Genomic DNA, 115343 nt, shown 5'->3' on the forward strand with positions numbered 1-115343 from the left:
CCCTGAAACCGAAATGATTGACTATGAAGAGTTACAAAAACTAGCTACTGAACACCAACCAAAATTGATTGTTGCTGGAGCATCAGCTTATTCAAGAACTTTAGATTTTAAAAAATTCCGTGAAATTGCTGATAGTGTTAATGCTTATCTTGTTGTTGATATGGCTCATATTGCCGGATTAGTAGCAGCAGGATATCATCCTAATCCAATGCCTTATGCTCATGTTGTTACATCAACAACCCATAAAACTCTTAGGGGCCCACGTGGTGGTTTGATTTTAACTAATGATGAAGCAATCGCTAAAAAAATTAATTCAGCCATTTTCCCTGGTCTTCAAGGTGGACCGTTAGAACACGTCATTGCTGCAAAAGCAGTTGCTTTTAAAGAGGCACTTGATCCTGAATTTAAAACCTATATTAAAAATGTTGTGGCAAATGCAAAAGCGATGGCTGATGTTTTCGCAAAAAATGACAATTTCCGTGTCATTTCAGGTGGCACTGATAACCATCTTTTCTTAGTTGATGTCACTAAAGTAATTGAAAACGGAAAACTAGCCCAAAACGTACTAGAAGAAGTTAATATTACTCTCAACAAAAATTCAATTCCTTTTGAAACACTATCACCCTTTAAAACATCTGGTATAAGAGTTGGTACACCAGCCATTACTAGTCGTGGTATGGGTGAAAAAGAAAGCATTAAAATTGCTGAAATGATGATTAAAGTGTTAGAAAATCATGATAATCAGTCTGTTTTAAATGACGTTAAAGCTGAAATTAAAGCTTTGACGGATGCTTTTCCTTTATACTAATTAAAAAGAAAACTGTAGCACTATATAGCTAATCATTTTCTTATAGTATTTCACCTTCAAAATGGAATGTCGCTTGATTAATCTTATGAGCATTAAAGAAAGATAGAATAAACGATGATTAAAAAAATAAGAACGATTGTCATCATTCTTTTGTGTCTTTTTATTGGCTACCATTCCATAACCGTTTTTCGTAATGTTAAAACTGTTTTGTCTTATCGAACAATGGTAAGAGAAGTTTTAGCTGAAAATGATACGCCTGCAAATGAAGACCTCATTTTGGCAATGATTTACACTGAAACCAAAGGTCGTGAAGGTGATGTGATGCAATCCAGTGAAAGCTCTACAGGAGAGGTTGGAACAATCACCGATAACAAAGAGAGCATCAGACAAGGTGTTTTGGTTTTGTCAGAAAACTTGATAGAAGCTAAAAAATCTGATGTTGATGTGTGGACTGCTGTCCAGGCCTATAATTTTGGGCAATCTTATATCTCATATATTGCTAAAAATGGTGGCGTTAATACGATTGAGCTTGCTAAGATATACTCAAGAGATGTCGTTGCACCTAGTTTAGGAAATGATACAAAAGAAACGTATGACTATTTTACACTAGTTTCATTGTTTTATGGTGGTGGTAAACTTTACCGAAATGGTGGCAACAGTTATTACGCTAAACAGGTACAAATGAACCTTTATCTTATTAAATTTGTAGACTTTATCAATTAAATTAAAACAGACTAGGACATGATGTCCTGGTCTGTTTTCGTTATTAATAAGCTAGATAAAAGAATAAAAATAGTATAGAATTCTTTCATCAACAATGAAAATGATAGTTTATTTTTAATTTAGTTGATAAAGGCTTTAATCTCAGCTTCAATGGCATCAATTTTTGCCAGAGAGTCTTCAAGAGTATCGCCAACAGTAGCAACATAGAATTTGATTTTTGGTTCTGTACCAGAAGGTCTAACGGCAAACCAAGAATCATCTGCCAGAGTGTATTTTAAAACATCACTTGGAGGTGTAGAAAGAGAAGTTACGTTACCTTCACTATCAGTAGCTGTTTGTTTTTTGAAATCTTCCACTTTTACAATTGTAGTTTGATTAAAGCTACTTGGTGCCTTATCACGGAACTTACTCATAATCGCCTTAATTTGACTAGTGCCATCCACACCAGAAAGTTCCATTGAAATTGTTTTTTCTGAGAAGTAGCCATATTCTTGATAGATTTCAGCAATACCATCTGAAAGTGTTAAGCCTCTTGAACGATAATAAGCAGCAATTTCTGCAATCAATAAAACTGCTTGGATGGCATCTTTATCACGTACAAATGGTTTGACAAGGTAACCAAAACTTTCTTCAAAACCAAACATATACGTAAATTTGCCGAAATCTTCAAACTCTTGGATTTTTTCAGCAATAAACTTAAAGCCAGTTAACACATTAAACATAGTCGCATTGTAGCTTTCAGCAATTTTAGTTACCAATTCAGTGGAAACAATTGATTTAGCAAGAGCAGCATTAGCAGGTAAAGTACCAGCTTGTTTATGTGCTTCTAGAATATATTTTGCCATAATAGCACCAATTTGATTACCAGATAAGTTTTGATAACTGCCATCAGCTAAACGAATTTCAACACCTAGACGATCGGCATCTGGATCGGTTGCAATCAAAACATCTGCACCAATATCACGACCAAGTTCCTCAGCAAGAGCAAATGCAGCTTGGCTTTCAGGATTTGGTGATTTGACAGTTGAAAATTCAGGATCAGCAGTTGCTTGACTTTCAACAACTGCAACGGATTCAAAACCAGCTTGTGCTAAAGCACGACGTGCAAGCATTTCACCAGTACCATGAAGTGGCGTATAGACAATTTTCATGTCTTTGCCATAGTCATCAATGAGTTTTTGATTAATAGTCACTGATTTAACTTCTTTAAGGTATTCACTATCAACATCCTCAGCGATGATTTGAATGAGTCCGCTGTTTTTTTGAGCTTCAAAATCAGCTATAGCAATTTTAAAAGGATTGTCAATAGCACGAATAAAGTTTGTTAAAGCATCCGCATCAGCTGGTGGCATTTGCCCGCCATCTTCCCCGTATACCTTATAACCATTAAAAGGAGCTGGGTTGTGGCTTGCTGTAATCATAATTCCTGCAAAGGCATTTAAATGACGAACTGCAAAAGACAATTCTGGTGTTGGACGAAGGCTTTCAAAAAGGTAAGATTTGATACCATGATGTGCCAAAACACTGGCTGCATCTTTTGCGAATTCGGGAGAAAAGTGTCTAGAATCATAAGCAATAGCCACACCACGTTTTTTGGCATCTAGTCCCTTTTCTTCAATGAGTTGAGCCAGTCCTTCAGTTGCTTGACGAACAACAAAGATATTAATACGGTTAGTACCAGCACCAATGAGAGCTCTCATACCAGCTGTTCCAAATTCAAGATTAGTATAAAAAGCATCTTCCTTTGTTTTTTCATCCATTGAAAGCAATTCATCGTGTAAATACTTTGGAAGATTTGGTTCATTTAGCCATTTGTTAAAATTATCAGTATAGGTCATAAATTTTTCCTCTTTCTAAATAACTTAAGCGCCTTAATTATATCATGTTTAAAACTAAAAATCACGGTTGCCCGTGATAATTTTTAGATTTTTTCTATCCTTGGTACAATGATACTTGTCATGAATGAAGCAATAATTAATTCAGCGATAGAATTGCTTGAAATAACAGTTGCGAGTAATTTTTGAATATTACCATCATAAACCGATGCAAATAAAAGAAAAATGCCAGTTAGAACAAAAATTGTATTTGTTAATGAACCGATACCACCAGCAACGAGTAAACCAGCTCTACCTTTCATAAACTTATAAATGAAATATGGAAAAATACCAATTAAAACACGAGGTAGAATGGCGATTACTAGTGAAGAAAAATTACCATTTGGTACAAAGGGTGAAAATAAGTAGCTTGTGGGTAATATAATAATTGTATTAGTTATCACACTCATAAGCCCCATTAGACCACCCAATATCCCACCAGTTTTGGGACCATAAATAATGGAAGCGATAATCACTGGAATATGAACCAGTGTTGGCTTAATGGGAAGTGGCAACCAGTTAAAAATAAAAGAACTCAATAAATGAATCACAAGCATAACAGCAAAAAAGATAGCAATGGTTGCGATAGATTGTGATTGGTTTTTATTTCTCATTAAAATACTCCTCTACTTTTGTAATAATAGTATCTATATCAGCTAAAGCACCTTTTCCGACATCACCACAAGCTAGTAGTGATGATTTAGGTGGGATTTCTTGAAAACCAAATTCTTTTAGCGTTTTTAAATTTTTCTGAGTGACAGGATGTTCATACATTTTTGTATTCATAGCAGGGGCAAATAATCTTGGAACATTTAAAGGAAGAGCAAGTATGGTTCCAGTTACAATATTATCAGCCAAGCCATTAGCTAATTTTGCAATCGTATTAGCACTAGCAGGTGCAACAAGCAATAAATCAGTTTGTTTCCCCAATTGAATGTGATTGACAAATCTTGGATCATCTTCAGCCATGATATCTAAATGAACAGGATTACCAGACAGGACTTGTAAAGTTAATGGTGTAATAAAATGAGTCGCTTTTTCAGTCATTAAGACTTGAATATTGTAACCACGTTTTTTAAGTGTACTGACTAAATCAGCAGCTTTATAGGCTGAAATACTACCAGTAACTGCTAATGTAATTGTTGGATAAAGACCGTTAGGCATTTTTTATCACCCTTTCATAAATTAATTGAGAGATTTCTTTTTTTGTATCAGCTTCATATATTTCTGTTTCTGATACTAGGTAGGCATGATGAGTAAGAGAAGTGATTTCACGTAAATCATTGGCTAGAATATAGTCAGCTTGGTTTGTCACCAAGCTTTTTTTAGCGGTTTCTATCAATTCATCTTTTGAGACATTAACTAATAATTTAAAGCCAATTAAGCGAATAGAAGGATTCCATTGCTTGACTAAACTAATCACCTTTGGTGTTTTCTTTAAAAATAACACTTGATAGTCACTATCTGAAGAAATCTTAGTTTCCGTATTTTTTTGTTCTAAAAAGAGTTCTAACTGTTCAGCATTTTTAACTGTTTCAAAGTCAGTCATAAAAACAGGTGTATAATCTGAAACTGCCATACTATGAATCAAGACATCGTGTGTCTTCACAAGAGGTTCAACAGTTTCAATAAGATTTGCGACATCATTTATTTCAACAATACTTAAATGCGGATGTGAGCTAGGTTTTACACTAGATTTTGTCGTCACTAGAGTAACTGACTCACCTTTACTTAACAATTCCTCAGTAATGATTTTACCTAAGGTTCCTGTTGCGTGGTTTGTAATACTACGCACATTATCAATTTTTTCGCTGGTTCCACCAGAAGTAACTAAAATTCTCATAAGAGTATTTTACACAAAAAAAGGCATTAGGTAAAAGATTTGTTACTGACATTTCAATATATTTTAAAAAATCAAGATGAGTAATAGCTTATTTTAAATAAAAACATGTATTTTTGTAGGGGTTTTGGTATACTAATAATATAAAATAAAAGAGGAGCCTTCTATGCAAACTGATATCCAAATCGCTCAAAGCACCCCCTTAAAACCTATTGTTGATATTATCAATAAAGTTAATATCTCACCTGATGATGTTGAACTTTATGGTAATTATAAGGCAAAATTATCTTTTGATAAAATTAATGCCGTTAAATCAAATCCACTAGGAAAACTTATTTTAGTCACTGCTATCAATCCTACTCCAGCAGGAGAAGGAAAATCAACGATTACTATTGGTCTAGCAGACGCTCTTAGCCAAATTGGTAAGAAAACAATGATTGCGCTACGTGAACCATCAATGGGTCCAGTTATGGGAGTTAAAGGTGGTGCAACAGGTGGAGGTTATGCACAAGTTCTTCCAATGGAAGATATCAATCTGCATTTTACTGGAGACATGCATGCTATCACTACAGCTAACAATGCTCTATCCTCTTTAATCGACAATCACCTGCAACAAGGTAATGAACTTGGTATCGACCAACGTCGCCTTCTTTGGAAACGTGTTGTTGACTTAAATGATCGTGCGCTTAGAAAAGTCATTGTTGGTCTTGGAAGCCCATTTAACGGAGTTCCAAGAGAAGATGGTTTTGACATTACTGTAGCCAGTGAAATTATGGCCATTTTATGTTTGGCAACTGACCTTTCTGATTTAAAAGCAAGATTGGGTAGAATTGTGATTGGCTACAAATCAGACAAAACACCAGTTTCAGTTAGTGATTTAAAAGCAGAAGGTGCCTTGACTCTAATCCTAAAAGACGCTTTAAAACCAAATCTCGTACAAACCATTTATGGTACACCAGCCTTTGTTCATGGTGGTCCTTTTGCCAACATTGCACATGGTTGTAACTCTGTTTTAGCAACCTCAACAGCACTTCGTTTAGCGGATTATACCGTTACAGAAGCAGGATTTGGAGCTGACCTCGGGGCCGAAAAATTCCTAGATATCAAAGTGCCACAACTGCCTAAAACACCAGATGCTATTGTTGTAGTTGCCACACTTCGTGCCTTGAAAATGCATGGAGGGGTACCAAAAACAGACTTAGAAAAAGAAAATATCGAAGCCCTTACTCAAGGTTTTGCTAACTTAGAGCGTCATGTTAATAATATGCGTCAATACGGTGTGCCAGTTACTGTGGCCATTAACCGTTTTGTGTCAGATACCGAAAAAGAAATTGAAACATTAAAAAACCTCTGCCAAAAGATTGATGTCCCTGTTGAGTTAGCAACAGTATGGGCTGATGGTGGAAAAGGAGGAGTTGCTTTAGCCAATACTGTTGTTAATTTAATTGACAAACAGCCTAGTCAATATCAAGAGCTTTATGACATTTCTGACACTATTGAAGAAAAAGTAACTAAGATTGTCACTAATATTTACGGTGGCAAGTCAGTCACTTTTTCAGCCAAGGCTAAAACCCAGATAAATGAACTCAAACAAAATGGTTGGAATAACTTACCAATCTGTATGGCAAAAACACAATATAGTTTCTCTGACAATCCAAGTCTTCTTGGTGCACCAATAGACTTTGAAATAACCATTAGAGAATTCGTTCCTAAAATCGGCGCAGGATTTATTGTTGCATTAACAGGAGATGTTTTAACCATGCCTGGATTACCTAAACAGCCGGCTGCTTTAAATATGGATGTTACTGATGATGGCGTTGCACTAGGCTTATTTTAGACGTTTTTTAAATAGTTGAAGTAAAAGAGGGGGATAAATAATGAGCGGTCAAAAAAATACTGTCGTTAAATTACTTGATAAAAGTAAAAGAGGTATTTTAAGAGGGGTTTTTAGTCGCTTAACGCTCTTTCTTGTCCTCATCATCCTACAAATTATTCTGATCAATTTCTTTTTTCTCAAGCTAGAAGATTTTCGTGTTCCTCTAAAAATTATTGAAGCGATTGTCATTGCAGGATCTGTTATTTTTCTTGTCAATAGCAAGATGGACACAACTTCTATTATCACTTGGCTTTTGGTCATTTTTCCATTTCCAATACCAGGAACCATGTTTCTTATCTATACAAAAAATGATTTGGGTTATCGGGAACTTAAAAAACGCATTAAAGAATCGATTTTAGAAGTTTCTCCCTATTTTCATCAAAAATCAGATATTTTGACTGAATTAAAAAAAGAGCATCTCATTACCTACAATCTGGCTAAATATCTTAACAGACGTGGTGGTTATCCCATTTATAAAAATCCTGACATCACTTATTTTCCTAGTGGAATGAAAAAATTTATTGCCTTAAAAGAAGAATTACAAAAGGCAAAAAACTTTATCTTCTTGGAATATTTCATCATTGATGAAGGGACCATGTGGGGTGAAATTTTAGCTATCCTCGAAGAAAAAGTCAAAGAAGGTGTTGAAGTTAGAGTCATGTATGATGGAATGATTGAATATTCGACCCTATCACCTGATTATAAGAATAGATTAGAAAAAATTGGTATTAAAGCGCGTGCATTTGCACCAATGTCACCATTTTTATCAACCTACTACAATTATAGAGATCATCGTAAAATTTTAGTGATTGATAACAAAGTGGCTTTTAATGGTGGGGTTAATCTTGCTGACGAATATATCAATCTTGTCAATAAATATGGTTACTGGAAAGACTCAGCAATCATGGTCAAGGGTGAAGCTGTCAGTTCTTACACTTTAATGTTTTTACAAATGTGGGCAACATACGATAAAACCGATGACATTAAGAACTATTTATTACCTAATAGAATTAATGATGACTGTCACCAAGGTTTTGTGATTCCTTATGCAGATTCGCCACTCGATAACGAAAAAGTTGGTGAAAATGTTTATATTGATATTTTAAATAATGCCAATGAATATGTTCATATCATGACTCCCTATCTTATTCTTGATAGTGAACTAGAACACGCCTTAAAATTTGCTGCAGAACGAGGCGTTGATGTCAAAATTATTGTTCCAGGCATTCCTGACAAAAAAATACCCTATATCCTAGCCAAACGTTATTTTCCATCTTTGATTGATTCTGGTGTTAAAATTTACCAGTTTACGCCAGGTTTTGTACATGCTAAAAACTTTGTTAGTGATGATAATAAAGCAGTAGTAGGAACCATTAATCTGGATTATCGAAGCCTTTATCATCATTTTGAATGCGCCACCTACATGTATCAAACGAAAAGTATTAGTGCTATTGAAGATGATTTTCAAAAAACACTCAGCAAAAGTAAGAAAGTAACAATTGAATCCTTAAATAGTGAAAATATTTTTGTAAGAGCCGCTGGTTTTATTATAAGATTAATTGCACCACTTTTATAAACAGCTTTCTTTACACAGTAACACATTTAAGGTATAATCAATTTATGCGATGAGTCGATAATGGTTTTTCGAAACCATTTTTGCGCAGGGAAGTCATTAACGCAGTAGCGGACTTTGAAAAGATGTGTGAACCGTCTTTTCACACTGATAAAGTGCCCTTAATCCCTTTCCGTTTGGAGAGGGATTTTTTTATTAAAAATCATCATTATAACTATTCAAAATCGTAAAAAAATAGTATGATAGAACAATAATATCTAAAAAGAAATGAACGAGGAATAATATGACTTACAATGTTGCAATTGTCGGTGCTACAGGTGCTGTAGGACAACAAATGATTAAAATGCTTGAAAAATCAAGTTTACCTGTGAAAAATTTAAGATTATTAGCATCAAAGCGTTCTGTTGGAAAAACTTTTTTATTTAAGGAGCAATCCATTTCTGTTGAAGAAACAACTGAAAACTCGTTTGAAGGTGTTGATATTGCCCTTTTCTCTGCCGGTGGTAAAACCTCTGCAAAATTCGCACCTTATGCGGTTAAAGCTGGAGCAGTTGTGATTGATAACACTTCTCATTATCGTCAAAATCCTGACGTTCCTTTAATTGTCCCTGAGGTTAATGCACATGCCCTTAACGACCATCATGGCATTATTGCTTGTCCTAACTGTTCAACGATTCAAATGATGATGGCATTAGAACCCATTAGACAAGAATGGGGACTTGAGCGTATTATCGTTTCAACCTATCAAGCTGTATCAGGTGCTGGGGCACAAGCAGTTGAAGAGGCTAAAAAGCAAATTAGTGACGTGATTAATGAAGGGACAGCCGTAACTGAAGTAGAAGCAAATATCCTACCATCAGGTGGTGATAAGAAACACTATCCAATTGCTTTTAATGCCCTGCCACAAATTGATCTCTTCACTGACAATGACTATACTTATGAAGAGATGAAAATGACTAAGGAAACAAAGAAAATCATGGAAGATGATGCCATTAAAGTATCAGCAACCTGTGTTCGTGTTCCTGTTTTGACAGCTCACTCGGAGTCAGTTTATATTGAAACAAAAGAAGTAGCAGATATTGAAGCTGTTAAAAAAGCCATTTCAGAATTTCCTGGTACTGTTTTAGAAGATAATCCGGCAGAACAAATTTATCCTCAAGCCATTAATGCTGTTGATAAAACAGAAACATTTGTTGGGCGTATTCGACGTGACCTTGACATTGAAAACGGTATTCACATGTGGGTGGTTTCTGATAACCTCTTAAAAGGTGCCGCATGGAATTCTGTACAAATTGCTGAGAGTTTACATGAACAAGGACTTGTTCACCCAACAAAAGAACTCTTATTTGAATTAATTTAGTAAAGATGGCTGAGCCATCTTTTTGATATAATAGAAATAACACAACTCTTTATTAATAAATTATTCTTTCTCATTAATCTTTAAAATACATTTATTTATCATAAAAGAAATAATAAAGCTTGACAAAATCACTTAAGACCTAGATAATATTAATAACAAATACCCTTCCTTATGAATAGAAAAGAGGTTTCTATGCAAATTATCAAACGCAACGGCCAAGTCACTGATTTTAACCCAGATAAGATTTACCAAGCAATTTTAAAAGCAGCACAAACGGTTTATGCTTTGGATGAAGAGTTACGACAAAAACTGGCTCAAGTGACTAAAAAAGTCGTGATAGACTTAGAAGAAGCACAAGTAGAACGTCCTACCATCAATATGATACAATCTTTAGTTGAAAATCGCTTAATTGAAGCGGGTTACATTAAGATTGCTGAACGCTATATTGCCTATCGTTTACAGCGTGACCTTGAACGAAATGGTTACGAAGATCATATCAATGTACACCTCAGATTTGAACAAATATTATAATAATAAAAAACCTTGCCAGACAAGGTTTTTTACGTTACAATGGAAATAAGTATAACAATGATATTTTTATATAGTCATTCTTATACTATTTTTAAACAAAGAAAGGGTTTACAATGAAAAAATTTTTAATAACTGGTTTTGTTGCCATTGGTCTTTTAGGATTAATTGGTTGTTCAAATAATTCAGACTCATCTAAATCTGATATTTCCGAAAAAATAACCTCTAAAAAAGAAGAGGATAATTCAAGCAATATTTCTGAAAAAATAACAAAGAAAGATCTTAAATTAACACAAAAAGGTGGAGATGACCGAGTTGGTTATTATGATATTCCTGAGGACTTTTTTGATTTTACCGATATTGATCACCCTGAAAGTGATGATATTCAGTATTCTGATATCACCACTAAAAATATTATCACTTTAAATGTCATTGACACTTCAAGTCTTTCAAAAGAAGAGCAAGAAGCTCTTACAGCACAAGTGGCGGCTGACAATATAGCTAGTTACCTACAAGAAGACAATAACTTAGAAGATATCGAATTATTTTATTATAACGAATTTCAAGATAAAGTCTATCAAGACCTTGCGACTTATAAAACTGGTGAAGTCTTGTCAGTGAATCTTTTTGAACATGATGGAAAAATTTATTATTTTGCGATAGAAGGATCAGAAGAATTTGTTGATACCTATTGGGCACCAATTTTAGATAGTTTTAGCACAACAAAATAACATATTAAAAATCATTAGAAAATTCTAATGATTTTTCTTTAGTTGTAGTTTACGGGATAAATTATGATAAAATAAATAGGTAAACGTCTCGTAAAAGTGAAAGGAAAAAATTTTTATGGCAACTATTCAATGGTTTCCTGGCCATATGTCAAAAGCTAGGAGACAAGTGCAAGAAAATATTAAATTTGTCGATTTTGTAACAATTTTAGTCGATGCTAGGCTGCCTTTTTCCAGTCAAAACCCTATGTTATCAAAAATTATTAGTGATAAGCCAAAACTATTAATTTTAAATAAAGCTGATTTAGCTGATCCAGTCATAACTAAAGAATGGCGACATTATTTTGAAAAACAAGGTATCACAACCTTAGCTATTAATTCTAAAGAGCAAGCCACCGTTAAAAAAGTAACTGAAGCTGCTAAAAAACTAATGGCAGATAAAATCAATCGTTTAAAAGAACGAGGCATTCAAAAAGAAACCTTAAGAACAATGATTGTTGGAATTCCAAATGCTGGAAAATCAACTTTAATGAATCGTTTAGCTGGGAAAAAAATAGCAGTTGTAGGTAACAAACCTGGTGTTACCAAGGGACAACAATGGTTGAAATCAAATAAAGAGTTAGAAATTTTAGACACTCCTGGTATTTTATGGCCAAAATTTGAAGACCACTTGATTGGTCTTAAATTAGCATTAACCGGAGCTATAAAAGACACCTTATTGCCCATGGACGATGTTACTATTTTTGGACTTGATTTTTTTAAAACATATTATCCTGAACGCTTGAAAGAACGCTTCAAGGGCATTTCATTAGAAGATGAAGCACCAGACATCATTATGACAATGACAAAAAAACTTGGCTATCGCGAGGACTACGATAGATTTTATAGCCTATTTGTTAAAGAAGTCAGAGACGGCCGTTTGGGAACGTTTACTCTTGATAGAATTGAGGAAATCGATGCTAACAATTAAGAAAATTAAAACACTTTTAGCAAACGTTAATAGCATTGATGACCCAACCTTCCAACAATTTCTAGATGATGAGCGAATTGGTGTCCAAAACCTTCTCAAGAAGCGAAAAAAAGAAATAAAACAACAAAAAAATGAATTAAAACGGCTTGAACAGATGCTTTCTTATGAAAGAGATCTCTATCAAAAAGGGTTTTCTCTTATTTGTGGTATTGATGAAGTAGGGCGTGGTCCCTTAGCTGGCCCAGTTGTTGCAGCAGCTGTTATTTTACCTGAAAACACTTTAATACCAGGATTAAATGACAGTAAAAAAATCCCTAAAAAGAAACACCATTCTATTTATCAGAAAGTGATGGAAACTGCTTTGGCTATTGGAATTGGAATTATTGATAACAAAGCTATTGACGATATCAATATTTACCAAGCTAGTAAGTTAGCCATGCTTGACGCTGTTTCAAAACTAGAGATCACTCCTGATTTTCTTCTAATTGATGCTATGACCCTTGATTGTGATATCCCACAAGAAGCAATTATCAAAGGTGACAGCAAAAGTTTATCGATTGCAGCAGCCTCAATTGTTGCCAAGGTAACAAGAGATCAATTAATGAATGACTATCACAGTCAGTACCCTCTATATGATTTTAATAACAATTCGGGCTATGGTACCAAAAAACATCTGGATGCCTTAAAAGCTTATGGCATAACACCTATTCATCGTCAAACATTTGAACCTATTAAATCAATGCTTAATAAATCATTTTAAAACCAGTCTTTTTGGCTGGTTTTTTCGAATAGTCAGTTGAGAGGTGAATATGAATAATTTTGAACTATTTAAATTGAAAAAAGCCGGACTAACAAATCAACACTTGTTAAATCTACTTGATTATCGAAAAAAACACGACGAGAAATTATCACTAAAAAATATAGCAGTGATCTCAGGTGTCAAAATACCAAGTCAGTTTATACAAGCTTATAAGGCACTTGACCATCAAAAATTAAAAAAATCCTTCTATCAATTTCCAACATTATCAATTCTTGATGACCACTATCCAGAAGCTCTAAAAAATAGCCACAATCCCCCTGTTTTATTATTTTATCAAGGAAACATAGAATTACTTTCTCACCCAAAAATAGCAGTAGTAGGCGCTAGGATGGCTAGTCAAAAAGGAATTAAGATTGTTAGAAAAATTATTTCTGAACTTGGTAATCGCTTTGTCATTGTTAGCGGACTAGCTAAAGGGATTGACACGGCTGCTCATTTGTCAATATTAAAAAATGGTGGAAAAACAATAGCCGTTATAGGGACAGGTTTGGATGTCTATTATCCAAAGGAAAATGAGTTGTTACAAGAGTATCTTGCTAAAAATCATTTAATTATTTCTGAATATGAACCAAAAACCCAACCTTTGCGTTATCATTTCCCAAAACGAAATAGAATTATTGCAGGACTTAGTCAAGGAGTCATCGTTATCGAGGCGAAATTACGTTCTGGCAGTCTCATTACTTGCGAAAGAGCAATGGAAGAAGGACGTGATGTATTTGCTGTACCAGGTAATATTTTGGATGGTAAATCTGAAGGTTGTCATAGACTAATAAAAGAAGGCGCAAAATGCATTACATCAGGCTTAGATGTGATTTTAGAGTATCAAAATTAAAAGCTGTTTTCCTATAGAAAAACTTTTTTTGTTGACAGGTGCTAAAAAAAGGGTTATCATGCTAGTTGCTGATAAAAAATAAGGAAGTCTAGTATGCCTACAACATTAAAAACAAAAAAGAAAACAGGAAAGAAAAAAACAACGGCTAAAAAGAATTTAGTCATTGTCGAATCCCCTGCTAAAGCAAAAACCATTGAAAAGTACCTTGGACGACAATATAAAGTGGTAGCCAGTGTCGGACACATTCGTGATTTGAAGAAATCAAGCATGTCAATCGACTTTGATAACAACTATGAACCACAATACATTAATATTCGCGGAAAAGGTCCCTTAATCAATTCTCTCAAAAAAGAAGCTAAAAATGCCAAAAAAGTCTATCTTGCAAGCGACCCAGACCGTGAGGGAGAAGCTATCTCTTGGCATTTAGCCCATATTCTCGACTTAAAAGAAGGCGATAAAAATCGCGTCGTCTTTAACGAAGTGACCAAAGAGGCTGTTAAAAATGCTTTCATTGAGCCTAGAGAAATTGATATGGACTTGGTTGATGCACAACAAGCCAGAAGAGTTCTTGACCGTATTGTTGGTTACTCTATTTCTCCAATTCTTTGGAAAAAAGTCAAAAAAGGATTGTCGGCAGGACGTGTTCAGTCCATCGCTTTAAAACTGATTATTGATCGTGAAAATGAAATAAAAGCATTTATTCCTGAAGAGTACTGGACCATTGATGGTGTCTTTAAAAAAGGAACTAAAAAGTTTCAAGCCAATTTTTATGGACTTGATGCCGATAAATTAAAACTTAAAGATAATGATACTGTCAAAGAAGTCTTAAAACGCCTTAAAGGTAATGACTTTATTGTTGATAAAGTTGAGAAAAAAGAGAGAAGAAGAAATGCTCCTTTGCCTTATACAACCTCATCTCTTCAACAAGATGCAGCCAACAAGATTAACTTTAGAACGCGTAAAACAATGATGGTAGCACAACAGCTTTATGAAGGTCTTAGTCTTGGTCCTGCTGGTCATCAAGGGTTAATCACTTATATGCGTACCGATTCAACACGTATTAGTCCAGTTGCACAAGCAGAAGCGGCTAAATTAATTACAGAACGTTTTGGTAGTCAATATTCTAAACATAGCCAAAAAGTAAAAAATGCCAGCAGTGCTCAAGATGCCCATGAAGCTATTCGTCCATCAAGTGTCACACACACACCAGAAAGTATTGCAAAATACTTAGACAAAGACCAATTAAAACTTTATACTCTCATTTGGAATCGTTTTGTTGCTAGTCAAATGAAACCGGCTGTCTTTGACACTGTAAAAGTCAGTCTTTCACAAAATGGCGTTATGTTTGTTGCAAATGGTAGCCAAGTTAAATTTGATGGTTACTTAGCGGTCTATAATGATTCTGATAAAAGCAAAATGCTTCCAGAAATGGCTGAAAAAGATGTCGTCAAAAAAGTTTCAGTTAACCCTGAACAACATTTCACGCAACCACCAGCAAGATTTTCTGAGGCAACCTTGATTAAAACCCTAGAAGAAAACGGCGTTGGTAGACCATCTACCTATGCGCCAACACTAGAAACCATTCAGAAGCGTTACTATGTTAAACTCTCTGCCAAACGATTTGAACCGACAGAACTTGGTGAAATTGTTAATCGATTAATCGTCGAATTCTTCCCAGATATTGTTGATGTGACTTTTACAGCTGAAATGGAAGAAAAACTCGATCAAATCGAAATTGGTAAGGAACAATGGCAGAAAGTTATCGATAGTTTTTACAAACCTTTTGAAAAAGAACTCGCCAAAGCAGAAAAAGAAATTGAAAAAATTCAAATTAAAGATGAACCTGCTGGTTTTCTCTGTGATGTTTGTGGTCATGAAATGGTGATTAAGCTTGGTAAATATGGCAAGTTTTATGCATGTAGCAACTTCCCAGATTGTCGCAACACAAAACCTTTCACAAAGGAAATCGGAGTCACTTGTCCACTTTGTCATCAAGGTCAAGTCATTGAAAGAAAAACAAAACGTAATCGTATTTTCTACGGTTGCAGTCGCTACCCTGAGTGTGAATTCACTTCGTGGAACTTACCAATTGGTAGAAATTGCCCTAAATCAGGTGATTATCTGGTTGAAAAGAAAATCAGAGGCGGTGGCAAACAAGTTGTTTGTAGTAATGAAAATTGTGATTACGAAGAAGAAAAAATTAAATAAAGAAACTAAGTTTACATAATTATGTTTATGTAAACTTTATTTTTTACTATCGTTTAAACTAAAATATTTTGTTATAATAACAGTATTAAAATAGAAAGATTTGAACTAGGGAAACCTAGTAAGAGGTATTAGTGTCATGTCTCAATCTTATATTAATGTTATTGGTGCAGGTTTAGCTGGAAGTGAAGCAGCCTATCAAATTGCTAAACGAGGTATTCCAGTTAAACTCTATGAAATGAGAGGGGTTAAAGCAACTCCTCAACATAAAACCGACTTTTTCGCTGAATTGGTTTGTTCTAACTCGCTTCGTGGGGATAGTTTAACCAATGCGGTCGGACTTTTAAAAGAAGAAATGCGTCGTCTAGACTCCGTTATTTTAAAAGCTGCAGAAGATTCAAGAGTACCAGCAGGTGGCGCTTTAGCAGTAGATAGAGAAGGTTTTTCAAAAAGTGTTACTGAACTCATTAGCAATCACCCTCTTATTGAAGTTATTCGAGAAGAAATAACTAGTATTCCAGACGATGCTATCACTGTTATTGCAACTGGTCCTTTGACATCTGATGCTTTAGCCAGCGAGATACATCGCTTAAATGGTGGTGATGGTTTTTACTTTTACGATGCAGCTGCTCCCATTATTGACAAAAATACCATAAACATGGATAAAGTCTACTTAAAATCACGTTATGACAAAGGTGAAGCTGCTTATTTAAATTGTCCAATGACTAAAGAAGAATTTATAGCTTTTCATGATGCATTAACTACAGCAGAAGAAGCACCTCTTAATGCCTTTGAAAAAGAAAAATACTTTGAAGGTTGCATGCCAATTGAAGTCATGGCTAAACGAGGTGTAAAAACCATGCTCTATGGGCCAATGAAGCCTGTTGGACTAGAATATCCAGAAGACTACAAAGGAAAGCGTGATGGCGAATATAAGACGCCTTACGCAGTTGTCCAACTAAGACAAGATAATGCCGCAGGAAGTCTTTTTAATATTGTTGGTTTTCAAACGCACCTAAAATGGGGAGAACAAAAACGCGTCTTTTCCATGATTCCAGGATTAGAAAATGCTGAATTCGTCAGATATGGTGTTATGCACCGGAACTCTTATATGGATTCCCCAAATTTATTAGAAGAAACCTTTAGATCACGCATAAAACCTAATATTTTCTTTGCAGGTCAAATGACAGGAGTGGAAGGCTATGTCGAATCAGCAGCCAGCGGTTTAGTGGCTGGCATTAATGCCGCTAAATTATTCAAGAATGAAGAGGCTGTGATTTTTCCTCAAACAACAGCTATCGGCAGTTTACCTTATTATGTCACTCATGCTGAAAGCAAACATTTCCAACCTATGAATGTCAATTTTGGAATTATTAAAGAACTAGATGGTCCTAGAATTAGAGATAAAAAAGAACGTTATGAAAAAATAGCAGAGAGAGCCCTCTCAGACTTAGAAAATTTTATTACAGTTTAAAACAAGGTAAATCTACCTTGTTTTTTATTTCAAACGCATCATTTGACAAGAGTAAAACAGAGTATTAAGATATAAAATCATTAAGACATTTTTAGAAAGAAAGAGGCATTTTTATGACAATCACAAATGGTTATGAACAATCAGATCGCGAAGAGAAATTAGCAATTTTAAATCTCCCAAGTTTGGAAGATAGAGCAAAAGAAATCATTCCAACAGGTGGATTTGGTTATATTACAGAAGGTTCTGAATACGAATGGACTCTAAAAGAAAATACGAAGGCTTTTGATCATGTTCAAATTGTTCCTCGTGTCTTAACAAGCGTTGAAAATCCTTCCACTGAAACACAACTGCTTGATATTAATCTATCAATGCCAATTATTGCAGCTCCTGTTGCCGCACAAGGCCTAGCTCACGCTAGAGGGGAACTAGCAACAGCAGAAGGGATGGCAAATGCTGGGACTATCATGAGTCAAAGTACTTATGGTAATGCAACTATTGAAGAAATTGCAAAAGCAGGAGAAGGAGCACCACAATTTTTCCAACTATATATGAGTAAAGATTGGGAAATCAACAAAACTTGGCTTGATGAAGCAGTCAATTCTGGTGTAAAAGCCATTGTGATGACAGTAGATTCAATGCTTGGTGGCTATCGTGAAGCTGATATTATCAATAATTTCCAATTCCCAATTCCTATGGGAAATCTTGAGAAGCTATCAGCAGGAGATAGTGAAGGAAAAGGTATAGCTGAAATCTATGCTGCAGCAGCACAGGTAATCTTGCCTTCAGATGTCAAAAAAGTAGCTGATTACACAGGACTTCCAGTCTTTGTGAAAGGGATTCAAAGCCCAGAAGATGCTGAAATTGCTATTGAAGCAGGGGCAGCAGGTGTTTGGGTTTCTAACCATGGTGGTCGCCAGTTAAATGGTGGGCCTGCTTCATTTGATGTTTTAAAAGCAATAGCAGACAAAGTGAATAAACGAGTACCAATTGTTTTTGATAGTGGTGTTCGTCGTGGCTCACACGTTTTTAAAGCATTAGCAAATGGCGCTGACATAGTTGCCATTGGTCGTCCTATCTTATATGGATTGTCTTTAGGTGGAGCCCAAGGCGCACAAAGTGTTGTTGAACACCTTAACCATGAATTAAAAATTGTGATGCAACTAGCTGGCACGCAAACGGTTGAAGATATCAAAAAAGCAAAATTAATTCGACAAAATCCAATCAATGATTCTTTAGCAGAAAAATAATTGCTAATAAGTAATAAAAACTAGGCATACAATGCCTAGTTTTTTGATTTCTTGGTGTGTTAAAAACAAATTTCTTTTCTTACAAAATTGTAAGATTTTCTAAAAAAAGTGTAAGGTAATCTTTTCCTTTTGTGTATTATAATAATAGTACAAATAAAAAACTTATGATATATTATTATTACCAAAAACATTTAATATATCTTACCTAATGATAAAAGGAGTTGCTTATGTTTTTAGAAATTAATCATTTAGAAAAAGTTTATCGTACACGTTTTTCTAAAGAAGAAACCAAAGCTCTACAAGATGTTGATTTCAAAGTAGAAGAAGGTGAATTTATCGCCATTATGGGTGAAAGTGGTTCTGGAAAAACAACACTTTTAAATATTCTGGCAACACTTGATAAGCCAACAAAAGGTAGTGTTGTTATGGATAATAAAGATATTACAACGATTAAACCAAATCAGTTAGCAGATTTTCGCTTGCAACATTTGGGGTTTGTGTTTCAAGAGTTTCATCTTTTAGACACACTCACTATTAAAGATAATATCTTTTTGCCTTTAGTCTTGAGTCGTGTTCCTCACAATGAAATGGAAAAACGTTTATCTGTTATTGCTCCAAAATTAAAAATTGATGGTCTTTTAAATAAGCGACCTTTTGAAATTTCTGGCGGGCAAAAACAAAGAGTTGCCATTGCTAGAAGTTTAATCACACAACCTAGATTAATCTTAGCTGATGAACCAACAGCAGCTTTAGATTATAAGAATTCCGAAGATCTACTAAACCTTTTTGAAACTATCAACAATGATGGACAAACCATTTTAATGGTTACGCATTCAGCCAATGCAGCAAGTCATGCCAAGCGTGTTTTATTTATTAAAGATGGCCGTATTTTCCATCAAATGTATCGTGCTAATAAATCAACTACAGAATTTAGTAAGGAAATTTCACTCTCTATGGCAGCTTTGTTAGGAGGTGAGTAGGATGTTTTATCTCAAATTAGCGATTCAAAATATTAGAAAATCATTAAATAATTTTCTTCCTTTTATTCTGGCCAGTTTAGTTTTATATACTTTGGTTTGTTCCAATTTTCTAATCATGTTAAGTCCTATGTCTGATACAATGAAATATGGGACAATGACGCTATCTCTAGCTGCTATTGTTTTAACCATTTTTTCTGTGATTATGGCTGTTTATAGTTTTAATTTTTTGATGAAACAACGTAGCAGAGAATTTGGTTTGTATCATATACTAGGGATGAAGAAATCACAAATCAGCTTAATTGCCAGCTTAGAGTTAATCATTATTTATGTCAGCCTGATTATTTTAGGGAGTCTGTTAAGTATTGTTTTTGCTAATTTTCTCCACTTAGTTTTCATTAACTTAATTCACGTTGAATTAACTTCTTTTAAAATAACTGTTTTACCATTTATTTTTACTAATCTTATCTTCTTAGGTATCTTTTTAATCCTTGAATTGTTCAATTTATGGTTTATCAAGAAAACTTCACCACTTGCTCTATTTACAAGTAGAGAAAAAGGAGAAAAAGAGCCAAAAGGAAATATTGTTTTGGCACTGTTAAGTATTGTTTTTCTAGGCATTGGCTATTATTTATCACTAAGTTCATCAAAAATTGCCGCAATAGCAGTGCTTCAGCGTTTCTTCATTGCTGTTATTTTGGTTATCATTGGTACTTATCTTTTCTATATCAGTTTCACAACTTGGTATCTTAAGAAAAAAAGAAATCAGAAAAATTATTTTTACAAGCCTGAACATTTTATCACTGTGTCCCAAATGATTTTCAGAATGAAACAAAATGCTGTTGGATTAGCTAACATTACTTTACTGGCTATCATGGCTTTTGTCACTATTGCAACAACTTTTTCTTTATATAGCGCAACACAAAAACTAGCTGATGAAAGTTTTCCTAAAAATACAAGTTTGACATTTTTTGGAGAAACAAAAGATGAAGCACGTTCATTATTCGAAGAATTAGTTGTCAAAAAACTAGACAGAGAAATAGAAGGGCCTAAGTTTTTCTCCAGTTTAGTAGGATTCAACGTCTCTACCGGTAAGGACTTAACAATTAATGAGGAAGCTATTACAAATCCCGATCCTTCAAACTTAGCTTTTATTTATCTTGTGACACAAGATGATTTTCGTAGTTTAGGTAATGATTTACCCCAACTAAAAGATGATGAAACAGCCTTCTTTGTTCAAAAAGGAAACAGTCAGTTTGAAACAATTACTTTTTTTGACTACCACTTTAAAAATATTAAAAACTTTAAGACGGTTCACTTTCCTCCAGCTGTAAATACTTATAATTCAGGAGTGTTAGTGGTAAGTAACGATGAGATTTTTAATGATATTTCATCAAGATATCAAGAAGTATCAAATAATGGTATTAATAGTCCGTCCAATTACACTGTATTTACAGACTTATCAGACCAAGAATTGACAGTTCTAAAAAGTAAAGATTTTGAAGATTCTATAGTGAATAACGAAGGATTTCCTATTGCTTTTATTTCTACTAAAAAAGAACATATGGAGGACGCTTATATTACAACAGGTGGGTTCCTCTTTACTGGCTTTTTACTAGGCTTTAGTTTCTTATTAGGCGCAGCACTTATTATCTATTACAAGCAATACACAGAAGGAAACGAAGATAAAAAATCCTATCAGATTTTACAAGAAGTAGGAATGAGTCAAAAAGCTGTTAAAAAGACAATTAACTCACAAACAATCTTTGTCTTCTTTATGCCACTTGCTATGGCAATCATGCACTTTATTGTTGCCTTAGTGATGCTAAAACAAATGTTAATTCTGTTTGGTGTGACTAGTGATCATTTGGTCAATGGTGTTTCATTTATCACCATCGCTATCATTGTGATCATCTACTTTATTATTTATAAGTTAACAAGTCGAACCTATTATAAAATCATTGAAAGATAAAAAGTAGCGAATATTCGCTACTTTTTTGATAAAATAAGATAAGACGTTCTAGAAAGGAAGTGGTTATCATCCATTCCCTAACCATACAAATCAATGAAATCATTACTTATATAAAAGAACAATACAATACCATCGACTCTATTGATGCATTAGCAAATCACTTTGGTTATAGTCCTTTTTACTTTTCACGTGCCTTCAAAAAGGAAACAGGTTTTTCCATCAAACAATTTATTTCTTCTTTAAAAATGGAAGCAAGTATTAATAATCTGGTCATCAAAAATAATAGTGTGTTAGCTTCCCATTTGAAAGCTGGTTTTCTCAGCGCAACAACTTTTTCAAAGAATTTTGAAAAGCAGACAGGGGTAACACCAAAACAATATCAAAAAAGTTTAAAACGTTTATATGCTTTTATGAAAGACTATGAACAAATAGAAAAAGTCAGCCATAGCCACTACGAAAAACCAGCAAAACAAGAGTTAAACAGTCAGTGTATTGTCACACTTGACTACCCTAGCTATTATAAGGGTGGCGTTAGTTTTATTGGACTGTTTAAACACCCCATTCCAAATCATCGCCCAATTGTCGGAAAAGCAGTTGTTGGAAGTCAGATCTGTGTTTTAGATAATATTCCTCCTGGAAACTATTATCTACTAGCCTGTTCTATCGAAAAAAACGGACGATTGTCAGACTATTTTGTTTTAAACAAGGCATTACGTTGCAAAATTGATGATGAGATTGCTTTTCCCAAGCAAAATATGGCTATTTTTAATCTGAATTTCAGAGAAGCTCTTCCTGAAGATCCTCCCATCAACATTAATCTTCCTAAGTTACTATTTGATGACTTAAAATAGCAAAGTAGAAGAAGTTTTTATCTCCATTATTTTGTAAACTAATAAGTGTCATAAACTATTTACTTAATAATAGGAGGTTATTATGAAACTAAATGTACAATTAAAATTTGCTGGTAATGCCGAAGAAGCATTCCTCTTTTACAAAAATATTTTTAATACAGATCTATCACCAATTTATCGCTATAAAGACATGGCTGCAATGGGAATGGATAATATTCCTAAAAGCGTTGAAAACTATGTTGCAAATATTATGATTTCAATTGGAGAAAGTAAAATCATAGGGTTTGATGTTTCTGAAGAAGGGTTTAATAGAAGTAAAAACCAAGATACTCTCATTCATATTACTCCTGATTCTAAGGAAGATGCTAAAAGAATTTTTGATGCACTTTCTGAAAATGGAAAAGTAGTCAATCCTATTAATCAAACGCCTTTTGGTTATTATGGTTCCTTGATTGACAAATATGGTGTCGGTTGGGAAGTTTTAATCGAAAACCTTTAAAACACAAAAAGTAGCGAATATTCGCTACTTTTTTGGTAGAATAGAAGTATGAATAAGAAACAAAAACTCTACATTGTTGAAGACGATGAAACGATTGTTACTCTTCTTTCCAATCATTTTAAAAAAGATTACCAGGTTTTTTCTTGTCAAAATTTTAGAGCGATTTTGCAAGAAATCAACGAATTTCAGCCTGATTTGATCTTGATGGATATTTCTTTGCCTTATTTTAATGGCTTTTATTGGACAACTGAAATTCGTAAAACATTAACGACACCCATCATTTTTATCTCTAGTGCCGATGATGACATGAGTGCTATTATGGCAATGAACATGGGCGCCGATGATTTTATTGCCAAACCTTTTTCTCTCAATATCTTAGAAGCCAAATTAACGGCAATTTTAAGACGTGCTTATCAATTTAGTCATAAGGACTATAGTTATAATGACTTTTATTTGACACCTGATGGTGATTTCTTTAAAGATCATCAGCATATTCAATTGTCAAGGACAGAAACTAAAATCATGATAACACTCCTTGCCAAGCCAGGAGAAGTAGTATCCAAAGAAGTACTACTTGAAAAACTTTGGGAGAATGAAGAATTTATCGATCATAATACGTTAAGTGTCAATATGACAAGATTGCGAAAAAAGGTGACTCAAATAGGATTTAATCACATTCACACTGTAAGAGGAGTAGGGTATTTAATCCAATGATAAAAGATTTTTTTAAAGAATATTTTGTGTGGTACGCTCTTTATTTGCTATTAGTGATGACTTTTCTAATCACCTTTATTCTCTATCATTTGCCTCTTGATTACTTTGTCACATCACTATTATTTACTGCTACGTTACTCATTATTGTTAGTCTTTGGCAATTTAGTGTTTACTATCGAAAACGACAAGAATTGGCCGCTAATATCCTTCTAGGAAAAAATAGTTTACTTAATAGTCCTTTGGAAAAAGCTTTTTTAGAGCATTATTTTGCATTAGAAAAGGAACAATTAGTGGAGTTATCGCAATACCGTCGACGTGAGAGAAATCTTCAAAACTTGGTTAAAATGTGGTCACATCAGATGAAAGTCCCCTTGTCAGCTATCTCTCTCATGACGCAAACCAATGAGCTAAAGCCACAAGACATCAATCGACAATTGTTAAGTCTTGATAACTATGTGGACATTCTTATTAACTACTTAAAATTTCACCATCATCAAACCGATTTTAGGTTTGAAAGGATTCATCTAAAAGAAGTAGTGATTGAGATTGTTAAAAAATATCGTCTTTTGTTCTTACATAAAGATATTGACATTGAAATTATTGGGGATTGGGAGATTAAAAGTGACCAAAAATGGTTAACATTTGCAGTGACTCAACTGATTGATAATGCCCTTAAATACACTAAAAAGGGTGGGAAAATCACAATTAAAATGGGAAATTCTCTTATCATTGAAGACACAGGGATAGGTATTTTAAAAGAAGATATCCCAAGACTCTTTGAAGAAGGTTTTACAGGGTACAATGGCAGAGAATATCAAAAAGCAACTGGGCTGGGGCTTTATATGACCAAACGAATTCTTGATGATTTGGAACTTAATATTACCATTGTTAGCGAGATTGACAAAGGAACCAAAGTGATTATTAAAAAATAGTCTAAAATCGTTTAGTTTACATAAATTTATTTATGTAAATAGATAGGAGGAAATATGAAAAAAAATAAGTATTTACCTATTTTATTTGGAGTAGTCGTTCTAGTTAGTGTTTTCAGTTGGTTTATTTGGGGTAATTCACAATCAAACAATAAGTTTTCAAATAATAATGATAATAAGGTAGAACAAACAAGCGAAACTACTGATAAGAAGGATGACACTAAAACAACAGAAACAGAAAATGTAAAAAAATCAGATCAAATAGAAAAAGAGCCCAGTCAAAATCATCTATGGACAGCCGAAAAAGCTCAAGCATTACAATCCTTTATCAGTGAGTGGCAAGTTGAAATGAATCAATTTTATACTAGCTATACACCTGATAGTCCTCTAAATTACTATGGTTACCTAACACCGAAAATAAGCACTGTAGAAAGTGACAGTATGACACCAGCATTAAACGACTCTCCAATCAACGTGGAATGGTCTGATACTGGCGATAAACCTGGTGTTTATAATCTCGTTGCTGTTTATAGTGATTACGAACAAAGTTACCCTGATGTTAAGCATTTATACTATTTTGTTATCAAAGACGGACAATCAATGGTTCTACACACCAGCCAAAATCAAGGAAATGAGAATAATTGGCTATACTTTACTGAAACTGAAAATATCGATTTGAAAAATGGTTTTAAGACGATTGTTGGTCAATAACCTTATTTTATTATTTTATGCGATATGAAAAAAGCCTGACAATAGTTGCAAAACCACTGTCAGGCTTTTAATGTTATAGCAGATGGTATCAGAAAATCATAGCTTATCTAGAGCGTTTTTTTGTTCATCATTAACAATATGAGTATAAAGGTCAGTGACTTGGGTATTGGCATGGCCTAGTTGATGACTGACTAATACTTGTGATTTGGTCGCATCATAAAGTCTCGTTGCGAGTGTGTGTCTTAATTTATGAGGAGTGACTCTGATTTTAAAATCTTCAGAGTACTTGGCAACCATTTTTTCAATACTTGAAGCATCAATACGATTAGGAACACCCCGATACAGACTCAAGAAGAAGGCTGTGTCATTTTTTTCTGCTTGGTAACGTTGTGTTCGAATATTAAGATAATTTTCTAGGTAAGGTTTAGCAAAATTAGCAACATTGACGGAATCCCGTTTGCCACCTTTTCTTGTGACTTCAATGACCATCATTTTGAGATTAACATCTTTTAAATCAAGATTAACTGCTTCTGAGAGTCGAACTCCTGAGGCAAGAAGTAGTGCCAAAATGGCAAGATCTCTTTCTTTGTTTTTGTTAAAAGAAGAAAGGGCACGATTAGAAAGTTGATTAGGATACTCAATTTCAACATATTCAAGGAAATCCATAGTCTCATCGCCTAAAAAGAGTTTTCCTTTGATGTTTTCGGCTCTAGCTGCTAAAGTTTCTTTTTTCTTTTTGGTTGAGACTTTTTTCATGACATTACGGTAAAAATAAGGCTCTCCTTGATCATTTTCAACTTCCTCAGTCAAGTATTTGTATAAACTGGACAAAGCTGAGAGCGTTCGATTGATAGTGGTTTGAGAGACACCGTTTTGCGTTGAATTAGCATTAAGAAGGGGTCTTTCCCTCAGATAACGAATAAAGGCTTCCATATCTTTCTTGGTCAATGTTTCGAGTGTTTTAAGAGGAATATCAGCCATTTTAGGAGCATTTGAGATATCAGAGTCCAGTAACCATTCAAAAAAACGACGATATTCCTTAAGATATTCATAAAGGGTTGTAAAGCTGTAAGGGACTGATAATTTTGATTGATAATAATCTAAAACATACCAGGGCATGATTTTTTTTAAGGCATCAATTTTATCAAGTAGTAGTTTACGTCTCATAAAGTCGGTTTCTTTCTAAGTTTTCTTTAGTCATAGTATAACATAACCTTATATATGTTTCAAGAAAATTATAGTTTTTCGGAAAGATGTTAGAGAGAATTATTTAAACTCTTTAATGATTAAAAATAGCGTTATTTAAATAGCTTTATGAGCTCATAGAACCAATGAATTGACTGCCGTCAAACAGATAATTGTTATTGTTCTTAACTTTAAGCTATAATGACAATAAATAAACTATCTATGAATGAGGTATTAACTATGTTTCAAACTATGATGGCTGGGATAATACTTTATTCTGCCACAGCTATTGATTTAATTATCATTTTGCTAATTTTTTTTGGACGAGCAAAAACTAAAAAACAATACCGAGATATTTATCTCGGACAATATCTAGGGTCACTAATTTTAATGATTGTTAGTCTCTTTTTTGCTTATATTTTAGGATTCGTTCCTCAAAAATGGTTACTGGGATTTTTAGGAATTATCCCAATTTATTTTGGTGTTAAGACACTCCTCACTGATAATTGCGCTGGTGAAGAAAATGCTAAAAAACAATTGCAAGAAAAAGGACTTAGTAAACTACTAAGTGTTGTTGCTTTAGTAGTTTTAGGAAGCTGTGGTGCTGATAATATTGGTTTGTTTGTACCTTATTTTGTGACATTGAATGTGAAAGAACTTATTATTACCCTTTTTGTTTTTATTGTATTAATGTTTTTACTCGCATTTTCTGCTCATAAACTCTCTGATATACCAATTATTGGTAATTTAATAGAAAAATATGGCGTTTGGATAATGGGTGTTGTCTATATAAGCTTAGGCGTTTTTATTATTTTTGAAAGTCAAACCCTACAAACTCTTTTTAATGCTATTATAGGATAGCTTTAAATCATTAAAATACCAGAGATTGATTATCTCCGGTATTTTTAATTAATCAGTATTTTCGTTAACATATTCTTGAATAACATCGCTGATATATTTGGCGGCACCTTCTCCAAATTGATCGATATTTTTTCTAAATTCGTCATCCTGAACATAATTGAGACCAATTTTCCCAAAAATCTCTAAGGAACAATCAAACCCATACTGATTAATAAGATGATAAAGTTCTTCAGCTAGTTTTTTATTTTTAAGTGAAGAAATGTCTTCACCTTTTTTCATTTGGTTTGAAAATTGTGTGAACACAGAATTAAAGGCGTCCGTCATTATTTTTTCGTTACCCTTTTGTTTTTGTTTACTTGCTTCAACAACTTCTTCACCGTATTTTTCTTTGGTTTCTTTTTCATATTTTTGATGGTCTTGATAAGTAAATCCTTTGAATTGTTCTTTGGCTGTCATTTGTAATTTTCCTTCCTCAGCTAAAATCGTTTTTTCTAATGTTTCAATAAGTGTTAGCAGTTTGAATTTTTCTTGCTTCATTAACTCTAATTGATTCTTTAGTTTATTAAGTCGTTGGGAATCATCTTTTGTTAGCAAATCCTTGATTTGTTTTAAAGAAAAACCAAGGTATTTGTAAAACAAAATTGTTTGAAGAGTGGCCAAATCTTCTCTAGTATAGTACCGATAACCATTATCATTTTTTTGTGGTGACAAAAGACCAATTTTATCATAGTGATGTAATGTGCGCACTGATACACCACTTATTTCACTGACTTTTTTAACTAAATAGGTCATTTAGAAATCCTCCTAACACATTTAGTATAAACGATTACCTAAGGTGAGTGTCAACACTTTTTAAAAAAAATAAAAAAAGAACTGATTTCTCAGTTCTTATATATCAAAAGGGCTCATTTAGTTTGCTTCTTTTTCTTTATTAGCAAAGTATTCTCTTACTTTTGGTGCTACTTCTTCTCCAAAAATGCGAATAGCTTTTAAGACATCTTCATGTGGCATTGAACCAACTGGTAAGTGAAGCATGAAACGATCGAGTTTTAAATCTTCAATCATACGGATTAATTTATTTGCAACTGTTTCAGCATCACCAACAAACATAGCACCGTTTGGACCGATTTGTTGAAGGTAGGCATCATAAGTTAACTCAGTCCAGTGTGGTCTGTCTTTACTAATGTTATCAACTAATTGTTTGGTTGGGTAGAAGTATTCTTTTTCAGCTTTTTCTTTATCATCTGATAACCAACCCCATGAGTGAGCTGCGACAGTCATTTTACTTAAATCATGGCCATGTGCACGACCAATTTCACGATAAAGTCTAATCAATTGACCAAAACCACGTGGATTACCACCAATAATCGCATAAACAATTGGAAGCCCCATTTCAGCAATACGTTGTGTGGAGTGGAAATTACCACCTGTTGCTACTTGAATTGGTAATTTGTCTTGAACAGATCTTGGGTAAACAGGTCTATTATTAACAGTTTGTGTGTGTTTTCCTGTCCAGTTCAAATTAGTATTTTCTCTAATTTGAAGAAGCATATCTAATTTTTCGTTAAATAATTCTTCATAGTCATTTAAGTCATAACCAAATAATGGGAATGATTCAATAAATGACCCACGTCCAGCCATAATTTCAGCTCTTCCATTTGATAGAGCATCAATAGTAGCGTATTGTTGGTAGACTCTGACAGGATCAATGGAAGAAAGAATCGTTACTGCACTTGATAGTCGAATATTTTTTGTTTTTGATGCTGCAGCAGCTAGTAAAATTTCTGGCGCTGAGACTGAAAAATCTTCACGGTGGTGTTCACCAATAGCATAAATGTCTAGCCCTACCTCATCAGCTAGCACCATTTCTTCAACCATATTACGGATACGTTCATCATGAGAAATCGCTTTACCTGTTTTTTCAAGTGGTGTTGTTTCTCCAAAAGATGAAATACCTAATTCAATCATGTTATTACCTCACTTATTTAGATTTCGAAATATTTTATGATGTTATTTTACCACTTCTATATCAATTGGTAAAGTATTTTGACTTATTATTAAAATAAAAAATCACTTCATTTAAAAGTGACTTTCATTTTAATAATAATTTTTCAATGACACCTATTTTTCTCATTGTTGCAGTAATTCCTAGGTGTTTCTCCAAGAAATTTGTATTTAATTTCTTTTTAGGAGCATCTTTAGGAAGATAAAGATAAAAGCAGTGCTACCCAACCACTAATTCTTCTTGACCAAAGTCAGTACCTTTTATTTTTGATAAGGCTTCTTCTTCCAAACTATCATTAATAAAAAACCAAGTGAATACGACTTCTGTCGTAAGAATCAGAGAAAGGATTGCTAATTACAGCGTTTTGACAGTCAGCAACTGTTTTAACGATAACTGGCAAATCTACCCCGATTTTTTCTTTGATGGTTTTTCGAATCAAGTTAGCTGACGCTTTCTTAGATAGATTGGTATGCAGAATCAGATTGCCACTTTGGATATGAGTACGAACTTTATAAAAGCCGACCTTCTCAAGAATTGTTACTAAGTAGGACATCTTGGGGATTTTATTTTTTCCCGTTAGCATAACACCTCTAAGAAGGGCAATCAATTCCATTAAAATTTCCTTTCAAGAACTTATGCGTTTTCTTCTTCAATGTCAACAATCTTATCTTTATTTTGTTCTTTACGCCATTTTTGGTATTTTTCTAAATCTGATTGTGCCATTTTCCATCCTTGTGAGAGGATAAAAGCATCGTCTAAGAAACCAAGAAATGGAATGCTATCTGGAACGATATCAAATGGTGTGACAAAATAGATAAGTGCGCTAACAACTAACACAATGACACCTGTTGGAATGTTAGTGTATTTCTTTTTAGCGTAGTTATTAACTAGTGAGGCCATCACTGGTATTGTGGCCAATGTATTACCCGCAACAGGAATTTTATTTAATTTTTTTTCGAGGTCTTTTAAAAACGATTCTACTTTTTGATCGTCTTTTAATATTTTCTTAGCGTCTTCATATCTTTTTTCAATTTCAGTAACGGCAGTGCTGTTTTTTAGTTTATTAAAATCCATTTGTTTCTCTCTTTCTTTGTTTATAACCATTAAATCTCTGATGAGTTTATGAGATTATTATCATTTTGAAATGATTTTATTTATTATAGCATTATTTTTAAAACTAGTCTCAAACCAACCTCTAAATCTTGAGCATTTCTCTCTTTTACCAACCATAAATCATTAAAAATGCAACTACAACAGCAACAATACTAAATAGAGAACCTATTAGATAGTATTCTGCAAAAGCTTGACTTTTTGAAATTTTATCATAGCGGGCAATCGATTTTGCGGTAAAAATCAAGCCAATGGCTGGTATTTGACCCATAATAAGAAATAAAGCTGTCGCAAGACGTTCCAGATTACCGATGACTGCTCCTGCTCCTTTTATGCTTTTTTCTTCAGTTTCTTTAACTTGATACTTTTGAAAGATGATTTTAAAGGCAATATTGATAGGTTTGGTTATCAAGGCTAAAAATAAGGCTAGTTGTACCCACTGATAGTTTTTAAAAAGATAAATCGGCGCGTGATTGGTTTTAAAAAATGAATATAGTATAACAATACAGATAATATGGCAGAGTTGATCGACTAAAAAAGCTAGAACAACACTATTATTTTTTTTGATAACATTATCCAAAGAACATTTGACATAATCAATCACAACATGGCTTAGCCAAACTAATAAATAATAACCGGTGAAACCTGGTGCAAGGATTATTAAAGCAATCATTGGTATAAAAACACCTAGGTAGTGTTTATAGAGGTAACTTCCTTTTAACACTTTTTGATCGGCCATTTCTTGACTTTGAAATTGAAAATCGGCTAGGACATGTGCTAGTAACATTAAAGTCATGACCGGATAAGCTGATAAATAATTTGAAATCATTGTCATATTACTCTTCTCCTTTAGCCTCTTTCTCGCTTATAATCTGTAAAATAGTATTCATTGCTTGACGTTTTAGACGCAAATAAATTTTAAGACCACTAGCTTTAAGACGTTTATTGAAAGCACTTGGTGTGAGTCCTAAAAGGTGGGCTATTTTTTTATGTTCAAATTTTTCATCATAACTATTTTGCTCCAAAAGAGATGTTAGAATTTCTTCTTGGGTTGACGTCCATTTTGATTTAATAAACTCTGCAGCAGCAACAACACTATTGATAGTTTTGCCTAGCGCTTCTTCTTCTACACAAACGGCAATAAAATTTGTGCCGTAGTCATTATTATCATGAATATAGTCGATGGCTTGTCTTGCATACCAGTATGCTGGACCATCCGAACCGATACTTTGTTTTTCATTGATATCAGTTAACATTTCTCCGACACCAATACCAAAGCGAATATGGTAGGGTAAAAAATTTGCCGAAATAGAATCAATCATCTCAAAAACATGATGATTTGGTAACAATAACGCTTGGAATTCATCACCTGTTGTTATAGTAAATGGTGATTTTAAAACTTTTTCATATTTCTTATTGATGTCTGCTATTAATGTCATAAGCTTTTTTTGCGCTTGAGAACGTTCTTTGATTGATTTTGAAGAGATAATATCTCCTATAATTGCAATATAAATCATTCTTATCTCCTTTACAATGTCCATTATAACAGACATTTTTAAAAATGTCCATTAGGACGGAAATTTTAAGGAATGTCCATCATAATAGACATTTTTTAGATTTTTTTCGTATTAAAAACAAAAAAAAGTTTACATAAATAAATTTATGTAAACTAATTATTTTATTTTCTTTTTCTTTTTGCTTTTTTAAGTTTTTTGGCTATTTTTTTCATAGAGTGTTTCATCGCCATTTCACCAATTTTGCCCTTAAAGCCTCCACCAAGTAGTTGGCTCATATCCATATCACCACCACCTAAGGCAGACATATCTGGCATTCCTGGCATACCTCCTTGTCCCAAGCCACTCATATCCATATTCTTAGGCATTTTGCTAGGGTCAATTCCCATTTGTTTCATCATTTTATTCATATCGCCAGACATAGCACCTTGCATCATTGCCTTAGCTTGATTAAAATCTTTAATGAACTTATTGACTTCGATAAAGGAATTACCAGAACCGCTAGCAATACGACGTCTACGACTTGGCGATAATAAATCTGGATTTTCACGTTCTTGAGGTGTCATTGATGAAACAATGGCCCGTTTTCTTGCAATCTCTCTTTCATCTATTTTGAGGTTTGCTAGTGCTGGATTTCCAGCCATTCCTGGAATCATTTTAAGAATATCTTCCATAGGCCCCATGTTTTGGACTTGGTCTAATTGTTCGATGAAATCGTTAAAATCAAAGGTGTTTTCACGCATTTTTTCAGCGAGTTGCATTGATTTTTGCTCATCGTACTCTTGACTAGCTTTTTCAATCAGGGTTAACAGGTCCCCCATACCAAGAATACGGCTAGCCATACGATCTGGATGGAAGGTTTCAATATCAGTTATTTTTTCGCCGGTACCAGTAAATTTAATGGGTTGACCAGTAATATGACGCACTGAAAGGGCCGCACCACCTCTTGTGTCACCATCAATCTTGGTTAACACAACACCAGTAATGTCAAGTTGTTCATTGAATTCACGAGCGACATTGGCTGCTTCTTGACCAATCATGCTATCAACAACAAGCAAGATTTCATTTGGATTAGCTAGAGTCTTGATGTCACGAAGCTCTTTCATTAGAAGCTCATCAATTTGAAGACGTCCAGCCGTATCAATCAAGACATAGTCATTACGATTTTCACGAGCCTTGTTAAGTCCTTGAGTCACAATTTCGACAGCGGAGTGCTCAACACCCATATCAAAAACAGGAACACCAATTTGTTGACCAAGCGTTTTTAACTGATCAATCGCTGCAGGACGATAAATATCGGCTGCAATCAACAAAGGTCTTGCTTTTTCTTCTTTGATCAATTTATTGGCTAATTTACCAGCAAAAGTTGTTTTACCAGCCCCTTGAAGACCAACCATCATAATAATAGTAGGAATTTTAGGTGCTTTTTCAATATGAGATGTTTCTGAACCCAAAACAGTCGTCAATTCATCATTGACGATTTTAACCATTTGTTGTGAAGGATTCAAAGTATCAATGACTTCGTGACCGATAGCACGTGTACGAACACGCTTAATAAACTCTTTAACAACAGGTAAGGCCACATCGGCTTCAAGAAGGGCTAATCTAATCTCTTTAGTGACTTCTTGAACATCTTTTTCAGATAATTTTTTCTTACCTCGTAAATTCTTAAAAACACCCTGTAAGCGTTCTGTTAAACTCTCAAATGCCATTATTATTTCTCCTATTTTCTTGGTTAGTCATTATTATCAATACTGGTTAGAAAAGATAACTTTTCAATCAGATAAGAATCATCTGAGTATTTTGTCATTAACTCATCTAAAATTTCGCTGCGAACAATATAATCAGAATACATATGAAGTTTTCTCTCGTAATCTTCAAGAATCTTTTCAGTACGCTTAATATTATCATAAACAGCTTGACGACTGACCTGATATTCTTCAGCAATTTCAGCCAAACTATAATCATCAGCATAGTAAAGCTCAATATAATTCATCTGCTTATCCGTCAAAAGTGCTGCATAAAATTCAAATAAAGCATTCATTCGATTTGTTTTTTCAATTTCCATAAGGATATTATAGCAAAAATCTATCTTTTTTAATAGTCACGAAGAGAGCTTTTTAGCAATATCTGGAGACAAGAAAAACAAGAGTTTCAAACTCTTGTTTTAATTAGCTTATTTACCCCATTTTTCAATGATTGCTTTGTTTTCGCTCACCCATTTTTGGGCTGCTTCTTTTTCACTAGCACCATTTTGAATATCAAGCATAACAGCTTCCATGTCTTCTGATGTCCACTCAAAGTTATCAATAATCTGATAAGCTTCTGGATGGTCTTCTTTTAAACCAAGGCGAGCCATTGTTTTAATGCTTTCTGATCCACCAAAGACACCTTCTGGGTCTTCAAGATATTTCAAGTCATACTTGGCAAACATCCAGTGAGGTGACCAACCAGTAACGATAATATCTTCTTGGGCAGAGATCGCTTTATCAAGAGCCGTCACCATTGCACCTGTTGATGAAGGTGATACTTGCCAACCCGAAAGATTAGAATAAGTCTCTAAAGCCGAATCAGCACCGGCCATAATACCAGCTCCTGGTTCAATTCCTGTAATTGTCTTTTTAGCCTCATCAGAAAGTTCTGAAATGCTATTAGCTGAAACATATTCAGGAACTACTAAGCCTAATTTAACACCCTCTAAGTTTGGTCCTAAATCTTCAAGACTATCTTTATAAGTATCATAAAGTTCCGCGTGGGTAACAGGTAACCAAGCACTAACAGAAGCGTCTGTCGTACCTTCTGCGACTGATTTCCAAACAACGGAATTATCAAGCGGCGTTAATTCAACGTTATAACCGTATTCTCTTAAAACTTCTGCTAAAACATTGGTTGATGCAATTTCTGAATCCCATTGCACATAAGATAAACGAATGGTTTCTTTTGTTGTTTTATTGTTTGACATCACATTTTTAGCAATACCAACACCAATCACAGATAAAATAGCAACAACTGCTACAATTTTTTTAATCATAGGTGAGGTTGGTTTATAAGACGATTTATGATTAGCCAACTGACTAATTCTATCAATTAAGATAGCCAGAATAACAAGGGCTAAACCATTTACAAATCCAGCACCAATATCAGCTTTTTGAAGTGCTGATAAGACACCGCGACCAAGTCCTGGAGACCCAATCATTGATCCTGTTACAACCATTGATAAAGCAAGCATAATGGTCTGACTAATCCCAGCAACAATAGTGTCTTTTGCAATTGGTAATTCTACTTTAAATAATTTTTGACGCGATGTGCTACCAAATGAGTCTGCAGCTTCTGATAATTCACCAGAGACTTCACGAATACCTAAATTAGTAAAACGAACCGTTGGTGGTAATGCAAAGATAACTGAGGCAAAAACACCAGGAACCATACCAATACCAAAGAAGGCTACGGCTGGAATCAGATAAACGAAAGCAGGCATTGTTTGCATAAAGTCAAGAATCGGGCTAATGATTTGACGGAAACGATCGCTTTTTGCCATCCAAATACCAAGAGGAATCCCTAGAATAACTGAGATAACGCTGGCAACCAATACTAAGGTAAAAGTATTGATTAAATCACCCCACAAACCTTGGTTATAAATAAAGAGGAGACCAAGTAGGGTAAATAGGGCTAGCCCAAAACTTTTTTTAGATTTTCTTCTAGAAAGAAAGTAGGCTAAAGCCGTTATAAGGGCTATTAAAACAAATGGATTAATAAATGTAAGGTAGGAAGTAATGTAATCCATAGCACTACTACCACCTGATTGGATAACATCAAACAATCCTGAGAAAGTCTTTGTTGTCCAAGTGGTTAAATCTTCTACCATCTCTGCGACGGGTAATTTAGTTTGTAAAAAAATCACAATTCTCTCCTTATTCTTCAGTATCTTTTGCTAACGATTCAATGACGGAACCCTTGATGACAACACCAAGCAAGTGATCATCATCTCCAACAACAGCAATAGGACTAGAAGAATCATAAATCAGTGGTAAAATATCTGTTACTAGAGTGTCGGCAGATATTTTTCTCACATCTGTGTCTAAAACTTCTTTTAAACTAAGGTGTTTTTGATTAGCTTCTAGAGCAGCATCAGCAGTTATCACACCTTGTAATTGTCGCTTTTTATTAATCGCCATTAACATACTAACGTGTTCTGTTTTCATTCTATTTAAAGCCATTTTCGGACCATCACTATCAATGTTTGAAGCCACAGGCTTAATCATAATATTTTGTGCTGTCAGAACTTTTGAACGGTCAACATCTTCAACGAAGTCACGCACAAAATCATTGGCTGGATTCGTTAGTATTTCTTCACCAGTACCAATCTGCATGATTTTACCATCTTTCATTAAGGCAATTCTATCACCAATACGTAGTGCCTCGTTAAGATCATGGGTGATAAAGATAATCGTTTTTTGCACTTGAGATTGCAATTCTAACAATTCATCTTGCATATCTTTTCTAATCAGAGGATCAAGTGCTGAAAATGCCTCATCCATAAGAAGAATCTCTGGATCATTAGCAAGAGCACGCGCTAAACCAACACGTTGTTGCATCCCTCCAGATAATTGGTCGGGATATTGATCTTTAAAAGGAAGAAGTCCTGAATTATCAAGTGCTTTTTCTGCCCTCATCACTCTTTCATCTTTTGGAACACCTCTTAACTCTAATCCAAATTCAGTATTTTCTAATATTGTTTTATGTGGTAACAGGGCAAAACTTTGAAAAACCATGTTTAAGGTGTTTCTTCGAACTTCTCTTAGTTCTTCCTTGTTCATTTTAGAAATGTCAGCACCATTGATATAAATATCGCCACTTGAAGGTTCTATGAGTCTGTTTAAAAGACGAATCAAGGTGGATTTACCACTCCCTGATAATCCCATGATAACAAAAATTTCGCCTTCTTCAACTGAGAAGTTAGCATCATAAACACCAACTGTTGCTCCGGTTTTTTCTAAAATTTCATTCTTTGTCTTATTATCTTTAATCATGTTTAAAGCTAACTTTTGTTTTTTACCAAATATTTTTGTTAAGTTTTTAACTTCTAATTTGATCATTTAATGCCTCTTTCATTGTTTTCTAAATATTTTCATTGTTTTTTCAATCACTGACCACTCTATTCTATAATAATGTGGTCACTTATGTCAAATAAAAACACCTATCAGTTCTAGGTGTTTTCTTGTAAATAACGAAAAATTGATTAACTATTGAAGAAATGTTGCATCCGAAGAGATGACATGTCATTACCAACAAAAAAGAGCTGATCGCCTTTAGTTAAGACTGTAAGGGGGTCTGGTGACAAAATAAAATTGCCTTGTTTTTTAACAGCAATCACAGTAGCTCCTGTGTGCTGCCATATGTTTAATTCTTGTAATGATTTTCCTTCATGAGTGAATTCCCCAATCGTCAACTCATAAGGTTCAAAAGGAAATTCTTTTTTGATAAGACTTGATTGATCAAGAAGATTTTGAACAAGATTGGATAGTTTATCCATTTCTTTTTTTTGCTGTTTAAGATTACTTTGAATATCATGTCCCAATGATTTTAAAGAGTTACTGATATCAAACTGTTTCATATAAGCAATAGCGTTTTCTTTTGAAACAACAATGGCACCACTACCTTGTCTGACTTCTAAGATGTCTAAATCAACTAAAACATTAATCGCCTTTCTAGCCGTTTCAGGAGACACATTAAAAGTACTCGCAATTGTTGAACGCGATTTTATTTTTTCACCAACGCTAAATTTGCCTTCTGCTATTCTTTGAGCAATACCGATAGCCACTTTTTGATAGCGAGAATTGATAAATTCATTTTCTGTCATTTCATTTTCCTTTATTTGGTCTCATTATTTATTTTCAAGGTAAAACTCAAATCGATCACCAACATATTGACTTCTAACATATTCAAACGGCGTGCCATCAGTAAAATAAGAAACCTGTGTCAGTGCTAAAATAGCATGTCCCTTATTAATTCCAAGATATTTCGCCACTTTTTCTTTTGCCACCTTAGCATAAATGGTCTGTTGACTTTTCCCAATCTGATAACCATTTTCAGTTAATGTTTTAAAGAAATGTTCCGTTATTTCAGTTCGATTAAAAGAAGCTATCAGTTGTTCTGGGATACTAGCCACTTCATAGACTAAGGGAAGATCATCAGCATAACGAATCCTTTCCATCCTAATCACATTATCATTTGCTTTTAGGTTGAGATGACGCTTTTCTGTTTCACTGGCTAGTTTTTTTTGAAAAGAAATGAGTTGGCTTGATGGCTTTTTCCCTTGAGAAGTGACAATTTCAGTAAAGCTGGTTGTTCCTCGCATTTTTTCTTGTACTCTTTTACTGGCAACATAGGTGCCACTGCCAATCCTTCTTTCTAAAACTCCTTCTTCAACTAAAAGTGAAATTGCTTGACGAAGGGTCATGCGACTGACACCAAAATCATCTGCCAAATCACGCTCACTAGGTAAACGATTACCGATTTTCCAGATGCCGTCTTCAATATCTTTTTTAATATGATCATGAATTTTAATATAAGCAGGTATCATAAGAACTCCCTTTTAGATAGTAAAATGTGTCAGTCATTGAAATCATTAATTATGTCTACTACACTTCCCAACAAGTAGCAATCAAACATCTACTATAATACTTTTATCAATAAGAAGCATTAAACAATTAATCCTTCAACATAAAATTAAGAACAATTGGATTGTGGTCTGAATACTCAAAATTTTGTTGATAAGTTTCAACCTGATTAACAGTTATATTTGGTGTAGCAATAAAGCCATCAATAATGTAGTAAGCCATATCTTTACTTGATGGATCATAAACCTCATGAAGTGAACGACATGATGGTGTTAAAGTCTCATCTCTTAGTAATTGATAACCATCTGGTAGGATAGAGTCATCTAAAACACCTGGTTTCCAAATATCTTCTGATAACTCAAAAGGTAATTCTTCTAAAGGAAAGAGGGACTGATTGAAATCTCCACCAGCAATGACATAATTACCTTTTTCGTACTCTTCTTTCATTAGGTTGATTAGTTCACGTGTTTGAGTTTCACGACCACCGGTATCATCATAAGCTTCTAAGTGGAGATTGACAAGTACCAATTCTTTATCAGAACCTTCAATAGGTAGTCGAGTTGTCAGTAAACATCTTTTTAAATTGGCAAGACGAACAGGCCACTTGAAAGGAACCGTTAAAGAAACTCGGTTGGCTTCACCAACGTCATAACGGCTATTAGTTAAAAGCCCAGAATGCATTTTACCAAGTGGTGGAAAGGGCACTGGGACAAAAGCTGCCTTGTAATTGGCTGCAAAAAGACTGGGAGAGTGAAAAACTTGCTCAGTAAGATAATCTTGTTCGTTAATATTGTAACTACGTCTTGAATCAAGATCAACTTCTTGAAGAAGTGTAAAATCGGCATCAATTGTTTGAAGAATTTCTGAGATGCCATCTAGATTTTTTTCGACCAGTTCTTTATCTTTAGGAAAGACTTGTTTACCACCATCCATGAAGAAATCTGATTCTTTTCCCATACCAGCAAAGCCCATGTTAAAAGAAACAATCGTTAGTTCTTTGTTTTTTGGAACTGTTTTTTCAACCGTTTTTTCAAGAGGAATCGCAGTAACATCATCTGGTTTAAACTCTGTCACTGTCAAAAATAAGACCAAGCCAACAAAAGCTGAAATGGCTAAAGAAATAATAACACCGATTATTTTTAAAACGGATTTAATCAAACTTCTTTCTTTTTTCATACTCATCCTCCTCTTCTTTAAGTTTATTATATCATAAAGAAAAAGTCATTTTTATATTTATAAGTGAAATTTTCAACAAAATTTTTGATTTTGTATTTAGATAATAAAAGAGATGGTACAAAAACACCATCTCTTATTTTCTTATGATCATATAGGTACTGTGACTAAGGAAATCCTAACCAAGTGTCAATCAGTTTAAAGCCTACTCGATCCAAAAGATAAAAGAGTAAGCAACTAATGACAAGTAAGCATCTTATCAGCTTCTATAAAAAGTGACATTAATTCTCTAAATCATGCAAGCTTCACATAGTTCAGCATATGACTCACCAAGATTGTCAATTAACTCATCTTGATCGTAGAGCTCACTTCCTTCTAAGGTGTCTTGTCTCACACGAACATAATAAATGGAAGCACATTTTTCCTTAAAGGCGTGAATATAGGCTCTATTCAAGTCACGTGTTGTCGCTTTATCAGTCATAAAGAGGGTTAAGGAAATAGCTTGGTCAACATGTTTTTGTGCTGCAGCTACAATATTGATGATTGGTTCTGGTCCAACTTCATAAGCCCCTTGTTGATAATAAACATAGTTGTCATTATCAATCTTATAAGACGGCACATAAACACGACCAATTTTACCTTCTTTTCTCACTTCTACTGGTGAAACGACAGGCTGTAAACTTGGTGTACAAGATGAAAGATAACTAATAGAACCTGTTGGCGCCACTGCCATCAAGTGAGCATTAGCAATACCAGTTTCTTTAATGTCAGCAACCAATTGTTGCCATTCTTTTTGGGTCGGTAAATGGAAATGATAACTATCAAAAAGGGCTTTTATTTTCTCACTTTGAGGCACGATTTCTTCACTAGTGTATTTTTCAAAGTATGACCCATCAGCAAAAGAAGAGTCTTTAAAGCCATCAAAAGCACCGTGTGTTTGGGCAAGTTTTTGAGATGCTTTAAACGCATAGAAAGCCATAGCATAGAAGAACAAATCAGTAAATTCTACTGCTTCTTTTGAATCATAGTAGATGTGGTTAGTTGCTAGGAAACCATGAAGGTTCATGGCACCTAAACCAACTGCATGATTATTTTGATTGCCTTTTTTAATAGATGGCGCACTGTCTAAATCTGAAGAACGAGACACGCTATCAAGTGAGCGAATACTGTGTTCGATTAAAGATTCAAAGTGCTCTGCATCATCCATTGCTTTAGCAATATTGATAGAACCTAGATTACAACAGATATCCTCACCAATTTTAGTGAAACTCAAATCCTCACTAAATTCACTCATTGTACTAACTTGCGCGATTTCTGAGCAGAGGTTAGACATGACAATTCTCCCTTTTTTCTTGTGTGGATTTCTCTCATTGACAGTATCTTCAAACAAGATATAAGGATAGCCAGACTCAAAATGAAGTTCAGCAATCATTTGGAAAAGCTTACGGGCACTGATATAGGTTTTTGTAATGTCATCATTAGCCACCAAAGCTTCGTATTCCTCAGTGATTGAAATGTCTGACATTGGTTTACCATAGACACGCTCAACATCATACGGTGAAAAGAGCGCCATTTCTTTATTTTCCTTGGCTAGCTGGAAGGTGATGTCTGGAATAACAAGACCTAACGACAGTGATTTGATACGAATTTTTTCATCAGCATTTTCACGTTTGGTGTCTAAAAATTTTAAAACTTCTGGATGGTGTGCACTAAGATACACAGCCCCTGCTCCTTGTCTTTGCCCTAGTTGGTTGGCATAAGAAAAAGAATCTTCTAATAATTTCATCACAGGCACAATACCCGTAGATTGATTTTTAATGCCTTTTATTGGGGCTCCAAATTCACGAAGATTAGTTAAACAAAGAGCAACCCCACCGCCACGCTTTGATAGTTGTAGACTGGTACTAATACCTCTTGAAATAGACTCCATGTTGTCTTCTACTCTTAGTAAGTAGCAAGAAATAAATTCACCACGTCTTTTTTTACCAGCATTCAAAAATGTTGGTGTCGCAGGTTGAAATTTATTGCTAATAATATCATCAAGTAATGAAAGGGCAAATGTTTCATCACCATTAGCTAAGAAAAGAGCATTCATAGCAACACGATCTTCAAAGTTTTCTAAAAAGTATTTAGCATCATCTGTTTTTAAGGCGTAGGCATTGTAAAACTTTAAAGCACCCATAAAATTTAAAAAAGTAAATTCTTTTTCGTAGGCTTTTTCAAATAATTGTAGAACAAATTCACGACGATATAGATTTAAAACAGCTTCATCGTAATAATCATTAACTATTAAGTAATCAATTTTTTCTGATAATGAGTTAAATGCCATAGTGTTTGGCTTGATGTATTCTTCTAAATAACTAGAAACAGCTTCCTTGTCCGCTGAAAAGAGATAATTGCCATTCTTATCTTTAAATCGTGTCATTGCATTTAAAGAAAGATATTTTTCCGAGTTTTTCATTGTTTTCCTCTCACTGATATGAATCTAAGATGTTTTGCACTTTTAAAACATCGCTTTGTGTCCCTAGTAACTCAAATTGATGTAAGAGTGGGACTTGTAGTTTTTGTGAAATAATTGGGCCTGCTATCGCAAACGTATCGCCGAAATTAGTATTTCCTGAAGAAATAACTGCTTGACAATGTTTTCTATTTTGTGATGAATTTAAAAAATGAATGACCTGTTTTGGCACAGCTCCCCTCACTTCATTACCACCACCAGCATAGGTTGGTACAATCAAGATATAATCCTCAGAAACAGACAAATCAGTCTTTTTAACTGGGATGCGTAAACTCTTGCAGTTAAGCTTTTCAACGAAACGATGCGTATTATTGGATTTCGAAGAAAAATAAACAACTAACATGTTAAACTCCTTTAAAATTCCCAATCCTCATCAAGTGTTTCTTCGCTAACACCCATCACATAAGATGAGCCATTCCCTGAGAAGAAATCATGATTTTCATCAGCTCTTGCCGATAGTTGAGCAAACACTTCTGGTGAGATGCTAGTTTCTTCATCAGTAAAAGGCGAATCATAACCAAGATTTTGTAAAAACTTACCAGCATTGTAAACACTAAAACGAATGGCTTCTTCAGCGATATCAAATCCTTCATAGAGTTCATACAAGTAGGCTTTTTCAAGGTCGATTAACTGATAAAGCAAGTCAAAAACAAATTGTTTCATTTCTTCTTGCTTTTCTTTAGGTAATTTAGCCACTTTTTGTTGGTACTTATAACCACTATAATAGTTATGAATGACCTTATCACGTAAAATCAGACGGATAATATCAGACGTGTTAGGCAGTTTTCCTCTAGCTGATAGATAAAACGGTAGATAAAAACCACCATAGAGTAAAAATCCTGGCATCATAGCAGCAGCTACTTTGGATTTTAGTGGGTCAGACCCAGTATAAAATGGAATAAGAATTCTTGCTCGAGCCTGTAGACTCTCAGTAGCAACAACCCATTCATGTGCTTCTTCTATTTGCTCACTCGTACATAAGGTTGAGAAAATAGTGCCGTAAGATCTTGCATGAATAGCTACCATAAAAGCAAAATTGGTATAAATCGCCTGTTCATGATCTGTTTGAGAATGTTGAATTTGAGCAATATCCCCTACTGTCGCTTGAATGGTGTCTAAAAGTGTCAAACCCGTAAAGGTTCTAGTGATTAGTTGTTGCCAGTCTTCTGAAAGACCAGTCCATGAGTTTAGGTCATTTGAAACGGGAATCTTTTCTGGTAACCAAAAATTTTGTGTGACTCTGTTCCAAACTTCAAGATCTTTATCATCTTGTAACTTGTTCCAATTGATAGAGCGCATTGGCATCTCTTGACGATTTATAGCCCAGTCGATTGGTGACTGTGATTTGGTAAAGTAGTTTTTACCCATACGATTTCTCCTGTTTAAACTATTTTGAGTTTTTTGGTACACAAAAAGCCCTTCAAATGAGTGCTCATTTGAAAAAAATTTTGCAACTATTTTTGGTTCTAGCAAACTCGGACTAAATCCAACTGTTTTGTGAAGCTATAACACTTCTTTTCACGAGTAATACAAGATTGGCATAAAAACGCTCTCATGCCTCACTTTCTTTAAAAGTATACTACCAAAAAAAAATAAAACTGACAAGCTATTTTTGCAATTTTTATAACCTTTGTAAAAGATTGATGTATAATTAAACGTATTTAAAGACTGTATTCTTATAATTATCTTTATCGATTTTTTCCAGAAAAAAATCTAATATTATTAAAAAGCTTTAAAAATCAAGAGAAATAACTCTTTGAAAGGTTTGATCATTTAATTATTATTTTTAATAAAAATTTTTTTGCTAAAAACACAATATATAGACGAAAAATAAAGAAACACCCCCACATTTTGTGGAAGTGTTGCAAATTTTAGCAGATTACCAAAGTCAATTTTTTAAAAAAGAGTATAGAATTTTAAAAAAAGACTTTTATTAGCAAATGACTTTTTAAAACGATTGTTGGCTAAGCCAATCGATCATCATTTTTTCACGTTGGTCACTATAATCCGTTGGAAGTTCATCAAGACGAATTTGATTAGTTATTTGACCATCTGCTAAAAAGATGACACGACTGGCTTGTGCAGCTACTTTGGGATCATGTGTGACAAGGACTAAGGTTGTTCCTACTTGATTAATATCCTTAAGTATAGTCATCACTTCATTTGATGCTGCAGAATTAAGAGCTCCAGTAGGTTCATCTCCAAAAATAATTTTGGGGTGATTGATCAAAGCACGACAGATGGCTGCACGTTGTAATTGGCCACCAGATACCATTGTGATATCATGCTCAGCCACCTTTAAAATGCCTGTCTTTGCCATCAACTCTTCAGCATGAGCCACTACTTCTTTTCTCGGCAAGAGATTGGCCTTAAAACCTGGTAAGATGATATTGTCACGAATCGATAAGTTTTTTAGAAGGTGAGACTTTTGAAAAATAAAGCCCATTTTTTCCAATCGTAGTTGACTCAATGCCTTATCATCCAATTTGGTTAATTTCTTATTTTCAAATAATAGTTCACCACTTGTTGGCACATCCATTCCACTAATCTGATACAAAAGAGTCGACTTTCCAGAGCCTGATTGACCCATGATAACAAGAAATTCACCTTCTTCGACAGTCACCGTGATATCCTTTAAAACAAGTGTGTCAGAAAACTGTTTTCTGAGATTTTTAACCTCTAATAAACTAGCCATAAGCTTCTCCTATTCATTGATGAATGACAAAATGTGTTCTTTTTTTATTGTCCTAGTTCTTATCCAAACGACAATGCCAACAACCAAAAGTAGTAAAATCGGAAAGATTACATAGTAAATCCCAAAATGACCGATAAATGTTATCTTGGTTATCCCAACATTTAAAAGTGAAAAGAAAGCACTGACTATTTTCTCACCAAAAATCATAGCCAATAAAACACCCAAAAAACTCCCAAGAAATGTGACGATAATCATCTGATATAGGTATTGTTTTCGAATGGCAAAGCTTGTAAATCCAAGAGCCTTTAAGATGGCTATTTGAGACCTATCACGCGCTAAACGTAAGGACACAAACAAGATGAGTAAAAAACTCATAATCAATAAACCAATAAGAGTAACCAGAACTGTTGCCACTTTTATTTGTTGGGTCACTGCTCCAAGAGTTTGATTAAGAAAGACCGAAACATCTTCAATATCAAGGTCACTTGGTAAGACTTGACGCCACTCATTGACTTTAACTTCAGTTCTTTTTTCATCTTTTAACCAAATAAGCCATTGATAACGTGAGGGAGTTAAATGGGAAAAATCCGAAATGGTTTTAGCCGTTAACCCACCATTAGTAATATCTTGATAGATACCAGAAATATGATAACTAACGTCTTCATTGTTGACACGCAGTAAAATAGCGTCTCCCACTCCTTTACCCAGTTCATTTGCATTTAACTGAGAAAGGGCTATTTCCTTATCAGTTTGTGGTGCTTGTCCTACCAGATACTTGAGACCTTTGCCTGCGGTTGGCCCACTATCGATTTTCAAGGTCTTCCAGTCGTTTTGGCTCATTTTGACTTCAAGGCGTACTTCTTTCAATGTTTCAAAACGATAAAGGTCAATATCATTAGCCAAAAAATCTTCAATTTGTTGCGCATCATCCTCAGAAACTTCATTAACTGTCATTGTCATCATAATATCTGAAACAGGAGCTCCAAGATAAGACATGAAATTCTTGTCAGTCATTGTGGTGACCAGCTGACTAGGTAGCAGCATCATCAGGATTAAAAGAAAACTTGTTATCGCAATCAATTTAAAATGAGACAGGGCTTCAAAAACAGTTTTAAATGCTAAGAGAAAATCAAGAGAAAGGTTTGGTAGTTTAGACAAGTTATCTCGACTTTTTTTACTCTTCTTAAAGCCTTTTTCCTCAACGAGTGCCTCCACTATGGTTAGTTTCTTAATAGCTTTCAAAAGCATTTTACAGTAAGTCGTACTAATCAGGTAGATAATGAGAAAAATAAAGACAGGAGTAAGATAAGTCAAGGTATTCGTACCAGAACTGGTAAAACGTTGATTAATCGACTGTAAAAATGTTGGTACGATTAAAAGACTAAGTACATAACCAAGACTCAAGCCGATAAGGATAATGACTCGGTACTTATGGTAATAAAAATACCTGATATCCTTAAAGGGAAAACCAATCGCTTTCATGGTGCCAATATCAGTAATACTTTCTTCTAAACTAGCCATGAGCGTGTATCTAATCGCTAACAAGGCTAGAAAAATCAGAGAAAAACTAACTAGCACAGTCATCGCAACAAGAATAATATCTTCCAGAGCACTAATCAGAAAAATTTGACTGTAGGTGATGGCTGGGCCATTACTTGGCAGACCTGCATTTTCATAAGCAGTTTGATAAGCATTTGCTAGTGCTTGATCCTCCATATAAGCTTCAATGATGTACTCGACATCTTTTGCATGCTCAAATAAATCATCAAAATCCTTATCACTAAGAAGAATCCTGGTTGACGAAACAAGCGAGGAATTCATTTGAGCATCGTGGACATAAGTGGCAACTTTAAACGACTTTTTAATCCCATCACAGGTCACTGTCACCATATTACCAATTTTAATCGCATAGTGGTCTAAAAGAATGTTTGGAATGCCTATCTCACCAGGCTTCAACTGGATAATCTGACGCTTGTCATCCAAAAGAAAATCAAAATCGCTATTTTGCTTCACTAAACCGATATCAATTCTTGACTCAGCAAGAGAAAAAGAATCATTTCCTTTGATAGTAAGATCTGAACCATCAAGATTAATCATGGCAACTGTTTGTCCTTTGGAAAATCCTTCAAACTGAGCATTAAAGCGATTGATGGCTTCTTGGTCTAAGTCACCTTTGTGCATTTGCAGAAAGTGTGGTGGCTTTGCCACATCATACATTGCTGTCATAGACGTCATCAAGTGCGTCACAATCATCGTTGACAGCATTAAAAGAACACTGGAAAAAGTAATAAACAACACCAAAGATAAATAACCAAGGGGATTTCTTTTGATATCATTTTTAATCATCTTTGTCTTCATAACTTTTCTCCACTTCTTGCTTCAAAGAAAAACTTTCTCTGATTTCAATCATTTATAGACTTGTAGGAACTGACTGTTGAGGCGTTTTTTCTAAACTTGTAATGGCCTTACCACGACTTAAAAAAAGAGCAACTAGTAGCATTAAGACACCCATAACGATAATCATCAGTCCTAGCCCACGTCCTTTACCTGTACCAATCACTTGCCCGAGTGAAGAGGCTAAAAGACCATTTTTTGCCATGAGTGGTTCAAATAATTTGTCTGCTAAAATACCTGAAATCAAATAAGCAATGACATAGCCAATCTGGGTTAAAAAACTAATCAACCCCCAAATCCTCCCTTGCACTTCATTTGGCATCTGTATTCTGATGAGAAAGTCGGCACAGGTGTTGACAATAGGTAGTGTTGCAAAGAAAAGGAGTGTGACAGACAAGATGAAAATGATTGACGTTGATAAACCAATCAAACTCATAAAAAGACCACAAAACACCAAAGAAAGTATTAAGAGTCTAAAATAATGTTTTTTAATGCCGATGACACTAATAACAACACTTGATAGCAACATGCCAAAAGCACTCAGTGTTTGGATTAAACCAGCGGTTTTAATACTATCAATAGCAAGCAACATGGGGGTTAGTGCGATTTGAATGAAACCGATGAAAAAACACATTAAAGCCATGAGTAAGACGAGTTGTCTAACGCCCTTATCTTTTAAAAGATAGGCTAGTCCTTCTTTTAATTCCTGCTTGAAAGACAGTTGCTCTTGTCTTGGTTTTGCGTTTGCAATCTGTTTTCTCACCATGCTAACGATACTAACAGTCACAACAATGGTTAGGATATCAAGGATTAAAATCAACTTGATATCAAAGGTAGTCAGTAACAATCCTGCTAGAGCTGGCGAAATAAGATATTTAACATTTCTTGCAATTTGCACAAGACCACTGGCCTTACTGTACTCCTCTTTTGTGAGTAAATCTGTAACCGTTGCTCCATAAGCAGGATCAAGTAAGGAAACAAAGACAGCATTGATGGTGACTCCGATAATGATGGGCCATAAGCCAGTATTTCCCACTTGCATGTTTATCAGAATAAAGAGCAAACCAAAGGCAGAAAACAAATCGCCACAAATCATAAGTAACCTTCTATCGTAACGGTCTGCCAAAACACCACCCAGTGGATTAAGAATTATGGTGGGAAAATAAGCTAAAAGCGTGACAAGAGACACAGAAGCCACACTACCAGTTAATTGATAAACGTAGACAGATAAGGCAAAGGCTGTCATACCACTACCAATGTTTGATATGAGTTGCCCTATCCAGATTTTCATAAAATGTTTCATGGCAAGCTCCTTGACAATTAACGAGAGATATTATCAGCCAAAGAAAAACTCCCAGCAGGTAGGTCAAACATTTTTTCGCCCAAACGTAAGAGTGCCAGAATCATTTCTTGCTTTTCAGTAGGGGTCATCACAATCACCTCACCATCAAAAAGTGACAATGCTGACGTGAGAAAAATTTGGATGTATTGTTTGGGAAAATCAGATTGGAAAATCCCTTGTTCAATCCCTTCACTGACAATCGTTTCAAGAATTGGTGTTAGTTTTTCAATAGCTTGCACCAGAGATTTTTGATAGAAAATACCGTGTTGCGAGTGGTGAACTGTCTCTTTCAAGCGACTATCCACTTCTTCTTCAACATTCATCACTAAAAAGACTTTGAGGAATTTATCAATAGCCGACAAGGACGCATCGCTAGCCACTTGTCTTGCTCGAGCAACAGCCATGTCCGTAATCTCCTCGATAATCGCATCAAGTACTTCTTCTTTTGAGTTGAAATAATAATAAAATGTTCCTTTGGCGATACCAACACGATTTAAAATAGCATTAACACTGGTTTTTTCATACCCATTTTGAGCAAACAAGACCTGAGCTTCCCGAAGAATGTCATGCCGTTTAACAAAATAATCCTTACTAGAATCCATAAGATAACCTTCTTTATTTAAAGTTGTCGACCATCGGTCTACAATTACATTATAATCCTCTTAAACTCATTTGTCAAGAATTTTAGACCATCGGTCTACTATATTTTATAAGGATTAGAGGAAAAAGAAAAACCTCACCATAAGTGAGGTTTGAAGATTATATTTGACCACCAACACTTTTATATTTTTCAACAAAGGCTGATAGTTTTTGAAAGACTGATTGTTTTTTGTTTACCCAATAGTTCATTCAAATTTCTTTTTTAGTTTTTCAAGGAGAACATTAATATTTTTATTATTTCTAATAGCTACAAAAGTTTCGTCATTATAAAACAAATTAAAAACGGATTGTACAATCATTTTATCACTTCTATTTGATTTCTTACCTACGGTAATATTTTGATCAATCCACTCTTCAATACGATTAAAATAAGCATCTCCTTTTAATTCAAAGTCTTTTTCTTTCATCAAGATTAATTCATTTAAAGCGTCTTCTGCATATTTTGAGCCATTTTTAATGTCATGAGTTTCTAAATATTTTTTTGCAGCTAAGAGATAAAAATTAATAACAAGTCCTTTATTTAATTCCTTAATGTTAAATGTATCTATTAATTGTTGCATTCTCTGTGATGTTTCCTTCCAATTTGATAGATTCATTGTCATTTGCTGCATTAATAGATTATAGAGATTAAAAAGTTCTTTATATAAAAAGATTTGTGACTTCTCTTGTGCCAATTCTAAATCTTGTTTTTGAATATAAGCACTTACAACCAATGTTTCGGTTTCAATTAACCGTTCTGTCTCAGGTAGCAGTTCTAATACTTCATCAAACTTTCCTACTTGTAATAAACAAACAGACGCCATACTTGTTGCCAAGTTTTTTAGAGTAAGGTCTTTAGTTTCTACTCTCACTCTTTCAAATAAGTTTATAATATAGTCCATATGTTCTTTTAAAGTATTCTTATCTTCTAAAAACTCAATATGGTTGACTAAAAATAAACCAATTGAATAGATTAACGGAAAACAAGAATAGTATTTTTTAACAAGCTCTTTACTAGTTTCCAAAACAGCTTCAAAAGATTCAGAAGCTACTTTATCCATTAAATCATAAATAATTTTTCTAATTTGACTCTCAGATAAATTCGCCTCATATCCTATTAGTTCATCAATTGTTATATTAAAGTAGGAAGCAATTTTAGGTAATAATAAAATATCAGGGTGACTTTGTCCTGTCTCCCATTTAGAAACAGCAGCTTTTGTTACCATTAAAAATGAAGCTAAATCATCTTGTGTTATATTTTTTTCTTTTCTTTTTTTCAAAATGATATCTGCTATAGCAATTTTTGTCATAGTAAAATCCTCCTAAACTATTTGTCTTTTTTTAATTGCTATTAAAGAAGAAATAATCACGACAAAAGTTAAAATAATCGTAATTACAATTGGAAAGTGAAAAACAGTTGTGTTTGTATTTTTTAACACATCTAAAGAATTAGTGACCAAATAAATCGGAAAATACTTGCTCCAATCAGTTTTGATAGAAAGTATTAGCTGAACAAGCGTCACCACCCCAACAAATGATAGTGTACCAACAGTTGACCCTGTCGTAATGCCACCTAAAAGTTCTATAGAAAGTAGTAACACGCCAAACAAAAAAGGAAGACTTAAGGCAAATAAAAGTAATTCAACGCTAATGGTGTTTTCAAAAAAATACCCGGTATAAAGCCATGTTATAATAAAAGCGATAAGGCAGGAAGTCATCCAAATGATAAGACTCACGAAAAACTTGGCCATAACCACAGCATTTTTTGATAATCCTTTTGAAAATAGATTTACCAAAGTGCCTTTTTCTAGTTCGATACTCATTTGATTACTAAATACTAAAATAAGTGTCAACATTCCCATTTGACCAATGTTTTTAAAAAACTGCGCCCATGAATCAAGTTCTGTTGGCTCAGGGATTTGAATGATGACGCCATTAGTTGAAACTGACTCTAAAATTATTGGCGTCAATTTTGCTATTAAAGAACTTAATAAACCAAATAAAGCAAAAATAATAAGCATTAAAAACAACTTTTTATTCCTACTGTATTCTAATAATTCTTTTTTAATAAAGATTAAGCACATTTTCATTCTCTGGTTACCTCCAAAAAAATATCTTCAAGGCTTGGTTCCATCACTCTCATTTCTTCAGGGAAGATGCTTAAGTTATAGAATTCTCTCATAATGGCTTTACGTTGATTCTCGTCTGTTCCTTCAATAACAATAGTATTATTTTCTTCAACGATACTTTCTTTTATTATTTTATCAGAATGTAAAAATTTCTGTTTATCTCCTAAATTGAAAAATTTGATTTCAATATTAGATTGCCTCTTTATTTCTTTTAATTTGGAAATTTCTCCACTTAAAACATTTTTTCCTTTGTTTAAGATTGCCACATGATCACAAATCGCTTCAACATCAGACAAAATATGTGTCGAAAAAATGACGGTAGTTTGACCTCTAATTTTTTTGATAATCTCTAGAATTTCTTTTCTACCAGAAGGATCTAATGCTGATGTCGGTTCGTCACAAATCAAAATTTTGGGCTGGTTTAATAATGCTTGGGCAATTCCTAGACGTTGCTTCATTCCTCTAGAAAATCCTTTTATTCTTTTATTATCCTTCTCTAATCCTACCAGTTGGAGAAGATAATGGCTTCTCTCTCTAATTTCACTTTTAGATAATCCTGTAATTTCACCACATAGTTGTAAATATTCTTTTGGCGTCATGTAGCCATAAAATTCAGGAATATCTGGTAGGTAACCAATGTATTTATTAGTAGAGGTTTCGCCATAGTGCACCTCTTCATTAAAAATCTTTATACTACCACTATCAATTTTTAAGAAACCTAAAATCATATTCATCGTTGTGGTTTTACCAGCACCATTTTTTCCTAAAAATCCTAAGATCGAATTTTTTGGAACACTAAAAGTTAGGCCATTAAGTACTTGATTTTTTCCAAATGTTTTTGACAATGATTTTATTTCTAAAGCATTTTTCATTTTTCTTCTCTTCCTGTCACAAAATAAAGAATAGGGCCAAGAATTTGAATGATAATAACGATCACTATCCAAAAAGCTTTATTTCCAAATTTAAACTTTTCTTGTTTTAGTACACTTTTTAAAGCAAAAATCATTAAAATAACTTCCAAGAAGATGATAGGTAGCAAAGCTGGTAAATAGTCTTTTAAAGAATTCATGATTATCCCTCCTAATATTATCTTTATAAGTATAATAACAGTTAACATAGTCAATAATCAAGCGACTTATTGTTGACTTTTTTCGTTGAAAGTCAACTACAAGGAAACATAATGATACAGTTTAGGACGAGGATTAGATTTTTTAAAATTATGTTACTAATCGCACATCTATTTTCAATGAGATGGTGTAAAAGTAAGACAGTTACATGAATAGTTGACTCCATAAAAGAAAAACCTCACTATCTGTGAGGTTTGTTGATTATAGTTGACCACCAACACCTTTATATTTTTCAACAAAGGCGGAGAGTTTTTGAAAGACTGACTGTTTTTAGTAAGATAATTAGGATTAAGAGGACTCATTTTAGGAAGAATGTCGTTAAGATCTGTTCCATTTTCACTAACATACTCTTTTTTCAAGGACATAAGAAGGTATCGTCTCGCTTCTTCTTGATTAAGATTTTCAGTACTAATCAAATCGTCTGCTTCTCTTTTTTGTTCTTTCTGAGCGTAGGTAAAGAATTCTTCGATAATGCTTTCTTTATAAAATGGTAATTAATTTCTTTTACTCATTAATGCCCATCATCATATTATAATGACCTTCGTGATTTGTTTTTATAAAAATGTCTTTAAATACTCTTTGATAAGATTCAATTGTTCTGTCTTGAAGTTCAACAAATAGGTCGTCATTAATGCTATGTGAACCATCATTAATCCACGAAATTAGAGAACGACATATTTGTTTATCCTCTTTAGAATCAAAATTTAAAATTAAGTCATCATCACCATACTTTCCAAGCAATTTGAAATAATTTTCAATTATTCTACGCATTATGTTTTGAATTGTTAGACTTGATTTTATATCATTGCTTTTCAATTCTTGCCAAAGCAGTTCATAAGAAGATTGAATGGGATTCTCCATTTCAAAATTTTGCAAACTGGTAATTTTATCATTTTTTCTTAGAATCCAATAGTTGGTCTTATTGCAAGTTTTAGTTCTTCCATCAATAAAAGACACTTCTTTGTGAAAATACACATTATGAGTTAATAGAATTAATTGTTTTATATTTCCTATATCTTTCTTTATTGACTTAATAATGTCTTTTAGAAGAGTACTAACAACAAACAAGACATTACTGTCCAAGCTTGAAATGGGGTCATCAACTATTAAAACTCTTTCATTGTTTACTTCGTCTTGTGAAATTCCTCCTTTTGCCAATTGTAAAAAGTATAGAAAAGTGATAAAAGTTATTTCCCCCTCACTTAAAGTGGATTCTGCAATTGTGCCGTCTTCTCGTTGAATTTGATAAAATCCATCTTCTTGTGCGCGAACAATTTCAAAGTTTAAAAATCCGTATGATTTTAATAATCGGTTAATTTCATCAATAGTTGGTTGAATACTTGTAATATTCTTACTCAAATTTTTAATTTCAACATCTAATTTTCTGTACTCTTCTCGCTTTGCTTTGAATTGACTTTCTAAATTTGAAATTCCCTTTTCTAAACCATCTTTTTTAGATTTAAAAGAAGTTATTTCAGTTTTATAATCCTCAGTGATAAACTTCCAAATAGCTTTAATAAGGTTATTACGTTCACTTTCATAATTTTCAACAATCTTATTATGTGCTTCAATCTCAGCATTAGCTCCATTAATCAACTCAACAATAAAATTAAATTGCTCTTTTGTCGATATCAATTCAACACTTCGACTCGGTTCTTTAATTTTGTTATTTAGATATTGTATATTTGTACTATTTTGACTAATAAGAGTCTTTAAGAAAGCGGAAAATTGATCAATATCAAGTTTAGTATTGCTTAATATTTTTTGTTTTTCTTCAATAGCATTTAGTTGATTTATTATATTTTGAGTCAAATTGCTATATTCCTCTTTTAAACTTTTAATCAACTCAATATCATTTAAATAAGATTCATCAAAAAAAATTTCTAATTGTTTTTTAAATTCCTCAGTTATTGTTTGTTGTTGACAAAAGGGACAAATATCATCCTCGATATAATCTCTACCTTGATTTACCCAATCATTGATATTTATTTTTTGAATCAATTTTGCTATATCTACATCTGCTTTTCCGACTATAATTTTTCCCCAAATTTTATTTTCTTCAATTTTCAATACCTTATCAAATGAAATTAGATTTATTGGTTCGATTCTTTGAGGTCTCTCCCCGAATATTGTTTCGGCTTTTTCTTTTAAATTTTCAAGCGTTTCTAATTTTTCAGTGTTTGATTCTGACTCTTGAATAAGTTTATTTTTAAATGATTCCTTTTGTAAAAAACCTTTAAAAGCCTCCTTAAAATAAGTTTCATTTTTCTTGTAAACTTTTTGCCAAGTTGTATCCCTAAATTGATTTTCTAATTCTTCTTTCTTTTTCTTTTGGACTTCAAGAGTTTCTTTTTTCTTTATCCCTTCCTCTTTGATTCTCTTTAATTCATCAGTTTTAGATTCAATTGTTCTTATATCTTCAGCAGTGGCTTCACCTAATGTAAAAACTCCATTTAATTTTCCTTTTCCAAAGTTACGTTCTCTAAAATTTTTATTATAGACCAAAACATCTAATGGTTGATCATTTGTCCAATTCATTGAACAATCATTATATTTAGTATCAGTTTTGTCATAAATAAAATTTGAAATTGTTGTTTTTCCACTACCATTTGATCCATAAACAAAGTTTATTTCTCTTAATTTTTCAAAACACACGCCATTTTCATCGTAACTTCCAATATTTTTTATTAAAATTGAACTAATCATTCTAAATAAATAAGAATATTAACAAAATATATTACTGTTTTTTAACAACAATATACTATATCCTAACCTTTCTTTTTTATAATTTAAATAAATTATAAAATATTCTATCGGTTTTTGCACGTATTTATACAATTGATAAAAGTATTTTTTATCTTTAATTTATTTTAAAACTCAATTTTTACACTAAAAGCACAAAAAATCATTTCAAATATTGCTTAATTTTGTCACGATTTTCTGCGACAACTGCTCTTCGATAGTTCTTCTCACCTTTGCTGTTCTTAACAATGTTCCACAAAATAGCTGCCACTTTTAGCTTATTGGTATACTCTTGACTGATGTCATCGGCATGGAAATCTTTTAAAAAGAGATTCCACTGACTTGTTGAATGGTCGTATTTAGCATAATCGGAGTCTCCACGGTAAATGCTGAGCATATCAGCAATGGTAAAGTCAAAATTCTGTTCTCTTTTGACCTTACGCCATGCTGTTGCCATATCTGCCGTGAATTTAAAAGGAGAGACACCAGTCAAATCAGAAAAATACTCTCTAAATGTGGCATTAAAAGAAAATCCTCAGATCAGTAATGGTGTATCAAGACTTATCTCTTCAACTCGTTTTTTGGGAACTATTTTGCTCGATTTTCTAATCAAATCCCCATCAAAGTAAGCTTTGATAATCTGATTTAACTCTTTCTTGGTCCCACGATATTCCAAGTCCAGAGACTTACAAATTTCTGCCAGTTCCTTACGATAACAATAATATTTTTCAAATTCTTCAAATGATTTAATGCTTTTAAACTCAGGTCTATTTTCTATCACCATCAACTCTCCTCACTATTACTTATCATCCATAGAATCAATGACAGCATGATTTAACTGTGAAGGATGAGGTGCTTGCACCTGAGAACCAGCTAAAAAATCAGCAAAATGTCGTTTATCTTTTCTAAGAATTCCCATGGCAAACATATCCAACATAAGACCAATACTTAGAATTTGTAAAACAAGGCTTATAGTATCAAAATCATGGTAAATGCCGTGAATGGTAGCCATATGCCCCAACTGCCAGGGTAAAAATTTAATCACATTTCTGATGAGAGCAAAACGAAACTGTTTTTTCTTGAAATGCATTCTTAACCCTGTTTTCTTTTTACCAATACTACCACCACGCCAATCAAGGTAAGAAAACAGCAAAACAATTGGAACAACAGACGTCAAGGTAGCTATTAGTTGTGACGTAACCTCTGAAAAAAGAGGTATGCCACCAAAGAACAGTTGATAAAATAAGGTCGCTACTAGAAATAACAAAAAGAGGTAGCCAACAATCACTAGCCAATCTATCAATAATTCTTTTAACCTTGTTTTGAGTGGGATGTCATTATCTTTAATCATTTGATACCTCTTTCTAAAATATCGTTTTATGATTAGTGCTCAGGTAACAATTGTTACATCGAGATTGATTTCTACAAGTTATCTTTACTCTTATTATACCATGCTTATGAGGTTAGTCATGTAAAATTGCTAACATAATAACATCAAAAGAACACCCCAATCGTTAGATTTTGTGTCTAACTTTTAGGGTGCGGTTCATAATACTAAAGTCTTTTGATTTCTTTTTTTAGTTTAATATTTCTTTATAAATAAATTCTTATTATCTTGAAATAATCAGCGATAAGTGTGACATGAATAAAACCCAACTTGTCCATTGAATCTATAATTCTCCGATGCAAATCTAGCTTCACTTGACATTGCGGGAACCATGTTTGATAACCCATTTAGATTCTTTACTCAAATCACCTTTTTCCCAACTCCTAACAATAAAATAAAACTTTTCTTCATCTTCCTTATATAAGTCATTGAGATTATTGGCGACACTTTTTTGAATATACTTGTCTTTGTCATCTTTTAGGTTTGTTAAAATCTTATAATACTGGTCAAAATAATCTAAAGCAGTATATAGCTTTTTCGCCCATGGTAGCCTAATACGAAGGCATTCACTAGAAAGTCTTCTAACCCTTTCATTTGCATCCATGCTCCACTCTTCTAATACCTTCATGGTTTCCTTCGGGTATTTTTTTATTAGTGGTCTCATGCAATACTCTGACGTAAATCTCTTAGTCAGTTCTTTACTGAAGGATAGACTAGCCTCTAGGTAATCTTCACCATATCGTTCGACATATTTTCCAATCGGCCAAAGCCACCAGCCTTCAGAAAAGGCACCAGCATTTCCTTTTAATTCATCCCCCAGTATTTCATAAAAAATCAAAAGTGTCTCTTCATAGCCTAAATTGATAGACTCATATAGGGCTTTCGCTATTAAGTCCTGTCTTTGATTAAATTCCAGTTGTTCAATAGAATTTCTTGTGAGTTCAAGAAATTTTTTACTATTAAAATCGTTACTTATTGCTGCTATCTTATTTGACATCATTTTTAAGTAATCAATATCATAATAGTCTTTCACTTTTTTAGCCATTTTTTATTCCATATTCTTAAGATTTTTAATAATACTAATGACAACAAACCATAAATAAGCAATAAAGCCATTAAGTAAAACACCAAAAGTGTTGAATTCAGGTCTTAGATTACCATAAACTGATAATAAAGAAAAAACTAAAAAGATGATTGGAAGAACAGAGCTTGGTGTCTCATTTTGGGCAAACTGTTTTTTTAATTTTCCAGTGTACCATAACGTAATAATCTGACCAATAATACTAAACAAAAGGATTATAAATCCAATAACAGCAAGAAAAATTCCTCCTGTAACAGCAATCTCAGGATCAACTTCTCCAGCACTCTCCAAACCTAAACCGGCAAGTAAACTACCACCAAGAATAACAGGAATGGCAATAATTAGAGTAATGATAATGGCTATGATAGCAAATATTCTTAATAGTTTAGCAACGACAAAACCTTTTTCTGAAAGTCCTTTTTTGTCGTTAGGGTCTACATTTTTAAACAACAAATTAAAATTATTCACAATAGTTTTTCCTTTCTACAAACAATTATAAGATTAAAAAGTTTATAAATAAATTATATCATATTGTTTGAGTTTTTATAACAAGATATAAAAATATAAATATGCAGATTTATTTTATTCGCTACTTTTAATAAGAAATAAACATTTTCACTAACTTTAAAAACTTAAAAGAGAGAAACTAATTTCACAGTTTCTCTCTTTTAAGTTTATACAACAAAGTTCTCTTATTCCCACTCAACTGTTGCTGGTGGTTTGCTGGTAACATCATAGACAATACGGTTAACGTGGTCTACTTCATTAACGATACGTACTGAGATTTTTTGGAGAACATCCCAAGGAATCTTAGCAAAGTCTGCTGTCATCCCATCTACTGATGTGATGGCTCTAATTGCAATGGTATAGTCGTAGGTACGACCATCTCCCATAACTCCAACTGAGCGTACACCGGTATTAACGGTGAAGTATTGCCAGATGTCACGGTCAAGTCCTGCTGCTGCTATTTCTTCACGCAAGATAGCATCTGATTCACGAACGGTTTTCAAACGTTCTTCTGTGATTTCACCAATGACACGAATGGCTAATCCTGGTCCTGGGAATGGTTGGCGCCAAACAATCTCATCAGGCATACCAAGTGCCGTTCCAAGCGCACGTACTTCATCTTTAAAGAGGGTGTTTAATGGTTCAATCAACTCAAATTGCATGTCTTCAGGAAGGCCACCAACATTGTGGTGTGACTTGATGGTTTGCGCTGTCTCAGTGCCTGACTCGATGATATCAGTATAAAGAGTTCCTTGTGCAAGGAAGCTCACGTCTTTAAGTTTACTTGCCTCATCATCAAAAACATAGACAAACTCGTTGCCGATGATTTTACGTTTCTTCTCAGGATCATCAACCCCAGCTAGTTTATCAAGGAATCGTTTTTGCGCATCCACTTTAATGATATTAAGACCAAATTTACCGCCAAGCATCTCCATGACTTGCTCAGCCTCACCTTTACGAAGTAAGCCGTGGTCAACAAAGATAGATGTTAGTTGGTCGCCAATCGCTTTTTGAAGAAGAACACCGACAACTGACGAGTCCACACCACCTGAAAGACCAAGAAGGACTTTTTTATCACCAACTTTTTCACGGATTTTTTGGATTTCAAGATCGATGAAATTATCCATAGACCAGCTACGTGAGGCACCACAGATGGTGACAGCAAAGTTTTTAAGAATGTCATTGCCGTAAACAGAGTGACGCACTTCTGGATGGAATTGAATACCGTAAAGGCGTTTGTCAGCATTTTCAATGGCCGCAAAAGGACAGTCTAGTGATTCCCCAGTCTTAACAAAGCCTTGAGGGATTTCTGTGACCGCATCACCATGACTCATAAGAACAATTTGTTCTTCTGGCGTATTCTCAAATAATTGAGAAGTTTGTGTCAAGTTTAATTGTGATTGACCATATTCACGATTTCCTGCCGTTCCAGCTGGTACCACTTTACCACCCAAAGTATGAGTGATTAACTGCATCCCATAACAAATCCCAAGAACGGGAATTCCCAATTCTAAAATTTCTGGGTCAATTTTAAAACTATCTTCTTCATAAACAGAATTTGGACCACCTGATAAGATAATTCCAATCGGGTTAATAGCGCGAACTTCTTCTGCAGAAATCTTGTGACTCATCAACTCAGAAAAAATGCCTAACTCACGGATACGACGTGTAATCAACTGATTATACTGACTACCGTAATCTAGAACAATAATTTTTTCAACATCATTTAACATACTAGCAACTGTGCTCATGGGTTCCCTTTCTCTTGTTGTTAAAAACAACCTTTTTTGATATTTTACCATATTTTTAAGCATTACACACTGTAAAAATGATAAAAAGTTTAAGAAGATGCCTAATCATAAATAAAAAAAGAGAGATGCTAAGCACCTCTCTTAGTAGTTTATAAAGAAATTTGGTTGTATTGTTTTTCAAACGCTTTTAAGATTGATTGATCAGCATCATCAAAAGCAATTTCTTCTGTTAATTCACCATAAACAATGGTACGGTAAGTTGCTTCAGCATCCGTACAGGTGACAAGAGTAATCTGATTTTTTCCTTCAACATCATAGACCACATCAACCCTATCAGGAGTCACTTGCTCTACCATATTGATGGTGTAGACATACACTTTTTCTTTATCTGTTAGATATATCTTCATTCCTTCTTTGGCGTTATCCAAAGGAGAAAAGAGCATCTGTGAAGACCCCGTTAAACCAAACACATGGTGACTAGCAAGCGCATAGTTGCCTTGACCCATCACTTGATCTTCTTTCATTGTTCCAGCCCCATAGCTTAGTGCGACATTGTCCAATCCTTTAAAGATTGGAAGATTAAGTTCCAATTCTGGAATCGCAATACCACCAATAACTGGTAAATCTTGTGCATTCATTTGTGCAGCAAGGACTGCTTCAACATTTAAGGATTCAACATCCTCAAATTTAAAGGTTGATTTAGCTTTTTTGTTTTTATCAATCTCTTTTTTATCAACCTTAGTTACCTGATATTTATTGGTATTCCAAGCGATAAGTGTGTTTCTAATAGGTTTATTGAAAATAAGTGCTAAACCAACTAAAAGCAGAAGAAAAACAAGTGTGTTCAGTAAAACACGTTTTAAAGTAGAACGTTTTTTCCTTCTATTCATTCGTTACTGTCTCATTCCCTTCTTCTAGAGTTTCGTCAGCTTCTTCAGAATCAACTAAGGCAAATGTCATGATTTTGGCATTGTCATCAAGGCGCATGACTTTAACACCTTGAGTAGCACGACCAGTTTGAGAAATACTGTCAATACTTGTTCTAATGATAACACCAGTGTCAGTAATAATCACAATATCCTCATCACCATCAACAGTCGTTAAACCAGCTAAAATACCATTTTTATTAGTAACATTAGCTGTCTTCATTCCTTTACCACCACGATGTTTTGTTGCATACTCAGTGGCACTAGTTCGTTTGCCGTAACCTTTCTCTGTGATGATGAGAACTTCTTGTTCATCATGGATAGAAGAGGCACCAACGACAACATCACCGTCCCTTAGATTAATTCCTTTAACACCTGTTGCACTTCTACCCATACTTCTTGAGTCGGTTTCCTTGAAGCGAACAGAGTAGCCTTTTTGTGTTCCCATGATGATATCATTATCACCATCAGTGAGTAGCACATTAATCAGCTGATCGTTTTCTTTAAGATTTAAAGCAATCAGACCATTTTTTCTGATATTTTTAAAGGCAGATACGCTAACACGCTTAATCATACCATATCGAGTAGCAAAGAACAAATATTTGTTCTCAAAGTCATCTGTCTTAACATTGATAATCGTTTGAATTCGTTCATTCTCATCTAGTTTTAACAGATTAACAACTGGAAGACCTTTAGCTGTTCGTCCATACTCAGGAATTTCGTAGCCTTTTAAACGGTAGACGCGTCCAAGATTTGTGAAAAAGAGCATGGTATCATGTGTACTGGTTGAAATGAGTTCTCTCACAAAATCATCATCGTTTACACCAGTTCCCTGTACACCACGACCACCACGGCGTTGTGAGCGGAATTCATCTTGAGGGAGACGTTTAATATAGCCTTTATTTGAAAGCGTGATTAAAACATCTGCTTCTTCAATCAAGTCTTCATCTTCAAGGCTAAGAATTTCTCCAACCATTAGTTCTGTGCGACGTTTATCGTCGTACTTACGCTTAACCTCATCCAACTCTTCTTTGATAATGGTTATAACACGATGAGGTTTATTGAGAATATCAGTCAAGTCAGCAATGAGAGCAATTAAATCGTCAAACTCTTTTTGGATTTTATCACGTTCTAAACCTGTCAAACGACGTAAACGCATGTCTAAAATAGCAACACTCTGACGGTCAGATAGTTTGAAACGACTTATCAACTCAGCCTTAGCAATAGCATCAGTTTCACTATTTCTAATCACTTTAATCACTTCATCAATGTGATCTAAAGCAATTAGTAATCCTTCTAAGATATGAGCTTTTGATTCAGCCTTATCCTTATCAAATTGGGTTCTTCTGACAACTACTTCTTTTTGATGATCGATATAGTTATCAAGGATTCGACGAAGTGATAAAATTTTTGGCACACCTTTTTCAATGGCTAGCATATTAAAACTAAAATTAGTTTGAAGACTAGTTAATTTGAAGAGGTTGTTCAAAATCACGTTGGCACTGGTATCACGTCTTACTTCAATAACAAAACGCACACCTTCTCTGTTTGATTCGTCACGAACAGCAGTAATACCGTCAACACGTTTCTCTTGAGCCAGCTTAACAATATGCTCATGGATTTTTGTCTTATTAACCATGTAAGGAAACTCAGTGACAACAATACGTTCACGACCAGATTTTAAAGTTTCAATCTCAGTTTTAGCACGAAGAACAATGGAACCACGCCCAGTTTCATAGGCTTTATGAATCCCACTTCTTCCCATAACTAAAGCACCTGTTGGAAAATCTGGTCCTGGAATCACTTCCATTAATTCTTTAGTTGTAACTTCTGGATTATCCATAACCAACTTAACAGCTTCAATGGTTTCACCAAGATTATGCGGTGGAATATTTGTTGCCATCCCAACTGCAATACCTGTTGCACCATTAACTAGAAGATTAGGAAAACGAGCTGGTAAAACAACTGGCTCTCTTTCACTACCATCATAGTTATCAATAAAGTCTACAGTGTTTTTATTGATATCACGTAGCATTTCAACAGCTATTTTACTCATACGAGCTTCTGTATAACGTTGTGCAGCTGCACCATCACCATCCATGGAACCGAAGTTCCCATGACCATCTACTAAAAGATGTCGATAACTCCACCACTGCGCCATTCTAACCATTGCTTCATAGATAGAAGAATCACCGTGAGGGTGGTATTTACCCATGACATCACCAGTGATACGTGCAGATTTTTTATGAGGTTTATCAGGCGTCACACCAAGTTCGTTCATCCCATATAAAATACGACGATGAACTGGTTTTAAACCATCACGAACATCTGGAAGAGCTCTTGCTACAATAACACTCATCGCATAATCAATGAAACTATTTTTCATTTCACTGGTTAAATTAACATTTATTAGATTTCTGTCTTGCATTAAAAATGCCTCTTTCCTTTGTTAAAAGTCTTTATTATTATACCATAAAATGGCTATTTTTTCATCTTTGGTACCGCTTTCTGAAAACATTTTGCAGATTTTACTTAAAAACCATGACAAAAAAACGACAAAGTGCTAAAATAAAGCTTATATTGACATAGTAAAAATATTAAGGAGATTTTTTATAATGATTTCAACAAAGCAACGTAAAAAAGTAATTCTTATCGGTGACGGTGCTGTCGGTTCATCTTATGCTTTTGCACTAGTTAACCAAGGTATTGCGCAAGAACTTGGTATTATTGATATTTTCCAAGAAAAAACGCAAGGAGATGCTGAAGACTTAAGTCATGCTCTTGCTTTTACATCACCTAAAAAGATTTACTCTGCTAACTATGAGGATGCTCATGATGCGGACCTTGTGGTTCTTACAGCTGGAGCACCTCAAAAACCAGGTGAAACACGTCTTGACTTAGTTGAAAAAAATCTTCGTATTAATAAAGAAGTGGTTACAAAAATTGTTGATTCTGGTTTTAAGGGAATTTTCCTAGTGGCAGCTAACCCCGTTGATATCTTAACTTACTCAACATGGAAGTTCTCTGGTTTCCCTAAAGAACGTGTTATTGGTTCTGGTACTTCTCTTGATTCTGCTAGATTCCGTCAAGCACTTGCCGATACAATTGGTATTGATGCTAGATCAGTTCACGCCTATATCATGGGAGAACATGGCGATTCAGAATTTGCGGTTTGGTCACACGCTAACGTTGCTGGTGTAAAACTAGAGCAATGGTTACAAGATAACCGAGATGTTGATGAGCAAGGATTAGTTGATCTCTTTATTTCTGTTAGAGATGCTGCCTATTCTATCATCAACAAAAAAGGCGCAACTTTCTATGGTATCGCTGTTGCCTTAGCACGTATTACAAAAGCTATTCTTGATGACGAAAATGCTGTTCTACCACTTTCTGTTTTCCAACAAGGACAATACGAAGGTGTTGAAGATGTCTTTATCGGTCAACCAGCTATTATTGGTGCAGACGGTATTGTTAGACCTGTTAATATTCCTTTAAATGATAGAGAATTGCAACAAATGCAAGCTTCAGCAAAACAATTAAAAGATATTATTGATGAAGCGTTTGAAAAAGAAGAATTTTCAAGTGCAGCTAAAAATTAATCAAAAAACCTCCAAAGTGGAGGTTTTTTGATGTTAAAAACTTAGGCTATAAAAGCCTAAGTTCTTTTCATTATTTTGCTGTTAAAGCAGCCATTGTAATATAGTTATAAGGCTGGTTAAAGTGTGGTAAGAAGAAAATATCTAGAAGTGCTAAACGTTCGATAGTTACTTTTTCTTGAATCGCTAGAGAGAACATGTGAATAGCCATTGACATATCTTCTTCTGAAGCCATTTGTGCCCCTAAAACAACACGAGTGTCTTTATCATAAACAATTTTTAAGGTAACTTTATAATTGTCATGTTCAATAAAGGCAGGTTTTTGAAGATCACTAAACTCAGTCATTGTAGCATTGTAGCCAGCACGTTTTGCTTTTTCTAAAGTTAAACCTGTTGAAACCATTTTAAGACCATAAATAGAAATACCATTTGATCCTTGAACACCAACAGACTCAATTTCATGACCACAAGCATTGTGAGCTGCAACAAGTCCTGAACGAACAGCGTTTGATGCTAAAGCAATGTAGTTAACATCATTCAATGAATTATCATAAACGGTTGCACAGTCACCAATAGCATAAACACCAGGAATGTTAGTTTCTTGTTTCTTGTCAACAAGGAAGGCACCATTTCTGAATAATTCAATCTTGCCATTTCCAAGACCTGTATTAGGACGGAATCCAACAGCCATGATAACCATATCAACATCAAAGCTTGCTTTATCAGTGATAACACGTTCTACCTTGCCGTCACCTTCAACAGCCGTTACTGTTTGACCAAAGGCTAGTTCAATACCATGATCTTCAAGGTTTTTACTCATCATTTCAGTTAAGTCACGATCATAATAGCCACCTAAACAAGTATCAGCAACATCGATAAGAACAACTTCTTTACCAAGACGCTCAAAAGCTTCAACTAATTCAACACCGATATAACCTGCACCAACAACAGCGACACGTTTTATATCTTCACCTTTAAGTTTTTCAATCACTTCTTGTGAATTTTGATATAACTTAACGAATTGAACATTTTCAAGAGTTGCTTTAAACTCTAATGATCCCTCTTGTAATTCAACACCTTTAATTGGAGGAATGATTGGTTCAGAACCAGTAGCTAAAATAAGTTTTTCGTATGATTCAACATGCTTAGTTTGTCCATCAAGAAGAACATGAACTTCTTTTTTATCATAGTCGATAAACTCAACTGGAGAATTCATATAAACTTTTGCACCAGCTTCTTCTAATTGCTCTTTGTTAGAATAGAAAAGTCCTTCTGGGCCAGCAATTTGTTTCCCAATCCATAATGCCATACCACACCCTAAAAATGAGATGTTTGAATTTTGGTCAAAAACCACAATTTCATTTTCATCACCATAATTGCTCAACATCGCCTTAATAGCAGACGTACCTGCATGGTTAGCTCCAACTACAACTATTTTACTCATATAGTTACCTCTTTATAATTATTTATCATAATATGTTATGACTTGTCTTTCCAGTATAACATAAGTTTCATACGCTTTCAATTGATTTCACTATCAAATAATTAAAAAAGTGGTATTTTTTAAAAACACCACTCTTCTTAATTTATACTAAATTTTATTTTGATTTAATGTAGTTAATACCATTTGCTTTAGGGCCAACTGCTTTACCAAAGAAGATGGCTAAAACGACTACTGTTAACACATAAGGTGCAATTTGAAGATAAACTGTTGGAATTTTTGATAGAAATTCTAACTGACTTCCAATAACTGCTAAACTTTGTGATAAACCAAAGAACAAGCTAGAAAGCATGGCACCAATTGGATTCCATTTCCCGAAAATCATTGCTGCTAATGCGATAAATCCTGGACCCAAAATAGTTGTTGATGAGAAGTTAACAGAGATAGATTGCGCATAAATAGCCCCACCCATACCACCTAGAAAGCCAGAAATCATCACACCAAAGTATTTCATTTGATAAACATTAACTCCTAAGGTATCAGCTGCTTGAGGATGTTCACCAACAGAGCGAAGTCGAAGGCCAAATCTTGTTTTGTATAAAACATACCAAGCTACAAATGAAAAGATGATTGCCAAATAAGCGATTAAAGAGGTGTGTCTAAAGAAAATCTGTCCAATAATTGGTATATCTGATAGTACAGGAAAGTTGAATTTTCCGAAAGATTCTGAAATGTTATCAGTTTGTCCCTTACCATAAAAAACCTTGACCAGAAAAATAGCAAGTGATGGTGCTAATAGATTTAAAACGGTACCACTAACGATATGGTCAGCTCTAAAATTAATTGTTGCTAAGGCATGTAGGAGTGAAAAAACCATACCAACAAAACCACCAACTAAAACACCCAACCAAGGCGTAGCATCTCCAAAAGTATCTGCAAATTGTAAGTTAAAGATAACTCCTGAAAAAGCACCAATAACCATAATACCCTCTAAACCAACGTTTACAACTCCTGAACGTTCAGAGAATGTACCACCAATACTAGTTAAAATTAAAGGTGTTGCGTAAATCAACATGGAAGAAATCAATAGACTTAGTGTTGTCACCAAATTCATACTAGTTTCCTCCTTTCGCTATTTTTTTAGATGATTTTTTAGTTTTAATAAAGCGATCAATAATATAGTGAGCCCCAACAAAGAAAATGATGGAAGCCGTCACAACTTTGATGACTTCAGGTGGGATTCCAGCAGCATTCATACCAGGAGCCCCAACATTTAAAATACCAAATAAGAATGAGGCAAAGAAGATACCGATAGGCGAGTTAGAAGCAAGAAGACTAACAGCCATACCATCAAAACCAACTGACAAAGAACTTCCTTGAACAAAGACATTTTCAAACGTTCCAAGGCCTTCCACAACTCCTCCTAAGCCTGCTAAAGCTCCAGAAATAATCATTGATAAAACAATGGTTCTTTTTGATGCCATACCAGCATATTCACTAGCAAAAGGATTAAGACCAACTGATCTAATTTCAAAACCTAATGTTGTTTTATTTAATAAGAACCAGATAACAGCTATAGCAATAATAGCAAAGAAAATACCAATGTTGATTCGTGAATTACTTGTTATAGCAGAAAGAAATTCTGAACGATAAGAAGCATTACTACCTACTTGTAAAGTTGAGTCAATACTTCTTTTAATACTATCATCAAAAACATTTTGAACAAGTGAATTACCAATATACAAAATGATGTAGTTCATCATGATGGTCACAATAACTTCACTAGTCCCTAAATAGGCTCTCAAAACACCAGGAATAGCACCTACAAGACCACCAACGACTAAACCAATAACAACAGTCATTAAAATCATTAATGGCCTAGGCATATCTGGATTCATCAAAGCAAACCAGCCAGAAGCAAACCAGCCAGCCATCGCTTGACCAGATAAACCGATATTGAAAAATCCAGCTCGACTAGCAACTGTAAAACCTAGAGCAATTAAAATAAGTGGTGCCATAGAACGTAAAATTTCACCAATATTACGAACACTACCAAAGGCAGTTTGGAATAGACCCTCATAGCCCCAAATAGGATCATAACCAAATATAAGCATAGCAATCGCACCTAAAAGTAATCCAAATAAAACGGATATTAAAGGAACGGCTATTTGCTGTGTCCTTTTAGACATGAGTTTCCTCCTTTTCAACAGTTCCACCAGCCATTAAAATACCAAGCTCTTGTTTGTTTGTTTTTTCTGGAAGAACAATCCCTTGTATTTTACCGTCATGAATAACAGCAATTCTATCAGAGAGATTTAAAATTTCATCAAGTTCAAAACTAACCACTAAGACCGCCTTACCTTTATCACGTTCTTGAATAAGACGACTGTGAATGTATTCGATCGCCCCAACATCAAGTCCACGAGTTGGTTGGCTAACAATTAATAAATCTGGATTTCTATCTACTTCTCTTGCAATAATGGCTTTTTGCTGGTTACCACCTGAAAATCCTTTTGCAGGAACAAGCTCATTAGCACCACGAACATCAAATTCTTCCATTAGATGACGAGCATAGCTATTGATTTCATTATAGTTTAGAACACCATTTTTACTCATCGGTTCTTTGTAATAAGTTTGAAGCGCAGTATTTTCTGCCAAGGTCATTTCTAAAATTAAACCATCACGGTGTCTGTCTTCTGGAACATGACCGACGCTTAATTCAGTAATTTTACGAGAATGATATTTTGTTACATCAATATCCTTAATCGTAATGGTTCCTGATTTGGATTTTCTAAGACCTGTAATAGCTTGCACCAATTCACTCTGACCATTTCCATCAATTCCTGCTATGCCAACAATTTCACCACGTCTGACATCAAGGGACAATCCTTTAACAGCAGGAACTCCTCTATTTTCATTAACCACGAGATCTTTAATAGACAAAATAACATCAGTTGGTTGAGAAGGTTTTTTTTCAGTTTTAAAGGAAACAGAACGACCAACCATCATTTCAGCTAAGTCTTTTGACGTTGCTCCAGCAACATCAACGGTTTGAATACTTTTACCACGTCTTATTACTGTCACACGATCAGCTACGGCTCTAATTTCATCTAACTTATGCGTAATCAGAATAATAGATTTACCTTCTTTTGTTAGATTTCTCATAATTTCCATCAATTCTTGAATTTCTGATGGTGTTAATACTGCAGTAGGTTCATCAAAAATAAGGATATCAGCACCACGGTATAATGTTTTTAAAATTTCAACACGTTGTTGTGCTCCTACTGAAATATCAGAAATTTTGGCTGTAGGATCAATTGCAAGACCGTATTTTTCCGACAAAAACTTAATTTCTTCAATAGCTTTCTTCATATCAAGAGAACCATTTTTTACAATTTCATTACCTAAAATAATATTTTCAGCAACAGTAAAGGCATCAACCAACATAAAATGTTGATGAACCATTCCAATTCCTAAACGAGATGATGCTGTTGGAGAATCGATGTTGACAACTTGACCGTTGAGTAAAATCTCACCACTTGTTGGAATTAATAATCCAGCAAGCATATTCATCAAAGTTGACTTACCTGCACCATTTTCTCCAAGAAGAGCATGAATCTCAGCCTTTTTAACATTGAGATTGATATGGTCATTTGCCACAAAATCACCAAAAATTTTGGTAATTTCTCTCATTTCAATGACATGTTCTGTCATGGCGACTATTATCCTTTCTTCATTGGCTTTATATTTCAGAAAAGCTTGTCAAAACTGACAAGCTTTACTGAGATATAAACTATCTCAGAGTTAGAAAAAGCGACCGATTAAGATCGCTCTTTCAAACATTTATTATTTTTCTGGGACAACGATATCGCCAGAGATAATTCTTTCTTTAGCTTCTTTAATGTCTTTTACAGCTTCATCAGAAAGGTTGGTTGTAGCAAGATCTACACCACCATCTTTAAGTCCGTAAACAGTTAACTTACCACCAGGGAAGTTACCTTTTTGAGTATCAGTAGAAATTAATTTAAGAGCATTACCAACTTGTTTAAGAGTTGATGCTAAAACAAAGTTTGATTCTTTACCATCTTTAGAGGTGTAGTTACCTTCTGCTTCTTGGTCACGGTCTACACCGATAACCCAAACTTTTTCGCTCTCATCACGTGTTTCGTTGATTGCTTTAGCTTCATTGAAGACACCTGCTCCAGTTCCACCTGCTGCTTGATAAATAACGTCAGCGCCACCCGCATATTGTGCAGCAGCAATTGTTTTACCTTTAGCGGCATCAGCAAACGAACCTGCATAGTTAACAGTGATTTTGATGGTAGGGTCAACAGATTTAACACCTGCTTCAAATCCTTTTTCAAAACGAGTAATAACTGTACCTTCCATACCACCTACAAAACCAACACTCTTAGTTTTAGTTGTTTTTGCGGCTGCAATACCAGCAAGGTATGCTGCTTCATGGTCAGCAAAAGTAACACTTGCTACGTTATCAAGACCTTCAATAACATCATCAATAATAACGAAGTTTGTATCTGTATAGTCATTAGCTGCTTTTTCAACAGAGTCACGTAAAGCAAAACCAATTCCAAAAATCAATCCATATTTTCCACTAACAGCAGAATCTAGGTTAGTTGCATATTCTGACTCACTTGTAGATTGGAAATAATCAAAACCTTTTCCTTTAGAAAGACCATTTTCATCTCCCCAAGCTTGCAAACCTTCCCAAGCAGATTGGTTAAATGATTTATCGTCAACACCACCAGTGTCTGTCACCATCGCAACATTAAGTTGTGACTCATCTTTGCTAGTGTTTTTAGATGAATCAGATGAGTTACGATTTGAACACGCTGCAAGTCCTAAAACGGCAACAGTAGCCAAACCAACGCCAACAATTTTCTTGTTCATAAAAATGAACCCTCCTAAAATTTTTTATTGCAACATACTGTTGCTAGTTTCTTAAACCTTATGGTTTAAGCAGAAATTTTACAAATCATGATAAATCTGTAAAAGAATATGGAAGTAATTCCCCGACCGTCATCTCGACCGTCTGACCATTTTTAGCAATCAATGTCACTTTGCAATCCTGATCAAAAAATTCCGCCATTACTTGACGACAGGCACCACAAGGTGAGATTGGATTTTTGGTTTCACCGAATATTGCAATTTCAGAGAATTCTCTTTGACCTTCTGAAATGGCTTTAAATATAGCTGTTCTCTCAGCACAATTTGTCAAACTAAAACTAGCGTTTTCAATATTGCATCCAAGAAAAATATCGCCTTGTTTTGTCTTAAGTGCTGCTCCAACAGGAAAATGTGAATAAGGAACATAAGCTTTTTCACTTGCAGTTTTTGCGAGGTTAATTAAATTAGTATCCACCATTCACTTCTTTTCCTTCCACAATTGCCACTCCGGCAGAAGTACCAATACGAGTCGCTCCTGCTTCAATAAATGCTTTAGCATCAGAATAAGAACGAGCTCCTCCAGCTGCCTTAACGCCAATTGTTGGACCAACAGTCTGACGCATTAATGCAATATCAGCAACTGTTGCTCCTCTTGTTGAAAAACCAGTAGAAGTTTTAACAAAATCAGTTCCTGCTTTAACTGCCAGTTGACAGGCAGTCACTTTTTCTTCATCGGTTAATAGAGCTGTCTCGATGATGACTTTAACTAGTTTTTCTCCACTAGCATCAACAACGCTTTTAATATCGTTTTCAACAAATTCAAGATTACCTGCTTTTAATTGTCCGATATTAATAACCATATCTATCTCATCGGCTCCATTTGAAACAGCATCTTTTGTTTCATAAGCTTTGGTTGCACTTGTTGTTGCACCTAAAGGAAAGCCAACAACTGTACATACTTTCACGGGACTATCTTTTAATTTTTCTGCTGCATGTTTGACATGACTTGGATTGACACAAACACTAGCAAATTGATATTGTTTTGCTTCTTCAATTAATTTGTCAATTTGTTCCACTGTGCTTTCAGCTTTTAATAGTGTGTGATCAATATATCCATTAATTTCCATTATAATTTATTAATCCTTTCTGACTCTCAGACAATAATTTTTAATATTTCTTTTGAGTCAACGCTTTCATTACCTATTCTAACATTTTTTTTGAATTCTGTAATCATTTTTGGCTCTATTTTTTTATTTGAATAGATTTTTGCGATTGTTTCTCCCTTTTCAATCCTATCACCAACTTTTTTATCAAAAACAATACCAGTTTCATAATCTAGATTATCAGATTTAACAGATCTTCCTGCTCCTAATCTCATGGCAAAAAGGCCAAATTCTAAAGCTGGCAATTCTTGGATAATACCAGTGTCATCTGAAATCACTTCTGTGATATAGTTGGCTGATGATGGACGATAAAGATCTTCTAAGTCGCCACCTTGATAGACAATAAATTCTTCAAATTTTTTAAGTGCCTGACCATTTGTGAGATGATTTCTAATCTCAGTTAGATCAACTTTCTTATCAGCAAGTTCAAGCATAATTTGTGCCAATTCGCAAATAAAGTGCGTGATATCGTCACGACCTTTTCCTTGCATGATTTCAATTGCCTCTAAAACTTCCAATCGATTACCAATAGCTCGTCCTAGTGGCTGACTCATGTTTGTAATAACTGCAATAGTTTGTCTACCGACTGCTTTACCAAGATCAACCATTGTTTCAGATAATTCAATGGCATCTTCAATTGTTTTCATAAAAGCGCCATCACCAACGGTAACATCTAGTAAGATACTATCAGCACCTGAGGCAATTTTTTTACTCATTACTGAACTTGCTATTAAAGGGATAATATCAACTGTCGCAGTAACGTCTCTGAGAGCATATAATAGTTTATCTGCTCGAACAAGATCGTTAGATTGTCCAATAACAGATAGATTGATATCTTGTACTTGTTTGATAAACTCTTCTTGTGTTCTTTCGATTTGAAAGCCTTTAATCGCTTCTAATTTATCAAGAGTACCACCTGTATGACCAAGACCTTTACCACTCATTTTAGCAACAGGTACACCAAAACTAGCAACTAGTGGAGCTAAAATCAAAGTGACTTTGTCACCTACTCCTCCGGTCGAGTGTTTATCGACTTTAATCCCTTTGATGTCTGATAAATTGATTTGTTCGCCAGTAGCTAACATACTCATCGTCAGGTCACGTGTCTCACGTTTTGACATCCCTTTAAAATAAATAGCCATTGCCAAGGCAGACATTTGATAGTCTGGAATATCACCACTGGCAAAGCCAGAAATAAGCCACTCTATTTCTTTTGTTGAAAGCTCCTTACCATCACGTTTTTTTTGAATTAAATCAACTGTTCTCATTTTTAATACTCCTTAAAATATAGTACCCTTTTTCTTTTTTTAATACTGTGACATTACCAAAAATAGTCTGCATTTTACTTTTTGCACTTGGGGCACCTTGTTTTTTTTGAATGACTATGGTCAAACTGCCATTTTCATTTAAATGGTCAATGCTTTTAGAAATAATCTCATGAACAACTTCTTTTCCAGCTCTAATAGGAGGATTGCTAACAATATAGTCAAAGGTTTCCTCAACTTGATCATAAAGGTGTGAGTGAAAAATTCTTGCTTCAACATGGTTTTTTTGTGCATTAATTTTGGCCAACTCTAACGCTCTGTTATTAATATCAATCATGGTTGGAATAACTTTTTTTACTTTTGAAAGACTAATACCGATAGGTCCATAACCACACCCAATATCTAAAAGTGTCTTATTTGCCTCAAAGTCAGCATGGTTAATTAAGGTTTGACTACCAAAATCAATCCTATTTTTACTAAAAACACCTGAATCGGTTTGAAAATAAAAAACTTCTCCTAGAAGGTAAGTTTCCAATTCTTTAATATCATGTTGACTATCTGGATTTTCAGAAAAATACATGGTTGTCTTTGAGTTTTCATCTTTTCTTTTCATACTATAAGTCTATCACAATCTGTAATGGTTTTCAATAATGCCTTTTGTTTCATCATATTCATTAGTATCTACATAAAATGATATGATAAACAGCTATCAAATAGATTAAAAATTCAAAAATTAGTTCTTGATTTATCGGCTAAAATTTTATTTCTCCTTATAAAATGATATAATGCATTGAGGAGTAAAATATGAAGAATGAATTTATTAACTTTGAAAAAGTTTCTCGTCAAAACTGGCAACAATTGCATCAAAAAGATAGTCCCCTCTTAACAGAATCAGAATTAAACTCGATTAAAAGTTTGAATGACCAAATTAGCATGCAGGATGTGTTAGATGTCTATCTCCCTCTTATTAACTTGATTAAAATCTATAAAAATGCTCAAGAAAACTTAACTTTTTCTAAGAGTATTTTTCTACAAAAAACGATTAAAGAGCGTCCCTTTATTATTGGTATTTCTGGTAGTGTGGCAGTTGGTAAATCAACAACTAGTAGATTATTAAAACTCTTATTAACAAGAACGTTTAAAAATAGTCGCGTTGATATGGTAACAACAGATGGTTTTTTGTATCCAAATGCTATTTTAAAAGAAAAAGATATTCTCAATAAAAAAGGATTCCCTGAAAGTTATAATATGGAGCTTTTATTAAACTTTTTAGATAGTATTAAAAGCGGTCATGATGTTGCTATTCCAGTTTATTCTCATGAAACTTATGATATTGTTCCTAATCAAATGCAAACCATTAAAAAACCTGATTTTTTAATAGTTGAGGGAATTAATGTCTTTCAAAATCAACAAAATAACCGTCTTTATATGAGTGATTATTTTGATTTTTCTATTTATATTGATGCGGATAGTCAACATATTGAAAAATGGTATCTTGAACGTTTTTATAGTTTGACAGAAATGGCAAAAAAAGATGAACACAATTACTATAACCGTTTTACCAAGATGTCTTTTGAAGAATTAACTACTTTTGCTAAGGAAGTTTGGAAGAATACCAACCTTTTCAATTTGGAAAACTATATCGAACCTACTAGAAATCGTGCTGAACTCATTTTGCACAAATCAAAAAACCACCTTATCGATGAAATTTACCTTAAAAAATAAGAAAGACTTGTCAAATGTCAGATTTTTCTATATAATATGATAGTTAGTATAAATGGAGGTGAAAACATTGGCAAATATCAAATCAGCTGGCAAACGTGCTGCACTGACTTCAAAACAAAATGAAAGAAATGCTGCTCAAAAATCAGCTATGCGTACAACGATTAAAGCATTTGAAGCAAATCCAACAGAAGAACTTTACAAAGCAGCAAGCTCTAGCATTGATAAAGCAAAATCTAAAGGATTAATTCACAAAAATAAAGCAAGTCGTGATAAAGCTCGTCTTTACACTAAATTAGCAAAATAAAAAAACCTGTCACTCAGGTTTTTTTTATTTGTTCATTATGATTTCAAAAATACTTCCTCTAGGAGTATTATCTTTGACTACTATCTTTGCTTTTAATACATTAGCTAATTGTTTTGCTAATGATAGCCCAAGACCAAATCCACCCTTTTGTCTCGTTCTTGCCTTATCGACCCGATAAAACCGATCAAAGATTTTAAATTTGTCATCATCTTTAATACCAATACCATTATCAAAGACACGAATAATAAGTTGCTTGTCTTTACTCACTACTTCAACAGCAATTTCACCTAATTCTTCCGTGTATTTAATGGCATTATCAAATAGAATCGTTAACAGTTGTTTTAATATAGCTTCATCCGACTTAAAGCTCTGTTTCAACCGATTCGTTCCTTTAAATAGACGATTATTTTCTTCGGCGATAATTTGGTAGTTATAAAAAAGAGTGTCAAAAAATTCTGGCGAAATGTCATTAATGTCAGGTTTAATACCCTCGTCACGTCTAGCTAAATGGAGTAGATTAGTGGTTAGAATCCGCATATTTCGAACTTCATCTAGACTTGATGCTAGGTTTTCAGTGCTTTCTAAAATAGTCGCATTTGGTTTTCTCAAAAGATTTTCTAAACGATTTTGTAAAACTGAAAGTGGTGTTCTCAATTCATGGCTGGCATTTTCAACAAATGATTTTTGTTTTTCATAACTCTCTCTCAGTGGTTGACTACTCCATTTGGCTAAGTAAAGACTTGTTCCAACTGAAATCAACCAAAAAATAATCATGACTGTCACAATAATTTTGACATAGCGTTGGCTTATTTCTTCTAATTGAGTAGTATTTATGACTACAGTAGCATAAGCAACTGTAGGATAGTCATAGCTACTAATATTAAGAGTTATCGCTCGGTAAAGTTCTTCATCACCAACAATATTAGTTGTTTTTAAAGGGACAATACTTCCCATATCATCCGTTTTTAGATGAATATTGTAGAGATTTGAGAAAATATCAATATCATTTAAAATGCGTCCCTGATTATCATAGATTATGATGTCAGTATTTGCAACCATTTGTCGTTCAATAGGATTATCATCATTAATGAAATAATCTTGAGGAATACCACTTATTGTTTTAGTCATGCTAAGATAAACATAACGATCAATATTGTCTTTAGCAGACTGAAGGCTGGCATCAATCGATGAATAGATACCAAAACGCATCACTTGAAGGATGATAACCGTCATGACAATGAATATGCCAGTAAAAACAGCAAAAAAATGAATGAAATAACTAAAATTATCCGTTTTAGAGTGGTTTTTTAATTTAGTCAACATTTTTAAGGATATACCCCACATTTCTCAAGGTTTGAAGATTTTTGGCAAACTGGCTCTCTTTTAATTTCTTTCTCACTTTAGAAACATAGACTTCAACAACAGAAATAGTTGTATCACTATCAAATCCCCAAATACGATCAAAAATTTGACTCTTTGGAAGGATAACATTTTGATTCTGCAAAAAATAAACCAAAATATCAAATTCTTTTCCTAAGAGTTCTACTTTTTTTTCTTGATAATAAACTGTGTTTGTCTTTGTATCCACTCTTAAATCAGCATAGGAGAGTTGTTTATCACTCATTTTACCAGAGCGTTTTAAGAGTGCTTGGATTCTCATTTTTAATTCTTCCAAATAAAAGGGTTTGGTTAAATAATCATCTGCTCCCAACTCAAAGCCATGCCCTTTATCATCAATACTCTCTTTTGCTGTCATGATAAGAACAGGTGTGTTAATTCCTTTTTCGCGTAGTTCTTTTAGAACTTGAAAACCATTTTTTTCAGGAAGCATGAGATCTAATAAAATGAGATCATAAATGCCACTTTCAGCTTCATAAAGACCTTCATCACCATCAAAGACTTGCATAACATCTGCAAAATCATCTAAAAAATCAAACACTGAGTTGGATAAGCTTAAATCATCTTCAACTAATAATATTTTAATCATTTCACTACCTCTTTAATTATTATAACATGGCAAGACTAAAATCCCTATCATCCAATAGATAATGAGCAGGGTTTTCTTTTTATTTTATCTCTCTTTTCTTAAGTATAACTAAAAAACTTGTTCTTTTACAGAACAAGTTTTTGTTTTTCTATTAATATGTATTAGTTCATAACGCTTTTAATAGCTTCAAGAACAGCTGCTTTTTCTTTTTCAATTAATGAAACGCGAGCTTCAATTTCATTGATACCCATTGAAATGTTACGACTAATCGCCATATCTGTTAATTGAGGTTCAAAGAATTCTTTATACTCTTTAAGTCTTTCAGGTGTTTTAAAGTATGCTGCTGGATAAATAACGAATTTATCAAAACTCATATCGCCACCAAGAGTTTTCTTAATCCAATCCCAGTTTTCACGTGACCAAGTCCAAAAATCTTCTTGTGTCTCACTTTGAGAAAGGAAAGGTGCATACCAACTCATAGCCAAGTCTTGTGGTTTAACAATATCTCTATCTTTAAGCACACCTAAAACTGTTTTAATGGTTTCTTCATTCTTAGTATGTGATAAAGCACGAGACAATTGTCTTCTAAAGTTAGAGTCATTTGTTTCTGGATAAAGTTTCAAATAAAGAGATACTAACTCAGGTGTCTCAGCTGACTTCACTTGATTAACTAAAACATTGGCACGAATAGCAGCTGGAATAGCTTCTAAATTATCTTTATACTCATCAAAAATACTATTTGCTTTTTGAACAACTGCTTCATCATCAGAATAAATCATTGAAGATAAGGTTAATTCACGAACCATTTCATCTTCATCTGATTCACCAGCAATTTTTTCAAAACCAAGACGGTCATAGTTTGATTGATAGATTTTCTTCACTAATTGCTTAAATTGAGCTTCTTCTGGGCTACCAGAGTCAATAAAACGTTCAAGACTAGCAATAATTGATGATATTGCTGCAGTAACCAAGTAAGATGTTTCATTCGTTAAACCAGAAATTAACGTTACTAAATCAGCGTAAGAAATCTCACCACTTTCAGCAAGTAGTTTACGGTCTTGCAATAATTGCAATTTAGAAATATTATCAAGGTTGTTGATATCAGAAACGAGATTATCTAATAGTTCTCCCTTGTAATTGATAATGTAGTGTGCTGTGTTTTCAGTATTGAAACGTAAAGGCTCACTATTTTTCTCACGTAATTGGCTATAATTTGGAATTTCCATCACACGTTCAGTCAGTGTTTCAGGAATGCCTTCCCAGTTACTATTTAATGGTACTTGCCATAAGCGATCTTTATCTTCGTGACTACCAATAAAGAATTGTTTTTGAGTCAAGATTAAAGTATCATCTACTACTTCAGCAGTTACAACTGGGTAACCTGGTTGTTCTAACCAAGCATCCATAAAGTTAGCGACATCCTTACCAGATGTTTTTGATAAAGCGTTCCATAAGTCACGACCAATGGTGTTGCCATATTGATGTTTTTCAAAGTATGCTGCAAGTCCTGTAGCAAATGCTTTATCACCCAACCATCTACGAAGCATGTGCATCAAACGGCTTCCTTTAGCGTAAACGATTGCGGGATCAAACAAAGTATTGATCTCATCAGGGTGATTAACTGCAACGTGAACAGATTGAACACCGTCAGTTGCATCGCGTTTAAGAGCGTAAGGAGCTCCACCTGTTTGGAAGTCTTCCATAATGTTCCATGATGGTTCAATGGTATCAATAGCAACATATTCCATCATGTTGGCAAAACTTTCATTAAGCCATAAATCATCCCACCATTTCATTGTGACAAGGTTACCAAACCATTGATGAGCCACTTCGTGGGCAATAACTAAGGCTACTTGTTGACGACTTGAGACAGTAGAGTTTTCGTCCACTAATAAGAGAACTTCACGGTAGGTAATAAGTCCCCAGTTTTCCATAGCACCTGATGAAAAGTCTGGCAGTGCAACATGGTAAGAATGAGGAATTGGGTATTTAACACCAAAATAATCTTCATAGAATTCAATCGTTCTAACAGCAATATCAAGTGCAAAATCTAATGATTTGTCTGAATGTGCTTTGGTAGAAAAGACACCTACTTTTGTACCATTTTTAGTTTCAGTTTTTTTACCTTGCAAATCACCTAACGCAAAAGCCAATAAGTATGATGACATTCTTGGTGTTGTGTCAAAAATCCAAACACCTGTTTCTTTTCTAAGGTCAACATTGATTTCTGGCATATTTGATAAAACAATTTCATCATCAGCTTGATCAAACTTGATAGATAAATCAAAGGTTGCTTTTGCTTCAGGCTCATCAATACTTGGGAAGGCTTCACGCGCAAAATGACTTTCAAATTGGGTGGAAATCACTTCTTTTTTAACACCATCAACAGTGTAATAAGAAGGATAAATACCTGTCATGTTATCAGTGATTTTTCCAGAAAATTCAATAACAAGTGTTAAAACGCCAGTTTCAGGTAACTCAACATGAACAGCTTCATTATCATCATCCATTGTAAAAGTAAGGGGTTTATTGTCTAATAAAACTGACTTAATGGTTAAGTCTTTTTGATGAAATGAAATGTGGTGTTGTAGCGCTTCACCATTAATAGCGACATTCCCTTGGAATTGTTTTTTCTCTCTATTGATATCAAGAAAAATATTATAATTTTCTGGTACAAATTTTTCTACGTAATGTTCAACAGTTTTCATAAGTCTCCTTTAACTATATAAAAAATTTATCTTTTCATATTATATCATAATTCTATGATTTTGCCCGTTTTTAAATAAACAACCCACTCACAAAGATTTGTGGCATAATCAGCAATTCTTTCAAGGTCAACTAAGACTTGGAAATATTCTTTTCCAGATAAAAGAGCATCAGGTTGATTTCTGATTTCTTCAAGGGTTAGCGCCCGAATTCTTTTGGTATCCTCATCAATTTGATTATCCATTTTTGCCACATCTTTTGCTCGCTTGTCATCTCTTTTAATATAGGTATTAAGTGCTGCTTCAACCATTATTTTAACCTGACGACCAAGCTCATTGATCTCATTTTCAACATTGTCTAGTCTTAACTGACCTTTTGTTCTAATAGTGGCTCTTGCCATTGAAACAGCGTGATCTCCCATGCGTTCAACATCACTACTAGCTTTTAAAACGGTAATCACCATTCTTAAATCCTGAGACACTGGTTGTTGTAGAGCGATAATTTCTAATGATTTTTTTTCAAGTTTAATCTCGTAATCATTTACCACCTTGTCCTCATCAATCGTTTCTTGAGCAAGTTCTGTGTCATGACTAACAAAAGCACGCACAGTCTTACCGATTTGAGATAGGACCTCGGTTCCCATAGCGTAAAATTGATTGTGTAATTTTTCTAGTTCTTCTTCAAATTGTGTTCTAAACATATTTTCTCCTATCCAAACTTACCAGTGATATAATCTTCAGTTTCTTTTTTTGTAGGTTCCAAAAATATTTTTTTGGTTTGATCGTATTCGATAAGTGTCCCATTTAAAAAGAAAGCTGTTCTATCAGACATCCTGCTGGCTTGTTGCATGCTATGTGTGACGACAATCAGAGTATATTCTTTTTTCAATTCATACAAGGTTTCTTCAACTTTTCTTGAAGAGATGGGATCAAGCGCACTAGTTGGTTCATCTAATAAAATAATATTAGGATTGGTTGCCAAAACCCTAGCAATACAGACTCTTTGTTGTTGTCCACCCGATAAAGACAGAGCAGAATCATTTAACCGATCCTTAACTTCCTCCCAGATGGAGGCTTCTTTAAGAGATATTTCAACCACTTCGTCAAGTAATTGTTTATCTTTTATCCCCTTTAATCTTAAACCATAGATGACATTTTCATAGATAGACATAGGAAATGGATTAGGTTGTTGAAAAACCATACCGATATTTTTTCTTAATTCAACGGTGTCCATTCTTGGACTATATATATTGTGACCCTTGTACATGATAGTTCCAGTAATAGTCACATCTGGAATTAAATCGTTCATTCGATTAAAACATCTTAATAAGGTTGATTTGCCAGAACCAGAAGGACCGATAAAAGCTGTTATTTCATTAGCATAGAGATCCATTGTTACATTATTAAGAGATTTCTTTTTACCGTAGTAGAGTGATAAATCACTAACGTGTAAAATTTCTTTTGCCATTTTTTCTCCCTTCTTTTTTAACCAAAACGTCCTGAAATATAATCTGAAGTTGATGGAAGGGTAGCATTTTGGAATATCGTTTTTGTTTTATCGTATTCAATTAAGTCACCATTGTAAAAAAAGGCGGTATAATCACTTGCACGAGCGGCTTGTTGCATATTGTGAGTCACAATAATAATGGTATAATCTTTCTTTAACATCATCATTGTTTCTTCTACTTGAATAGTTGATATGGGATCAAGCGCACTTGCAGGCTCATCCATTAATAAAATATTTGGTTTAACAGCAACGGCTCTTGCTATACACAATCTTTGTTTTTGACCACCAGATAGAGAAAGTGCTGATTTATGAAGATCATCTTTCACTTGGTCCCATAGAGCTGCTTGTTTTAAAGATGTCTCAACAATTTCATCTAAAACTTGTTTGTCTTTGACACCCGTTCGTTCTAAAGCAAATGTAATGTTCCGATAAATGGATTTGGCAAAAGGATTAGGTCTTTGAAAAACCATTCCAATTTCTTTTCTCATCTCGTAGACATTTATTTCTGGTCGATTAACATCAATACCTTCATACCAGATTTCACCGGTTACTTTCGCAGCAGCAATCGTGTCATTCATTCGATTAAGACTTCTTAAGTAAGTTGATTTCCCAGATCCTGAGGGACCGATTAAAGCGGTAATTTTATTTTTCTTAAACTGCATGTCAATGCCTTTGATCGCTTCATGTTTTCCGTAAAAAACATGAAGGTCTTTTGTTTCAAGAGAGATATCATCCTTATCAAACGTGACAATATGTTTTTCATTCCAATTATATTCCACTGTATCCCTCCTTTATTTTGATGTCATTTTTTGATGAATTTTACGACCAATATAGCGAGCCGATAAATTAAATAAGAGAATAAAAATTACTAAAACAGCTGCACTACCTGCTGATACTTCAAGTGCATCTGGTAAGGTTCCTTCACTATTTACCTTCCAAATATGAACCGACAAGGTTTCAGCCTGTCTAAAGATAGAAATTGGACTTGAGACACTTAAAGGATTCCAATTGGACCAATCAAGTGCTGGTGCTGATTGTCCAGCTGTATAGATAAGAGCAGCCGCTTCACCAAATATTCTACCGCTAGCTAAAACAATACCAGTAATAATTCCTGGGAGAGCTTCTGGAACAACAACGTGAATAATTGTTTCCCAGCGAGAAAGTCCTAAGGCTAATCCAGCTTCACGTTGGGTATGGTGAACTGATTTAAGGCTTTCTTCAACATTTCTTGTCATCATTGGTAAATTAAAAATGGTTAATGCCATAGCACCAGAAATAATCGAGAAACCATAACCAAATTGAACAACAAAGATTAAAAAACCAAAGAGCCCAACAACAACAGAAGGAAGAGAGCTTAAAATTTCAATAATATTTCTAATAATGGCCGTTAATTGATTGGGTTTTGCATATTCAGACAGATAAATACCGGCCCCTAAGGAAATGGGAAAAGAAATTAAAAGAGTGATGACTAAAAGCATGACACTATTGTAGAGCTGGACACCAATTCCCCCACCACTTTTATATGAACTAGACTGACCAACAAGAAATTGCCAGCTAATGTGAGGAAGTCCTTGGACTAGAATATAGCCTATTAAACCAATCAGGATAAGAAGAACAATTCCTGATATAGCATATAAAATAAAGGTTGCTAATTGATCAATTTTTTTAGCGTGCATAGTTTTTCTTTCCTCTCGGCCGTGTAATGAGCTTCATCAACATATTAAAAACAAGACTCATTAAAAGTAATATCATGGCAAGGCTCCAAAGAGCATTGTTTTGAACAGTTCCCATAACCGTATTTCCAATTCCCATAGTTAAAATGGAGGTTAGGGTACTTGCTGGTGTTGTCAAACTGGTTGGCATGATAGCTGCATTACCAACAACCATTTGAATGGCAAGTGCTTCACCAAATGCTCTTGCCATTCCAAAAACGATTGCCGTTAGAATACCTGGAGTTGCTGCTTTTAAAAGAACTCTTCTTATGGTTTGCCAACGAGTTGCTCCTAAAGCTAAACTAGCTTCCTTGTAATGTCTTGGAAGAGACTTTAAGGTGTCTACAGTCATTGATGTCACTGTTGGCAGAATCATGACAAACAAGACAAAGACCCCTGATAAAATACCAAATCCTGAGCCACCAAAAAAGAAACGTATGGTAGGAACAATGACGGTTAAACCGATAAAACCATAAACCACAGATGGAATCCCAACAAGCAATTCTATTGCAGGTTGCATGATTTTAGCCCCTCTTTTAGGAGAAACTTCTGTCATGAATAAAGCGACACCAATCGCAAACGGTGTTGCTAAAATGGCAGATAAAATCGTTACGATAAAAGAGCCTAAAATCATCGGTAAAGCCCCTAAAATACGTTGACCATTTTCATCTTTCAATGAAGGACTCCATTCTGTTCCAAACAAAAAGTTAAAGACATTGACTTTGTCAACAAAGAAAGTGGATAAGCCTTTTTGAGCCACAAAGAGTAATATTAAAGCCACCACAAAAACAATTAATAAAAGACAAAGAAATGTGATTGTCTTTCCCATTTTCTCAAGACGAGAATTTTTGGATTTCGATAATAAACGTTTAGAAATATCATTCATTTGGTTTCTCCATGACTGTACCATCTGCTTTTTTAAGAACTTTCATATCGTTGATAGAAATATAACCAATTTCTTTAACGATACCTTCTTGAACAGCATCACTAAGCATATAGTCTAGAAATTCTTTGGTGAGACCTGTCGGCTCACCTTTGGTATACATGTGCTCATATGACCAGATTGGCCAGTTATTCACATGAACATTCTCCTCGGTAGGTGCATAGCCATCAAGACTTAGAGCTTTAACCGTATCATTAACATAGGAAAAAGAAAGATAGGATATGGCACCCGGTGTCTGAGAAACAATACTTCTAACTGTCCCGTTTGAATCTTGTTCCTGTGATTTCTTTGAAGGTGTTTCTTTCATAATAATATTATCAAAGGATGTCCTTGTTCCAGAACCAGAAGCACGATTGATGATGACAATCTCTAAGTCATTTCCTCCGACTTCTTTCCAATTGGTAATCTCTCCTGCAAAAATCTTTCTAAGGTCTTCGACGGATAAATTATCAACAGCTACTTCTAAATTAACAACAGGTGTTACACCTACTACTGCTACTTGGTGATCAACTAAAATAGAAGCATCTACACCTTGTTTTTCTTCAGCAAATAAATCACTGTTTCCGATATCTACTGCTCCTGATTGCACTTGAGATAAGCCTGTTCCAGAACCGCCACCTTGAACATTGATAAACTTACCGATATGCTCTTTGGAAAACTCATCTGCAGCTGTTTCAACAAGAGGTTGAAGAGCGGTTGAACCAACAGCTGTTGTTGATTCTCCCTTATCTATCCAACTTGAACAGGAAGTTAAAAATAGTGTTCCTAGCATTAATAAACTTAATCTAAGAATATGTTTCAATTTTTTCATGTTTAAACCTTTTTCTTTTATAACAGTACACCAAGAATATTATTTTTACATTTTGTCTATGGCATTAATGAGTTATCTATTTATTAATAAGATGATTATTTAAGGAAGTCGTAGTCCTTTTGGATAAAAATTTTTGATGGTTTTTCCAACAATTTTGACAAAGCCAAGACCATTTCCACCAACCAATAGTTGATACCAACCTTTTGGATATTCTTTATCTAGGTTAATGGTGTTGCCTGAAAGGTATGTTTTAAAATCGTTATCATCAATTTCAATGGTATGTATAACATCATCGCTTGTTAAGGCTAAACCTAACGCAAAACTTGGTTCAAAGCGATTTTTCTTAAAAGTACCAAGATGAAGTCCGTTTCTAGCTATTTTGAGTTTTGATAAATCTGGTAAATCTAGTGGCAAAAAATATAACTCTTGACCAAAGCATTGTAACAATCCGTCCAAACGTGTCTTCAAATGTGTTTTTTGAAAGTCATTCCAAAGTTGAAATTGCACTTTTGATAAATTGGACTTACCAGGCTTGACAGAACGCTTTATTTTCTCTCTTTTATCAATTAATTTAGCAACAAATTGACCTTCTCCTTTAAAATGATGAGGATACATTCTTGCCGTTTCAGAAAGACCTATCCCTTCTTTCATGCCATTTATTTTCTCAACAGTTGCTAATTCTAAAAAATCATAGTTTTCTAATAACCAAGAAACGATATCTTCGTTTTCTTCTTTTGACCATGTACAAGTAGAGTAAATTAATCTTCCTCCGGGTGCTAGCATTTTAAGAGCTTCTTCTAAGATTTCTCTTTGCAAAAAACTACATTCCAATGGGTAATCAACATGCCAGTAAGAAGTGGCTTCTGGATTTTTTCGAAACATCCCTTCACCAGAACAAGGAGCATCTAAGACAATGAGATCAAAATAATCTTTAAAAACAGTTGCTAATTTTTGAGAGCTTTCATTAGTCACTACAGCATTTCTACCACCAAAACGTTCAATATTTTCAACTAAAATTTTACTTCTTTTTGTCGAAATATCATTGCTGACTAAAACGCCTGTTTGATTTAGATAAGAAAGCAAGTGCGTACTTTTACCACCTGGTGCAGCAGCTAAATCTAACACTCGTTCACCTTTTTTAGGGGCTGCTATTTGTCCAACCATTTGTGCCGCGGGTTCTTGAGAATAAACTAGTCCTGTCACATGAGCTATAGAATGCCCCGATACTTTGCCATAGTGACCCCATGGTGTATCAATAATAGCATCTGGAAAAACAGGTATTTGTTTTTTTAAGGGATTAACTCGAAAACCTGAAATAGCTGGTTGATCAAAGCTATCAAAAAAAGCGGGTGCTTCTTCTTGTAATAATTGATTGTATTTTTCTACAAAGTCTTTAGGTAAATTCATATTTCTATTATACTATACTTTATTATCTATCGCATAGAGGAAAAAATAAAATAAAAACCCAAGAATGGGTTTTTCTATGTTTTTTTGATATATTGTTCAATGACTTTTTTGTCAACTTTAGGAAAGAACATCATTTTTTGACGTGTTTCAAAATTAGGTTTTTCACCCGATAATGTGAGGAGTTGATAGCCTAGTTTTTCTCCCATGATACTTGCTGCTGCATAATCCCAAGGATAAATATAGGAAAAATAAGCCCAAGCTTGTCCATTTAAAACACGACTCATGCTAAAACCAGCACTACCATAATTGCGACAACCCAAACTATGTGATACCAAGTCAGCAATTCCATGGTCATTTTCAGCAAACATTTTAGCATTGCTGATGACTAACATCTGATGAAGTTCTTTGGGTTGATAAGGTAAAAGACTTTCTTGGTTACGATAAACACCGAATTCACCACCACCACTAAACAAAACATCATTGATAACGTCATAGATTAATCCAAATCGTCCAATGCCTTCTTCAAAATAAGCTATCATAACAACAAAATCCGTTTTTTGAGCGATAAAATTAACTGTCCCATCAATAGGATCTATTACCCAGACATTACCCTTATTCCATTCATGTCGAACATTGTTTTCTTCGGCTAAAATAAAATCAGAAGGGTAATCTTTTTTAATCTGATTGATGATGAGTTCTTGAACATCTTTATCAATATTGGTGACAAGATCATCAAAACGATCTTTCATCTGGATTTCAATTTTTTCCATCATTTTATTTTTGATAAACAATCCAGCTTCCAAAATTAATTGTTTAGCAAATTCAAATTTTTTTTCCAAAAGAAATCACGCCCTTCTTTTTTTCTCTAGCTAGTTTCATTACTTGATAAATGGAATAGCCACTTGTTTTTTCAAATGATTTGTCAATCTGTTTTTCCTGACTTTTACTAGTTACTATTTTCTTAAAATTGTCATAAGCCTTCAACAAATGTGAAACTTCAACTTTTGATTCATAGGCTTTCTCAACCTGATTCAAAAAATGGAGCACTGATATCATTTCTTCAGTACTCCAAGACAAATCTAGCGGATAAGAATAATTAGATGTCATCTATTCCCTCGATTTCTGCTCTGATAGTGGCGTCTTTTAATTCTTGTTTACGATAACTACGAGAAAGAAAAGCTCTAATCTCATCTTCGTTATAGCCAATCTGCATCATTTTATCATTCATGATGATTGGTCTTCTTAATAAACTAGGATTTTCTCCAATTAACATAATTAACTCTGAAATGGATAAATCATCAACATCGATATCCAATTTCTGGAACACTTTTGAACGCGTAGAAATAATGTCATCTGTACCATTTTCAGTAAATGACAAAATACTCATCAATTCATCATGGTTCAAAGGACTTGTGATTATGTTATGCTCTTTAAAATCGACTTCATGTTTTTTTAACCAAGCTCTTGCTTTACGACAACTCGTACAACTTGGAGATAAAAATAAGGTAATCATAATACTAACCTCTTTACACTTATTTACTTCATTATAACAAAAACAAACTACTTTTGCTATATTTTTCGGGAATATTATTGAATTAATTGATAATTTTAACAAGAGTAGTTATTTTGCTTTTGATGACCAATTTCTGGCAATTTTCTCATCAACTTGCAATTGTTTAACTAATGCTTCAGCACCAGAAAAACGTAGCATTTCTCTTATCTTTTCAAGCCAGAAAAGTTCAATGGTTTCACCATAAATTTCTTCTTTAAAATCAAAGATATGAATTTCAATGGTTGATTCTTGGCCATCAAAAGTAATATTTTTGCCAACACTAGTCATAGAACGGTATTTCTTTCCTTGAACGATGACATCTGTTACATAAACACCGTCAGTTGGAATAAATGTTCTATCAATCATTGCCAGATTGGCGGTTGGATACCCGATAGTTCTTCCTCTAGCTTCTCCGTGAGAGACGATACCTCTAGTTGAAAGAGGAAAACCCAATAAATCATTGGCTGTTGCGACTTGACCACTGGCAATCAATTCTTTAATCCAGCTAGAGCTGATTTTAATACCTTCAATTTCAACTGGATCAACAATGATAACTTGGCCAGAGAAGTGTCTTTGTAGATAAGACGCATCTTGTAAGTCACTACCAAAACGATAGTCAAAACCAACAACAATGGCTGTTGTGTTTAGCTTGTTAATATAAGTTTTAATGAAATCAAGAGCACTTGTCTTTGAAAAACGACTGGTGAAATCCATTAGATAAAGATAATCGACACCAAATTCAGCCATTTTAGCATACCGTTTTTCTGGGTAGTGAACATGCTTTAAAAGTGTTTCCTCATAAGGAGCAAAAACGACTTTGGGGGATTCTTTAAAAGTGATTAAGGCAACTTTAGAATGATTTTTATCTGCTAGTTTTCTAGCTTCTATAAAAAGTTTTTGATGCCCCTTATGTAAAGCATCAAAATAACCAAGCACTAAAATAGTTTCTTCATTTTGGTTAATATCATTAAAATCTGTTATTTCGAAAATTTTCATATTGTTATTTTATCATACTTTGCTAAAAACAGCACAAAAGAATTTAAATAAGAACCTTTCTAGGTTTATAAAGATAATCTCGACTTTCTAAAATAGCAATCAATTGATTGTCATAAAAAGCAGCAAGAACCATTTCCTTGTTATGAGGAAGTTGGATAAAACGGCCATGAGAAATGTCAGTGACCATCCCCTCAGTCAATTCAACCCTTGGTAAATCTGAAACACCATAGGTCATTGGCAAAAGAAAAGAATAATCTTCTTGAGTCACTTTTTCGGCAATCTCCTCAAGTGTTAAACTTTCTAGCAAGTTTAATCCAGCTGCACTTGTGCGTGTGAGAAAAGACATATGACTAGCATAGCCTAATTGGTTTCCTAAATCGACTGCAAGAGTTCTGACATAGGTTCCTTTACTACAGTTAACTCTGAATGAAAAAGAGCAGGTCTCCTCTTTAAAGCTTAGAGGGCTGGTTCTTACAAATTCAAAAATGGTCACTTGTCGTTTTGGTCGTTCAACTGTTTCACCATTTCTTGCATACTCGTATAATTTTTTGCCATTTACTTTAACAGCAGAATACATAGGTGGTACTTGTTCAATCTCACCAATAAAGCTTTTCATGGCGATATCTACTTTTTCTTCGGTTAATTCGTTAGAATGAATGAGCGATCTATCAACCACTTCACCACTACTATCTTCAGTTGTGGTGGAAAAACCAAGTGTCACTTCACCTTCATAAACTTTGCCCGAATCGGTCATAAATTCAATGACGCGGGTGGCTTTACCAACGGCAATGGGAAGAACACCAGTAACATCAGGGTCAAGCGTTCCCCCGTGTCCTATTTTTTTTTCATTTAAAATTTTTCTTAGTTTAAAAACCGCATCATGAGACGTCATGCCTGCTACTTTTTTTAAATTTATTATTCCTGAAATCATAGTCTTATTATAGCACACCCATTTCTTTGTGATGATTCATTTTTGATTACTGTTTAAGATTATCAAACTTTTCTCTCATGGTTGGATTCTTTTTTGTCAATTTTTTGACAGACACGTCATCTAATTTATTGTTTGCCAGTCTTAACTGATTTTCACTAGTTGTTAATGCTGCCTTAATGGCTTCCATTCGTTTAATGGCTTTGTCAATCTCATCAATCGCTTTTTTAAAGTTGGTACTTGCTGATTGATAATTTTTAGCAAAAGCCTTTTTAAAGACTTCTAAATCCTCTTCAAAATGCGTGATGTCAATATTTTGTTCCTTGACCATAGCCAATTCTTGTTTGAACTTCAGTGAATTCATCGAAGCGTTACGCAAAATACCAATCAATTGAATGAAAAATTGTGGTCTGACAACATACATTTTCTCATATTTATGGCTGACATCAACAATACCTGTATTATAGTAATCATTATCTGCTTCAAGCATAGAGACTAAGACAGCATACTCACAATTTTTTTCGTTTCTATCTCTATCAAGTTCCTTGAAAAAATCTTCATTTTTATGCTTAGTTTTTGTTTCGTCGGATTCATTTTTCATCTCAAACATGATGGAAAGGATTTCAACACCATTATCATCAGTTTCTCGATAAATAAAATCACCCTTTGAACCTCTCTGTGACACTTGATTGTCTTTTTCAAAATAAGCATTAGGAAAGGCAAGATTTCTCACTTTGTTAAACTCAGTTTCTGCGTAAACTTCTAAACTCTCACCAATCGCTTTTGTTGATTGTTGGGCTTTGAAATTCTTATAGAATTCAACTTGTTCATTGGCTGCTTTTAATTGAGCAGCATAATCAATTTGGATATTTTTCAAAGCTAATTCTTGTTTTTGTTCTTGCAAAACAAGAGCATTTTTTGCCTCATCTCTTTCTTTTTCAATCTGAGAGAGTTTTTCTTTCAACTCATAATCTTTTTCAAGTGTGACTTGGTTGAGTTGATTTTTAACTGTAATAATTTCTTGCTCTTTTTTAGCGAGTAACCCTTCAATTTCAAGGCTTTTTGCCTCTTCTTGTGTTTTTAGTTGGTTTTCTAAGGCGATAATTGCTTGTTCTTTTTCACTTAAGGATTTTTGAAGCTGGTTTTTAGCCTTTTCTTCTAACAAAGCAACTTCTTTTGCTAAACGCTCATGGATTTCTTTTTCAAACTCTACCCCACGAACTTGTGCTAAGAGTTCACTATACTCAGTTTCATTGACGGTAAATGTGGTGCCACAATGTGGGCATTTGATTGTATTCATTACTAACCTCATTGTTTTTCTATGTTATCAAAATAATTAGACGGCGTTAACAATTTTTAAGACTATCCATTGTTATAATCATGATAAAAATCGACTTTTAGTTGGATAATCCGCTCAACATCGTATAAGAGTTGAAACAATATAGCGCGTGTCTCAAACTCATGCCGTGTTTTAGGGAGTTCTCGTTTTCTGAAGGACTCTAAAAAGGCATTAATATCTTTTAGTAAGCCCTTGGCAGAATTTTTTTCACTGAGTTGGGCTGACACTTCCAAAAAGAGTTGACCTAGAAGATAACTTTCAGCACTTTTATGTTGAAAATGATTGATGCGTTTGGCCATTTCTCTTAAAATTTTCAACTGCGCCTTTCGCATTTCAAAATAGTGAACTTGGTAATTGGTTTGATTAAATAATTGATTTCTTCGATCATGATAAACAACGGATAAAGCTTCTTTTAAAAGAGCATCTAATTGATTGATGAGTTTTGCATCATTTCTACCATCACCTGTTCTTAAAAAACAATCAAATTTTAAGAAAATCTTTTTTAAAAGCGTTTCTACTTTAATATGATAAGCGTCAATTTCTTTTTGTCTTGATGGCATATAAAGATTAAAAACAAGCGCAACACCCGCCCCAATTAAAAAGAGTGAAAATTCATTGAATAAAAAAGGTGGCGATATTTTCTCTGCTAATAATAAATGGGTTACTAAGACAGTACTTGGTGCAATGCCGCTTTCTAGTTGGAAATGATAGGCTAGTGGCACATAAATGAGTAGATAAATCGCTAAACTGATTAAGGAAAATCCAAGAACAACAAATACTAATGCTCCGATAAAGAGTGCTAAAAGTGTTGAAAACAGTCGTTGTTTCGCAATTTTAAAAGATGACCGTCTCGTGTCTAAAATACTAAGAATGGCAATGATACCAGCTGATGTAGGATTTGATAAACCTAACAGGCTTGCTAAAAAAATAGCAATACTGGTTGCTAGAACTAGTTTAATTGTTCGTTGTAAGATAGGCATGGAAACTCCATTTCTTTCTTTGATGGATTAGCACAAAAAGAGTGATTCTCACTCTTTTTGCCAGTTTGACAATCCTTATTTTTTTGTAATGGGGGCAATATTAGCCAATACTTTCTTTAGACCAATCTCAGGAAATTTAATTTTAAGTTCTGGTGAGTCTTTGCTACCTGAAATCTCTAAAACAATTCCTTCTCCCCATTTTTTATGAAGAGCAATATCACCAATTTCCCAAGTAGTGGTAGTTGCATTTGTTGATGTATTAGAACTAGCTAATGACCTGACAGATGCTCTTTCATTTTTGAATGAACGAGGATTGTGACGATTGGAAAGGCTTTTACCGGAAGAAAATGGTATAGCTGTGCTTGAACTATTAGCTGGTCTAGCAAAGCCTTGATAGTCTAACAAGTCTTCATCAATCTCTTTGATGAAACGGCTAGGAAAATTATAATTTGTTTTACCATAGAGCATGCGAGAATTAGCATTCGTCAAATAAAGCACTTCTTCTGCTCTAGTGATACCAACATAAGCTAAACGACGCTCTTCTTCTAATTCATCAGGGTCTTCTTGAGCTCTAGATAAAGGAAAGACATTTTCTTCTAAACCGACAAGAAAAACAACTGGAAACTCTAATCCTTTAGCAGCATGAAGGGTCATCAAAGTAATCTGTGCATTTTCTGTGGAGCCTTCATCTGTATCACTGATTAAAGCTAAATCATTAAGAAAACGCGTGAGACAATCAAGTCCTGACTCAGTTTGTGATTCTTTTTCTAAGTCGTCAAAATGCTGGGTTACTGATAGAAACTCTTCAATGTTTTCCATTCGTGACTGACTCTCAAGTGTGTTTTGAATTTGAAGGGCTCTTAGATAATCTGTGATATCTAACACTTTTTTAGTCAAATCAGTCATAGAATAGTCATCCAACTGCTCTCTTAATTGAAGAAGATTGTTTGATAAATCAAAAATAGCTTGAGCTGCTTTTCCTTTTATCTGCGACATCATTATCTGACTAGCCGCTTCTACAAGAGATAAGTCAATTGATGAAGCATATTGACGCAATTTATCAATGGTACCAGGACCCACACCTCTTTTTGGTTCGTTGATAATTCTTTCAAAACTGATATTGTCACTTGGATTTGCGATAACATTTAAAAATGCAATAATATCACGAATTTCTTTACGAGAGTAGAACTTTGTCCCGCCAACCATGGTATATGGCATATTGGCTTTTAAAAGGGCTTCTTCTATCGTTCTTGACTGAGCATTTGTACGATAAAGAACCGCAAAATCTTGATAACTTCTTTTTGTTTCTTTAATTAATTTAGCGATTTCACTGACAACGAAAATTGACTCATCATGTTCATCGCTAGCACGGTAATAAACAATAGCTTCGCCATCATTATTTTGAGTCCATAAGCGTTTCGGACGTCTATTTTTATTATTTTCAATGACTTTATTAGCTGCTTGAAGTATCTTCTTTGTCGAACGGTAGTTTTCTTCCAACAAAACAACCTTGGCATCTGGGTAATCTTTTTCAAAATCAAGGATATTTTGCATGTCAGCCCCACGCCAACCATAAATGGATTGGTCAGCATCGCCAACCACACAAATATTTTTAAAGCGACTGGCTAATAATTTGACTAGCTGATACTGGGCATGATTTGTGTCTTGGTATTCATCTACATGGATGTATTGATAACGTTGTTGATAGTAGGATAAGATCTGTGGATTTTCGTCAAATAATCGTAAAGTCATCATGATTAAATCATCAAAATCCATGGCTTGACTTTGTTTTAATTCTGATTGATAAAGGGTATAACATTTTGCAACAATTCTCTGATAGATATCACTCGCTGTCTTTTCATAAGTCTTAGCATCAACCAAATCATTTTTGGCATTGGATATGGTGCCTAAAATACTACGTTCATTCCATTGTTTTGGATCAATGTTGAGTTCTTTCATCACTCGTTTCATAAGTGTTCTTTGCTCACCTGGATCAATAATCGTAAACTGGCGATTGTAGCCGATAAATTCAGCTTCTCTTCGCAAAATACGAACACACATGCTGTGAAAAGTAGCAATTAAAGAATCTTGTGTGGCAGGATTTAACGCCATAGCTCTTTCTTTCATTTCTCTTGCTGCTTTGTTAGTAAAAGTGATGGCTAAAATATTCCACGGGTTGACACCTTTTTCATCGATCAGATAAGCAATACGATGTGTTAATACACGAGTTTTCCCAGACCCTGCACCCGCCATAATGAGCAATGGGCCTTCTGTCGTTTGAACAGCTTCACTTTGTTTACTGTTCATACCTTTTAGTAGTGAATTCATTGTTTCTCCCTTACTTGTCTATTCAAAAATTATACCATTTTTTTGATGACAAAAAAAGAGACTATTGGTTAACAAAAATTGTCTAATAAGCTTTAAAAGTCTGATGAGACACCGGTTTAAGTCTCTTGATTTTTCTCATTTTAGTTTTTTATTTACCACAAACATGGTATAATAGCATGATTAAGAAGGAAAGGAGACCGCAATGAACAACCCTTCAGAAAATTTGAAACAAGCTGAAAAAGGACCCATTTTAAGCATTGTCGTTTATCTGCTCTTGTCCTTAGCCAAACTATTAGTCGGTTATCTGATTCATTCCTCATCCTTGATTGCTGATGGCTTTAATAACATGTCTGATATTGTTGGTAATGCTACCTTATTGATTGGCTTACGAATGGCTCGAAAACCTGCTGACAGCGATCACAAGTTTGGTCATTGGAAGATTGAAGATTTGGCTAGCTTGTTGACGTCATTTATCATGTTTATCGTAGGTCTTCAAGTCCTTGTCCAAACCATAGAAATGATGATTGCAAATACCCATACCCCTATTGATCCATTGGGTGCTTTGGTTGGGCTGATTTCTGCTCTTTGTATTTATGCTGTCTATCGTTTCAATCAATCACTGGCTAGAAAGCTCAAATCTGGAGCCCTCATCGCTGCAGCTAAAGATAATTTAACCGATATCGCCACCTCACTTGGAACAACTATTGCGATTGTAGCTAGTCGTATGCAGTTTCCTGTCATAGATAAAATGGTTGCCATTATTATCAGCCTTTTTATCATCAAAACGGCTTTTGAGATTTTTAAATCAAGTGCCTTCAGTCTTTCTGATGGCTTTGATGATAAGCGTCTTGCTGAATATAAAGTGGCTATTTTAAAGATTCCTAAAATTTTATCCGTTAAATCCCAAAGGGGAAGAACTTATGGGAGTAATGTTTACCTTGACTTAGTTTTAGAAATGCATCCCGACTTGTCCGTTTTTGAAAGTCATGCCATTACAGAAGAGGTTGAAACCTTGTTAAAGCAAAAATTTGGGGTTTACGATATTGATATTCATGTGGAGCCAGCAAAAATCCAAGAAGACAGGGACAATGAGCTTCTCTACAAGACACTCTATAAAAACGAAAAATTATTTTTATCAAAAATTCCTGATTATGAAAAGTTATTAGCCGATGACTTTTACATGATTGCAACGAACGGACAATACCTGTCTCTTGATGATTTACAAGCAACAGACGAACATTTCCCAAACAATTTTAAAGCATTTCAACTGATCAGTGTTAGCCCGAAAATCAAATTGGTTACTTACCAGCTTGAAAACAGTTCACATACTAGCCTTTGGCGTCGTCATGAAGAATGGCAATTGATTTTTCATCAAATCACGAAAAAAAACGAGCTCTTTTAAGAGCCGTTTTTTTATAAATTTATATTTTTTTAACAAATTCCGATTTCAACTTCATGGCACCAAAACCATCAATTTTACAGTCGATATTGTGATCACCTTCAACAAGACGAATGTTTTTAACACGTGTGCCTTGTTTAATGTCTTTAGGCGCACCTTTAACTTTTAAATCTTTGATAACAGTGATGGTATCGCCATCTGCTAAACGATTGCCGTTACTGTCTAAGACGACTAAACCTTCTTCAACAGTCTCATCTTCTAAAGACCATTCATAAGCACACTCTGGACAAACCAGTAAGACACCATCTTCGTAAACATATTCTGATTGGCATTTTGGACAATTTGGTAGTGACATTTTTATCTCCTTTACGTCAATTACTACCATTCTACTTTATCTTGGGTGAGATGGCAAGATGATTAGGGGGTTTTACTGCTAGATTGACAAAGAAAAGATTTACCGGTTAAGAAACAACTAGTATTCTCTCAATGCCAATTGGCTATTTTTATTATTAAAATAAAAAACCAAGACTGGATTGAGTCATCTTGGTTTTCAATATTAATTTAGTATAAAATCTTAATCCCAATCTATCTTGTCGTGATTGTTTTTAATGTACTCATAGATAAGTTGAGGGTTTTCTATAAGCTGTTTCAAGTTTTCATATAAGGATTTTAATAGTCTTTCATTTGCTTGTGAATAGGTAAAGACAATGCTTGAAGCTTCTGGATCCATCTCTAAACCGTCTAATAGTTCGGGTGCTATTTCTTGCCAGTAATGGCTCAAAAAGGATTCCCAACCATAACCATTAAGATAAACATCATAAGCATCATCTACTTCTGTTGCAATTGCCCAAACAGTTGGGTCAGAAACGTCAAGAGACACAAAACTTTCATCGGCATCATGGATTAGAAAGTTATCATCAGTACTTGGCTCTAACCCGTCATCACTTAAGGGATAACCTTCCACTAAAGTAGGGTCAATAATTAATTCTCTTTCAACATTTGTTGCAATTCCTGTTAAGGTCGTAATGCCATCTATTCCGAGTATTTGAGGTTCTCGTTCCATTTTTTCACCAGTGACTTTACAAAAATAGTTTCCTCGAAAAGAAATACTATAAAAACCTATGTCTAGTGTTCTTTCTTCTTCGGTTAGAGGGATGTTGGTAAGTGTGTAAAAGTAGCCCCGTTTCCAATAATCTACTGGTACAATAGCTGGGGGAATAAGTAAATTATCATAATCTGGTTGATAATTGCTCATGTTCAAGTCGGTTACTCTATTTTTAAATAAAACAACAAGATGACTGCTTTCCGCAAAAGGATCAAAATCAACTCGATGAATATTAGCTAGGAGTACTTTTCCGTAAAAATACAGACCTTTTCGCGGAGAGAAGAGAAAGACATCTCCAGTTTGAGGAGAAATCTTTGATTTCTCAATGACTTGAAGTTGATGCTTACTTGATTTATTATCATAAAAATCATCAATTTTTCTTTGTGTCTCTTTATCTAACTTAAGATAGCGTTCCTCTATACGATCTGCTATCAAATTGGGAATATTCATTATTGTCTCTTTCTAAATACTTTTGTTTTTCAACTCTTACAGACCATTATAACAGAAAAACACCCTCTATTGAGGATCTTAGTCAGCTTTACTGCTAAAATCATTGTAAGATAGTTAATGCAGCTAATTGACGTTTAGCTTCTCTCACAAAATAATCTGTTAAATTATTCATAAACCAACTACTATTTCAGTATTTCATCAATAGTCGTTTCTTTTTCTGTTTTTAAATCATAAAAGCCAACATGTACATCCTCTTCATACAACCAGCATAAATCGGTTCCATATTTTGCAGGAAAAATCTCTAACATGACTGGTGAAATTGTCTTTATACTTGTTGCCGATAGGATGACAAAATTTTGTGGATTGGACACAAAGGCATCGTCATCTTTTATTGATAATATGGTCCAGCCATTAAGTTCTTTTATTTTTGACTCATTGCGATAAGTATATCTTATTGGGTAACCTAAGAGGACATTATTAGAAACTATAAAACCACCGTATTCAGAGTCATTAATCATTAATTGGTCCTCCTTTTGATGATAATAAATTATTTCTCCAGCTTGTTTCATGAACGTAGTCCAAAACTGACTTGCCTTGTAGATTTTTAATGGTAATATCTGAACCTTTATTAAGTAGTAGAAGATATAGCGGCATTGCTTCTTCAGTGGAAAGTTTTAGTACAGTAATAGCATAAATCATTGGAATATTCCCAAACCTATCAATTTGATTGACATTAACCCCAGATTTGAGTAAAAGCGTTACAACTTTAATAGCATAAGAAATATCAGGACGCCAATTAGCTTTGTATTGAAAAAAATTATGTAAGGCATTTCTTTTATTTCTGTCTAAAAAATTAACATCTATACCTTCTTTTATTAAAAATTCTATCATTCTTAATTTTTCATTTAACTTACTATTACTTGTTAATGTCATATTTAAAAGATTTATATTGACATCAGACACTTGGTTAATATGGCCGTCATAAAAAGACATAAATTCATCAAATGTTCCTTCTTGAACAGCATCAAAAATATCTAAAATCATTTTTTCTCCTTTTACTCATATTTATGACTTCTGTTAGCACTAGTGCTTCTATTCTATAGTTTTTTGGATCTGGCTAAAATGATTTCAACTCATCTAAAGTTATTTCTCCATTTTGTAAAACATACTATTTCAGTATAACACAAAAGCTAAGACTGCTTAAAGTAATCTTAGCTTTTTTCTGTATAATCCTAGTCCCAATCAATCTTGTCATGATTGTTTTTAATGTACTCAGATATAAAATGAGGATTTTCTATAAGCTTTTTCAAGTTTTCATATAAGGATTTTAATAGTGTTTCATTCGCTGGTGAATAGAAAAAGACAATGCTTGAAGCTTCTGGATCTATCTCTAAACCGTCTAATAGTTCGGGTGCTGTTTCTTGCCAGTAATGGCTCAAAAAGACTTCCCAACCATAACCATTAAGGTAAACATCATAAGTATCATCTACTTCTGTAGCAATTGCCCAAACAGTTGGGTCAGAAACGTCAAGAGACACAAAACTTTCATCAGCATCATAGATTAGAAAGGTATCATCTGTACTTGGATTTAACTCATCTTCACTTAAGGGATAACCCTCAACTAAAGTAGGGTCAATAATTAACTCTCGTTCCACCTCTGAAGCAATTCCTGTCAGAGTCGTAATACCATGTAATCCTAAAATTTTTGGTTCTCTTACCATCTTCTCTCCAGTGACTTTACAAAAATAGTTTTTAGGAAAAGAAAGCCTGTAAAAACCTATGTCTAATCCTTTTTCTTCTTCGGTTAGAGGAATGTTGGTAAGCGTATAAAAGTAACCCCGTTTCCAATAATCTACTGGTACAATCTCCGGAGAAATGAGTAAATCATTATAATCTGGACGATAATTATCCATACTCAAGTCAGTCACACGACTCTTAAACAATACAACCATGTGATTACCTTCTATAAAGGAATCAGGAATTTTACGATGAATATTAGCTAGGAGTACTTTTCCGTAAAAATACAGGCCTTTTCGAGGAGAGAAGAGAAAGACATCTCCAGTTTGGGGAGAAATCTTTGATTTCTCAATGACTTGTAGTTGATAAGAATCCGCTCTATTTTTATAGAAATCATCTAATTTTCTTTGTGTCTCTTTATCTAATTGAAGATAACGTTTCCTTCTACGATCTGCTATCAAATTGGGATTATTCATTATTGTCTCTTTCTAAATGCTTTAGTTATTTAACTCTTACAGACCATTATAACAGAAAAACACCCTCAAATGAGGGCATTTACTGATTTTATTATAAACTCTTTAAATTCTTTTTAGCTTCTTGAGCGATCTTTTTTGTCTTACGTTGTTCGGTGAATTTTATTTTTCAATGTTAATTCTTAACATCGTAAAAATAATGGTTAAATAGTTTATAAAAGAAATTATTTAGTAAAAGTACCTCAACATGGTGAGTATAAACTGATGTATCAATAAAAAATAGAGAAATATATTGCTTTATTTTTTTATTAATTTTAAACCCAATAAAAAAATCCAATTTAAAATAAATATCATAAGTAAGTTTCTAGATAGCAAATAATATTCTATTATATCCCCATCAGGTAAAAAAATAGACCTATCATTTAAAATGGCATAAGCACTAATAAAAGCTGAAGCAATTAATAACACACCAATAATTTTCACTATATAATCCTTATAGTCTTTATAATCTTTATAATCCTTCATAGCAATACTCCTTATACTTTTGAAAATATTATACACTAAAAATAACCAAAAAAATACTTTTTTTGTTATTTTTCAGGCTCTATTTCAAATTATTTCATTCTGTTTCCTTCTATTATTTAAAACATAAAAACTTATTTTTTGCTAAAATCACTTTATATTTCATTCTATTATAACAGAAAAACACCCTTAAATGAGGGTGTTTACTGAATTAATGAGAATTCTTTAAATTCTTTTTTGCTTCTTGAACGATAAAAAGTTCTGGATTTTCATTTGATAGTATTTCAAAAATACTTTTAGCTTTATCCATTTCATTTTTTAATTGATAATTTTTGCCTTGTAAAAATCACTCATTAGCCGAGCTAATTTTGATGTCGGTTGGTAGCTTTCAAAAAACGAATTCTCTTTTTGATGATAAATAATATCCTCAACGGCAAAAATATACAATAGTGAGTTTTTATACTGTTTAGAGCCAGAGGCAATATCTATTAATTCTTCTTTTAAAGAGCTTATTTTTTCACTATCCTTCTGATTATTTTTAAAACACAATGTTTGAAAAAGATAAATTGATAAAATAATTTTTTCTTTATTGTTCAGTGAATAATTCAAAAGAAGTCTGTGTATCTCATCCTCAACAAAATTAAAATTTCCTTTATAGAAGCTCACCTGAATTTGTGATGTCATTAAAAATATCTTAGTTCTTTTTTTATGGTATTTTTTATGATTTATTTGATAATATTTTTGAAATATCTCAGAATCTAATGTTTCATTCAACAAACTATTAATGGCATTTGAAGTCAAAAAAACAATAGTATAAGAAATCAATATAATAAAAATAGCAATCATTAAAGAAAGATTTTGTGGGACTTTACTTTGTGTTATCATTAAAATCACAATAACAAATAGACCAATAATTAATAGACCAATTGGTACCGTATTTCTAATATGCCATAAAGTATTTATTGACAGTTGATTAAGTTTTCTTTTTTTCATTCTATTTCCTTCTATTGTTTAAAGCATTAAAACTTAACACTATCATCAATAAGATAGTTAAAGATCCAAGAATATTTCTAAAAAAATACAAAGATGATGCTGATAAATGTGATAATTTTTCTTTTAATAAATGCATTCCTAATAACACTTTCTAGTTGGTCACTGCAGCTAATTGATATTTAGCTTCTCTCACAAAATAAAAGTCAGAACTTCCTTTGGCAAGTTCGCCAAAATATTTCTTGGCACTCTTGTTATCTCCCATAAGCTTAGCATTTAAGCCACTACAATAGAGCTTAAAATAATCAGAAAGAATTCCTTCTTCTGGTCTATCATCGAAAAAATGATTCTCTTTTTCTAACAACAATAAGTCTCTAAATGTTTCTAGAAATGTTAAATAGCGATTTTTTAATAGTGTTACTTTTTTATTGCCTTCTATGTTCAATAAGTTTTGGTAATAAATTTCAAACTGTACAGACTCTCCTAACAATAAATAGTTAAAAGCAAGGAGGAAGGATTTTTCAATAGCCATTGCTTTCCTAGACAATCTGGGAAAAGTGTCAATGGTTATTTTGTCCAAAAAAGCAATAGACTCCCTGAAATTTCCTTCATGAAAAGTTAAAATAGCGAAGTTTAAATAAGACTCTGCTCGTAAGACTTTATGGATTTTCCAGTTTTTTAAAGAACTTTGTTTCGCTTCAAGAAAGGCACGATATTTTTTTAAGTCTTTTTCTTTATGTAAAATGTATCTTAAGGCTTTATTGATTGAATCAATCAAAATAATAGAAAAAATTGCAAATACAATAGAAAGTAAAAGAATAATATTAGCATAATCTGAAAATTGAACCAAGAAAGCAATCGTAAACAATAATGCCGCTAGAAATAAAAAGCCAGTGTGTACAAATTTACTTAGTTTTTCAAACTCCTTACTCGACATTTTTAAAATATGTTGTTTAAACATTTAAACTCCTTCTATTTTTTAATTTGCAAAGATTAGAAATAATGGTTCTTTGTAATTTCCAATTTTAGTTTCTTACCAATTTTCCCACTGGGCAACCACTTTGACATTGCCATAATCATTGGATCTGACTGAAATGATTTCAACTCATGTCAGTTTCTACCTTTTTATCAAAGCAGAAATAACGTTTCCTTCTACGATCTGCTATCAAATTGGGAATATTCATTATTGTCTCTTTCTAAAAGCTTTAGTTATTTAACTCTTACAGACCATTATAACAGAAAAATACCCTCTAATGAGGGTATTAGTCATCTTTACTGCTAAAATCATTGTAAGATAGTCAGTTCAGCTAATTGACGTTTAGCTTCTCTCACAAAATAAAAGTCTGAACTTTCTTTAGCAAGTTCGCCAAAATATTTCTTGGCACTCTCGCTATCCTCCATAAGTTTGGCATTTAAGCCACTACAATAGAGCTTAAAATAATCAGAAAGATTTCCTTCTTCTGGTCTATCATCGAAAAAATGATTCTCTTTTTCTAACAACAGTAAGTCTCTAAATGTTTCTAAAAATGTTAAATAGCGATTTTTTAATACTGTTACTTTTTTATTGCCTTCTATGTTCAATAAGTTTTGGTAATAAATTTCAAACTGTACAGACTCTCCTAACAATAAATGGTTAAAAGCAAGGAGGAAGAATTTTTCAATAGCCATTGCTTTCCTAGACAATCTGGGAAAAGTGTCAATGGTTATTTTGTCCAAAAAAGCAATAGACTCCCTGAAATTTCCTTCATAAAAAGTTAAAATAGCGAAGTTTAAATAAGACTGTGCTCGTAAAACTTTATGGATTTTCCAGTTTTTTAAAGAACTTTGTTTCGCTTCAAGAAAGGCACGATATTTTTTTAAATCTTTTTCTCCATGTAAAATGTATCTCAAGGCTTTTTTAACAGACTGGATTATGTCAAATGCTATGATTAAATAAATAACACCTAGCAAAAGAAAAATATGATAATAAATAGTTTGTTGGTATATAATTGTTCTAAAAATTATTAATAGATTAATATAAATTGCATAAACATGTACAAACTTACTTAGTTTTTCAAATTCCCTACTCGACATTTTTAAAATGCGTTGTTTAAACATTTAAACTCCTTCTAATTTTAATTTGCAAAGATTAGAAATATTGGTACTTTAGTAATTTCCAATTTTAATTTCTTACCAATTTTCCCACTGGGTAATAACTTTGACATTGCCATAATCATTGGATCTGACTGAAATGATTTCAACTCATGTTAGTTTCTACCTTTTTATCAAAGCAGAAATAACGTTTCCTCTATACGATCTGCTATTAAATTAGGATTATTCATTATTGTCTCTTTCTAAATACTTTTGTTTTTCAACTCTTACAGTCCATTATAACAGAAAAACACCCTCAAATGAGGATGTTTACTGAATTAATGAGAATTCTTTAAATTCTTTCTTGCTTCTTGAACGATAAAAAGTTCTGGATTTTCATTCGATAGCATTTCAAAAATACTTTTTGCTTTATCCATTTCATTTTTTAATTGATAATTTTTTGCCTTGTAAAAATCACTCATTAGTAGAGCTAATTTTGTTGTCGGTTGGTAGCTTTCAAAAAATGAATTCTCTTTTTGATGATAGATAATATCCTCAACTGCAAAAATATACGATAGTGAGTTTTGATACTGTTTAGAGCGAGAGGCAAGTCTTACTAATTCTTCCCTTAAAGAGATAATTTTTTCACTATCCTTCTGACTATTTTTAAAACACAATGTTTGAAAAAGATAAATTTTTAAAGCTATTACATCTTTTTTCTTAAGAAATTGATGCGTAAAAATAATATTAATTTTTTCTTCTGCTAATAAAAAATTACCTTTGTAAAAACATACGATAGCATCAGCAATCTTAAATTGTATTTTTGAGTGATTAGACTCTGATAATGCTCTATGAAACTTTAAATAATCATCAAAATTTATATTTTGATAGAGATAGTTTACTCCCAACTGGTTTACTTTTAAAGCGAACGATATTCCTAAAACATTAAATCCTATTATCAAAAGAATAAGATAATTGGCTAAAGAAGGATAATTTTTTTGAATATCTGTCTTAAAGATTAACATTAGAATTGACAAAGACAATCCTACAAAAAATAAGTAAAGTCTTATTTTTAATAATTTTTCAGGTTCTATTTCCAAGATTTTTTTCATTTTTCTTCCTTCTATTATTTAAAACATTAACACTTAGTTTTTTTCTAAAATTCCTTTATATTTCATTCCATTATAACAGAAAAACACCCTCATTAGAGTGTTCTGTATTTTAACTAATGAAATCTTTATCGTTTCTTTAGTTTATTAAAAAATTGATTTTCCAGTGAAAAATACTTGGCTATTCAACGGTCACTGATTTGGCAAGATTTCGTGGCTTATCAACATCTAGTCCTCTTTGGAGTGAGGCATAGTAGGCGATCAGTTGGGTTGGAACAACCATGCCAATGCTTGAAAGGTAAGGGTGAACTGCCATGACAACAATATCATCTGAGTCATTGTTTGCTCCTTCTTCAACAATGGTTAAAACGGATGCACCTCTTGCAATAACTTCTGAGATATTCCCTCTTGTATGTGATAAGACAGCTTTATTGTTTGATAATAGGGCAATCACAGGTGTTCCGTCTTCGATGAGAGAGATGGTACCGTGTTTCAACTCACCTGCAGCAAAGCCTTCACACTGAATATAGGAAATTTCCTTTAGCTTTAAACTTGCTTCCATAGCAACATAGTAATCATTAGAACGTCCGATATAAAAAGCATTTCGTGTCGTTTCTAATAAGGCTTGGGTTTTCTTTTCAATCACTTCTTTTTGTGAAAGAGTTGCTTCAATGGATTGCGCCACAATCGATAATTCTTTAATCAAATCAAAATCTAGAGATTTTGGATTTCCTATCTTATCACCCACTGCCTTAGCAAGAAAGGCTAGCGTTGCAATCTGTGCCGTATAAGCTTTTGTGGAAGCCACAGCAATCTCAGGCCCTGCATGGATTAACATGGTATAGTTGGCTTCGCGTGACAAGGTTGAGCCAGCAACATTTGTGATGGTTAAGCTTGGAATACCAAGTTCGTTAGCCTTAACAAGCACTTGTCGACTATCAGCGGTTTCCCCTGACTGACTTAGAAGAATCACCATTGGTTTTTCACTCATTAACGGCAAATCATAACCCCACTCGGATGCAATCCCCAATTCAACAGGTGTCTGGGTTAACTGTTCTAAAAATTGTTTAGCCGCATAACCCGCATGATAGGATGTTCCAGCAGCAATAATATAAAGACGATCAGAGGCTTTAACGGCATCAATAATAGAATCATCCACAACGATTTCTTGCTTATCATTACTGTAGGTTTTGATAAGACGACGCATAACGCTTGGCTGTTCATCAATTTCTTTTAGCATGTAGTAAGGATAAGTCCCTTTACCGATATCTGATAAATCAAGGCTTGCTGTGTAGCTTTCTCTTTCAACAATATTGCCACCAAAATCTTCAATACTAATACTGTCTTTTTTGACCGTTACGATTTCCTTGTCGTGAACTTCCATAAATTCACTTGTCTCACGAATCATCGCCATCGCGTCTGAGCAGACCATGTTATAGCCATCTCCCAAGCCGATAAGTAGGGGCGATTTATTTTTTGCCACATAAATGGTATCGGATTTTTTGCTATCAATTAAGGCGAAGGCATAAGAGCCTTCAATAATCGTTAAAGCTTTTTTAAAGGCTTCAAAGGTTGTTAGGGAGTCTTCTTTGGCTAACTGCTCAATGAGATGAACAACAATCTCAGTATCTGTGCTACCTAAAAAATTATGATTAGCTAGATAAGTCTCTTTAATCTCAAGATAGTTTTCAATCACACCATTATGCACTAAGGTCAGTTCTTTAGTTGACGATTGGTGAGGGTGGGCATTCTCAACACTAGGTTTACCGTGAGTCGCCCATCTCGTATGACCAATGCCGATATCACCAGCTAGATCAATCCCTATTTTTTCTCTCAAATCAGCTATTTTACCAACAGCTTTAATTAACTTAGCTGATTTTTTGCCATCTACCAGGAAAATACCCGATGAATCATAGCCTCTATACTCTAGTTTTTCTAAGCCTTGCATTAAAATATCTTTGGCATTTCTGTTGCCAACAACACCTACTATTCCGCACATATATTCATTGGTGGTAACTGGTTACCACACTCTCCTTAAAATTGGTATAGTCTACTTTATTTCAATATAATCGACTTATATAAGTATATTACATGAATTATTAAATGTCAAAGGAATAATTGGTATAGTCTAATTGCAATAAAAAAATGAATAGTTGCCTATTCATTTTCGATAAATCCAAACTGATCTAAAGGAAGAATACGGAAGTTCACTACTCCTTTAATTTGTTTTTGACTAATAAGCCCAAACTCTCTACTATCATTTGTGTTTTGCCTGTTATCATTTAAAACTAAAAAATAACCTTTAGGAATTTTGGTAATATTTGACTGAGTCAAGGTTTCAAGAGTAAAGTCTGAGGTGAAGTAAGCATCAAAGCCATGCGTATCTTGATAATCTGTTCTAAGATTATCAATGTATGGTTCTTCTTCAATCATGGCGTTGAGATAAAAAATATCATCCATAAATGTAACAGAATCACCAGGTATTGCAACAACACGCCCAACATATTCTTTTTTATCAACCTTGTAGACTACAAAATCTTTAAACGTTGGCTTAGTTGTTGTTTGTACAGTTACAAGGTCTCCTTCATTCAGAAAATTATTGGCCTCACTCTTTGAAATTTCATGTGTTGAAAAAACGAAGAGACGTAGTATTAAAACAAGAACGATGCCACTAATGATTAAAAAAATATTTCTAATAAAATCGCGTTTAACCATGGTCTCTCCTTTATTATTCTTTCTTTTATTATACCATGTTTTTTAGGATAAAAAAAGATAGCTTTTAAAAAGCTATCCTGTTTTTTTATTATTTTACGGTACGAATTCTCATTGTATTTGTGCCACCTGTACCAACTGGAACACCAGCAACAATAACAATATTATCACCTGATTCAACAAGACCTGATGAAAGAGCAACTTGTTCAGCAACTTCAAACATATCATCGGTTGAGTCTGGTCTATCAGCTACTACAGGAATAACTCCCCAGTTAACCATCAATGATTTTTGAATTTTTTCATCAAAAGTAACAGCAAGGATGTCAGATTCTGGACGATATTTAGAAATTAGACGTGCTGTGTTACCTGTTTCAGTAATAGTGACGACTAATTTAATATCCATTGAACGAGTAGCATCTTTAACTGCAGAAGCCACTACTTCTGTTTTATTTGAACGCTCAAAATTATCAGAATTTAATCGACCATACTCACTAAGAAGTGTTTGAGCATTTTTGTCGATAGTGGCCATTGTTCTAACAGATTCCACAGGGTATTTACCATTAGCAGATTCACCTGAAAGCATTGTTGCATCAGTCCCATCAATGACAGCATTGAAAACATCAGAAACTTCAGAACGCGTAGCACGAGGTTTTTCAGTCATAGTTTCTAGCATATTGGTTGCTGTGATAACAGCCTTACCTGCTGCGTTTGTTTTGGTGATAATCATTTTTTGATAGACAGGTACCATTTCAAATGGCACTTCAATACCCATATCACCACGAGCAATCATGATACCATCAGCAGCATCGATAATTTCATCAATATTATCAATCCCTTGTTGGTTTTCTATTTTAGCAAAAAGTTTAACATGATCATTGCCTGTTTCACGAGTAATGGCACGAACTTCTTCAACGTCTTTTGCAGTACGAACAAATGAAATAGCAATAAAGTTAAGACCTTGTTCTAAACCAAAACGAATATCAGCATTATCTCTTTCTGCTAAAGCTGGGAAAGGAATTTTGGTGTTTGGAATATTAACACCTTTTTGTTTAGCAATGACACCATCATTTTCGACAAGAACTTCTAATTCATGATTAGCATGATCTTTTGAAATAATTCTTAGACCAACTTTACCATCATCAATAAGAATTTGTTGACCTTTTTCTACATGATCAAAGATATCAAGTTTACCAGCAACGCTTAAAGCAATTTTATCTCTTGTTGATTGTAAGCCTTGTTTTGTTGCTACTCTAATCTTATCACCTGTTTGATAAGTGTATTCTTTAGCATCGTCTTCAAAAAGCTCTGTTCTCATCTCAGGGCCTTTGGTATCTAGTAAGAAACCAACTTTCTGATTTGCAAGCTCTTCTGCAAGACGAACTGTTGCCATACGATCACCTTGCTCTTTGTGGTCACCATGTGAAAAATTAAAGCGAAAGACATTTGCGCCAGCCTTAATGAGTTCAGCAATATTTTGCGCTGATTGTTCTACATCAAGCTCTCCACTCCAATAACCATCTTCACCATATTTTTTCCCACCTCGAATTTCGACAGCTGGGCCAAGTGTGGCAACAATTTTTACACGTTTATTCATTCTTGAAAAACTCCTTTATTTCTTACATAATATTAATCTATTTAGATAGACACTTTATTGAGCTAATACACGATTTAAGACCGCAAAATCTAAACGTGCTTTATGAGGATTATTGACAATAATTTTTCCTTTATCATCAAGACTAAATAAGGCACCTTCTTCAGCAGTTCCTAGAATAGGGCTTTCCACTAGATTTTCATTTTGAATACCAATGGCATAGCCACCTTTTCCTTCTTTTAATAGCTCAACTGCTCTTGCTCCCATCCAGCTTGCTAAAACTCTATCACGTGGACTTGGTGAACCACCGCGAAGGATGTGACCTAAATTAGTAACCCTCAAATCATTGGTATTTCCAGCATCTTTTAGTTTAGCAGCAAATTCATCACCACTCATAACACCTTCAGCAAGAACAATAATATGATGATTTTTACCGTTGGCAAATCCTTGATTAATCTTTTGGACAACTTGATGGATATCATAGTCTTCTTCAGGAACAATAATTTGATCGGCACCTGAGGCAATTCCAGCCCAAAGAGCGATATCCCCTGCATTTCTACCCATCACTTCAACAATAAATGTTCTCTTATGACTAGATGATGTATCACGAAGTTTATCAAGTGCTGATGTCGCTGTGCTAACTGCAGTGTCAAAACCAATAGTATAGTCTGTCCCAACAATATCGTTATCAATCGTTCCAGGAATACCTACTGCAGGAAAACCATGCTCTGTTAAGCGCATTGCTCCGTGGTAAGAACCATCTCCACCAATAACAACAACACCTTCAATACCATGTTTTTTAAGTTGGTTAATACCAGCTAGTTGACCCTCAAGTTTACTAAACTCTGGATATCTTGCTGAGAATAAGAAGGTTCCACCTCGTGAAATCTTATCACCAACCGCTCTTGAATCTAATGGGAAAATATCCCCTGCAACCATACCAGCATAGCCATAATTAATACCAAAAACTTCCATACCTTCTGAAATTGCTTTACGAACAACTGCGCGAACAGCAGCATTCATCCCAGGAGAGTCTCCTCCACTGGTTAAAACAGCAATACGTTTCATTATTTTCAGTGCTCCTTTTTTATTTTTAACATTCCCATTATAGCATAATCTCATGTAAAAATCTTGATATTCGGGCTTATTTCAACGAAAAACCGTTTTCAAGACATAGGGATTTAGGAGGTCAATTAACTTTTCATCTTTTGCGACAAAGTATTTTTGACTTTGTAAAGTCTCTTTTGATTCTTTGTAATGAATAACTACTGGCAAAGAACCAGGAAATTGTTTTAAAATTTTTGTAATTTGAAAATCATTATCATGATTTGAAACCAGTAACCAACATTTTTCATCTGTGGGAATAATCAGTGTATCAAGAAGCATTTGCAACTGTTGATTTCGATACTGAATTTTTCCTCGAAAAAGATAAAATTGACCTTGTGTGAGAATGTTTTGATATTTTTTATAGGTTTCTGGAAATAAAGTAATATCTAATTTTTTATTAGTGTCAGAAACTGTTAAAAAGACCATTTCTTCACCAGTTGTTTTAGTTCTAATGACTTTAATCTTTTCAATTTCAGCAAGAACTGTCATTGAACGGCCTTCAACTAATTTTGAAAAAGGTGTGAATTGTCCCTTTCTTTTTTCCATCTCTTCAACAAGAGGATGTGGACTAATACCAAAACCAATAATATCTTTTTCTAGTTGATATTTTTCTGCATTTGTATAATCTAATTCATCCAACCACTGATAAGAATTCTCAGAAAAAAGACTACCAAGTTCACTCACAAAAATCAATAGTGGTTCTAAATTCTTTTGAACTTTTTTCCTATTTTCTTCAAAATTATCAAACAAACCAAGTAGGACTAAAGACTCTATAAATTTTTTATCTTGGTATTTTTCAGGTAAACGTGTCAGAAAATCTTCAGTATTTTGATAGGGTTGATTATTGACAATCCAAAAAGCCAGCTCTTTTGGTAATTCTTTAATATGTTTTATACCTATAAAAATATTATTATTAACAACCTTATCATAGTAAGAGACGTTATTAATTGATAATTTTTCAACCTTAAAACCATTATCAATAGCATCACTGATATAATGACTTCCTGAGTAGTTAAGCATTATATCATAAAAGATATTAGGATAATGGGCTTTAAAATAAGCTAACTGAAATGCTAAGGCGGAGTATGCATAAGCATGGCTTCGATTAAAACCATAGCCAGCAAATTTTGCCATCATATCAAAAAGAAGAGAGGCAGTTTCTTCTTGTCTACCTTGTTGTTTAGCACCATCTAAAAACTGTGAACGCATCACGTTCATTTGTTCACGATTTTTCTTTGACATGGCTCTACGCAGTAAGTCTGCCTTACCAAGGGAAAAGCCAGCGTATACCTGTGCAATCGTCATTACTTGCTCTTGATAAAGCATGATACCATAGGTTGGCTCTAATATTGGTGCAATTACCGGATCAATCAAATCGATGGCTTCTTTTTTAAATTTTCTCTTGATAAAGTTGTCGATGTAATCACTGGCACCAGGTCGATTTAGACTTGTTGTAGCCACTATTTCTTCAAAACGAGATGGTTTTATTTGTTTTAGCAGGTTGATAGCTCCTGCTGCTTCAAATTGGAAAATACCTGCAGTTTTCCCTTGTGCAAATAAAGCTAGTGTTTTTTCATCTTCTAAATTAATGGCTTTGATATCAATCAAAATCCCTTGTTCTTTTAATAACTTTTCTTTCATTTTTTGAACAAGTGTTAGATTTCTTAAACCTAGAAAATCCATTTTTAATAAGCCATTTGCTTCAACAGCTTGAGCGTCATATTGTGTAATCATCATATCTTCACCTGGTTTCAAAGGGATATGATTAGTCAGATTATCATCGCTTAAAACAACTCCTGCCGCATGAATGGACGTTTGTCTAGGTTGACCTTCAATTTTTTTAGCAATGGCAAATGCTTTTTGAAATTCTAATTTGCTTGTTATTATTTGTCTAAAATGAGCATTTTTTTCATAAGTGCTTGTTAGGGTCTCCTGAAAAGCAATACGTTTTGTTAAAGCTCCTAATTCGTACTCTGTTGCCCCGAAACGCTTAAAGACATCTCGAATCACTTGTTTAGCTCCAAATGTTGAAAATGTCACAATTTGAGCAGCATGCTCGCTCCCATAGCGGTCTCTCACATAATGAAGAAATTCAGAACGATAGATATCTGGTAAATCGATATCAATATCAGGCATACTATAGCGTTCTTTATTTAAAAAACGCTCAAACAAGAGATTATTTTTAACGGGATCAATCCCCGTAATATCAAGCAGATAAGCCACAAGACTTCCCGCCGCAGAACCTCTTCCCATTCCCATATAGTAGCCTTTACTATGGCCAAATCGAATCAAATCCCAGACAATAAGAAAATAATCATCAAAACCCATGTCGTGAATGATAGAAAGTTCTGTTTCTAGACGCTTGATGTAGACATCCTCATTTAGATTTTTCGTATTTAAAGATTGATAAGTTTTTTCTCGTAATTCAATACTCGCATCTTTGTGACGATTAAATCGTGGTAATTTTAATGATGAATTAAATTGATAAGAAATACTTCCCACCAAAACTTCAAGATTCTCTAATGCTTTAGGAAATCTCTCTTCAAATAATTTTGTCATTGTTGAAGCATCATAGAACATTTGATTGCCTTCAATGGGTTTTGTTTCTTTTAGTGACACGTTATCTTTAATAGCATGCAGGACTTGAAGAACTTCTTTATCCTGATTTTCAAAATAGCGTACAGTGTGTAGGGGAAGAATTGGTTTATGAAATGTTTTAATAGGTGAATTCAAACCAACACCAATATAGTAGTCAAAAGAAAAAGATAATTCTTCAATGCCATTAAAATAAGGGATGATAATGATTAATTCTTCAAAATAATCATTATTTTGTAAAATATTCTTTTCCCCTTTCATCAATTCAGTGGATAATTTCAACAAATGACGATAACCAACATTGTTTTTAGCAATGAGATGTATCTTTATTTCTTGATGGTCTAAAAGAATTGACGTTTCTAGCCCCAAAATGGGTTTCAGATTATTTTGATGACATTTATTAATAAAATGATAGGCAGCGTATAGATTATCCTTATCCATAATTCCTAGATAAGAATAGCCCATGTTCTTAGCGGATTGAATATAGCCATCCAAGTCAATGAGACTGTCCATAAATGAATAAACAGTTTTTGTGTCTAGTTGAACAAACATCGCCTCTCCTTTCCCTTTTTAACAGCAACTTCTCTTTTATTATTATACTATGAAATGGTAAAAGAAAGCCAATTCTTTTTTTAAATCTTTTTAGGTTATTTTTCTTGACAATAAACTGTTTTTTCTGTATTATTAAAATAGTACAAAAATAATATACCGAAAGGAGACTCGGATGGCTTGGAAATTTGATGAAAAATCTCCCATTTATGTTCAGATTGCCCAACGGGTTAAAATGAGGATTATTAGCCAAGATATTAAAAGTGGTGAACAATTACCAACGGTAAGAGAATTTGCCGAAGAAGCTGGCGTTAATCCAAACACCATGCAGCGGGCTTTTATAGAACTCGAACGTGATGGAATGGTTTATTCCCAGCGGACATCTGGTAGATTTGTGACTGACGATAAAGAACTTATCGAACAAAAACGTCACGAACTTGCTGAAGAAGAAATAAAAACGTTTATTAATCACATGAAAAAAATTGGATTTAATAATGAACAAATGATAGAAGAATTAAAGAATTGCTTAGGAGAAAGTTAAATGACAGATTTACTACAATTACATCATGTCTCAAAAAATTATGGTAACTTTAATGCCTTAGACGATATTACCTTAAGTTTACCAGCCGGAAAAATTATTGGTCTTCTAGGACCAAACGGCAGCGGAAAAACAACTCTTATAAAACTGATTAATGGGCTCCTTCAACCAACAAATGGTGATATTGTTATCGATGGCTTTAGACCATCAGTGGAAACCAAAAAAATTATTTCTTATCTGCCTGACACCACTTATCTACAAGATAATATGAAAGTTGAAGATCTTTTAGTTCTCTTCAAAGATTTTTATGAAGATTTTGATGATAAGCGTGCGATGACTCTTTTAAATGATTTAAATATCTCACTTGATCAGAAATTGAAAAACCTCTCAAAAGGGAACAAGGAAAAGGTCCAACTTATTTTAGTAATGAGTCGTAAAGCCAAACTATATATTCTTGATGAACCTATTGGTGGGGTTGATCCTGCTGCTAGAGACTATATTTTAAAGACCATTATTAACAATTATTCTGAAGAAGCTTCTGTCATCATTTCGACACATCTCATTGCTGATATTGAACCAATATTAGATGAAGTTGTCTTTATCCAAAATGGTAACATTGTTCTTCAAGGAAATGCTGATGATTTAAGAGAAGAACATGGTCAGTCAATTGATGCTATTTTCAGAGAAACGTTTAAGGCTTAAAGGAGAATAACACAATGTTTGGAAAATTAATTAAATATGAGATAAAATCTGTCGGAAAATGGTATTTTGCTCTTTATGGTGCTGTTTTGTTTTGTGCCACTATTTTAGGACTATACATTAGTAGATTCAACAATGATAGTGGAGTGAACGGTGAATTCTTTTTACAGGGACGAGAGCCATCAACTTCTGAGGCAATCATTATGTTAGCCATTATACTTATTTTTGTTTCATTAATCATTGGAATCGGAATATCTACTTTCTTTATTATTGTCAATCGTTTCAACAAAAATATTTTCGGTCGAGAAGGCTATCTAACCTTAACACTTCCAGTATCAACACATCAAATTATTCTTTCAAAATTATTGGCTTCATTTATCTGGTCCGTTCTAAGTTCTATAGTACTTCTTTTTAGTATTTTTTTACTGGTATTGCCAAGTATTCCTTTGGATGAATTTTTCTCATACCTACCAAGTATTATGGCTAATATTCATGTCGATATATTCTTTATCGTCTTAACTTACTTTATCGTAGCTACCATTTCTTCAATTCTTGTCGTTTACCTAGCGATTTCAATTGGTCAGCTTTTCCAAGATAAACGTGCATTAATGGGATTTGTGGCTTTCTTTGCAATAGGTATTTTAATTTCTATCATAAAACAACTTATATTTGGTGATACCAATCTTTCAGATGAAACTTACTATTTTGACCCTAATTTTTTAAGGATTAAACTTTTCTTTATAAGAGAAATCTTTGTCTATTTAGTCTTGTCTACTACTTATTACTTTGGTACTCACTATATCATCAAAAATAAATTAAATATCCAATAAGAAAGAGCCTCTACTATTGAGGCTCTCTTTATTTTTATGATATAATAAAGCTACCA

At 33.9% G+C, this 115343-nt stretch carries 104 protein-coding genes, 1 tRNA gene and 5 pseudogenes (2 of these 110 cut by a window edge); 29 read left to right on the forward strand and 81 right to left on the reverse strand.

Features of this window, described 5'->3' with window-relative positions; translation table 11 throughout:
* Together glyA and N7659_RS01595 are read left to right on the forward strand one after the other, a co-directional pair.
* Window positions 1-808: the 3' portion of a serine hydroxymethyltransferase gene (glyA, locus tag N7659_RS01590; RefSeq protein WP_263275495.1), read on the forward strand. Its footprint begins 443 nt before the window's first position; the window shows 808 of its 1251 coding nt (coding positions 444-1251); its start codon lies beyond the left edge, outside the window; its stop codon occupies window positions 806-808.
* A gap of 114 nt (window positions 809-922) precedes the next feature.
* The gene (locus tag N7659_RS01595) at window positions 923-1531 is read left to right on the forward strand and encodes a lysozyme family protein (RefSeq protein ID WP_263275496.1); all 609 of its coding nucleotides are present in this window, start codon (window positions 923-925) and stop codon (window positions 1529-1531) included.
* 119 nt (window positions 1532-1650) lie between these two features.
* Here the strand turns inward: N7659_RS01595 and N7659_RS01600 are convergent, their stop codons facing one another.
* The 4 genes from N7659_RS01600 to N7659_RS01615 all read right to left on the reverse strand — a co-directional run bounded on the left by N7659_RS01600 (window position 1651) and on the right by N7659_RS01615 (window position 5248).
* Window positions 1651-3369, reverse strand: a complete 1719-nt coding sequence (locus tag N7659_RS01600) for a phospho-sugar mutase (RefSeq protein WP_263275497.1) — start codon at window positions 3367-3369, stop codon at window positions 1651-1653.
* 83 nt (window positions 3370-3452) lie between these two features.
* The gene (locus N7659_RS01605; protein WP_263275498.1) at window positions 3453-4019 is read right to left on the reverse strand and encodes an ECF transporter S component; all 567 of its coding nucleotides are present in this window, start codon (window positions 4017-4019) and stop codon (window positions 3453-3455) included.
* On the reverse strand, window positions 4009-4569 hold the full coding sequence (gene coaC, locus N7659_RS01610) for a phosphopantothenoylcysteine decarboxylase (RefSeq protein WP_263275499.1): 561 nt from the start codon (window positions 4567-4569) through the stop codon (window positions 4009-4011). The genes N7659_RS01605 and coaC overlap by 11 nt, the downstream gene beginning before the upstream one ends.
* Complete coding sequence (locus tag N7659_RS01615) at window positions 4562-5248, reverse strand: phosphopantothenate--cysteine ligase (protein WP_263275500.1); 687 nt, start codon at window positions 5246-5248, stop codon at window positions 4562-4564. Before N7659_RS01615 ends, coaC begins: the two co-directional genes overlap by 8 nt.
* A 163-nt stretch (window positions 5249-5411) precedes the next feature.
* Here N7659_RS01615 and N7659_RS01620 point away from each other — a divergent pair, with 163 nt between their 5' ends.
* The 18 genes from N7659_RS01620 (at window position 5412) to N7659_RS01705 (ending at window position 25511) form a co-directional block, all read left to right on the forward strand.
* Window positions 5412-7082, forward strand: a complete 1671-nt coding sequence (locus N7659_RS01620; protein ID WP_263275501.1) for a formate--tetrahydrofolate ligase — start codon at window positions 5412-5414, stop codon at window positions 7080-7082.
* A 40-nt stretch (window positions 7083-7122) separates the two neighbouring features.
* Window positions 7123-8697, forward strand: a complete 1575-nt coding sequence (gene cls / locus N7659_RS01625; RefSeq protein WP_263275502.1) for a cardiolipin synthase — start codon at window positions 7123-7125, stop codon at window positions 8695-8697.
* 280 nt (window positions 8698-8977) lie between these two features.
* Window positions 8978-10054: an aspartate-semialdehyde dehydrogenase gene (locus N7659_RS01630; RefSeq protein ID WP_263275503.1), complete on the forward strand. Its 1077-nt coding sequence runs from the start codon at window positions 8978-8980 to the stop codon at window positions 10052-10054.
* A gap of 192 nt (window positions 10055-10246) precedes the next feature.
* Window positions 10247-10585, forward strand: a complete 339-nt coding sequence (locus tag N7659_RS01635) for an ATP cone domain-containing protein (protein ID WP_263275504.1) — start codon at window positions 10247-10249, stop codon at window positions 10583-10585.
* A gap of 113 nt (window positions 10586-10698) precedes the next feature.
* The gene (locus N7659_RS01640) at window positions 10699-11313 is read left to right on the forward strand and encodes a hypothetical protein (RefSeq protein WP_263275505.1); all 615 of its coding nucleotides are present in this window, start codon (window positions 10699-10701) and stop codon (window positions 11311-11313) included.
* Between the two features lie 115 nt (window positions 11314-11428).
* Window positions 11429-12280: a ribosome biogenesis GTPase YlqF gene (gene ylqF, locus N7659_RS01645; protein WP_263275506.1), complete on the forward strand. Its 852-nt coding sequence runs from the start codon at window positions 11429-11431 to the stop codon at window positions 12278-12280.
* Window positions 12267-13040, forward strand: coding sequence for a ribonuclease HII (locus tag N7659_RS01650; protein ID WP_263275507.1), 774 nt, complete (start codon window positions 12267-12269; stop codon window positions 13038-13040). The genes ylqF and N7659_RS01650 overlap by 14 nt, the downstream gene beginning before the upstream one ends.
* 49 nt (window positions 13041-13089) lie before the next feature.
* Window positions 13090-13932 carry a DNA-processing protein DprA gene (dprA, locus tag N7659_RS01655; protein ID WP_263275508.1) on the forward strand — a complete coding sequence of 281 codons (843 nt, stop codon included), beginning with the start codon at window positions 13090-13092 and terminating at the stop codon, window positions 13930-13932.
* A 93-nt stretch (window positions 13933-14025) separates the two neighbouring features.
* Window positions 14026-16140, forward strand: coding sequence for a type I DNA topoisomerase (gene topA / locus N7659_RS01660; RefSeq protein ID WP_263275509.1), 2115 nt, complete (start codon window positions 14026-14028; stop codon window positions 16138-16140).
* 136 nt (window positions 16141-16276) lie between these two features.
* The gene (gene trmFO, locus N7659_RS01665; RefSeq protein ID WP_263275510.1) at window positions 16277-17611 is read left to right on the forward strand and encodes a methylenetetrahydrofolate--tRNA-(uracil(54)-C(5))-methyltransferase (FADH(2)-oxidizing) TrmFO; all 1335 of its coding nucleotides are present in this window, start codon (window positions 16277-16279) and stop codon (window positions 17609-17611) included.
* Between the two features lie 113 nt (window positions 17612-17724).
* Window positions 17725-18858, forward strand: a complete 1134-nt coding sequence (locus tag N7659_RS01670) for a lactate oxidase (RefSeq protein ID WP_263275511.1) — start codon at window positions 17725-17727, stop codon at window positions 18856-18858.
* A gap of 227 nt (window positions 18859-19085) precedes the next feature.
* Window positions 19086-19838 carry an ABC transporter ATP-binding protein gene (locus N7659_RS01675; protein WP_263275512.1) on the forward strand — a complete coding sequence of 251 codons (753 nt, stop codon included), beginning with the start codon at window positions 19086-19088 and terminating at the stop codon, window positions 19836-19838.
* 1 nt (window position 19839) lies between these two features.
* Window positions 19840-21807 (forward strand): FtsX-like permease family protein, encoded by a 1968-nt coding sequence (locus N7659_RS01680; RefSeq protein WP_263275513.1) that lies wholly within the window; start codon window positions 19840-19842, stop codon window positions 21805-21807.
* A gap of 59 nt (window positions 21808-21866) precedes the next feature.
* Window positions 21867-22658 (forward strand): helix-turn-helix domain-containing protein, encoded by a 792-nt coding sequence (locus N7659_RS01685; RefSeq protein WP_263275514.1) that lies wholly within the window; start codon window positions 21867-21869, stop codon window positions 22656-22658.
* Window positions 22659-22740: 82 nt separating this feature from the next.
* A complete protein-coding gene (locus N7659_RS01690; RefSeq protein WP_263275515.1) occupies window positions 22741-23157 on the forward strand; it encodes a VOC family protein in 417 nt (138 codons plus the stop codon).
* A 48-nt stretch (window positions 23158-23205) separates the two neighbouring features.
* Complete coding sequence (locus N7659_RS01695) at window positions 23206-23871, forward strand: response regulator transcription factor (protein ID WP_263275516.1); 666 nt, start codon at window positions 23206-23208, stop codon at window positions 23869-23871.
* Window positions 23868-24803, forward strand: a complete 936-nt coding sequence (locus tag N7659_RS01700; RefSeq protein ID WP_263275517.1) for a sensor histidine kinase — start codon at window positions 23868-23870, stop codon at window positions 24801-24803. The genes N7659_RS01695 and N7659_RS01700 overlap by 4 nt, the downstream gene beginning before the upstream one ends.
* Window positions 24804-24857: 54 nt before the next feature.
* Window positions 24858-25511 carry a DUF4767 domain-containing protein gene (locus N7659_RS01705; RefSeq protein WP_263275518.1) on the forward strand — a complete coding sequence of 218 codons (654 nt, stop codon included), beginning with the start codon at window positions 24858-24860 and terminating at the stop codon, window positions 25509-25511.
* A gap of 96 nt (window positions 25512-25607) precedes the next feature.
* On the opposite strand, the gene xerS is transcribed toward N7659_RS01705, so the two are convergent.
* Window positions 25608-26678 carry a tyrosine recombinase XerS gene (gene xerS / locus N7659_RS01710; RefSeq protein ID WP_263275519.1) on the reverse strand — a complete coding sequence of 357 codons (1071 nt, stop codon included), beginning with the start codon at window positions 26676-26678 and terminating at the stop codon, window positions 25608-25610.
* A 258-nt stretch (window positions 26679-26936) separates the two neighbouring features.
* Between xerS and N7659_RS01715 the strand changes: the two genes are divergently transcribed.
* On the forward strand, window positions 26937-27557 hold the full coding sequence (locus tag N7659_RS01715) for a CadD family cadmium resistance transporter (RefSeq protein ID WP_263275627.1): 621 nt from the start codon (window positions 26937-26939) through the stop codon (window positions 27555-27557).
* A 48-nt stretch (window positions 27558-27605) separates the two neighbouring features.
* On the opposite strand, the gene N7659_RS01720 is transcribed toward N7659_RS01715, so the two are convergent.
* The 33 genes and pseudogenes from N7659_RS01720 to gyrA all read right to left on the reverse strand — a co-directional run bounded on the left by N7659_RS01720 (window position 27606) and on the right by gyrA (window position 63645).
* Entirely contained in the window at window positions 27606-28349 is a 744-nt protein-coding gene (locus N7659_RS01720) for a MerR family transcriptional regulator (RefSeq protein ID WP_263275520.1), read from the reverse strand.
* A gap of 117 nt (window positions 28350-28466) precedes the next feature.
* A complete protein-coding gene (locus tag N7659_RS01725) occupies window positions 28467-29525 on the reverse strand; it encodes an LLM class flavin-dependent oxidoreductase (protein ID WP_263275521.1) in 1059 nt (352 codons plus the stop codon).
* 124 nt (window positions 29526-29649) lie between these two features.
* Window positions 29650-30175 (reverse strand): annotated as a pseudogene (locus N7659_RS01730) (DUF1697 domain-containing protein).
* A gap of 20 nt (window positions 30176-30195) precedes the next feature.
* Window positions 30196-30636: a YkvA family protein gene (locus N7659_RS01735; RefSeq protein ID WP_263275522.1), complete on the reverse strand. Its 441-nt coding sequence runs from the start codon at window positions 30634-30636 to the stop codon at window positions 30196-30198.
* Window positions 30637-30781: 145 nt separating this feature from the next.
* The gene (locus tag N7659_RS01740; RefSeq protein ID WP_263275628.1) at window positions 30782-31501 is read right to left on the reverse strand and encodes a DUF3307 domain-containing protein; all 720 of its coding nucleotides are present in this window, start codon (window positions 31499-31501) and stop codon (window positions 30782-30784) included.
* Between the two features lie 7 nt (window positions 31502-31508).
* The gene (locus tag N7659_RS01745; protein WP_263275523.1) at window positions 31509-32189 is read right to left on the reverse strand and encodes a SatD family protein; all 681 of its coding nucleotides are present in this window, start codon (window positions 32187-32189) and stop codon (window positions 31509-31511) included.
* 161 nt (window positions 32190-32350) lie between these two features.
* Window positions 32351-33898 carry a signal recognition particle protein gene (ffh, locus tag N7659_RS01750; RefSeq protein ID WP_263275524.1) on the reverse strand — a complete coding sequence of 516 codons (1548 nt, stop codon included), beginning with the start codon at window positions 33896-33898 and terminating at the stop codon, window positions 32351-32353.
* 23 nt (window positions 33899-33921) lie between these two features.
* Window positions 33922-34254 (reverse strand): putative DNA-binding protein, encoded by a 333-nt coding sequence (locus N7659_RS01755; protein WP_263275525.1) that lies wholly within the window; start codon window positions 34252-34254, stop codon window positions 33922-33924.
* A 108-nt stretch (window positions 34255-34362) separates the two neighbouring features.
* A complete protein-coding gene (locus N7659_RS01760) occupies window positions 34363-36051 on the reverse strand; it encodes an ABC transporter permease/substrate binding protein (protein ID WP_263275629.1) in 1689 nt (562 codons plus the stop codon).
* Window positions 36052-36097: 46 nt separating this feature from the next.
* Complete coding sequence (locus tag N7659_RS01765; RefSeq protein WP_263275526.1) at window positions 36098-37282, reverse strand: glycine betaine/L-proline ABC transporter ATP-binding protein; 1185 nt, start codon at window positions 37280-37282, stop codon at window positions 36098-36100.
* 143 nt (window positions 37283-37425) lie between these two features.
* On the reverse strand, window positions 37426-38046 hold the full coding sequence (locus tag N7659_RS01770; protein WP_263275527.1) for a TrkA C-terminal domain-containing protein: 621 nt from the start codon (window positions 38044-38046) through the stop codon (window positions 37426-37428).
* A 24-nt stretch (window positions 38047-38070) separates the two neighbouring features.
* The gene (locus N7659_RS01775) at window positions 38071-38769 is read right to left on the reverse strand and encodes a GntR family transcriptional regulator (protein ID WP_199567400.1); all 699 of its coding nucleotides are present in this window, start codon (window positions 38767-38769) and stop codon (window positions 38071-38073) included.
* Between the two features lie 127 nt (window positions 38770-38896).
* Complete coding sequence (locus tag N7659_RS01780; RefSeq protein ID WP_263275528.1) at window positions 38897-39982, reverse strand: endonuclease/exonuclease/phosphatase family protein; 1086 nt, start codon at window positions 39980-39982, stop codon at window positions 38897-38899.
* Between the two features lie 286 nt (window positions 39983-40268).
* A complete protein-coding gene (gene nrdE, locus N7659_RS01785; protein WP_263275529.1) occupies window positions 40269-42440 on the reverse strand; it encodes a class 1b ribonucleoside-diphosphate reductase subunit alpha in 2172 nt (723 codons plus the stop codon).
* Window positions 42441-42450: 10 nt separating this feature from the next.
* Complete coding sequence (gene nrdI, locus N7659_RS01790) at window positions 42451-42840, reverse strand: class Ib ribonucleoside-diphosphate reductase assembly flavoprotein NrdI (protein ID WP_263275530.1); 390 nt, start codon at window positions 42838-42840, stop codon at window positions 42451-42453.
* 11 nt (window positions 42841-42851) lie between these two features.
* Complete coding sequence (gene nrdF, locus N7659_RS01795) at window positions 42852-43865, reverse strand: class 1b ribonucleoside-diphosphate reductase subunit beta (RefSeq protein ID WP_263275531.1); 1014 nt, start codon at window positions 43863-43865, stop codon at window positions 42852-42854.
* A gap of 580 nt (window positions 43866-44445) precedes the next feature.
* Window positions 44446-45192, reverse strand: coding sequence for an ABC transporter ATP-binding protein (locus N7659_RS01800; RefSeq protein WP_263275532.1), 747 nt, complete (start codon window positions 45190-45192; stop codon window positions 44446-44448).
* Between the two features lie 9 nt (window positions 45193-45201).
* Entirely contained in the window at window positions 45202-47550 is a 2349-nt protein-coding gene (locus N7659_RS01805) for an ABC transporter permease (RefSeq protein WP_263275533.1), read from the reverse strand.
* A 52-nt stretch (window positions 47551-47602) separates the two neighbouring features.
* The gene (locus N7659_RS01810) at window positions 47603-48889 is read right to left on the reverse strand and encodes an MFS transporter (RefSeq protein ID WP_263275534.1); all 1287 of its coding nucleotides are present in this window, start codon (window positions 48887-48889) and stop codon (window positions 47603-47605) included.
* Between the two features lie 17 nt (window positions 48890-48906).
* Complete coding sequence (locus N7659_RS01815) at window positions 48907-49530, reverse strand: TetR/AcrR family transcriptional regulator (RefSeq protein ID WP_263275535.1); 624 nt, start codon at window positions 49528-49530, stop codon at window positions 48907-48909.
* Between the two features lie 243 nt (window positions 49531-49773).
* Complete coding sequence (locus tag N7659_RS01820; protein ID WP_263275536.1) at window positions 49774-50877, reverse strand: helix-turn-helix domain-containing protein; 1104 nt, start codon at window positions 50875-50877, stop codon at window positions 49774-49776.
* Between the two features lie 12 nt (window positions 50878-50889).
* The gene (locus N7659_RS01825) at window positions 50890-51588 is read right to left on the reverse strand and encodes an FUSC family protein (RefSeq protein WP_263275537.1); all 699 of its coding nucleotides are present in this window, start codon (window positions 51586-51588) and stop codon (window positions 50890-50892) included.
* Window positions 51589-51653: 65 nt separating this feature from the next.
* Window positions 51654-52568 (reverse strand): ATP-binding cassette domain-containing protein, encoded by a 915-nt coding sequence (locus tag N7659_RS01830; RefSeq protein WP_263275630.1) that lies wholly within the window; start codon window positions 52566-52568, stop codon window positions 51654-51656.
* Window positions 52565-52765 (reverse strand): PLDc N-terminal domain-containing protein, encoded by a 201-nt coding sequence (locus N7659_RS01835; RefSeq protein ID WP_199575106.1) that lies wholly within the window; start codon window positions 52763-52765, stop codon window positions 52565-52567. The genes N7659_RS01830 and N7659_RS01835 overlap by 4 nt, the downstream gene beginning before the upstream one ends.
* 259 nt (window positions 52766-53024) lie before the next feature.
* Window positions 53025-53296: pseudogene (locus tag N7659_RS01840) on the reverse strand (type I restriction endonuclease subunit R, EcoR124 family); the annotation flags it as partial.
* Between the two features lie 31 nt (window positions 53297-53327).
* Window positions 53328-55529, reverse strand: a complete 2202-nt coding sequence (locus tag N7659_RS01845; protein ID WP_263275538.1) for an AAA family ATPase — start codon at window positions 55527-55529, stop codon at window positions 53328-53330.
* A 199-nt stretch (window positions 55530-55728) separates the two neighbouring features.
* A pseudogene (locus tag N7659_RS01850) lies at window positions 55729-56346 on the reverse strand (SAP domain-containing protein).
* An 18-nt stretch (window positions 56347-56364) separates the two neighbouring features.
* Window positions 56365-56916, reverse strand: a complete 552-nt coding sequence (locus N7659_RS01855) for an RDD family protein (protein WP_263275539.1) — start codon at window positions 56914-56916, stop codon at window positions 56365-56367.
* A gap of 346 nt (window positions 56917-57262) precedes the next feature.
* Complete coding sequence (locus N7659_RS01860) at window positions 57263-57997, reverse strand: DNA alkylation repair protein (RefSeq protein ID WP_263275540.1); 735 nt, start codon at window positions 57995-57997, stop codon at window positions 57263-57265.
* Window positions 57998-58000: 3 nt separating this feature from the next.
* Window positions 58001-58501: a UbiA family prenyltransferase gene (locus tag N7659_RS01865; protein WP_263275541.1), complete on the reverse strand. Its 501-nt coding sequence runs from the start codon at window positions 58499-58501 to the stop codon at window positions 58001-58003.
* Window positions 58502-58725: 224 nt separating this feature from the next.
* The gene (gene guaA / locus N7659_RS01870) at window positions 58726-60291 is read right to left on the reverse strand and encodes a glutamine-hydrolyzing GMP synthase (protein ID WP_263275542.1); all 1566 of its coding nucleotides are present in this window, start codon (window positions 60289-60291) and stop codon (window positions 58726-58728) included.
* Between the two features lie 149 nt (window positions 60292-60440).
* On the reverse strand, window positions 60441-61181 hold the full coding sequence (locus tag N7659_RS01875; RefSeq protein WP_263275543.1) for a class A sortase: 741 nt from the start codon (window positions 61179-61181) through the stop codon (window positions 60441-60443).
* Window positions 61174-63645, reverse strand: a complete 2472-nt coding sequence (gene gyrA, locus N7659_RS01880; protein ID WP_263275544.1) for a DNA gyrase subunit A — start codon at window positions 63643-63645, stop codon at window positions 61174-61176. The genes N7659_RS01875 and gyrA overlap by 8 nt, the downstream gene beginning before the upstream one ends.
* A gap of 187 nt (window positions 63646-63832) precedes the next feature.
* On the opposite strand from gyrA, the gene N7659_RS01885 reads away from it, so the two are divergent.
* A complete protein-coding gene (locus tag N7659_RS01885; protein ID WP_263275545.1) occupies window positions 63833-64816 on the forward strand; it encodes an L-lactate dehydrogenase in 984 nt (327 codons plus the stop codon).
* 70 nt (window positions 64817-64886) lie between these two features.
* On the opposite strand, the gene nox is transcribed toward N7659_RS01885, so the two are convergent.
* From nox to N7659_RS01930, 9 genes are all read right to left on the reverse strand, one after another.
* Complete coding sequence (gene nox, locus N7659_RS01890) at window positions 64887-66257, reverse strand: H2O-forming NADH oxidase (protein ID WP_263275546.1); 1371 nt, start codon at window positions 66255-66257, stop codon at window positions 64887-64889.
* 154 nt (window positions 66258-66411) lie between these two features.
* Window positions 66412-67368, reverse strand: coding sequence for an ABC transporter permease (locus N7659_RS01895; RefSeq protein ID WP_263275547.1), 957 nt, complete (start codon window positions 67366-67368; stop codon window positions 66412-66414).
* A gap of 1 nt (window position 67369) precedes the next feature.
* Window positions 67370-68443, reverse strand: a complete 1074-nt coding sequence (locus tag N7659_RS01900) for an ABC transporter permease (protein WP_263275548.1) — start codon at window positions 68441-68443, stop codon at window positions 67370-67372.
* Window positions 68436-69968: an ABC transporter ATP-binding protein gene (locus N7659_RS01905; RefSeq protein ID WP_263275549.1), complete on the reverse strand. Its 1533-nt coding sequence runs from the start codon at window positions 69966-69968 to the stop codon at window positions 68436-68438. The genes N7659_RS01900 and N7659_RS01905 overlap by 8 nt, the downstream gene beginning before the upstream one ends.
* Before the next feature lie 132 nt (window positions 69969-70100).
* The gene (locus N7659_RS01910) at window positions 70101-71162 is read right to left on the reverse strand and encodes a BMP family protein (protein ID WP_263275550.1); all 1062 of its coding nucleotides are present in this window, start codon (window positions 71160-71162) and stop codon (window positions 70101-70103) included.
* Between the two features lie 85 nt (window positions 71163-71247).
* Window positions 71248-71637: a cytidine deaminase gene (locus N7659_RS01915; RefSeq protein ID WP_263275551.1), complete on the reverse strand. Its 390-nt coding sequence runs from the start codon at window positions 71635-71637 to the stop codon at window positions 71248-71250.
* Entirely contained in the window at window positions 71624-72286 is a 663-nt protein-coding gene (deoC, locus tag N7659_RS01920; protein WP_263275552.1) for a deoxyribose-phosphate aldolase, read from the reverse strand. The genes N7659_RS01915 and deoC overlap by 14 nt, the downstream gene beginning before the upstream one ends.
* A 26-nt stretch (window positions 72287-72312) precedes the next feature.
* Window positions 72313-73590: a pyrimidine-nucleoside phosphorylase gene (locus tag N7659_RS01925; protein WP_263275553.1), complete on the reverse strand. Its 1278-nt coding sequence runs from the start codon at window positions 73588-73590 to the stop codon at window positions 72313-72315.
* Window positions 73577-74200, reverse strand: coding sequence for a class I SAM-dependent methyltransferase (locus N7659_RS01930; RefSeq protein ID WP_263275554.1), 624 nt, complete (start codon window positions 74198-74200; stop codon window positions 73577-73579). The genes N7659_RS01925 and N7659_RS01930 overlap by 14 nt, the downstream gene beginning before the upstream one ends.
* A 191-nt stretch (window positions 74201-74391) precedes the next feature.
* On the opposite strand from N7659_RS01930, the gene coaA reads away from it, so the two are divergent.
* On the forward strand, window positions 74392-75312 hold the full coding sequence (gene coaA, locus N7659_RS01935) for a type I pantothenate kinase (RefSeq protein ID WP_263275555.1): 921 nt from the start codon (window positions 74392-74394) through the stop codon (window positions 75310-75312).
* A gap of 52 nt (window positions 75313-75364) precedes the next feature.
* Window positions 75365-75616 (forward strand): 30S ribosomal protein S20, encoded by a 252-nt coding sequence (rpsT, locus tag N7659_RS01940; RefSeq protein WP_199567434.1) that lies wholly within the window; start codon window positions 75365-75367, stop codon window positions 75614-75616.
* Between the two features lie 24 nt (window positions 75617-75640).
* Here the strand turns inward: rpsT and N7659_RS01945 are convergent, their stop codons facing one another.
* The 19 genes and pseudogenes from N7659_RS01945 to pcrA form a co-directional block, all read right to left on the reverse strand.
* On the reverse strand, window positions 75641-76939 hold the full coding sequence (locus N7659_RS01945) for a sensor histidine kinase (RefSeq protein ID WP_263275556.1): 1299 nt from the start codon (window positions 76937-76939) through the stop codon (window positions 75641-75643).
* Window positions 76929-77603, reverse strand: coding sequence for a response regulator transcription factor (locus tag N7659_RS01950; RefSeq protein ID WP_263275557.1), 675 nt, complete (start codon window positions 77601-77603; stop codon window positions 76929-76931). Before N7659_RS01950 ends, N7659_RS01945 begins: the two co-directional genes overlap by 11 nt.
* Before the next feature lie 161 nt (window positions 77604-77764).
* The gene (locus N7659_RS01955; protein WP_263275558.1) at window positions 77765-80311 is read right to left on the reverse strand and encodes a M1 family metallopeptidase; all 2547 of its coding nucleotides are present in this window, start codon (window positions 80309-80311) and stop codon (window positions 77765-77767) included.
* Window positions 80312-80355: 44 nt separating this feature from the next.
* A complete protein-coding gene (gene phoU / locus N7659_RS01960; RefSeq protein ID WP_263275559.1) occupies window positions 80356-81009 on the reverse strand; it encodes a phosphate signaling complex protein PhoU in 654 nt (217 codons plus the stop codon).
* A gap of 8 nt (window positions 81010-81017) precedes the next feature.
* Window positions 81018-81776, reverse strand: coding sequence for a phosphate ABC transporter ATP-binding protein PstB (gene pstB, locus N7659_RS01965; RefSeq protein ID WP_263275560.1), 759 nt, complete (start codon window positions 81774-81776; stop codon window positions 81018-81020).
* 17 nt (window positions 81777-81793) lie between these two features.
* On the reverse strand, window positions 81794-82594 hold the full coding sequence (gene pstB / locus N7659_RS01970; protein WP_263275561.1) for a phosphate ABC transporter ATP-binding protein PstB: 801 nt from the start codon (window positions 82592-82594) through the stop codon (window positions 81794-81796).
* A 12-nt stretch (window positions 82595-82606) separates the two neighbouring features.
* A complete protein-coding gene (gene pstA, locus N7659_RS01975; protein WP_263275562.1) occupies window positions 82607-83491 on the reverse strand; it encodes a phosphate ABC transporter permease PstA in 885 nt (294 codons plus the stop codon).
* Window positions 83481-84413: a phosphate ABC transporter permease subunit PstC gene (gene pstC / locus N7659_RS01980; RefSeq protein ID WP_263275563.1), complete on the reverse strand. Its 933-nt coding sequence runs from the start codon at window positions 84411-84413 to the stop codon at window positions 83481-83483. Before pstC ends, pstA begins: the two co-directional genes overlap by 11 nt.
* Window positions 84406-85281: a phosphate ABC transporter substrate-binding protein PstS family protein gene (locus N7659_RS01985; protein WP_263275564.1), complete on the reverse strand. Its 876-nt coding sequence runs from the start codon at window positions 85279-85281 to the stop codon at window positions 84406-84408. Before N7659_RS01985 ends, pstC begins: the two co-directional genes overlap by 8 nt.
* Window positions 85282-85380: 99 nt before the next feature.
* Entirely contained in the window at window positions 85381-86688 is a 1308-nt protein-coding gene (locus N7659_RS01990) for an RsmF rRNA methyltransferase first C-terminal domain-containing protein (RefSeq protein ID WP_263275565.1), read from the reverse strand.
* A 74-nt stretch (window positions 86689-86762) separates the two neighbouring features.
* Window positions 86763-87527, reverse strand: a complete 765-nt coding sequence (locus tag N7659_RS01995) for an inositol monophosphatase family protein (protein WP_263275566.1) — start codon at window positions 87525-87527, stop codon at window positions 86763-86765.
* Entirely contained in the window at window positions 87511-87795 is a 285-nt protein-coding gene (locus N7659_RS02000) for a UPF0223 family protein (RefSeq protein ID WP_263275567.1), read from the reverse strand. The genes N7659_RS01995 and N7659_RS02000 overlap by 17 nt, the downstream gene beginning before the upstream one ends.
* Window positions 87785-88201, reverse strand: a complete 417-nt coding sequence (locus tag N7659_RS02005; protein WP_263275568.1) for a Spx/MgsR family RNA polymerase-binding regulatory protein — start codon at window positions 88199-88201, stop codon at window positions 87785-87787. Before N7659_RS02005 ends, N7659_RS02000 begins: the two co-directional genes overlap by 11 nt.
* 108 nt (window positions 88202-88309) lie before the next feature.
* On the reverse strand, window positions 88310-89236 hold the full coding sequence (locus N7659_RS02010) for a bifunctional riboflavin kinase/FAD synthetase (RefSeq protein ID WP_263275569.1): 927 nt from the start codon (window positions 89234-89236) through the stop codon (window positions 88310-88312).
* Between the two features lie 43 nt (window positions 89237-89279).
* Complete coding sequence (gene truB, locus N7659_RS02015) at window positions 89280-90167, reverse strand: tRNA pseudouridine(55) synthase TruB (RefSeq protein WP_263275570.1); 888 nt, start codon at window positions 90165-90167, stop codon at window positions 89280-89282.
* Window positions 90168-90213: 46 nt separating this feature from the next.
* Window positions 90214-91113, reverse strand: a pseudogene (locus N7659_RS02020) (DUF2130 domain-containing protein); the annotation flags it as partial.
* A 173-nt stretch (window positions 91114-91286) separates the two neighbouring features.
* A pseudogene (locus tag N7659_RS08205) lies at window positions 91287-91464 on the reverse strand (DUF2130 domain-containing protein); the annotation flags it as partial.
* 62 nt (window positions 91465-91526) lie between these two features.
* Window positions 91527-92483, reverse strand: a complete 957-nt coding sequence (locus tag N7659_RS02025) for an aromatic acid exporter family protein (protein WP_263275572.1) — start codon at window positions 92481-92483, stop codon at window positions 91527-91529.
* 75 nt (window positions 92484-92558) lie between these two features.
* Window positions 92559-94811 carry a DNA helicase PcrA gene (pcrA, locus tag N7659_RS02030; protein WP_263275573.1) on the reverse strand — a complete coding sequence of 751 codons (2253 nt, stop codon included), beginning with the start codon at window positions 94809-94811 and terminating at the stop codon, window positions 92559-92561.
* Between the two features lie 202 nt (window positions 94812-95013).
* Between pcrA and N7659_RS02035 the strand changes: the two genes are divergently transcribed.
* Window positions 95014-96213, forward strand: a complete 1200-nt coding sequence (locus N7659_RS02035; RefSeq protein ID WP_263275574.1) for a cation diffusion facilitator family transporter — start codon at window positions 95014-95016, stop codon at window positions 96211-96213.
* 19 nt (window positions 96214-96232) lie between these two features.
* Here the strand turns inward: N7659_RS02035 and N7659_RS02040 are convergent, their stop codons facing one another.
* The 15 genes from N7659_RS02040 to N7659_RS02110 form a co-directional block, all read right to left on the reverse strand.
* Complete coding sequence (locus N7659_RS02040; protein WP_199567453.1) at window positions 96233-96565, reverse strand: zinc ribbon domain-containing protein YjdM; 333 nt, start codon at window positions 96563-96565, stop codon at window positions 96233-96235.
* Between the two features lie 219 nt (window positions 96566-96784).
* Window positions 96785-97765, reverse strand: coding sequence for an Imm51 family immunity protein (locus N7659_RS02045; RefSeq protein WP_263275575.1), 981 nt, complete (start codon window positions 97763-97765; stop codon window positions 96785-96787).
* Window positions 97766-97947: 182 nt separating this feature from the next.
* Window positions 97948-98283, reverse strand: a complete 336-nt coding sequence (locus tag N7659_RS02050) for a DUF2185 domain-containing protein (protein ID WP_258511504.1) — start codon at window positions 98281-98283, stop codon at window positions 97948-97950.
* Window positions 98276-98809, reverse strand: coding sequence for an ankyrin repeat domain-containing protein (locus tag N7659_RS02055; protein WP_263275576.1), 534 nt, complete (start codon window positions 98807-98809; stop codon window positions 98276-98278). The genes N7659_RS02050 and N7659_RS02055 overlap by 8 nt, the downstream gene beginning before the upstream one ends.
* Before the next feature lie 188 nt (window positions 98810-98997).
* Entirely contained in the window at window positions 98998-99978 is a 981-nt protein-coding gene (locus tag N7659_RS02060; protein ID WP_263275577.1) for an Imm51 family immunity protein, read from the reverse strand.
* Between the two features lie 294 nt (window positions 99979-100272).
* On the reverse strand, window positions 100273-100500 hold the full coding sequence (locus tag N7659_RS02065; protein ID WP_263275578.1) for a hypothetical protein: 228 nt from the start codon (window positions 100498-100500) through the stop codon (window positions 100273-100275).
* A 315-nt stretch (window positions 100501-100815) separates the two neighbouring features.
* Window positions 100816-101490 (reverse strand): hypothetical protein, encoded by a 675-nt coding sequence (locus N7659_RS02070; RefSeq protein ID WP_263275579.1) that lies wholly within the window; start codon window positions 101488-101490, stop codon window positions 100816-100818.
* Window positions 101491-101641: 151 nt separating this feature from the next.
* Window positions 101642-102448, reverse strand: coding sequence for a hypothetical protein (locus tag N7659_RS02075; protein ID WP_263275580.1), 807 nt, complete (start codon window positions 102446-102448; stop codon window positions 101642-101644).
* Window positions 102449-102771: 323 nt separating this feature from the next.
* The gene (locus N7659_RS02080) at window positions 102772-103584 is read right to left on the reverse strand and encodes a hypothetical protein (RefSeq protein WP_263275581.1); all 813 of its coding nucleotides are present in this window, start codon (window positions 103582-103584) and stop codon (window positions 102772-102774) included.
* Between the two features lie 311 nt (window positions 103585-103895).
* Window positions 103896-104669 (reverse strand): hypothetical protein, encoded by a 774-nt coding sequence (locus N7659_RS02085; RefSeq protein ID WP_263275582.1) that lies wholly within the window; start codon window positions 104667-104669, stop codon window positions 103896-103898.
* Window positions 104670-104847: 178 nt separating this feature from the next.
* On the reverse strand, window positions 104848-106665 hold the full coding sequence (gene glmS / locus N7659_RS02090; RefSeq protein WP_263275583.1) for a glutamine--fructose-6-phosphate transaminase (isomerizing): 1818 nt from the start codon (window positions 106663-106665) through the stop codon (window positions 104848-104850).
* Between the two features lie 158 nt (window positions 106666-106823).
* Window positions 106824-107381, reverse strand: coding sequence for a signal peptidase I (lepB, locus tag N7659_RS02095; protein WP_199567455.1), 558 nt, complete (start codon window positions 107379-107381; stop codon window positions 106824-106826).
* A gap of 88 nt (window positions 107382-107469) precedes the next feature.
* Window positions 107470-108972, reverse strand: coding sequence for a pyruvate kinase (gene pyk / locus N7659_RS02100; protein WP_263275584.1), 1503 nt, complete (start codon window positions 108970-108972; stop codon window positions 107470-107472).
* Window positions 108973-109026: 54 nt separating this feature from the next.
* Complete coding sequence (pfkA, locus tag N7659_RS02105; RefSeq protein ID WP_263275585.1) at window positions 109027-110037, reverse strand: 6-phosphofructokinase; 1011 nt, start codon at window positions 110035-110037, stop codon at window positions 109027-109029.
* 81 nt (window positions 110038-110118) lie between these two features.
* The gene (locus N7659_RS02110; protein ID WP_263275586.1) at window positions 110119-113223 is read right to left on the reverse strand and encodes a DNA polymerase III subunit alpha; all 3105 of its coding nucleotides are present in this window, start codon (window positions 113221-113223) and stop codon (window positions 110119-110121) included.
* A 172-nt stretch (window positions 113224-113395) separates the two neighbouring features.
* Here N7659_RS02110 and N7659_RS02115 point away from each other — a divergent pair, with 172 nt between their 5' ends.
* The 4 genes from N7659_RS02115 to N7659_RS02130 all read left to right on the forward strand — a co-directional run.
* On the forward strand, window positions 113396-113761 hold the full coding sequence (locus N7659_RS02115) for a GntR family transcriptional regulator (RefSeq protein ID WP_263275587.1): 366 nt from the start codon (window positions 113396-113398) through the stop codon (window positions 113759-113761).
* Window positions 113762-114460, forward strand: coding sequence for an ABC transporter ATP-binding protein (locus N7659_RS02120; protein ID WP_263275588.1), 699 nt, complete (start codon window positions 113762-113764; stop codon window positions 114458-114460).
* A gap of 14 nt (window positions 114461-114474) precedes the next feature.
* On the forward strand, window positions 114475-115287 hold the full coding sequence (locus N7659_RS02125; protein WP_263275589.1) for an ABC transporter permease: 813 nt from the start codon (window positions 114475-114477) through the stop codon (window positions 115285-115287).
* Between the two features lie 53 nt (window positions 115288-115340).
* A tRNA-Arg gene (locus N7659_RS02130) sits at window positions 115341-115343 on the forward strand (it continues 69 nt past the right edge of the window).

The organism is Streptococcus sp. CSL10205-OR2 (assembly GCF_025660655.1).
Classification (GTDB): domain Bacteria; phylum Bacillota; class Bacilli; order Lactobacillales; family Streptococcaceae; genus Streptococcus.

Coding starts and splice junctions, on each gene's coding strand:
- N7659_RS01595 (WP_263275496.1), top strand. CDS start 923: ATGATTAAAAAAATAAGAACGATTGTCATCATTCTTTTGTGTCTTTTT.
- N7659_RS01600 (WP_263275497.1), bottom strand. CDS start 3,369: ATGACCTATACTGATAATTTTAACAAATGGCTAAATGAACCAAATCTT.
- N7659_RS01605 (WP_263275498.1), bottom strand. CDS start 4,019: ATGAGAAATAAAAACCAATCACAATCTATCGCAACCATTGCTATCTTT.
- coaC (WP_263275499.1), bottom strand. CDS start 4,569: ATGCCTAACGGTCTTTATCCAACAATTACATTAGCAGTTACTGGTAGT.
- N7659_RS01615 (WP_263275500.1), bottom strand. CDS start 5,248: ATGAGAATTTTAGTTACTTCTGGTGGAACCAGCGAAAAAATTGATAAT.
- N7659_RS01620 (WP_263275501.1), top strand. CDS start 5,412: ATGCAAACTGATATCCAAATCGCTCAAAGCACCCCCTTAAAACCTATT.
- cls (WP_263275502.1), top strand. CDS start 7,123: ATGAGCGGTCAAAAAAATACTGTCGTTAAATTACTTGATAAAAGTAAA.
- N7659_RS01630 (WP_263275503.1), top strand. CDS start 8,978: ATGACTTACAATGTTGCAATTGTCGGTGCTACAGGTGCTGTAGGACAA.
- N7659_RS01635 (WP_263275504.1), top strand. CDS start 10,247: ATGCAAATTATCAAACGCAACGGCCAAGTCACTGATTTTAACCCAGAT.
- N7659_RS01640 (WP_263275505.1), top strand. CDS start 10,699: ATGAAAAAATTTTTAATAACTGGTTTTGTTGCCATTGGTCTTTTAGGA.
- ylqF (WP_263275506.1), top strand. CDS start 11,429: ATGGCAACTATTCAATGGTTTCCTGGCCATATGTCAAAAGCTAGGAGA.
- N7659_RS01650 (WP_263275507.1), top strand. CDS start 12,267: ATGCTAACAATTAAGAAAATTAAAACACTTTTAGCAAACGTTAATAGC.
- dprA (WP_263275508.1), top strand. CDS start 13,090: ATGAATAATTTTGAACTATTTAAATTGAAAAAAGCCGGACTAACAAAT.
- topA (WP_263275509.1), top strand. CDS start 14,026: ATGCCTACAACATTAAAAACAAAAAAGAAAACAGGAAAGAAAAAAACA.
- trmFO (WP_263275510.1), top strand. CDS start 16,277: ATGTCTCAATCTTATATTAATGTTATTGGTGCAGGTTTAGCTGGAAGT.
- N7659_RS01670 (WP_263275511.1), top strand. CDS start 17,725: ATGACAATCACAAATGGTTATGAACAATCAGATCGCGAAGAGAAATTA.
- N7659_RS01675 (WP_263275512.1), top strand. CDS start 19,086: ATGTTTTTAGAAATTAATCATTTAGAAAAAGTTTATCGTACACGTTTT.
- N7659_RS01680 (WP_263275513.1), top strand. CDS start 19,840: ATGTTTTATCTCAAATTAGCGATTCAAAATATTAGAAAATCATTAAAT.
- N7659_RS01690 (WP_263275515.1), top strand. CDS start 22,741: ATGAAACTAAATGTACAATTAAAATTTGCTGGTAATGCCGAAGAAGCA.
- N7659_RS01695 (WP_263275516.1), top strand. CDS start 23,206: ATGAATAAGAAACAAAAACTCTACATTGTTGAAGACGATGAAACGATT.
- N7659_RS01700 (WP_263275517.1), top strand. CDS start 23,868: ATGATAAAAGATTTTTTTAAAGAATATTTTGTGTGGTACGCTCTTTAT.
- N7659_RS01705 (WP_263275518.1), top strand. CDS start 24,858: ATGAAAAAAAATAAGTATTTACCTATTTTATTTGGAGTAGTCGTTCTA.
- xerS (WP_263275519.1), bottom strand. CDS start 26,678: ATGAGACGTAAACTACTACTTGATAAAATTGATGCCTTAAAAAAAATC.
- N7659_RS01715 (WP_263275627.1), top strand. CDS start 26,937: ATGTTTCAAACTATGATGGCTGGGATAATACTTTATTCTGCCACAGCT.
- N7659_RS01720 (WP_263275520.1), bottom strand. CDS start 28,349: ATGACCTATTTAGTTAAAAAAGTCAGTGAAATAAGTGGTGTATCAGTG.
- N7659_RS01725 (WP_263275521.1), bottom strand. CDS start 29,525: ATGATTGAATTAGGTATTTCATCTTTTGGAGAAACAACACCACTTGAA.
- N7659_RS01735 (WP_263275522.1), bottom strand. CDS start 30,636: ATGGATTTTAATAAACTAAAAAACAGCACTGCCGTTACTGAAATTGAA.
- N7659_RS01740 (WP_263275628.1), bottom strand. CDS start 31,501: ATGATTTCAAATTATTTATCAGCTTATCCGGTCATGACTTTAATGTTA.
- N7659_RS01745 (WP_263275523.1), bottom strand. CDS start 32,189: ATGATTTATATTGCAATTATAGGAGATATTATCTCTTCAAAATCAATC.
- ffh (WP_263275524.1), bottom strand. CDS start 33,898: ATGGCATTTGAGAGTTTAACAGAACGCTTACAGGGTGTTTTTAAGAAT.
- N7659_RS01755 (WP_263275525.1), bottom strand. CDS start 34,254: ATGGAAATTGAAAAAACAAATCGAATGAATGCTTTATTTGAATTTTAT.
- N7659_RS01760 (WP_263275629.1), bottom strand. CDS start 36,051: ATGGTAGAAGATTTAACCACTTGGACAACAAAGACTTTCTCAGGATTG.
- N7659_RS01765 (WP_263275526.1), bottom strand. CDS start 37,282: ATGATCAAATTAGAAGTTAAAAACTTAACAAAAATATTTGGTAAAAAA.
- N7659_RS01770 (WP_263275527.1), bottom strand. CDS start 38,046: ATGACAGAAAATGAATTTATCAATTCTCGCTATCAAAAAGTGGCTATC.
- N7659_RS01775 (WP_199567400.1), bottom strand. CDS start 38,769: ATGATACCTGCTTATATTAAAATTCATGATCATATTAAAAAAGATATT.
- N7659_RS01780 (WP_263275528.1), bottom strand. CDS start 39,982: ATGAAAAAAGAAAGAAGTTTGATTAAATCCGTTTTAAAAATAATCGGT.
- nrdE (WP_263275529.1), bottom strand. CDS start 42,440: ATGAAAAACTCGGAAAAATATCTTTCTTTAAATGCAATGACACGATTT.
- nrdI (WP_263275530.1), bottom strand. CDS start 42,840: ATGTTAGTTGTTTATTTTTCTTCGAAATCCAATAATACGCATCGTTTC.
- nrdF (WP_263275531.1), bottom strand. CDS start 43,865: ATGGGTAAAAACTACTTTACCAAATCACAGTCACCAATCGACTGGGCT.
- N7659_RS01800 (WP_263275532.1), bottom strand. CDS start 45,192: ATGGCTAGTTTATTAGAGGTTAAAAATCTCAGAAAACAGTTTTCTGAC.
- N7659_RS01805 (WP_263275533.1), bottom strand. CDS start 47,550: ATGAAGACAAAGATGATTAAAAATGATATCAAAAGAAATCCCCTTGGT.
- N7659_RS01810 (WP_263275534.1), bottom strand. CDS start 48,889: ATGAAACATTTTATGAAAATCTGGATAGGGCAACTCATATCAAACATT.
- N7659_RS01815 (WP_263275535.1), bottom strand. CDS start 49,530: ATGGATTCTAGTAAGGATTATTTTGTTAAACGGCATGACATTCTTCGG.
- N7659_RS01820 (WP_263275536.1), bottom strand. CDS start 50,877: ATGACAAAAATTGCTATAGCAGATATCATTTTGAAAAAAAGAAAAGAA.
- N7659_RS01825 (WP_263275537.1), bottom strand. CDS start 51,588: ATGCTTATTATTTTTGCTTTATTTGGTTTATTAAGTTCTTTAATAGCA.
- N7659_RS01830 (WP_263275630.1), bottom strand. CDS start 52,568: ATGAAAAATGCTTTAGAAATAAAATCATTGTCAAAAACATTTGGAAAA.
- N7659_RS01835 (WP_199575106.1), bottom strand. CDS start 52,765: ATGAATTCTTTAAAAGACTATTTACCAGCTTTGCTACCTATCATCTTC.
- N7659_RS01845 (WP_263275538.1), bottom strand. CDS start 55,529: ATGATTAGTTCAATTTTAATAAAAAATATTGGAAGTTACGATGAAAAT.
- N7659_RS01855 (WP_263275539.1), bottom strand. CDS start 56,916: ATGATTAAAGATAATGACATCCCACTCAAAACAAGGTTAAAAGAATTA.
- N7659_RS01860 (WP_263275540.1), bottom strand. CDS start 57,997: ATGGCTAAAAAAGTGAAAGACTATTATGATATTGATTACTTAAAAATG.
- guaA (WP_263275542.1), bottom strand. CDS start 60,291: ATGAGCACAGTTGCTAGTATGTTAAATGATGTTGAAAAAATTATTGTT.
- N7659_RS01875 (WP_263275543.1), bottom strand. CDS start 61,181: ATGAATAGAAGGAAAAAACGTTCTACTTTAAAACGTGTTTTACTGAAC.
- gyrA (WP_263275544.1), bottom strand. CDS start 63,645: ATGCAAGACAGAAATCTAATAAATGTTAATTTAACCAGTGAAATGAAA.
- N7659_RS01885 (WP_263275545.1), top strand. CDS start 63,833: ATGATTTCAACAAAGCAACGTAAAAAAGTAATTCTTATCGGTGACGGT.
- nox (WP_263275546.1), bottom strand. CDS start 66,257: ATGAGTAAAATAGTTGTAGTTGGAGCTAACCATGCAGGTACGTCTGCT.
- N7659_RS01895 (WP_263275547.1), bottom strand. CDS start 67,368: ATGAATTTGGTGACAACACTAAGTCTATTGATTTCTTCCATGTTGATT.
- N7659_RS01900 (WP_263275548.1), bottom strand. CDS start 68,443: ATGTCTAAAAGGACACAGCAAATAGCCGTTCCTTTAATATCCGTTTTA.
- N7659_RS01905 (WP_263275549.1), bottom strand. CDS start 69,968: ATGACAGAACATGTCATTGAAATGAGAGAAATTACCAAAATTTTTGGT.
- N7659_RS01910 (WP_263275550.1), bottom strand. CDS start 71,162: ATGAACAAGAAAATTGTTGGCGTTGGTTTGGCTACTGTTGCCGTTTTA.
- N7659_RS01915 (WP_263275551.1), bottom strand. CDS start 71,637: ATGGTGGATACTAATTTAATTAACCTCGCAAAAACTGCAAGTGAAAAA.
- deoC (WP_263275552.1), bottom strand. CDS start 72,286: ATGGAAATTAATGGATATATTGATCACACACTATTAAAAGCTGAAAGC.
- N7659_RS01925 (WP_263275553.1), bottom strand. CDS start 73,590: ATGAGAACAGTTGATTTAATTCAAAAAAAACGTGATGGTAAGGAGCTT.
- N7659_RS01930 (WP_263275554.1), bottom strand. CDS start 74,200: ATGAAAAGAAAAGATGAAAACTCAAAGACAACCATGTATTTTTCTGAA.
- coaA (WP_263275555.1), top strand. CDS start 74,392: ATGAAGAATGAATTTATTAACTTTGAAAAAGTTTCTCGTCAAAACTGG.
- rpsT (WP_199567434.1), top strand. CDS start 75,365: ATGGAGGTGAAAACATTGGCAAATATCAAATCAGCTGGCAAACGTGCT.
- N7659_RS01945 (WP_263275556.1), bottom strand. CDS start 76,939: ATGTTGACTAAATTAAAAAACCACTCTAAAACGGATAATTTTAGTTAT.
- N7659_RS01950 (WP_263275557.1), bottom strand. CDS start 77,603: ATGATTAAAATATTATTAGTTGAAGATGATTTAAGCTTATCCAACTCA.
- N7659_RS01955 (WP_263275558.1), bottom strand. CDS start 80,311: ATGAAAACTGTTGAACATTACGTAGAAAAATTTGTACCAGAAAATTAT.
- phoU (WP_263275559.1), bottom strand. CDS start 81,009: ATGTTTAGAACACAATTTGAAGAAGAACTAGAAAAATTACACAATCAA.
- pstB (WP_263275560.1), bottom strand. CDS start 81,776: ATGGCAAAAGAAATTTTACACGTTAGTGATTTATCACTCTACTACGGT.
- pstA (WP_263275562.1), bottom strand. CDS start 83,491: ATGCACGCTAAAAAAATTGATCAATTAGCAACCTTTATTTTATATGCT.
- pstC (WP_263275563.1), bottom strand. CDS start 84,413: ATGAATGATATTTCTAAACGTTTATTATCGAAATCCAAAAATTCTCGT.
- N7659_RS01985 (WP_263275564.1), bottom strand. CDS start 85,281: ATGAAAAAATTGAAACATATTCTTAGATTAAGTTTATTAATGCTAGGA.
- N7659_RS01990 (WP_263275565.1), bottom strand. CDS start 86,688: ATGAATTTACCTAAAGACTTTGTAGAAAAATACAATCAATTATTACAA.
- N7659_RS02000 (WP_263275567.1), bottom strand. CDS start 87,795: ATGACATCTAATTATTCTTATCCGCTAGATTTGTCTTGGAGTACTGAA.
- N7659_RS02005 (WP_263275568.1), bottom strand. CDS start 88,201: ATGATTACCTTATTTTTATCTCCAAGTTGTACGAGTTGTCGTAAAGCA.
- N7659_RS02010 (WP_263275569.1), bottom strand. CDS start 89,236: ATGAAAATTTTCGAAATAACAGATTTTAATGATATTAACCAAAATGAA.
- truB (WP_263275570.1), bottom strand. CDS start 90,167: ATGATTTCAGGAATAATAAATTTAAAAAAAGTAGCAGGCATGACGTCT.
- N7659_RS02025 (WP_263275572.1), bottom strand. CDS start 92,483: ATGCCTATCTTACAACGAACAATTAAACTAGTTCTAGCAACCAGTATT.
- pcrA (WP_263275573.1), bottom strand. CDS start 94,811: ATGAATTCACTACTAAAAGGTATGAACAGTAAACAAAGTGAAGCTGTT.
- N7659_RS02035 (WP_263275574.1), top strand. CDS start 95,014: ATGAACAACCCTTCAGAAAATTTGAAACAAGCTGAAAAAGGACCCATT.
- N7659_RS02040 (WP_199567453.1), bottom strand. CDS start 96,565: ATGTCACTACCAAATTGTCCAAAATGCCAATCAGAATATGTTTACGAA.
- N7659_RS02045 (WP_263275575.1), bottom strand. CDS start 97,765: ATGAATATTCCCAATTTGATAGCAGATCGTATAGAGGAACGCTATCTT.
- N7659_RS02050 (WP_258511504.1), bottom strand. CDS start 98,283: ATGATTAATGACTCTGAATACGGTGGTTTTATAGTTTCTAATAATGTC.
- N7659_RS02055 (WP_263275576.1), bottom strand. CDS start 98,809: ATGATTTTAGATATTTTTGATGCTGTTCAAGAAGGAACATTTGATGAA.
- N7659_RS02060 (WP_263275577.1), bottom strand. CDS start 99,978: ATGAATAATCCCAATTTGATAGCAGATCGTAGAAGGAAACGTTATCTT.
- N7659_RS02065 (WP_263275578.1), bottom strand. CDS start 100,500: ATGAAGGATTATAAAGATTATAAAGACTATAAGGATTATATAGTGAAA.
- N7659_RS02070 (WP_263275579.1), bottom strand. CDS start 101,490: ATGAAAAAAAGAAAACTTAATCAACTGTCAATAAATACTTTATGGCAT.
- N7659_RS02075 (WP_263275580.1), bottom strand. CDS start 102,448: ATGTTTAAACAACATATTTTAAAAATGTCGAGTAAGGAGTTTGAAAAA.
- N7659_RS02080 (WP_263275581.1), bottom strand. CDS start 103,584: ATGTTTAAACAACGCATTTTAAAAATGTCGAGTAGGGAATTTGAAAAA.
- N7659_RS02085 (WP_263275582.1), bottom strand. CDS start 104,669: ATGAAAAAAATCTTGGAAATAGAACCTGAAAAATTATTAAAAATAAGA.
- glmS (WP_263275583.1), bottom strand. CDS start 106,665: ATGTGCGGAATAGTAGGTGTTGTTGGCAACAGAAATGCCAAAGATATT.
- lepB (WP_199567455.1), bottom strand. CDS start 107,381: ATGGTTAAACGCGATTTTATTAGAAATATTTTTTTAATCATTAGTGGC.
- pyk (WP_263275584.1), bottom strand. CDS start 108,972: ATGAATAAACGTGTAAAAATTGTTGCCACACTTGGCCCAGCTGTCGAA.
- pfkA (WP_263275585.1), bottom strand. CDS start 110,037: ATGAAACGTATTGCTGTTTTAACCAGTGGAGGAGACTCTCCTGGGATG.
- N7659_RS02110 (WP_263275586.1), bottom strand. CDS start 113,223: ATGTTTGTTCAACTAGACACAAAAACTGTTTATTCATTTATGGACAGT.
- N7659_RS02115 (WP_263275587.1), top strand. CDS start 113,396: ATGGCTTGGAAATTTGATGAAAAATCTCCCATTTATGTTCAGATTGCC.
- N7659_RS02120 (WP_263275588.1), top strand. CDS start 113,762: ATGACAGATTTACTACAATTACATCATGTCTCAAAAAATTATGGTAAC.
- N7659_RS02125 (WP_263275589.1), top strand. CDS start 114,475: ATGTTTGGAAAATTAATTAAATATGAGATAAAATCTGTCGGAAAATGG.